At 59.1% G+C, this 92,250-nt stretch carries 83 protein-coding genes and 2 pseudogenes (1 of these 85 only partly in view); 42 read left to right on the top strand and 43 right to left on the bottom strand.

Annotated features, from left to right (window positions below; genetic code table 11):
* From VGK14_RS03285 to VGK14_RS03210, 16 genes are all read left to right on the top strand, one after another.
* On the top strand, nt 1-1,017 hold a 1,017-nt coding region (locus VGK14_RS03285; protein WP_331507497.1), incomplete at its 5' end, for an FAD-dependent oxidoreductase.
* The gene (rsmG, locus tag VGK14_RS03280; protein WP_331507496.1) at nt 1,014-1,634 is read left to right on the top strand and encodes a 16S rRNA (guanine(527)-N(7))-methyltransferase RsmG; all 621 of its coding nucleotides are present in this window, start codon (nt 1,014-1,016) and stop codon (nt 1,632-1,634) included. The genes VGK14_RS03285 and rsmG, both read left to right, overlap by 4 nt.
* Nucleotides 1,631-2,395: a ParA family protein gene (locus tag VGK14_RS03275; protein WP_331507495.1), complete on the top strand. Its 765-nt coding sequence runs from the start codon at nt 1,631-1,633 to the stop codon at nt 2,393-2,395. Before rsmG ends, VGK14_RS03275 begins: the two co-directional genes overlap by 4 nt.
* A gap of 147 nt (nt 2,396-2,542) precedes the next feature.
* Nucleotides 2,543-3,409, top strand: coding sequence for a ParB/RepB/Spo0J family partition protein (locus VGK14_RS03270; RefSeq protein ID WP_331507494.1), 867 nt, complete (start codon nt 2,543-2,545; stop codon nt 3,407-3,409).
* Nucleotides 3,410-3,490: 81 nt separating this feature from the next.
* A complete protein-coding gene (locus VGK14_RS03265; protein WP_331507493.1) occupies nt 3,491-3,874 on the top strand; it encodes an ATP synthase subunit I in 384 nt (127 codons plus the stop codon).
* Between the two features lie 12 nt (nt 3,875-3,886).
* Nucleotides 3,887-4,696, top strand: a complete 810-nt coding sequence (gene atpB, locus VGK14_RS03260; protein WP_331507492.1) for a F0F1 ATP synthase subunit A — start codon at nt 3,887-3,889, stop codon at nt 4,694-4,696.
* 40 nt (nt 4,697-4,736) lie between these two features.
* Entirely contained in the window at nt 4,737-5,012 is a 276-nt protein-coding gene (gene atpE, locus VGK14_RS03255) for a F0F1 ATP synthase subunit C (protein ID WP_331507491.1), read from the top strand.
* A 43-nt stretch (nt 5,013-5,055) separates the two neighbouring features.
* On the top strand, nt 5,056-5,526 hold the full coding sequence (locus tag VGK14_RS03250; RefSeq protein WP_331507490.1) for a F0F1 ATP synthase subunit B: 471 nt from the start codon (nt 5,056-5,058) through the stop codon (nt 5,524-5,526).
* Between the two features lie 6 nt (nt 5,527-5,532).
* On the top strand, nt 5,533-6,069 hold the full coding sequence (locus VGK14_RS03245) for a F0F1 ATP synthase subunit delta (protein WP_331507489.1): 537 nt from the start codon (nt 5,533-5,535) through the stop codon (nt 6,067-6,069).
* A 9-nt stretch (nt 6,070-6,078) separates the two neighbouring features.
* Nucleotides 6,079-7,620, top strand: a complete 1,542-nt coding sequence (atpA, locus tag VGK14_RS03240; RefSeq protein WP_331507488.1) for a F0F1 ATP synthase subunit alpha — start codon at nt 6,079-6,081, stop codon at nt 7,618-7,620.
* A 14-nt stretch (nt 7,621-7,634) separates the two neighbouring features.
* On the top strand, nt 7,635-8,498 hold the full coding sequence (gene atpG, locus VGK14_RS03235) for a F0F1 ATP synthase subunit gamma (RefSeq protein WP_331507487.1): 864 nt from the start codon (nt 7,635-7,637) through the stop codon (nt 8,496-8,498).
* Between the two features lie 71 nt (nt 8,499-8,569).
* A complete protein-coding gene (atpD, locus tag VGK14_RS03230; protein ID WP_331507486.1) occupies nt 8,570-9,970 on the top strand; it encodes a F0F1 ATP synthase subunit beta in 1,401 nt (466 codons plus the stop codon).
* A 21-nt stretch (nt 9,971-9,991) separates the two neighbouring features.
* Nucleotides 9,992-10,417, top strand: coding sequence for a F0F1 ATP synthase subunit epsilon (locus VGK14_RS03225; RefSeq protein ID WP_331507485.1), 426 nt, complete (start codon nt 9,992-9,994; stop codon nt 10,415-10,417).
* Between the two features lie 64 nt (nt 10,418-10,481).
* Nucleotides 10,482-11,864, top strand: a complete 1,383-nt coding sequence (glmU, locus tag VGK14_RS03220) for a bifunctional UDP-N-acetylglucosamine diphosphorylase/glucosamine-1-phosphate N-acetyltransferase GlmU (protein ID WP_414691697.1) — start codon at nt 10,482-10,484, stop codon at nt 11,862-11,864.
* A gap of 71 nt (nt 11,865-11,935) precedes the next feature.
* Complete coding sequence (gene glmS / locus VGK14_RS03215) at nt 11,936-13,765, top strand: glutamine--fructose-6-phosphate transaminase (isomerizing) (RefSeq protein WP_331507484.1); 1,830 nt, start codon at nt 11,936-11,938, stop codon at nt 13,763-13,765.
* Between the two features lie 10 nt (nt 13,766-13,775).
* Nucleotides 13,776-14,549 (top strand): ParA family protein, encoded by a 774-nt coding sequence (locus tag VGK14_RS03210; protein WP_331507483.1) that lies wholly within the window; start codon nt 13,776-13,778, stop codon nt 14,547-14,549.
* A 46-nt stretch (nt 14,550-14,595) separates the two neighbouring features.
* Here VGK14_RS03210 and VGK14_RS03205 read toward each other — a convergent pair whose 3' ends face one another.
* Genes VGK14_RS03205 through argS form a run of 4 tightly spaced genes read right to left on the bottom strand, consistent with a single transcriptional unit; the run spans nt 14,596 to nt 18,338 of the window.
* Complete coding sequence (locus tag VGK14_RS03205; RefSeq protein WP_331507482.1) at nt 14,596-15,402, bottom strand: SDR family oxidoreductase; 807 nt, start codon at nt 15,400-15,402, stop codon at nt 14,596-14,598.
* Nucleotides 15,402-16,034, bottom strand: a complete 633-nt coding sequence (locus tag VGK14_RS03200; RefSeq protein ID WP_331507481.1) for a thiol:disulfide interchange protein DsbA/DsbL — start codon at nt 16,032-16,034, stop codon at nt 15,402-15,404. Before VGK14_RS03200 ends, VGK14_RS03205 begins: the two co-directional genes overlap by 1 nt.
* Nucleotides 16,035-16,047: 13 nt before the next feature.
* On the bottom strand, nt 16,048-16,680 hold the full coding sequence (locus tag VGK14_RS03195) for an SPOR domain-containing protein (RefSeq protein ID WP_331507480.1): 633 nt from the start codon (nt 16,678-16,680) through the stop codon (nt 16,048-16,050).
* Nucleotides 16,680-18,338 carry an arginine--tRNA ligase gene (gene argS, locus VGK14_RS03190; protein WP_331507479.1) on the bottom strand — a complete coding sequence of 553 codons (1,659 nt, stop codon included), beginning with the start codon at nt 18,336-18,338 and terminating at the stop codon, nt 16,680-16,682. The genes VGK14_RS03195 and argS overlap by 1 nt, the downstream gene beginning before the upstream one ends.
* 92 nt (nt 18,339-18,430) lie before the next feature.
* Here argS and VGK14_RS03185 point away from each other — a divergent pair, with 92 nt between their 5' ends.
* The 5 genes from VGK14_RS03185 to VGK14_RS03165 are packed head-to-tail and all read left to right on the top strand — an operon-like array spanning nt 18,431 to nt 29,425.
* Nucleotides 18,431-20,626 (top strand): primosomal protein N', encoded by a 2,196-nt coding sequence (locus VGK14_RS03185; RefSeq protein WP_331507478.1) that lies wholly within the window; start codon nt 18,431-18,433, stop codon nt 20,624-20,626.
* Nucleotides 20,627-20,678: 52 nt separating this feature from the next.
* Nucleotides 20,679-24,044: a helicase-related protein gene (locus tag VGK14_RS03180; RefSeq protein ID WP_331507477.1), complete on the top strand. Its 3,366-nt coding sequence runs from the start codon at nt 20,679-20,681 to the stop codon at nt 24,042-24,044.
* 4 nt (nt 24,045-24,048) lie between these two features.
* A complete protein-coding gene (locus VGK14_RS03175; protein WP_331507476.1) occupies nt 24,049-27,402 on the top strand; it encodes an Eco57I restriction-modification methylase domain-containing protein in 3,354 nt (1,117 codons plus the stop codon).
* Nucleotides 27,386-28,882, top strand: coding sequence for an ATP-binding protein (locus VGK14_RS03170; RefSeq protein ID WP_331507475.1), 1,497 nt, complete (start codon nt 27,386-27,388; stop codon nt 28,880-28,882). The genes VGK14_RS03175 and VGK14_RS03170 overlap by 17 nt, the downstream gene beginning before the upstream one ends.
* A 30-nt stretch (nt 28,883-28,912) precedes the next feature.
* Entirely contained in the window at nt 28,913-29,425 is a 513-nt protein-coding gene (locus tag VGK14_RS03165; protein WP_331507474.1) for a hypothetical protein, read from the top strand.
* A gap of 664 nt (nt 29,426-30,089) precedes the next feature.
* Here the strand turns inward: VGK14_RS03165 and VGK14_RS03160 are convergent.
* The 4 genes from VGK14_RS03160 to gltB all read right to left on the bottom strand — a co-directional run bounded on the left by VGK14_RS03160 (nt 30,090) and on the right by gltB (nt 37,682).
* A complete protein-coding gene (locus VGK14_RS03160; protein WP_331507473.1) occupies nt 30,090-30,341 on the bottom strand; it encodes a DUF1902 domain-containing protein in 252 nt (83 codons plus the stop codon).
* 114 nt (nt 30,342-30,455) lie between these two features.
* A complete protein-coding gene (hemE, locus tag VGK14_RS03155; RefSeq protein WP_331507472.1) occupies nt 30,456-31,520 on the bottom strand; it encodes a uroporphyrinogen decarboxylase in 1,065 nt (354 codons plus the stop codon).
* 88 nt (nt 31,521-31,608) lie between these two features.
* Entirely contained in the window at nt 31,609-33,072 is a 1,464-nt protein-coding gene (locus tag VGK14_RS03150) for a glutamate synthase subunit beta (protein ID WP_331507471.1), read from the bottom strand.
* A gap of 2 nt (nt 33,073-33,074) precedes the next feature.
* The gene (gene gltB, locus VGK14_RS03145) at nt 33,075-37,682 is read right to left on the bottom strand and encodes a glutamate synthase large subunit (RefSeq protein ID WP_331507470.1); all 4,608 of its coding nucleotides are present in this window, start codon (nt 37,680-37,682) and stop codon (nt 33,075-33,077) included.
* A 554-nt stretch (nt 37,683-38,236) separates the two neighbouring features.
* On the opposite strand from gltB, the gene VGK14_RS03140 reads away from it, so the two are divergent.
* On the top strand, nt 38,237-38,491 hold the full coding sequence (locus VGK14_RS03140; RefSeq protein WP_331507469.1) for a type II toxin-antitoxin system Phd/YefM family antitoxin: 255 nt from the start codon (nt 38,237-38,239) through the stop codon (nt 38,489-38,491).
* Nucleotides 38,492-38,574: 83 nt separating this feature from the next.
* Here VGK14_RS03140 and VGK14_RS03135 read toward each other — a convergent pair whose 3' ends face one another.
* The 4 genes and pseudogenes from VGK14_RS03135 to VGK14_RS03120 form a co-directional block, all read right to left on the bottom strand.
* The gene (locus VGK14_RS03135; RefSeq protein WP_331507502.1) at nt 38,575-38,754 is read right to left on the bottom strand and encodes an MbcA/ParS/Xre antitoxin family protein; all 180 of its coding nucleotides are present in this window, start codon (nt 38,752-38,754) and stop codon (nt 38,575-38,577) included.
* Nucleotides 38,755-38,808: 54 nt separating this feature from the next.
* Nucleotides 38,809-39,081 (bottom strand): annotated as a pseudogene (locus tag VGK14_RS03130) (integration host factor subunit beta); the annotation flags it as partial.
* A gap of 64 nt (nt 39,082-39,145) precedes the next feature.
* A complete protein-coding gene (locus tag VGK14_RS03125) occupies nt 39,146-39,397 on the bottom strand; it encodes an AbrB/MazE/SpoVT family DNA-binding domain-containing protein (protein WP_331507468.1) in 252 nt (83 codons plus the stop codon).
* A 13-nt stretch (nt 39,398-39,410) separates the two neighbouring features.
* Nucleotides 39,411-39,587, bottom strand: coding sequence for a hypothetical protein (locus tag VGK14_RS03120; RefSeq protein ID WP_331507467.1), 177 nt, complete (start codon nt 39,585-39,587; stop codon nt 39,411-39,413).
* Between the two features lie 328 nt (nt 39,588-39,915).
* Between VGK14_RS03120 and VGK14_RS03115 the strand changes: the two genes are divergently transcribed.
* The 4 genes from VGK14_RS03115 to VGK14_RS03100 all read left to right on the top strand — a co-directional run bounded on the left by VGK14_RS03115 (nt 39,916) and on the right by VGK14_RS03100 (nt 43,751).
* Nucleotides 39,916-40,245, top strand: coding sequence for a hypothetical protein (locus VGK14_RS03115; RefSeq protein WP_331507466.1), 330 nt, complete (start codon nt 39,916-39,918; stop codon nt 40,243-40,245).
* Between the two features lie 163 nt (nt 40,246-40,408).
* A complete protein-coding gene (locus VGK14_RS03110) occupies nt 40,409-41,974 on the top strand; it encodes a recombinase family protein (protein ID WP_331507465.1) in 1,566 nt (521 codons plus the stop codon).
* Nucleotides 41,971-42,873, top strand: coding sequence for a plasmid partitioning protein RepB C-terminal domain-containing protein (locus VGK14_RS03105; RefSeq protein ID WP_331507464.1), 903 nt, complete (start codon nt 41,971-41,973; stop codon nt 42,871-42,873). Before VGK14_RS03110 ends, VGK14_RS03105 begins: the two co-directional genes overlap by 4 nt.
* A complete protein-coding gene (locus VGK14_RS03100) occupies nt 42,870-43,751 on the top strand; it encodes a plasmid partitioning protein RepB C-terminal domain-containing protein (protein WP_331507463.1) in 882 nt (293 codons plus the stop codon). Before VGK14_RS03105 ends, VGK14_RS03100 begins: the two co-directional genes overlap by 4 nt.
* Before the next feature lie 23 nt (nt 43,752-43,774).
* On the opposite strand, the gene dcd is transcribed toward VGK14_RS03100, so the two are convergent.
* Together dcd and VGK14_RS03090 are read right to left on the bottom strand one after the other, a co-directional pair.
* Entirely contained in the window at nt 43,775-44,395 is a 621-nt protein-coding gene (gene dcd, locus VGK14_RS03095) for a dCTP deaminase (protein ID WP_331507462.1), read from the bottom strand.
* Nucleotides 44,392-45,648, bottom strand: coding sequence for a hypothetical protein (locus tag VGK14_RS03090; RefSeq protein WP_331507461.1), 1,257 nt, complete (start codon nt 45,646-45,648; stop codon nt 44,392-44,394). Before VGK14_RS03090 ends, dcd begins: the two co-directional genes overlap by 4 nt.
* Before the next feature lie 57 nt (nt 45,649-45,705).
* Here VGK14_RS03090 and VGK14_RS14630 point away from each other — a divergent pair.
* Nucleotides 45,706-46,329 (top strand): annotated as a pseudogene (locus tag VGK14_RS14630) (AIPR family protein); the annotation flags it as partial.
* A gap of 81 nt (nt 46,330-46,410) precedes the next feature.
* Here VGK14_RS14630 and VGK14_RS03085 read toward each other — a convergent pair.
* The 12 genes from VGK14_RS03085 to VGK14_RS03030 all read right to left on the bottom strand — a co-directional run bounded on the left by VGK14_RS03085 (nt 46,411) and on the right by VGK14_RS03030 (nt 57,620).
* Nucleotides 46,411-47,328 (bottom strand): TniQ family protein, encoded by a 918-nt coding sequence (locus VGK14_RS03085; protein WP_331507460.1) that lies wholly within the window; start codon nt 47,326-47,328, stop codon nt 46,411-46,413.
* Nucleotides 47,329-47,392: 64 nt separating this feature from the next.
* On the bottom strand, nt 47,393-48,349 hold the full coding sequence (gene lipA / locus VGK14_RS03080) for a lipoyl synthase (RefSeq protein ID WP_331507459.1): 957 nt from the start codon (nt 48,347-48,349) through the stop codon (nt 47,393-47,395).
* On the bottom strand, nt 48,334-48,975 hold the full coding sequence (lipB, locus tag VGK14_RS03075; RefSeq protein ID WP_331507458.1) for a lipoyl(octanoyl) transferase LipB: 642 nt from the start codon (nt 48,973-48,975) through the stop codon (nt 48,334-48,336). The genes lipA and lipB overlap by 16 nt, the downstream gene beginning before the upstream one ends.
* Complete coding sequence (locus tag VGK14_RS03070; RefSeq protein WP_331507457.1) at nt 48,954-49,220, bottom strand: HP0495 family protein; 267 nt, start codon at nt 49,218-49,220, stop codon at nt 48,954-48,956. The genes lipB and VGK14_RS03070 overlap by 22 nt, the downstream gene beginning before the upstream one ends.
* On the bottom strand, nt 49,220-50,080 hold the full coding sequence (locus tag VGK14_RS03065; RefSeq protein WP_331507456.1) for a D-amino acid aminotransferase: 861 nt from the start codon (nt 50,078-50,080) through the stop codon (nt 49,220-49,222). The genes VGK14_RS03070 and VGK14_RS03065 overlap by 1 nt, the downstream gene beginning before the upstream one ends.
* Complete coding sequence (locus tag VGK14_RS03060; RefSeq protein WP_331507455.1) at nt 50,080-51,222, bottom strand: D-alanyl-D-alanine carboxypeptidase family protein; 1,143 nt, start codon at nt 51,220-51,222, stop codon at nt 50,080-50,082. Before VGK14_RS03060 ends, VGK14_RS03065 begins: the two co-directional genes overlap by 1 nt.
* Before the next feature lie 30 nt (nt 51,223-51,252).
* Entirely contained in the window at nt 51,253-52,155 is a 903-nt protein-coding gene (locus VGK14_RS03055) for a septal ring lytic transglycosylase RlpA family protein (RefSeq protein ID WP_331507454.1), read from the bottom strand.
* Nucleotides 52,152-53,246, bottom strand: a complete 1,095-nt coding sequence (rodA, locus tag VGK14_RS03050) for a rod shape-determining protein RodA (RefSeq protein WP_331507453.1) — start codon at nt 53,244-53,246, stop codon at nt 52,152-52,154. The genes VGK14_RS03055 and rodA overlap by 4 nt, the downstream gene beginning before the upstream one ends.
* On the bottom strand, nt 53,239-55,143 hold the full coding sequence (gene mrdA, locus VGK14_RS03045; protein ID WP_331507452.1) for a penicillin-binding protein 2: 1,905 nt from the start codon (nt 55,141-55,143) through the stop codon (nt 53,239-53,241). Before mrdA ends, rodA begins: the two co-directional genes overlap by 8 nt.
* Nucleotides 55,140-55,616, bottom strand: coding sequence for a rod shape-determining protein MreD (mreD, locus tag VGK14_RS03040; RefSeq protein WP_331507451.1), 477 nt, complete (start codon nt 55,614-55,616; stop codon nt 55,140-55,142). Before mreD ends, mrdA begins: the two co-directional genes overlap by 4 nt.
* Nucleotides 55,597-56,508: a rod shape-determining protein MreC gene (gene mreC / locus VGK14_RS03035; RefSeq protein ID WP_331507450.1), complete on the bottom strand. Its 912-nt coding sequence runs from the start codon at nt 56,506-56,508 to the stop codon at nt 55,597-55,599. The genes mreD and mreC overlap by 20 nt, the downstream gene beginning before the upstream one ends.
* A gap of 68 nt (nt 56,509-56,576) precedes the next feature.
* Entirely contained in the window at nt 56,577-57,620 is a 1,044-nt protein-coding gene (locus VGK14_RS03030) for a rod shape-determining protein (protein ID WP_331507449.1), read from the bottom strand.
* A 98-nt stretch (nt 57,621-57,718) separates the two neighbouring features.
* On the opposite strand from VGK14_RS03030, the gene gatC reads away from it, so the two are divergent.
* From gatC to VGK14_RS03010, 4 genes are read left to right on the top strand one after another with little or no spacing between them, the layout of a single operon-like run.
* Nucleotides 57,719-58,006, top strand: coding sequence for an Asp-tRNA(Asn)/Glu-tRNA(Gln) amidotransferase subunit GatC (gatC, locus tag VGK14_RS03025; RefSeq protein WP_331507448.1), 288 nt, complete (start codon nt 57,719-57,721; stop codon nt 58,004-58,006).
* Between the two features lie 11 nt (nt 58,007-58,017).
* Nucleotides 58,018-59,487 carry an Asp-tRNA(Asn)/Glu-tRNA(Gln) amidotransferase subunit GatA gene (gatA, locus tag VGK14_RS03020; RefSeq protein ID WP_331507447.1) on the top strand — a complete coding sequence of 490 codons (1,470 nt, stop codon included), beginning with the start codon at nt 58,018-58,020 and terminating at the stop codon, nt 59,485-59,487.
* A gap of 16 nt (nt 59,488-59,503) precedes the next feature.
* Nucleotides 59,504-59,962 (top strand): EVE domain-containing protein, encoded by a 459-nt coding sequence (locus VGK14_RS03015; protein WP_331507446.1) that lies wholly within the window; start codon nt 59,504-59,506, stop codon nt 59,960-59,962.
* Between the two features lie 6 nt (nt 59,963-59,968).
* The gene (locus VGK14_RS03010) at nt 59,969-60,544 is read left to right on the top strand and encodes a pyridoxamine 5'-phosphate oxidase family protein (protein ID WP_331507445.1); all 576 of its coding nucleotides are present in this window, start codon (nt 59,969-59,971) and stop codon (nt 60,542-60,544) included.
* Here VGK14_RS03010 and ilvA read toward each other — a convergent pair.
* Nucleotides 60,541-62,052 carry a threonine ammonia-lyase, biosynthetic gene (gene ilvA, locus VGK14_RS03005; RefSeq protein ID WP_331507444.1) on the bottom strand — a complete coding sequence of 504 codons (1,512 nt, stop codon included), beginning with the start codon at nt 62,050-62,052 and terminating at the stop codon, nt 60,541-60,543. The genes VGK14_RS03010 and ilvA overlap by 4 nt on opposite strands.
* A gap of 63 nt (nt 62,053-62,115) precedes the next feature.
* On the opposite strand from ilvA, the gene rpiA reads away from it, so the two are divergent.
* From rpiA to ppx, 3 genes are read left to right on the top strand one after another with little or no spacing between them, the layout of a single operon-like run.
* Nucleotides 62,116-62,772: a ribose-5-phosphate isomerase RpiA gene (rpiA, locus tag VGK14_RS03000; RefSeq protein ID WP_331507443.1), complete on the top strand. Its 657-nt coding sequence runs from the start codon at nt 62,116-62,118 to the stop codon at nt 62,770-62,772.
* A 57-nt stretch (nt 62,773-62,829) separates the two neighbouring features.
* The gene (gene phoU / locus VGK14_RS02995; protein WP_331507442.1) at nt 62,830-63,534 is read left to right on the top strand and encodes a phosphate signaling complex protein PhoU; all 705 of its coding nucleotides are present in this window, start codon (nt 62,830-62,832) and stop codon (nt 63,532-63,534) included.
* An 8-nt stretch (nt 63,535-63,542) separates the two neighbouring features.
* Complete coding sequence (gene ppx / locus VGK14_RS02990; protein WP_331507441.1) at nt 63,543-65,039, top strand: exopolyphosphatase; 1,497 nt, start codon at nt 63,543-63,545, stop codon at nt 65,037-65,039.
* On the opposite strand, the gene ppk1 is transcribed toward ppx, so the two are convergent.
* The 6 genes from ppk1 to VGK14_RS02960 form a co-directional block, all read right to left on the bottom strand.
* Nucleotides 65,040-67,130, bottom strand: a complete 2,091-nt coding sequence (gene ppk1 / locus VGK14_RS02985) for a polyphosphate kinase 1 (RefSeq protein ID WP_331507440.1) — start codon at nt 67,128-67,130, stop codon at nt 65,040-65,042.
* A 42-nt stretch (nt 67,131-67,172) separates the two neighbouring features.
* Nucleotides 67,173-67,439: an oxidative damage protection protein gene (locus tag VGK14_RS02980; RefSeq protein ID WP_331507439.1), complete on the bottom strand. Its 267-nt coding sequence runs from the start codon at nt 67,437-67,439 to the stop codon at nt 67,173-67,175.
* Nucleotides 67,440-67,467: 28 nt separating this feature from the next.
* A complete protein-coding gene (locus VGK14_RS02975) occupies nt 67,468-68,223 on the bottom strand; it encodes a metal ABC transporter permease (RefSeq protein ID WP_331507438.1) in 756 nt (251 codons plus the stop codon).
* On the bottom strand, nt 68,220-69,119 hold the full coding sequence (locus tag VGK14_RS02970) for a metal ABC transporter substrate-binding protein (RefSeq protein WP_331507437.1): 900 nt from the start codon (nt 69,117-69,119) through the stop codon (nt 68,220-68,222). Before VGK14_RS02970 ends, VGK14_RS02975 begins: the two co-directional genes overlap by 4 nt.
* Before the next feature lie 12 nt (nt 69,120-69,131).
* A complete protein-coding gene (locus VGK14_RS02965; RefSeq protein ID WP_331507436.1) occupies nt 69,132-70,520 on the bottom strand; it encodes a hypothetical protein in 1,389 nt (462 codons plus the stop codon).
* A 70-nt stretch (nt 70,521-70,590) separates the two neighbouring features.
* Nucleotides 70,591-70,902: a hypothetical protein gene (locus VGK14_RS02960; RefSeq protein ID WP_331507435.1), complete on the bottom strand. Its 312-nt coding sequence runs from the start codon at nt 70,900-70,902 to the stop codon at nt 70,591-70,593.
* Between the two features lie 154 nt (nt 70,903-71,056).
* On the opposite strand from VGK14_RS02960, the gene VGK14_RS02955 reads away from it, so the two are divergent.
* From VGK14_RS02955 to VGK14_RS02935, 5 genes are read left to right on the top strand one after another with little or no spacing between them, the layout of a single operon-like run.
* The gene (locus tag VGK14_RS02955) at nt 71,057-71,890 is read left to right on the top strand and encodes a hydroxymethylpyrimidine/phosphomethylpyrimidine kinase (protein ID WP_331507501.1); all 834 of its coding nucleotides are present in this window, start codon (nt 71,057-71,059) and stop codon (nt 71,888-71,890) included.
* On the top strand, nt 71,871-72,515 hold the full coding sequence (thiE, locus tag VGK14_RS02950) for a thiamine phosphate synthase (protein ID WP_331507434.1): 645 nt from the start codon (nt 71,871-71,873) through the stop codon (nt 72,513-72,515). The genes VGK14_RS02955 and thiE overlap by 20 nt, the downstream gene beginning before the upstream one ends.
* On the top strand, nt 72,509-73,786 hold the full coding sequence (hemL, locus tag VGK14_RS02945) for a glutamate-1-semialdehyde 2,1-aminomutase (protein ID WP_331507500.1): 1,278 nt from the start codon (nt 72,509-72,511) through the stop codon (nt 73,784-73,786). The genes thiE and hemL overlap by 7 nt, the downstream gene beginning before the upstream one ends.
* A gap of 50 nt (nt 73,787-73,836) precedes the next feature.
* A complete protein-coding gene (locus tag VGK14_RS02940; protein WP_331507433.1) occupies nt 73,837-74,688 on the top strand; it encodes a hypothetical protein in 852 nt (283 codons plus the stop codon).
* A gap of 32 nt (nt 74,689-74,720) precedes the next feature.
* Nucleotides 74,721-75,134, top strand: a complete 414-nt coding sequence (locus VGK14_RS02935) for an HIT family protein (protein ID WP_331507432.1) — start codon at nt 74,721-74,723, stop codon at nt 75,132-75,134.
* Between the two features lie 161 nt (nt 75,135-75,295).
* Here the strand turns inward: VGK14_RS02935 and VGK14_RS02930 are convergent, their stop codons facing one another.
* Genes VGK14_RS02930 through mpl form a run of 3 tightly spaced genes read right to left on the bottom strand, consistent with a single transcriptional unit; the run spans nt 75,296 to nt 77,901 of the window.
* On the bottom strand, nt 75,296-75,604 hold the full coding sequence (locus VGK14_RS02930) for a (2Fe-2S) ferredoxin domain-containing protein (protein ID WP_331507431.1): 309 nt from the start codon (nt 75,602-75,604) through the stop codon (nt 75,296-75,298).
* A gap of 6 nt (nt 75,605-75,610) precedes the next feature.
* Nucleotides 75,611-76,531: a TonB family protein gene (locus VGK14_RS02925; RefSeq protein WP_331507430.1), complete on the bottom strand. Its 921-nt coding sequence runs from the start codon at nt 76,529-76,531 to the stop codon at nt 75,611-75,613.
* Nucleotides 76,528-77,901 (bottom strand): UDP-N-acetylmuramate:L-alanyl-gamma-D-glutamyl-meso-diaminopimelate ligase, encoded by a 1,374-nt coding sequence (gene mpl / locus VGK14_RS02920; protein ID WP_331507429.1) that lies wholly within the window; start codon nt 77,899-77,901, stop codon nt 76,528-76,530. The genes VGK14_RS02925 and mpl overlap by 4 nt, the downstream gene beginning before the upstream one ends.
* A gap of 520 nt (nt 77,902-78,421) precedes the next feature.
* On the opposite strand from mpl, the gene metH reads away from it, so the two are divergent.
* Together metH and VGK14_RS02910 are read left to right on the top strand one after the other, a co-directional pair.
* Complete coding sequence (gene metH, locus VGK14_RS02915; protein ID WP_331507428.1) at nt 78,422-82,201, top strand: methionine synthase; 3,780 nt, start codon at nt 78,422-78,424, stop codon at nt 82,199-82,201.
* A gap of 91 nt (nt 82,202-82,292) precedes the next feature.
* On the top strand, nt 82,293-83,147 hold the full coding sequence (locus VGK14_RS02910) for an HDOD domain-containing protein (protein ID WP_331507427.1): 855 nt from the start codon (nt 82,293-82,295) through the stop codon (nt 83,145-83,147).
* 26 nt (nt 83,148-83,173) lie between these two features.
* Here VGK14_RS02910 and VGK14_RS02905 read toward each other — a convergent pair whose 3' ends face one another.
* On the bottom strand, nt 83,174-85,987 hold the full coding sequence (locus tag VGK14_RS02905) for a valine--tRNA ligase (RefSeq protein ID WP_331507426.1): 2,814 nt from the start codon (nt 85,985-85,987) through the stop codon (nt 83,174-83,176).
* Nucleotides 85,988-86,242: 255 nt separating this feature from the next.
* On the opposite strand from VGK14_RS02905, the gene VGK14_RS02900 reads away from it, so the two are divergent.
* Complete coding sequence (locus VGK14_RS02900; RefSeq protein WP_331507425.1) at nt 86,243-87,871, top strand: tetratricopeptide repeat protein; 1,629 nt, start codon at nt 86,243-86,245, stop codon at nt 87,869-87,871.
* Between the two features lie 2 nt (nt 87,872-87,873).
* Here VGK14_RS02900 and VGK14_RS02895 read toward each other — a convergent pair whose 3' ends face one another.
* The 6 genes in view from VGK14_RS02895 to VGK14_RS02870 are tightly spaced (at most 13 nt apart) and all read right to left on the bottom strand, a layout consistent with a single transcriptional unit that may run on beyond the window.
* The gene (locus tag VGK14_RS02895; RefSeq protein WP_331507424.1) at nt 87,874-88,620 is read right to left on the bottom strand and encodes a molybdopterin-synthase adenylyltransferase MoeB; all 747 of its coding nucleotides are present in this window, start codon (nt 88,618-88,620) and stop codon (nt 87,874-87,876) included.
* 3 nt (nt 88,621-88,623) lie between these two features.
* The gene (locus tag VGK14_RS02890; RefSeq protein WP_331507423.1) at nt 88,624-89,316 is read right to left on the bottom strand and encodes a type II secretion system protein; all 693 of its coding nucleotides are present in this window, start codon (nt 89,314-89,316) and stop codon (nt 88,624-88,626) included.
* Nucleotides 89,317-89,319: 3 nt separating this feature from the next.
* Nucleotides 89,320-90,360, bottom strand: a complete 1,041-nt coding sequence (locus VGK14_RS02885) for a hypothetical protein (RefSeq protein ID WP_331507422.1) — start codon at nt 90,358-90,360, stop codon at nt 89,320-89,322.
* A gap of 13 nt (nt 90,361-90,373) precedes the next feature.
* Nucleotides 90,374-90,934 carry a hypothetical protein gene (locus VGK14_RS02880; protein WP_331507421.1) on the bottom strand — a complete coding sequence of 187 codons (561 nt, stop codon included), beginning with the start codon at nt 90,932-90,934 and terminating at the stop codon, nt 90,374-90,376.
* Nucleotides 90,931-91,551: a hypothetical protein gene (locus tag VGK14_RS02875; RefSeq protein ID WP_331507420.1), complete on the bottom strand. Its 621-nt coding sequence runs from the start codon at nt 91,549-91,551 to the stop codon at nt 90,931-90,933. Before VGK14_RS02875 ends, VGK14_RS02880 begins: the two co-directional genes overlap by 4 nt.
* A protein-coding gene (locus VGK14_RS02870) for a hypothetical protein (protein ID WP_331507419.1) crosses the window boundary here: on the bottom strand, nt 91,548-92,250 show its end. The gene runs 878 nt beyond the window's last position; 703 of the gene's 1,581 nt are visible here — the last part of the coding sequence; its start codon lies off the right edge, out of view; its stop codon occupies nt 91,548-91,550. The genes VGK14_RS02875 and VGK14_RS02870 overlap by 4 nt, the downstream gene beginning before the upstream one ends.

Genomic DNA, 92,250 nt, shown 5'->3' with positions numbered 1-92,250 from the left:
CTCGAGCCCGAGGGGCTGACTACCAATGAAATCTACCCCAACGGCATTTCCACCAGTCTGCCGTTCGACGTGCAACTCAATTTAGTCCGCAGCATCCGTGGGCTGGAAAATGCGCATATCCTGCGTCCAGGCTACGCCATCGAGTACGATTATTACGACCCGCGCGGACTGAAGAATTCGTTTGAAACCAAGGCGATATCCGGCCTGTTCTTCGGCGGCCAGATCAATGGCACGACGGGCTACGAAGAGGCCGCCGCGCAGGGCTTGCTCGCGGGCATCAACGCCGCGCTGTATGCCTGGGACCGGGAGCCCTGGTGCCCGAGCCGCGACCAGGCTTATATCGGCGTGCTGGTGGACGACCTCATCACGCGCGGCGTCAACGAGCCCTACCGCATGTTCACCAGCCGCGCCGAATACCGGCTGATGCTGCGCGAGGACAACGCCGACATGCGGCTCACCGAGATCGGCCACAAGCTGGGCGTGGTGGACGATGCGCGCTGGGAGGCGTTCAGCCGCAAGCAGGAAGCCGTTGTCCGCGAAACGGAGCGTCTCAAGCGTACCTTCGTCTACCCCGCCACGCTGCCGGTCGAGACTGCCGAGCGCGTGCTGGGCAAGATGATAGACCGCGAATATCCATTATTCGAACTTTTGCGCCGCCCGGAAGTGAGCTACGAGAGCCTGCTCGCACTCACGGGCGACGTTGGCGAGCAAGACCCGCGGGTGCGCCAGCAGCTGGAAATCGGCGCCAAATACCAGGGCTACATCGATCGCCAGCAAGAAGAAATCGAGCGCACGCGCTATTACGAAGAGCTGGCGCTGCCACAAGACCTCGATTACCGCGACGTGCGCGGGCTTTCCATCGAGGCGCAGCAAAAGCTTAACCTGCACAAGCCGCAGACGCTGGGCCAGGCGGGCCGTGTTTCAGGCATCACGCCGGCGGCGGTTTCGCTGCTACTGGTGTATATCAAGAAAAAATACAAAGCGAAAATTAACGACACCCTGGGAGACGCTGCTTGAGCCAGCGACAGATACTGGCGGCCGGGCTGTCCGCGTTGGGCATGGATCTGCCGCAGGCAACGCAGCACAAGCTGCTCGATTACCTCGCGCTGCTGGTCAAGTGGAACAAGGTGCACAACCTGACCGCGGTGCGTGACCCCGACGAAATGGTCACGCTGCACTTGCTCGACAGTTTGGCCGTATTGCCGCATCTGCAGGCGAGGGATCTACTGGATGTGGGCAGTGGTGCCGGCCTGCCCGGCATCCCGCTGGCGCTGGCCAGGCCGGAACTGAAAGTGACGGTGCTGGATGCCAGCCACAAAAAAACTACTTTTCAGCGCCAGGCCAAGGCAGAGCTGGGGCTGGGCAATCTTGACGTCATCTGCACGCGCGTTGAGGAGTACCGTCCCGAGCAGAAATTCGGCTGTGTTATTTCGCGTGCTTTTTCCGATCTCGCCGAGTTTATCAAGCTGACGGCGCACTTGCGCGCGGATGATGGTTTCTGGCTGGCGATGAAAGGGGTCTATCCTTACGATGAACTGGCCCAGCTCAAGAATCCGGTGGCCGAGGTCGTGCCGCTCAGGGTGCCGGGGCTGGAAGCGCAAAGACATCTGGTTTTCATCAAGACGGCTCCATGAAAATACTCGCGATCACCAACCAGAAGGGCGGGGTCGGCAAGACCACCACCTGCGTCAATCTTGCTGCCAGCCTCGCCGCCACCAAACGCCGCGTACTGTTGGTGGATCTCGATCCGCAGGGCAATGCGACGATGGGTAGCGGCGTGAACAAAGACACCCTGCCCGCTTCGGTTTACGACGTTCTGCTGGGCGACAAGACGCTGGCGGAAGTCACAGTACAAACCGGCAAGGGCAATTACGACGTGGTTCCGGCCAACCGCGAACTGGCGGGCGCCGAGGTCGAACTGGTGAACGAGTTCGCGCGCGAAACGCGGCTGAAGAATGCGATTGCGGAAGTCGGCGGCGGCTACGACTATGTGCTGATCGATTGCCCGCCCGCGCTCAACCTGATTACTGTCAACGCCCTCACGGCTGCCCAGGCGGTACTGATTCCGATGCAATGCGAGTATTACGCGCTGGAGGGTTTGTCCGATCTGGTCAAGACCATCAAGAAAGTGCGTGCCCACTTGAATCCTGTGCTGGAGATCGAAGGCTTGCTGCGCACGATGTTCGATACCCGCAACATGCTGGCGCAGCAGGTGTCGGCGCAACTGGAGCGGCATTTCGGCGACAAGGTCTATCGCACCGTGATTCCGCGCAATATCAGATTGGCGGAGGCTCCGAGTTACGGCGTGCCGGCGCTGTTTCACGACAAGGGCTCGAAGGGCGCGCAAGCTTACTTGGCGCTGGCAGGCGAAATGATCAATCGGGCGGGGAAATGAAAAACTCGTCGCTTGCCATCACGGCGTTGCTCGGGCGCTCAAACATCCTCATTTACCGGTATGTAAACTCCGGTGTTTTCGCGCCATCGCGCCTTGTGCTGGCTGCGCTTGGGAGCTTTTCATTGTTGATAATTATGGGTGCGAAAAATGGCTAATATGCGGGGCTTGGGGCGCGGGCTGGACGCGCTGCTCGGGGGCGATAGCGAAATGGCTGGCGACAACGATATGCTGCGCACGTTGAAGGTCGGCCAGCTGCAGCCCGGCAAATACCAGCCGCGCACGCAGATGGACCAGGAGTCGCTGCAACAGCTCGCCGATTCGATCAAGGCTCAGGGCATCATGCAGCCGATCCTGGTGCGTCCGGTCGGCCCGGAAAAATTCGAGATCATCGCCGGCGAGCGTCGCTGGCGTGCGGCGCAGCTGGCTGGGCTCGCAGAGGTGCCGGCGTTAGTGCGCAGGATTGCCGATGAGGCCGCGCTGGCGATGTCGCTGATCGAGAACATCCAGCGCGAGGATCTCAATCCGCTGGAAGAAGCGGTCGGCATCAAGCGCCTGATCGACGAGTTCAGCATGACACACCAGCTGGCGGCCGAAGCCGTCGGCCGTTCGCGTACCGCGGTAACCAACCTGCTGCGCCTGCTCAATCTGGCGCAGCCGGTGCAGGAAATGCTGATGGCGCGCCGCATCGAGATGGGCCATGCGCGCGCCCTGCTCTCGCTGGAAGGCGCCAAGCAATTGACTGCGGCCGAACAGATCGCGCAAAAAGGCCTGTCGGTGCGCGAGGCGGAAAGCCTGGTCAAGCGCATTGCCAAACCGCAGCGCAAGCCGGCCAAGGCGGCGCAGGATATGGACGTGAAACGGCTGCAGAACGAGCTGGCGGAATACCTGGGCGCTAGCGTCGCGATACAGCCTGGCAGCAGTGGTGCAGGGGTAGTGAGCATCCGCTATCACAGTCTGGAACAGCTGGACGGCATTCTGACCCGCATCAGATCCGCCGGGGCGGATAGGACTTGACATCCAAGTCCGAAATAAAGACAATTCAGGATTTGCGTGCTTCCGGACGCAACGAAAAGCGCAGGTTTTGAGCCCCCCGTGATGGACAACAGAACTGTAATGCACCGCGCGTTTGCCAAGTCTGCGCGGTGGCAGCTTATAGCCGCTGCGATATCGGCGATGGCGGCATTTTTCCTGGTGGGTACGCATGCCGCACTTTCGGCGCTTGCCGGCGGTGGCGCAGTGCTGGCCGGTAGTTACGCGGCCACTTCGGTGTCGCGTGCGGGGCAAACCAGCGCCGCGGCGGCGCTGTTGAGTGTTTTGAAGGCGGAGGCGGTGAAGATCGTGGTGGTCGCCGTGCTGCTGCTGCTGGTTTTCAAGTTTTATAAAGGGCTGGTTCCGCTGGCCCTGATCGGTGGGTTGGCATGTGCGGCGCTGATATCCGGCGCGGCATTGCGGACTTTTGACGAAAAAGACAACAAGTAGGATTTGATGGAAATGGCTACCGAGCAAGCGCTGACACCTGCCGAATATATCGCGCATCATTTGACCTTCAATGCCAGGCATATCGGCGACGGCGGCTTCTGGACGCTGCACCTGGACACGCTGGTAACCTCGTGGCTGCTGGGCATCGTGGCGTTCGGTCTGCTGTGGTGGGTGGTGCGCGGCGCTACCGCCGGCGTACCGAACAAGCGGCAAGCCGTGGTGGAGTTGCTGGTGGAGTTTGTCGACGACCAGGTCAAGGGCATTTTCCACGGCAAGCGCCATCTGTTCGTTGCGCCGCTGGCATTGACGGTATTCGTCTGGGTGCTGCTGATGAATGCGATGGACTTCCTGCCGGTCGACATCATGGGCAAGTTCTACCATAACGTGCTCGGCCTGCATGCCTGGCGCAGCGTGCCTACCTCCGACGTCAACGCCACGTTCGCGCTGGCGCTGTCGGTATGGGTGCTGATGATTTTCTTCAGCATCAAGGTCAAGGGTGTCGGCGGCTGGATACATGAACTGTTCTGTTCCCCGTTCGGCGCTCATCCTCTGGTATGGCCGGCCAACTTCCTGTTCAATCTGATCGAATACGTTTCCAAACCGCTTTCCCATTCCCTGCGTCTGTTCGGCAATATGTACGCGGGCGAAATCATCTTCCTGCTGATCGGCATGTGGGCCGCAACCGGGCTGGCCGGTACTTTCTTCGGCGCGCTGCTGGGCGCCGGCTGGGCGATCTTCCACATCCTGATCGTCGTGTTGCAGGCGTTCATTTTCATGATGCTGACCGTCGTTTACATCGCGATGGCGCATGAGAGCCACTGATTTTTTCACAACCCTTAAGTTATAGCGAAAGGAAGTAAAGATGGAGAACCTGCAATATTTGGCCATGATTCAGGCTTACACGGGCATCGGCATCGGCCTGATCATCGGTCTGGGCGCTGCGGGTGCCTGTATCGGTATCGGTATCATGTGCAGCAGCTTCCTGGATGGCGCTGCCCGTCAACCGGAAATGATTCCTTCCCTGCAAGCCAAGGTGTTCCTGCTGCTCGGCCTGATCGACGCATCCTTCATTATCGGCGTGGGTCTGGCCATGATGTTTGCGTTCGCAAATCCTCTGCTCAGCGTGGTTGCACGCTAATTCTGGCATCTGGGCTGGCAAGACTAACAGCTAGGGAGCTGAAATGAACATTAATTTGACATTGCTTGCGCAAGCTTTGTCGTTTGCCATTTTGATCTGGTTTACGGTGAAGTTTATCTGGCCGCCATTGATGAATGCGGTCGAGGCGCGTCAAAAAACCATTGCGGATGGCCTCGCGGCAGGCGAGCGCGGCAAGCTGGATCTGGAGCTGGCCGCCAAGCGTGCAGCTCAGGAACTGCACGGCGCCAGGGAGCGGGCTTCGGAAATCATCGCGCAGGCTGAGAAGCGTGCCAGCGAGATCATCGAAGAAGCCAAGAACAATGCGAAGGCGGAAGGCAATCGCATCATTGTCGGCGCTAAGGCCGAAATCGATCAGGAAGTGAACCGTGCCAAGGAAGGTCTGCGTCAGCAGGTGGCGGAATTGGCGGTAAGCGGTGCGGAAAAGATCCTGCGCCGCGAGATCGATGCCAAGGCGCATGCAGACATGCTTACCGCAATCGCCAGGGAGCTTTGATCTATTATGGCTGAAGCGGTCACGATAGCTAGACCCTACGCCGTGGCGGTGTTCCGCCTGGCAAAGGAAAAGAACGCGCTGGTGCGCTGGTCGGAAATGCTCGCCTTCATCACGGCGGTGGCAAACGACGTGCAGATGCAGGCGCTGAACGACGACCCCCGTGTTCCCGCCGAGCAGGTGGAGCGCGTGTTTCTCGCCGTGGGCGGCGACAAGTTGGACGCGCAGGCGGCCAACCTCATCAAGTTGTTGGTCGAATATCGCCGGCTCGGCCTGCTGCCCGAGATTGCGCGCCTGTTCGAGGAATTCAAGGCGGCGGACGAAGGCGTAGTCGAAGCCGAAATCACGGCGGCGGCCCAGCCTGACGCTGCCCAGGTCAAGGCCCTGGTCAGCCAGCTCGAAGCCCGTTTCAAGCAAAAGGTCGTGGCGCACGTAAACGTGGACCCCGAAATTATCGGCGGCGTAAAGATTGTTGTCGGCGACACCGTCATCGACGCTTCGGTGCGTGGACGCCTCCAAGAGATGGCGTATACGCTGAAAGGTTAGGAGACTTAAATGCAGTTAACCACTTCTGAAATCAGTGAGCTGATTAAAAGCCGGCTGGAAAATTTTAATGCCAGCGCCGAGGCTCGTACGCAAGGCACCGTGGTCTCCGTGACCGACGGTATCGTGCGTGTGCACGGCTTGTCCGACGTGATGCAAGGTGAAATGCTGGAATTCCCGGGCAACACCTTCGGCATGGCGCTCAACCTGGAGCGCGACTCGGTCGGCGCCGTGGTGCTGGGCGAGTACGAGCACATCTCCGAAGGCGACACGGTCAAGTGCACCGGCCGCATTCTGGAAGTGCCGGTCGGCCCCGAACTGCTGGGCCGCGTGGTCAACTCGCTGGGTCAGCCGATCGACGGCAAGGGCCCGATCAATGCCAAGATGACCGACAAGATCGAAAAGGTTGCTCCCGGCGTAATCGCGCGCAAGTCGGTGTCGCAGCCGGTGCAGACCGGCCTCAAGTCGATCGACGCCATGGTACCGATCGGCCGCGGCCAGCGCGAGCTGATCATCGGCGACCGCCAGACCGGCAAGACCGCCGTCGCGGTGGACGCGATCATCAACCAGAAGGGCCAGGGCATCAAGTGCATCTATGTGGCGATCGGCCAGAAGGCTTCGACCATTGCCAACGTGGTGCGCAAGCTGGAAGAGCACGGCGCGATGGAATACACCATCGTCGTCGCCGCCTCCGCTTCCGAATCCGCCGCGCTGCAGTTCATCGCGCCGTACGCCGGCTGCACCATGGGCGAATACTTCCGCGACCGCGGCGAAGACGCGCTGATCGTCTATGACGATCTTACCAAGCAGGCTTGGGCCTATCGTCAGGTGTCGCTGCTGCTGCGTCGCCCGCCGGGCCGCGAAGCCTACCCTGGCGACGTGTTTTACCTGCACTCACGCCTGCTGGAGCGTGCTGCGCGCGTCAACGAAGATTACGTCGAGAAGTTCACCAACGGCGAAGTCAAGGGCAAGACCGGTTCCTTGACCGCGCTGCCGGTGATTGAAACCGCGGCCGGCGACGTGTCCGCATTCGTGCCGACCAACGTGATTTCGATTACCGACGGCCAGATCTTCCTGGAGTCCGACCTGTTCAACGCCGGTATCCGTCCCGCGATCAACGCCGGTATTTCGGTGTCCCGCGTCGGCGGCGCCGCACAGACCAAGGTGATCAAGAAGCTCGGCGGTGGCGTGCGTCTGGCGCTGGCCCAGTATCGCGAACTGGCTGCGTTCGCGCAGTTCGCTTCCGACCTGGACGAGGCGACCCGCAAGCAGTTGGAACGCGGCCGTCTCGTGACCGAGCTGATGAAGCAGGTGCAATACGCGCCTATGAGCGTGTCCGAAATGGCGGTATCGCTGTATGCGGCTAACGGCGGCTATCTGGACGACGTGCCGGTGAACAAGGTGTTGGCGTTCGAGTCGGCACTGATTTCGTTCCTGAAGTCCAAGTACAAGAGCCTGATGGACAACATCGAATCCACCAAGGATCTGAGCGGCGACGACGACAAGGCAATGGCCGCCGCGATCCAGGATTTCAAGGCGTCTAACGCCTACTAAGCCCGGAGGCCCGAATGGCTGGCAGCAAGGAAATTCGAACCAAGATCAAGAGCGTGGAAAACACGCGCAAGATCACCAAGGCCATGGAGATGGTGGCGGCATCCAAAATGCGCAAGGCGCAGGAACGGATGCGCGCCGCCCGCCCCTATGCCGAAAAAATACGCAATGTCGCAGCGCACTTGTCGCATGCGCATCCGGAATACAAGCATGCTTTCCTGGTGGCACGCGAAACCGTCAAGAACGTCGGCATGATCGTGATCACTTCCGACAAGGGCTTGTGCGGCGGGCTCAACACCAATGTGTTGCGTCTTTCGCTCAACAAGATGCGCGAGTGGGAAGCGGAAGGCAAGCAGGTATCGGTATGCGTGGTTGGCAACAAGGGCCTGGGCTTCATGACGCGTGTGGGCGGCGATGTGCGCTCGCAGGTTACGGGGCTGGGCGATGCGCCGCATATGGACAAGCTGATCGGACCGGTCAAGGTGATGCTGGATGCCTATATCGCCGGCGAAATCGATAAGCTCTACGTCTGCTATACCCGCTTCATCAATACCATGAAGCAGGAGCCCGTGATTGAGCAGTTGTTGCCGTTGTCCGGCGACACGCTGGGCAGCGCCGAAGGCTACTGGGATTACATCTACGAGCCGGACGCCAAGGAAATCATCAACGAGTTGATGATCCGCTACATCGAATCGCTGGTGTTCCATTCCGTGGCGGAAAACATGGCTTCCGAGCAGAGCTCGCGGATGGTGGCGATGAAGGCGGCTTCCGATAACGCGAAGAATGTGATCGGCGAACTGAAGCTGGTCTACAACAAGGCGCGCCAGGCTGCGATCACCAAGGAAATTTCCGAGATTGTCGGGGGCGCAGCCGCCGTTTAACGGTGTCGCGGCAATGCGCGAGTTAACGAATTAAGCGTGCAAACGAAATTCAAGATAGACGGGAAATCAACATGAGTTCTGGAAAAATTGTTCAGTGTATTGGCGCGGTGGTCGACGTAGAGTTCCCGCGCGAAGCGATGCCCAAGGTATATGACGCGCTGGTTCTCGATACGGACAGCACCGGCAGCTTTGCCGAAGCCGGCCTCACGCTGGAAGTGCAGCAGCAGCTGGGCGACGGCGTGGTGCGGACCATTGCCATGGGTTCCTCCGACGGCCTGCGCCGCGGCATGGCGGTAAAAAACACCGGTAACCAGATCAGCGTCCCGGTGGGTCACGGCACGCTCGGCCGCATCATGGATGTGCTGGGCCGCCCGATCGACGACGCAGGTCCGGTAGAGTGCGAGGAAAGACGCTCCATTCACCAGGCTGCACCCAAATTCGACGAGCTTTCCCCTTCCGTGGACCTGCTGGAAACGGGTATTAAAGTTATCGACCTGGTCTGCCCGTTCGCCAAGGGCGGCAAGGTCGGCCTGTTCGGCGGCGCCGGCGTAGGCAAGACCGTGAACATGATGGAGTTGATCAACAACATCGCCAAACAGCATGCCGGTCTATCGGTGTTCGCCGGCGTGGGCGAGCGTACCCGCGAGGGCAACGACTTCTACCACGAAATGAAGGACTCCAACGTTCTGGACAAGGTGGCGATGGTGTTCGGCCAGATGAACGAGCCGCCGGGCAACCGTCTGCGCGTGGCGCTGTCCGGCCTGACCATGGCCGAGAAGTTCCGCGACGAGGGCCGCGACATCCTGTTCTTCGTCGATAACATCTACCGTTATACCCTGGCCGGTACCGAAGTGTCCGCGCTGCTGGGCCGCATGCCTTCCGCGGTGGGCTACCAGCCGACGCTGGCCGAAGAAATGGGCCGCCTGCAGGAGCGCATCACCTCCACCAAGGTGGGCTCGATTACCTCGATCCAGGCCGTGTACGTGCCTGCGGACGACTTGACCGACCCGTCCCCGGCAACCACCTTCCTGCACCTGGACTCCACCGTGGTGCTGTCGCGCGATATCGCTTCGCTGGGCATCTACCCTGCCGTTGACCCGCTCGACTCCACTTCGCGCCAGCTCGATCCGCTGGTGGTGGGCGAAGAGCACTACAACGTCGCCCGCGCCGTGCAGACTACGTTGCAGCGTTACAAGGAATTGCGCGACATTATCGCGATTCTGGGCATGGACGAACTGTCTCCCGAAGACAAGCTGGCCGTGGCGCGCGCGCGTAAAATCCAGCGCTTCCTATCGCAGCCGTTCTTCGTGGCCGAAGTGTTCACTGGCTCTCCCGGCAAGTACGTTCCGCTCAAGGAGACCATCAAGGGCTTCAAGGGCATCGTCAACGGCGACTATGACCATCTGCCTGAACAGGCGTTCTACATGGTGGGCGGCATCGATGAAGCCGTCGAAAAAGCCAAGACCCTGTAATAGCAGAGGGATAGGAAGATTATGGCAATGACGATCCATGTAGACGTGGTAAGTGCTGAAAAGTCGATCTTCTCCGGGCTGGCCGAATTTGTGGCCGCACCGGGGGTGATGGGCGAACTCGGCATTTATCCGCGCCACGCACCGCTAATCACCCGCATCAAGTCCGGTGCGATTCGCCTCAAGCTGCCGGACCAGGTGGAGGAAGAAGTGTTTTTCGTCTCCGGCGGGATGCTTGAGATTCAACCGGGGGTAGTGACCGTGCTGGCCGATGTGGCGATGCGCGGTCACGATATCGACGAAGCCAAGGCGCTGGAAGCCAAGGCTGCCGCGGAAGAGGCGATGCGCAACAAATCGTCCGAGATCGACTATGCACGTGCGCAGGCTGAGTTGGCGGAAGCGGTCGCGCAGATTGCGACTATCGAGAAACTTCGCAAGAAAAGTCACTAATTCAGTTGGTTATGAACTTTTCAAAGGCAGCCAGCGGCTGCCTTTTTTGTTTTATACTTAGCTCATGTCCATCAAACAGCTCAATATCGTGATCCTTGCTGCCGGCAAGGGCACACGCATGCATTCGGATTTACCCAAGGTACTGCACCCGCTCGCCGGGCAACCCCTGCTCCGTCATGTGCTGTCTACCGCCCGCAAGCTGGCTCCATCCAAAGTGTGCGTGGTATACGGTTATGGCGGAGAAATCGTGCCCAACAGCATAGAACCGGAAGGTATCGCCTGGGCCCGGCAGGAGGAACAGAACGGCACCGGACATGCAATGCAGCAAGCGCTTCCGCATCTGCAGGACGATGCCGTGGCGCTGGTGTTGCTGGGTGATGTGCCGCTGGTCGAGGTAAGCACCTGTCAGGCGGTATTCGATCGGGCAGCTCAAGGGCAGCTGGCGCTGCTGACGATGGAGAAATACGATCCGACCGGCTATGGGCGCGTTATTCGCAATGCGGATCGCACGGTGAACGCAATAGTGGAGCACAAGGATGCCAGCGAAGAACAGCGCCGCGTACGCGAAGTGAACACTGGCATTATGGCGATGCCGGTCGCACTGCTGTCCGGGTGGCTGGCGCGCCTGACCAACGATAACCGGCAGCGCGAATACTATCTGACCGATATCGTCGGCATGGCGGTAGCGGACGGCATCCCGGTATCCAGCGTGCAGGTCAGACACGAGCATGAAGCTTTGGGCATCAATAGCAAGGCGGATCTTGCCCAGGCGGAGCGTATCTATCAAACCCGCCAGGCCGAGAGACTGCTGAACGCAGGCATCACATTGGCCGATCCGGCGCGCCTGGACGTGCGTGGAGAACTGCACTGCGGCCGCGATGTGGCGATCGACGTCAATTGTGTATTCGAGGGCAAGGTCACGCTGGAGGCAGACGTGTGCGTAGGCGCGCATTGCGTAATCCGCAACTCGACCATTGCCGCGGGAACACGGATCGCCCCGTTCAGCCATATCGACGAAGCGAAGATAGGGCCGGAATGCCGCATTGGACCTTATGCCCGCATCCGGCCAGGCACCGAAATCGGCGCACATGCACATATCGGCAATTTCGTCGAAATCAAGAATAGCGTGGTCGATAGCGCCAGCAAGATCAATCACCTGAGTTATATAGGCGACAGCACGATAGGCAAGGACGTCAATATCGGCGCCGGTACCATCACCTGTAATTACGATGGGATCAACAAACATCGCACGGTAATCGAAGACGGCGCCTTCATCGGCTCCGATACGCAACTGGTTGCGCCGGTGACGGTGGGAGCCCGCGCGACCGTCGGCGCCGGGTCGACGATCACCAAAAATGCGCCGGCGGACCAGCTCACGCTATCGCGCGGCAGACAGGTCACTATTTCCGGCTGGAAAAGGCCGGCAAAAACAGTGAAAGGCAAATGAAAGATGGCGGCGGGTAATATGCTGCAGACAGCTTACATCATTCATTTTTCATTACTCGGCGGGTTATAACCATGTGCGGAATTGTCGGTGCTATTGCAGGGAACGATGTCGTTCCAATTCTTGTTGATGGACTGAAAAGGCTGGAATATCGCGGCTATGATTCAGCCGGGGTGGCGGTACTGATGGACGGCGGCATCCGCCGTGTGCGCAAGATCGGCCGCGTAGCGGAAATGGAACGCGCTATCGGCGAAGCGCACCTGTCTGCGCATCTCGGCATCGGCCATACCCGTTGGGCCACGCATGGCGGCGTTACCGAACCCAATGCCCATCCGCATGTATCGGGCGACCTGATCGCCGTGGTGCACAACGGCATCATCGAAAACCATGACAGGGAACGCGCCCGGCTGCAGGCACTGGGCTATGCATTCGAATCGCAGACCGATACCGAAGTCATCGCCCACCTGGTGCATTATCATTACCTGCAATCGCGCGATTTATTCAAAGCGGTCGGCCAAGCGTTGAGCCAGCTGCAGGGCGCCTATGCGATCGCGGTGATGGCGGCGGACCAGCCGGAGCGCCTGGTGTGCGCCAGGATGGGCTGTCCGCTGCTGATCGGGTTGGGAGAAGGCGCGCACTACGTGGCTTCCGACGTTTCCGCGCTGCTCGCTGCGACGCGGCGCGTGATCTTCCTGGAAGAAGGCGATATCGCCGAGCTGCAACGCGACGGCCTGCGTATCGTCGATCACAACGGCGAGGCGGCGGAGCGGGAGGTACATTTGTCGGATGTGTCGATTGCTTCGCTGGAGCTCGGCCCATACAGCCATTTCATGCAGAAGGAAATTCACGAGCAGCCCAAAGCCATCTCGGACACCATCGATCAGGTGATCGAGGAAGGCTTTTCTCCGGCCGCGTTCGGCTCGAATGCAGAACAGATCCTGAAGGATATCGAAGGCATCCAGATACTGGCTTGCGGCACCAGCTACTACGCGGCGATGGTTGCGCGCTACTGGCTGGAATCCATCGCCGGTATCCCCGCCAATGTCGAGATAGCCAGCGAATATCGCTACCGCGAAGTGGCAACCAATCCCAAATACCTGGTGGTGACGCTATCACAGTCCGGCGAAACGCTGGATACGATGGAAGCACTCAAGTACGCGGTAGCGCTGGGCCAACAAGCCACGCTGTCGATCTGCAATGTACGCGAAAGCGCGATCCCTCGTGCCAGCCGCATGGTGTTCTACACGCGGGCCGGCGCCGAGATAGGCGTGGCGTCGACCAAGGCGTTCACCACGCAACTGGTCGCACTGTTCATCCTGTGCGTCGTTATCGCCAAGCTGCGCGGCCGTATCGACGTTGCGAAAGAAGCGGAATACCTGGACGCGCTGCGCCATCTGCCGGGCAGCGTGCAGCATGCACTGAACCTGGAACCGCAAATCCAGCTGTGGGCGGAGCGCTTTGCCGAGAAGTCGCACGCGCTGTTCCTGGGGCGCGGCGTGCATTACCCGATTGCGCTGGAAGGCGCGCTGAAGCTGAAGGAAACCTCTTATATCCACGCCGAAGCCTATCCCGCCGGCGAGTTGAAACACGGCCCCTTGGCATTGGTGGACCAGGAGATGCCGGTGGTGGTGATCGCCCCTAACGATGCGCTGCTGGAAAAAGTGAAATCCAATATGCAGGAAGTGCATGCCCGTGGAGGCGAGCTGTTCGTGTTCGCCGATCTCGACAGCCATTTCGGCGAGCAACAAGGCATACACGTGATCCGCACCCCGCGCCACGTAGGCGTGTTGTCGCCGGTGGTGCACGCCATTCCCGTACAGTTGCTGGCTTACCACACCGCACTGATTCGCGGCACCGATGTGGATAAGCCGCGTAATCTGGCAAAATCAGTCACCGTAGAATAGGGCCGGCCCAATGTCAGTTGTCGCAGTGTTCAACCAGAAGGGCGGGGTCGGCAAGACCACCACCAGCCTCAATCTTCTCGCTGCACTGGCGCAGCGCGGGCGATTCCCGCTGGGCATAGACCTCGACCCTCAGTCGCACCTGACGCTATCCTGCGGCATCAAGTCCCTGCCCAGTTCCGACACCGTCTATGCTTTCTACAGCGAAAACAAGCCGCTGTCGCAACTGATGCGCGAACTGCCCAGCGGCGCGCACATCATTCCGGCGCACATGGAGTTGTTCAAGGTCGATTCTCTGTACGGGCGCAACCCCAACATCACCAGCCAGTTAAAACGCGGCTTGACGCAGGAACTGCTGCCGGACGAAATGATTCCGGTGGTGATCGACTGCTCGCCGATGCTGGGCGTATTGTCGCTGAATGCGGTATTTGCCGCGCAGCGCCTGCTGATCCCGGTGTCGGCCGATTATCTGTCGATGCAGGGCGTCAACCGGCTGGACGCCGCGCTGCGCGTACTGGAGAAGCCGCTCGGCAAACGTATCGACCGCCGCATCGTGGTCACGCGCTTCGATTCGCGGCGGAGGCTGTCATATGACATCTACGACAAGCTGCGCGAACACTACGGCAAGGATTTGTGCGAGACGCGCATCGCCGAAACCGTCAGCCTGGCGGAAAGCCCGGTGCACGGGCGCGACGTGTTTACCTTCGCACCGCATGGCCAGGGGGCCAAGGATTACAACGCGCTGGCGGAAGAATTGATCGGTAGCGGGTTTTTCAATCCGGCTTAAACGCCATTATTCCAGGCTGCATATCCACCCGCCCGGCAAAACCGGATCACAGCCAATCCCAATCCGGACGCGGCTTGTGCGGAGCCTTTTTCATCGCCCGGTCCCATAGCGGCGCAGGCAGCAGTTTCATCAGCCGCCCTACCAGCGCCATCTGCCAAGGCAGGATAACGTAGCGGCGTTTCTTTTCAATGGCATGTGCCATTTTGGCGGCGGCGATGTCTGCGTCCATCAGGAAGGGCATCGGATAAGGATTCACATCCGTCATCGGCGTTTTGATGTAGCCGGGGCAAATGGTGATGACGCCGATGCCGGAGCTGGCCAACTCCACGCGCAGCGCTTCCAGGTAGGCGATCGCGGCGGCCTTGGAGGCGCTATAGGCGCCGGCGCCGGGCAGTCCGCGCAAACCGGCGACGCTGGCGATGCCGGCCAGGGCGCCTCCACCCCGCTCTTTCATGGCTTTGATGAACGGCTGAAAGGTATGGACCAGCCCCAGCACGTTGGTGTCCAGGATGGCGCGGAACGCGGCCAGATCTTCAGCGTGTTCGGTGAGAGTCCCGCGACTGACGCCGGCGTTGGCGATGACGAGATCGGGTGGTCCGTACTTATCGATGAAATCCTGCGCCGCCTGCTGCAAGGCAGCGGCGTCGCGCACATCCAGAATATAGGCGCTGCAATCGCAATCGAGGCCGGCCACCACCGCATCGAGCCGCGCGCGGTCGCGTCCGGCGAGGCCGAGCTGCGCGCCTTTAACTCCATAGTGGCGGGCCAGTGCGGCGCCGATGCCGCTGGAGGCGCCGGTAATAAAAACCCGCCGGGCCAGGGCGGGTTCGGAAGGAAATGGCTGAACGCGCATTAGCGTTTCTGGGTTTTTTCCTGGCGCACGCGGTCGATCAGGTACTCCACCACCTTGAGCGCTTCCTCGTTGCCGCCGGCCAAAGTGCTGGAGGTGAGGTAGCGGCCTTCGACGATCAGCGACGGCACGCCGGTCGCGCCGGAAGCGCGGAACATCTGTGCTGCACGCATCACTTTGGTGTTGACCGAGAACGAGTTGTAGGTTTCTTCCACCTTTTTGCGGTCGAGGCCGCCTTGCTTGGTGATCCAGTCGATAATCGCGGCATCGTTGTCGGGCCTGAGCGCGCGTTGCTTATGCACGGCATCGAACAATGCGACATGCAGTTTCTCGGCGACGCCCAGCATTTCCATCGCGTAATAGGCCTTGGCCATCGGCGCCCAATCGGGGCGCGCGATGCCGGGTACGCGCTTGAATTCGACATCCTTGGGCAGTTTCTTCACCCAGACCGCAAGCGTGGGTTCCAGCTGGTAGCAATGCGGGCAGCCATACCAGAACAGCTCCACGATCTCGATCTTGGCGGGGTTGTCGGTGGGGATGGCCTGCTGCGTCTGCATAAAGTCGATGCCCGGCTGGGGCTCCGCGCAGGCAGTGGTAGCCAGCAACATCAGAAAGGCGGCGATGAACGATTTCATGTAAATTCCTTTGCTATTGGTCGGGGACAGTGTTGTGAATCTTGATCAGGTCGGCATTGAATCCGTTGCGCGCGAGCTCCGCGCGCGCCTTGTTGATCTCGTCGAGATTGGCCAGCGGGCCGACACGCACGCGATGCAGCACGCCCTTGTCGGGGATGTTGGCGGTCTGCACCACGGCTTCGAGCCCGATCAGTGCCAGCTTGGCCTTGGCATTGTCGGCTTCCTGCTCGGTCTGGAACGCGCCTACCTGCAGGAAATAGTTTTCGTCTGCAGGTTTGTCTGCGCCTTGCGGCTGCTGCTGGGTGGCCTGCTTCACCTCCTGTTCGGTGACCGGCGATTCGGAGCCGGTCAGGATGCCGTAAAAAGTGAAGCGGTCTTCCTTCTTTGGTTGGGCGGCTTGGGTGGTATTTGCGGAAGGTTGTATCGTCGCCTGCTTGGTTTCCTTATTCGTCGGCTTTTCGCTTGTGGCGATATCCGGCGCAGGATGAGCTTTTTCCTGGAATGCGCTGCCGCCGTGCTTGACGAAAACCGCAACGCCTACCGAAGCCCCGATGCCGAGCAGCAAGCCGATCAGCAGCCCGGAAAAAAACGGATGGCTGTTTCCGGCGGATTTGGTTTTGGGGGCTGGTTTATAGTCTTTGCTCATTACATTTTCTCCGGCGCGGTAACGCCAAGCAGATCGAGGCCGGAACGCAGCACCTGGCGTGTGGCCAGAATTAAAGCCAGGCGTGCGAGTTTCAATGATTCATTTGCTACTAGGAACTGCTGGGCGTTGTAATAGCTGTGCAGATCACCGGCAAGATCCTTGAGATAATAAGCCACCACGTGAGGCGCGAGTTCCCGTGCCGCATTTTCCACTACTTCGGGAAATTCCGACAGGCGTTGCAGCAATGCCTGTTCGTGTTCTGTAGTCAGCGGACTGAGATCGGCATGCCGGAGCATGTCGATATTGCCGCCCCATTGTTCCATTACGCTGCAAATGCGGGCATGGGCGTACTGGATGTAGTACACCGGGTTGTCGTTGGTCTGGGCACGCGCCAGGTCGATGTCGAACACCAGTTGCGAATCGGCACGGCGCGCGGCCAGAAAATAGCGCGTGGCATCGCAGCCGACTTCGTCGATGAGGTCGCGCAGCGTGACGTAGCTGCCGGCGCGTTTGGAAATTTTTACTTCTTCGCCGCCGCGCATCACCGTCACCATCTGGTGCAGCACGTAGTCCGGCCAGCCCTGGGGAATGCCGATGCCGAGCGCCTGCAGCCCGGCACGCACGCGGGTGATCGTGCTATGGTGATCGGCGCCCTGTTCGTTGATGACGCGCTCGAAGCCGCGGTTCCATTTGTCGACGTGATAGGCCACGTCGGGTACAAAATAGGTATAACCGCCCTCGCGCTTCTTCATCACGCGGTCCTTGTCGTCGCCGAAGTCCGTCGACCGCAGCCACAGTGCATCGTCCTGCTCGTAGGTGTGGCCGCTGGCAACGAGTTTCCGTACCGTCCGCTCCACCTTGCCGTCGGTGTAGAGCGCGGACTCCAGCGAGAACACGTCGAAGCGCACGCCGAACGCGCGCAGGTCGAGATCTTGCTCGCGGCGCAGGTAAGCCACGGCAAAATGACGGATCGCAGCGGTATCCTCGGGATCACCGGCGCCGATGACGTGTTGATCCTCGGCGTCAATTTTTGCTTTTGCCATGTAGGCATTGGCTACGTCGATGATGTAATCGCCGCGATAGCCGTCTTCCGGCCACGCCGGGTCTTCCGGCGTGAGGCCCTTGCAGCGCAATTGCACGGATAGCGTCAGATTGTCGATCTGCGCCCCGGCATCGTTGTAATAGAATTCGCGGGTGACATCCAAGCCGGTTGCGGCGAGCAGGCGGCACAGGCAGTCGCCTACCGCCGCACCGCGCCCGTGGCCGATATGCAGCGGGCCGGTGGGGTTGGCGGAAACGAACTCGACCATCGCCTTGTGGCCCTTGCCGGTGGCGCTACGGCCGTATTGCTCGCCCTCGGCGAATATCTGCCGTACCACCGCGGTCATGGCGTCCGTCGCCATGAAGAAATTGATGAAACCGGCGCCGGCGATTTCCGTCCTGGCGATATAAGATGAAGGCGGCAGCGCCTTGAGCAACGCCTCGGCGATCGCCCGCGGGTTCTGGCGCAGCGGCTTGGCCAGCGTCAGCGCCAGATTGGTGGCGAAATCGCCGTGCTGGGCGGTTTTGGGGCGCTCGATGAGGATGGAGACGTCTTGCAGACTGGGCGCGACAGCTTTTGCCGCTTGGGCCAGCAATTCGGTAAGATGCGTTCTCAAGATGGGTTTTATATAAAAAGCGGTATTTTAACGTTTTCCTGCACTCGCTGCATTGCTATAACGCCCGGGCCTATCCTTTTGATGACAACCCTATGAGTATTTTGCGCGTGGCGCTGGACGTCCCGTTGGCGACGCTATTCGACTATCTCGACGGCGGCAGGCATGCCGAGGTCGGCAGCCGCGTGCTGGTGCCGTTCGGCCGGCGCCAGATCGCCGGCATCGTGCTGGAGAAACCAGAGCAGTCGCAGATGGCGCAGGAGCGCCTGAAGCCGGTGCTGGCTGTATTCGATGGTGAGCCCACACTCTCCGTAGAAACCATGCGGCTGGCCAGATTTTGTGCGGAGTATTACCACTATCCCGTGGGGCAGGCGGTGATGTCGGTGCTGCCGGGCCGGCTGCGCGACGTCAAGCCGGCTTTGCCGGAAATACAGATCGGCTATCGGCTGACCGATAGCGGCCGCCATGTCGGCATTGATGCCTTGCCCAAACAGGCGCTGCTGCAACGGAAATTGTGGCTGGCGCTGGCGCAGGCCGAGGCGCTGGACCAGGCGGCGCTGGCGCAACTGGCGGCAGGCTGGCGCGGCGCGTTCAAAGTATTGCGGGCCAAGGGCTGGGTCGAGGCGGTGCAACTGGATGCCCCCCTGCCCCCGCCCGTCCCGTTCCAGCCCGTCCCGCCGCCGACGCTCAATGCCGACCAGCAGGCCGCCGTGGACGCCATCGGGGCGCAGCTGGACGGTTTTGGCGTGTGGCTGTTGTACGGCATTACCGGCAGCGGCAAGACTGAGGTCTATATGCGCCTGCTGCAAGCAGCGCTGCAGCAACAAAACGCCCAGGTGCTGGTGCTGGTGCCGGAAATCAACCTCACGCCGCAGCTGGAAGGCCGCTTCCGCGCCCGTTTTCCCGGCGAGACGATAGTGGCGCTGCACAGCCAGATGAGCGATGGCGAGCGGCTGCGCAACTGGCGACTGGCCGAATCCGGGCGCGCCCGCATCGTCATCGGCACCAGGCTGTCGGTATTCACGCCGATCCCGCATCTGAAGCTGATCGTGGTCGACGAGGAGCACGACGCCTCATACAAGCAGCAGGACGGCATGCGCTATTCGGCGCGCGATGTGGCCGTGATGCGCGCCAAGCAGGCGGGCATTCCCGTGGTGCTGGGCTCCGCCACGCCGGCGCTGGAGACCTGGCACAACGCCCAGGCCGGCCGCTACCGGCTGCTGACGCTCACGCAGCGCGCGGTGGCGCAGGCGCAATTGCCGGACATCGTCTGTCTCGACGCCAAGACCCCGCTGCTGCGCGACGGCCTCACCCCGGCGCTGATCAATGCGCTGCGCGAGCGGCTGGAACGTGGTGAACAGAGTTTGTTATTCATCAACCGTCGCGGTTACTCACCGGTATTGTTGTGTTCGGCCTGTGCCTGGGTAGCGCCCTGCCACCGCTGCAGCAGCCGGCTGGTGGTGCATCTGCGCCAGCGTCGTCTCAAATGCCACCACTGCGGGCACGAGGAACGCATGCCGCTGCAATGCCCAAGCTGCGGCAATCCCGACCTGCACCCCGCAGGCCAGGGCACCCAGCGGCTGGAGGCCACGCTGGCCGAGCTGTTCCCTGAAGCCCGTATCCTGCGCGTCGACCGCGACAGCACCCGGCGCAAAGGCGCGCTGGAAGGCATGATGACGGAAGTGCACGGCCAGCGCGTGGACATCCTGGTCGGCACGCAAATGCTGGCCAAGGGCCACGATTTCCCCAATCTCACGCTGGTGGGCGTGGTGGATACCGACAGCGCGCTGTTCAGCCCGGACTTCCGCGCCGCCGAACGCCTGTTCGCGCAGCTGATGCAGGTGGCGGGCCGCGCCGGCCGTGCCGACAAGCCCGGCCAGGTGCTGATCCAGACTGCTTTTCCGGACCACGCGCTATTCCACGCGCTCAGGCGCCACGACTATGCCGAATTTGCCGCCACACTACTCAATGAGCGGCAGATGGCGGGCTTTCCACCCTATTGTTTCCAGGCGCTGCTGCACGCCGAGGCTAATCATTTCGAGCCGGTGCGTGACTTTTTGAACGATGCTGTCGATCAAGCTCACAATTTCGCGCACAGCGTCACCGTCTACGACCCCGTCCGCCCCGCCCTTGCCCGCCTCAAGGGCATGGAACGCGCACATTTATTGATACAGGCCGAAAGCCGGGCGGCTTTGCAGGGCTTTTTGCAGAGCTGGGTACCGCTGCTTGCCAAACATAAGCTGGCAGGCAAGCTCAGGTGGAGTGTGGAGGTCGATCCGCTGGAGGTTTGATGCTGCACAAGATGATGGCATCGAGTTTGCAAATCGCGTAAATTACGACCCCATGCCAAGAATATTCGACAACATTGACCAGCGTCTGCTGGATGCTCTTCGCGCTACTCTCACAGCTTCACAACGAGCAGACTTTTGTATTGGTTACTTTAACCTGCGTGGCTGGCGGGCGATTGACGATCTGATTGAGAATTGGCGGGGCGATGCCGGTCAGGTCTGCCGTGTGCTGATCGGCATGCAACGTCCCCCGCAGGATGAAGTCAAAGCGCTTTACCAGCTTGCCGACTCCGACGATCTGATCGACAACGCCCGCGCCAGCGACATCAAGCACAAGTTTGCGGCACAACTTCGCGAACAGATCACATTTGGCCTGCCGACTTCTGCCGATGAAAAAGGCCTGCAACGGCTCGCCAGACAATTGCGCGAGGGCAAGGTACAAGTCAGATTGTTTCTGCCTTACCCACTCCACGCCAAGCTCTACCTGCTGTTCCGTGAAGACGCCAACAACCCGGTCACCGGCTTCGTAGGCAGCAGCAATCTCACATTTTCCGGCCTCTTCAAGCAGGGCGAGTTGAATGTCGACGTGCTGGATCACGATGCCGCCAACAAGCTCAGCGCATGGTTTGACGACCGCTGGTGCGACCGCTGGTGCCTGGATATTTCGGCGGAGTTGGCCGGGGTCATCGAAACCAGTTGGGCGCGCGAGACGCTGGTGCCGCCGTATCACATCTACCTAAATATGGCCTACCACCTGAGCGTGGAGGCGCGTGCCGGTTTGAGCCAATTCAGGCTGCCTGTCAGGTTTGAAGAAGAACTGTTTGAGTTCCAGAAAGCCGCCGTCAAGATTGCCGCGCGCCACTTGCACCGCCGGGGCGGTGTCATCATCGGCGACGTGGTAGGGCTGGGCAAAACCATGATGGCAACCGCTCTGGCACGCATGGTAGAAGATGATCTCAACTTCGAGACTCTCATCATCTGCCCCAAGAATCTTGTACCGATGTGGGAAAAGTACCGCGAACAATATGGCTTGCGCGGCAAAGTGCTGTCGCTGACTGAAGTTACTCACAAAACCCGCGGCCTCAAAGACCTCAAGCGCTATCGGCTGGTGCTAATTGACGAAAGCCACAACCTGCGCAACCGCGAAGGCCGCCGGTACAAGGCGATTGCAGATTACGTCAAGGAATGCGATGCCAAGGTCATCCTGCTCACTGCCACGCCATACAACAAAACCCTGACCGATCTTTCCGCCCAGTTGCGGTTGTTTGTGGAAGAAAAGCAGAACATTGGCGTGCGGCCAGAACATTTCATGCGGCTTAAGGATATGACTGACGCGCAGTTTGAACGCCAGTACCAATGTCCGCCGCATTCCATCCTCGCCATGGAAAAAAGCACAGAACTGGATGATTGGCGTGAATTGATCCGCCTGTACATGGTGCGCCGCACCCGCAGCTTCATCCTTCAGCACTATGCCCAGCCGGATGATAAAGGCCGTCGTTACCTTGAACTACGCAATGGAGAAAAACGCTACTTTCCCAATCGCAAACCCGTTTCGCTCAAGTTTGCCGTGGATGAAAACGACCCTGGCGACCAGTATGCCAAGCTGTATTCGGTGGAGGTGGTGGACGTCATCAACCGCCTGCACCTTTCGCGCTACGGATTGGGCAGCTACGGCAATCTGGTGGCACTCAAAGCCGCCACGCCTGCCGAGCGCAAGCAGATGGATGACCTGGGCAAGGCGGGCAAACGGCTGATCGGCTTTTGTCGCACCAACCTGTTCAAGCGGCTCGAATCCAGCGGCTTCTCTTTTCTACAATCCATCGAGCGGCATATCCTGCGCAATCAGGTGTATCTCTACGCCATCGATCACGGGCTGGCCATTCCCATTGGCACCCTTGATGCGGGCATTCTCGATGCTGACCGCTTTGACGAAGATGCCGAAGGCTTGAAGATGGAGCAGGAAGACTTGCTCGACGGCATCACCGAGGAGGCCGAAGATGAAACCACCAGTCAGGCCGAGACTATCTACAAGCAGTATTCCGAGATTTACGCCAAACGCTTCAAATGGGTAAGCTCCAAACTGTTCAGACAAGACTTGCGCGACCACCTGGCGCAGGACATCAACGCACTGTCTGATCTCATCAATGGTTACGGCATCTGGCAACCCTCCCAGGATAAAAAACTCGCCGAATTGCTCCGCCTGCTCAAACAGACGCATCCCAAGGAAAAAGTGCTGGTGTTCACCCAGTTTGCCGATACTGCGCGTTATCTGGGGCGCAGCCTGCAACAGCATCAGCTGGGGCATCTGGCCGTGGTCACCGGTGCATCCGCCGATCCTTACGCCGTCGCCTGCCGTTTTTCGCCGCAATCCAACGATGCGCAAATCAAGAAGGACGAACAACTACGCGTGCTGATTTGTACCGATGTGTTATCCGAAGGCCAGAACCTGCAGGATGCTGCTATCGTGGTTAATTTTGACCTGCCTTGGGCCATCATCCGCCTCATCCAGCGTGCCGGGCGTGTAGACCGCATCGGACAGCAGGCTGAGGATATTCTGTGCTACTCCTTCCTCCCCGCCGATGGCGTCGAGCGCCTGATACAGCTCCGTTCCCGCATTAACCAGCGCCTGTATGAAAACGCCGAAGTGGTCGGCACCGACGAATCTTTTTTTGAAGATGAAGATGCCGAAGCCCTGCGCAAGCTCTCCAGCCAAAGCACCGGCGCGCTGGACGACAAGGATGACGAAGTCGATTTAGCCTCCTACGCCTGGCAAATCTGGAAAACCGCCACTGAGAATGATCCGGCACTGGCGCGGGAGATTGAATCCCTGCCACATGTCATCTATTCCGCCAAGGCATACAACCCCACCATCCAGAACCTCGTGGCGGATGCCCAGCCCGGTACGCTGGTGTATGTCAAATCGCCCGAAGGCAATGATCATCTGGCTTGGGTGAATGTCCAAGGCCGGGCAGTGACGGAATCGCAATTTACCATTCTGCGTGCCGCCGAATGCAAGCCGGATGAACCCGCAATGGAGCGTGAAGAGCACCACCATGAGTTGGTGGCAGCCGGGCTTCAACTAGCGGTAGCCCAGGACAAGGCCATCGGCGGCAGCCTTGGACGCCCCTCCAGCCCGCGCCGCAAGTGCTACGACCGGCTCAAGGAATACGCCCGCAGCCTGCGCGGCTCCCTGTTTGCCGATGACGAACTGGAACGAGCGCTGGATGACATCTATTCACGCCCGCTACTGGAATCTGCCGCCGACACCCTCAATCGCCTGATGCGCGGCGGGGTCAACGACGAGCAACTAGCCGATGCCGTCAAATCGCTGCGCGAAGAAGGCCAGTTGACCTATACCGAAGAAGAAAATGCCCAACGCGAACCCAAGATTGTTTGCTCAATGGGGCTGATTGGAAAATAAAAACATGAGCAAAATCGCCCAACAATTGCAGTCATTCCAGTTTGTCGAGTTATTCAACCAGTTGGGGTGGGATGCACTGCGGGTCGGCTTGGAAAAAGAAGTGGGAAGTGAAATTTATTCCCTGCGGCCCATTGCCCAGAAACGCGGCATCCAGATACTGCAATGCTTACCCGGCGGCGATGGTGCAATTCCCCCGTACGCCATCCGCCAGAAAATTGAACGCAAAGTCACGGCGGATGCGCGCGAGCATCTCATCATCTTTACCGATGCCGAGCAAACCCGGCAGATATGGCAATGGGTTTCCCGCGCCACAGGCCGCCCAACCCAATACCGTGAAGTCAAATGGCAAGCCGGGCAATCGACCGAACTGCTGGAGCAAAAACTCAAGGCCATTACCTTCGATCTGGATGAAGAAGAAGGCCTTACCGTATTCGGTGTGGCCGAACGCCTGCGCGGCGGATTCGACCGCGACAACGTTACCAAGAAGTTTTACAAGGTCTTCCAGACCCAGCGCGATGCGTTTCAGAAATTCATTGAGGGCATTCCGTCGGATGACCATCAGCGCTGGTACACAACGGTTGTCGTAGACCGCCTGATGTTCCTGTGGTTCTTGCAGGAAAAGTTTTTTCTGAACGGTGACAAACGCTATCTGCGTAACCGGCTCGATACCCATCTTGCCGCTAATCCCGGCGTCAGCTTTTACAAGAGCTTTCTCAGCCCCTTATTCTTTCGCGGCTTTGCCGAAGAACGTACCGAGGCCAACCGCGCTGCCATCGAAGCCGAATTCGGCAAAGTGCCCTACCTCAACGGCGGCCTGTTTGCCGAGCACGAACTGGAACGCGAATACGGCGAGGCCATCGATATTCCCGATACTGCATTCAGTTCGCTATTCGCGTTTTTCGACGAATGGGATTGGCACCTCGACGAGCGCCCACTGGCTTCCGGCAAGGAAATCAACCCCGATGTTCTCGGCTACATCTTCGAGAAGTTCGTCAACCAAAAGCAGATGGGGGCCTACTACACCAAGGAAGACATTACCGAATACATCGGCAAAAATACCATCATCCCCAGCCTGTTCGAAAAAGTACGTGCCGAACACACTGCTGCGTTCGATGCTCATGCCTGGCCGCTGTTGCAGGAAGACCCGCGCCGGTATGTCTACCCCGCCATGCTCCACGGCTTACCTCCCTCTCCCCTTGCGGGAGAGGGCCGGGGTGAGGGGTTATACCCAGCCGAAATCGCCAACGGTCTGGACACCCAAGCGCCCGATCTGCTGGAGCGCCGCAAACCCTGGAACAAAACCGCGGCCCCCAGCCACGGCCTGCCCACCGAAATCTGGCGCGAAACCATCGCCCGCCATAACCGTACCCGTGAAATCCTCGCCAAGCTGCAAGCGGGCGAAATCAACAGTGTGGCCGACCTCATTACCTACAACCTCAATATCCGCCAGTTTGCGCAGGATGTGATCGAGCGCTGCACTGATCCGGCTTTGCTGCGTGCTTTCTGGGTGGTGCTGGCGGGCAGGCTGCCGAGAAAGAGTCACGAAAAATTCCGCCACGGCATGAGTGTGCTCGATCCAACCTGCGGCTCAGGCGCGTTCCTGTTCGCGGCGTTGCAAATCCTCAAACCACTATATCAAGCCTGCCTCACTGCCATGAGCGGCACACTGCTCGATGCCGACATATCCCCCTCGCCCGCAAGCGGGAGAGGGGCCGGGGGAGAGGGGGCTTTAGCTAACATCGAAGAAATCGTCGAACGCTTTCATGCGGCCGCCGTGGACAGGGTGCGCGACTACGCCATCACCAAACACATCATCGTGCACAACCTGTACGGCGTAGACATCGAAACGCAAGCCACCGAAATCGCCAAGCTACGCCTGTTCCTCAAACTGGTGGCGCTGCTGGAGCCGGGCGACGCCATAGAGCCGCTGCCGGACATCGATTTCAACATTCGCGCCGGGAATACGCTGGTAGGCTACGCCAGCGAAAAAGAAACCGAACAGGCTGTGACGCAAGGCAAATTCGATTTCGATGACACTTGGGGCAAGATCAAAACCAAGTTGGTTGCTGTGGAACAAGCTTATAACAACTTCCAGATACAACAGGTGCAGCGCGGCGGGCATGTCACGGTAGAAGACAAAAGAGATTTGGGCGATCAGTTGCACGAACTGGAAGAAACGCTGAACACCCACCTGTGCCGCGAATATGGCAAAGATCCCAACAACGGCAAACAGTTTGCGGCGTGGAAAACCAGCCACAAGCCGTTTCACTGGTATGTGGATTTCTATCCCATCATGGCGGCGGGCGGGTTTGATGTGGTGATTGGGAATCCGCCGTATGTTGTTTTTCCAAGCAAGGATGTGCCATATAGCTGCTTGCCAAATCAGTATGCTTGCGAAGCTACCAAGAACCTTTACGCACTGGTGGCGGAGCGCTCAAAGCGTCTAATCGGAAGTGACGCGCCGGTTGGGCTGATTGTTCAGCTTACATCTATGAGTTCTGAGCGGATGACCGCAATGCAAAACTTGATGGCAAAAGATGCGCATGCATTTATTCTGCCATTCCCCCGTCGGCCAGCATCGGTTTTCGAGGGCGTCGAAATGCCCACGGCTATCTGGATTTCACTTCCAAACAAAAAATCTAGTTTCGTGTCCTCGTCAGTTCGACGTTTTTACACAGAAGAACGCAGTACAGCTTTAGAGGTAATAAAGCTTTACTCACATGCCGATCGACGATTTGGGTTCCGGGTGGCTAAAGTCGATTCTGATATTGCAGCAAATCTGTTATCTCGGTTAGAAGGGGCGAATGTCATCGCTTCCTTGGTAAGCAAGGATCCAAAGGGCCGCGTTTACTATCAGGAAGCTTGTCGTTATTGGGCAAAGGCCAGTGCATTTTCTCCAAGGTTTATTAGGAATGGTGAGACTGTTGAGCAGCCCCACGGACGAATCCTTAGCCTTGCAAATGAGCAAGCAACTGGATTTGTGAATTGCCTTCTCAATTCATCCCTTTTTTATTGGTATTACTCCACACTTGCCGACTGCGAGCACATCAACGACTCTTTGATTCAAACTTTTCCATTGCCACTACAATGGGCTAATACAGATTGGAATGCGATTTCCACCGTCATTGACAAGACCCTTTCATCGTCAGCGAAGCCTAGAACTATTCGTACAAAGCAAGGCCACTTGATTGAATACGACGAAATAAATGGAAAATCTGCGCATGATCAAGTTAACACCGCCGATCAAGCCCTAAGTAAGCTATTTGGGCTGTCCAACGAACAACTCGACTACATCATCAACTACGACATCAAATATCGCATGGGGCTGAACGGCGCCGAGGATGATGCCGATGATTGACTTCACACCCGCCCAAGCCGTGCCGCGCATTGCGGCCATGCTCGCCGCCCACGAGAGCCGCACTCTCGATTTCAAACGTGTTTCCGGCAAGATGGTGGGCAAGGCGCTGGAAACCATCTGCGCATTCGCCAATACCGAGGGCGGCATTCTGGCCCTGGGGGTGGCGGATGAAAAACAGGAGAGGGGTGCCGCCCGGCTTTATGGCGTCGAGGAAAACCCCGAAGCGCTGGACGAACTAACCCGCAAAGTCCGCACGCAGTTTAACCCGCCGATAGAGTTTATCAGTTTCACCCGGTTGCCTTGCACCATGCGCGACAGCAAGGCGGGCCATGTGGTGCTGGTGCGTACCGTCAAGAGCGACAAGGTACATTCCATCGTGGATGATGGCACCTGGACGCGGCTGGATGCGGGCAACAGAAATATGGCGGCAGCGGAGATTACCGAGCTTTCGTATCGGCGCGGGCTGCGCAGTGCAGAAAGCGAGTTGGTTCCAGTTCCGCTGGAATTGTTGGAGACCGACACTTGGCGCAGTTTTGTCGCGGCACGCGGATTGAGGAGCGGCAGCTTCGCAGAACAGTTACAGAAGATCGGCCTGGCATCGAAGGTGGGGCATGAAGTTCAGCCCACCCGCGCGGCCGTGCTGTTATTCGCCGATGAGCCGGGCAGTTTGCTGGCGGCCCAAGGTTCGCGCGCCGATATTCGCTTGATGGTGTATGACGGCAAGCAGGCCGTGCCGGGGGCTACGCCCAACCTGCGCAAGGCCCCCAAGGCGATTCGTGGCCCGGTAATCGAGCAGATCGATACCGCGGTGAAGATCGTGCTGGATGAACTTGCACAAGGGCTGATACTCTCCAGCAGCGGCTTCAAAACCAAGCATCTATACCCAGAACGGGTTGTAAAAGAGGCCATCGTCAATGCAGTCGTCCACCGCGACTATCGATTGAACCGCGATATTTTCATTCGCCTGTTCGATGATCGCATCGAGGTGGAAAGTCCGGGAGTGTTTCCGGGCAACATCACGCCTGCCAATGTTGATAAGGCCGGCTCGAAGGCGCGTAATCCGCTGATTGCGCAAAATCTGCGCGAATTTCCTGTTGCACCTAACATTGATGCGGGCGAGGGCGTGAAGATGATGTTTGCCGAAATGGCCCAGGCAAAGCTCTATCCGCCGCAATATCGCCAGAATACCGAGACTGCGATAGAGAGCGTGACCGTGACACTGCTGAATCTGGAGCGCCCCACAGTGTGGGATGAGGTGAGCCATTGGATTGATACCCACGGAGCGATTGCCAATGCTGATCTGTGCCAGATTGCTGGCGTACATACCCTGTCGGCCTCAAGAATGCTCAAAGCTTGGGTCGATCAAGGGGTCTTGGTGCCACTTCCAGACCGTGCCAAGCGCAATATGGCTTACACCAAGCCGACACAGCCGCCAGATCAGCAGAGTTTATTATCAGAGGCTAATGATAATAAACTTTAAAACTGATATTTATCATTATAAATCAGTCAGATGAAAAACAGTTTATTATCATCCTGGCAAAAAGATGGGGTGGTTTCAGGCGTCGGCAATGCAACATATCTGGAGCTACCCCTGACGGCGTTTTTTGCTTCCCGTCGCTGTTCTGGACGCGCCATACGCGCAGCCATGGATTGGTCAGTGCAACAGGCAAGCATCAAAACCCCGCTGATCGGTGGTTTTCATTCTCCGCTGGAACAGTCGGTTCTGGAGGTCATGCTCGCAGCGCAAGCGCCCGTGGTGGTTGTGATTGCCCGCAAATTACAGACAGCAAAACTACCGGCTAAATGGCGGACAGCTATCGAGGCTGGTAACCTGGCTGTCGTTAGCATTACTGACTATACGCAACGTCTGACAACCGAGGTGGCGATGCAACGCAATCATTGGGCGGCGCGCCATGCGTCGAAGATTGTTATTGCCGAAGATTCGTCTGGTGGAAGTTTGGCTGTGTGTGCTGCGCAATGGCGGCAGGACGGGTATCCAGTAGAGTATTTGGCGGGAGCTTGAAGCAGAGTCGCAAATACGAGATGTTTGCTTGCAGTTTTATCACATCCAAAAACGGAAAATCATGAAAATATGTTTTATATCAATGGGTTTTTATCACATTGGATAAATGGAATGACCGCCAACAAGTTTATATGAAAGGGTGTTCTCTTTGACCGATGCAATCAGGCATATCCGCTAGTTTATTATCTTTCGCTCCAGATAATAAACTCAGAAATTCTTGAAAACCACAAAAATTCAATAAGATAACAAAACCGTTATTATCACGACGCGTTTTGCCTGGCGTGACAGGGTATTAGTAGTGGACGCGGCGATTAGCTATCGTACTGTCGGCTGGGTGGCATTTAGCCCCGACCTAACCTGCTCTTTGCAGATTAGGTTTCACTGAAACGCGGGTAGTGTCTCAGTTTGAAATGCCCGTGCATGACCGGATGATAATACACGGGTAAAAATAAAAACCCGCCTCGGCGGGTAGATAATTTAGAATGCTTTTGGCAATCCAGCTTGTTTCATTATGCCGTTTGCCGTGTGTCTTGATTTAATGGTGTGGTCTACTGGAAAACTTTTATTAGTTATTGGACTAAACCATATTTCATGGTCGCCTTTGCCGTTACGCTTAAAATAGCACTTATGCTCGATCAATATATCCTTGACCGCGTCACTAAAGTTATTCATTTACGCGCAGAGGCGCGTGTGCGATCGCTTCGCGTTCTGTAACTAGCTTAAATGGAATGTCTCCATCTGGAAGGCCGTTTTCTTCCAGGAGCTCTGGGATCATATTGATAAGCTTTGCAAGAAGCAACTCTGTAGTGTCTGCCTCAGTAATAAGACCTGGTACATCATCGCTCGATGCTACCCATACCCCAGCTTCATCATCCCAGTCAGCGACGACTGTGATTTTTCTCATTTCAAACCCCATTCATAAAGTCTATCAGCTATATCGGAAGCTATTTTGACTGCTTTATTTTCTTAGAGTCTAACCTAATTGAATTTGGATGCAATAGCAAGTTTAGTAATTGGTAGTCTGCCAAGCTTAAACATGGTACTGGCGGCTGAGATTATGCACCGCTTCGATCATCACTCCGGCGTTTTCTGGCGGGGTGAATTGCGTAATGCCATGCCCGAGGTTAAACACATGGCCGCTGCCCTTGCCATGGCTGGCCAGGATATTGGCGACTTCACGTTCGATCGCCTGCGGGGTGGAAAGCAGAATGGCGGGGTCGAGGTTGCCCTGCAGCGCGACCTTGTCACCCACGCGCTTCCTGGCTGCGCCGATATCGATGGTCCAGTCCAGCCCGAGCGCATCGGCGCCGATGTCGGCTTGTGCTTCCAGCCATAGCCCGCCACCCTTGGTGAAGACGACGCTGGGTACGCGGCGGCCTTCGCGCTGCTTGGTCAGGCCGGCGACGATGCGTTCCATATAGGCCAACGAAAACTCGCGATAGGCGGCATGCGACAGCGCCCCGCCCCATGAATCGAAAATCATCACCGCCTGGGCGCCGGCTTCGATCTGGGCATTGAGGTAAGCGATTACCGCTTGCGTGGTCACGTCCAGGATGTGGTGCAGCAGGTCCGGCCGCTCGTAGGCCATTTTCTTGATGATGAGGAAATCGGTGCCGCCCTGGCCTTCCACCATGTAGGTGGCCAGCGTCCACGGGCTGCCGGAGAAGCCGATCAGCGGCACGCTGCCGTCCAGCGCATGGCGGATCTGGCTGACGGCGTCGATCACGTAGCGCAAATGGTTCATCGGGTCGGGCACGGTGAGGTCGCGGATTTCCCATTCGTCGCGCAGCGGGCGCTCGAACTTGGGGCCTTCGCCCTCGGCGAAATACAGGCCCAGGCCCATCGCATCCGGTATCGTGAGGATATCCGAGAACAGGATGGCGGCATCCAGCGGGAACCTGGCCAGCGGCTGCAGCGTGACCTCGGTGGCGTAATCCGGGCTTTTGCACAGACTTAAGAAACTGCCGGCGCGCTTGCGCGTTTCGTTGTACTCCGGCAGGTAGCGACCGGCCTGGCGCATCATCCAGACCGGGGTGTAATCGGTGGGCTGGCGCAACAGCGCGCGCAGGAAGGTGTCGTTTTTTAAGTTGACCATTTATTAACCGCCGATGAACGCCGATGAGCGCAGATAAACGCCGATGAATTCCCGGTTTTGTCTGCGCTCATCGGCGGTTGATTAAGATTTAACGGGGCAAGGTGCTGCTGCCCATCAGGAATTCGTCCACTGCCCTGGCGCACTGGCGGCCTTCGCGTATAGCCCACACCACCAGCGACTGGCCGCGGCGCACGTCGCCGGCGGCGAATACCTTGGGTACCGAAGTCGCGTAGGAATGCGCGCCGTCGGTGGCGGCCTTGGCATTGCCGCGTGCGTCCTTTTCCACGCCGAAGGCTTCCAGTATCTTGACCACAGGGTGGGTAAAGCCCATCGCCAGCAGCACCAGGTCGGCCTGCATGTCGAATTCCGAGCCGGGAATCTCGTGCATCTGGCCGTCTTTCCATTCGACGCGGGCGGCGATCAGTTTCCTCACCTGGCCGTTTTCGCCCTCGAAACGCTTGGTCACCACCGCCCAGTCGCGCTCGCAGCCCTCTTCATGCGAACTGGAAGTCCTCAGCTTGATCGGCCAGTTAGGCCAGGTCAGCGGACGGTTTTCCTGTTCCGGCGGCTGCGGCATGATTTCGAACTGGGAGATCGACGCCGCGCCGTGGCGGTTGGAGGTGCCGACACAGTCGGAACCGGTATCGCCGCCGCCGATCACCACCACATGCTTGCCTGCCGCACTGATCGGGTTGGGGCCGTCGCCGGCTACCGCCTTGTTCTGCGGGATCAGGAACTCCAGCGCGAAATGGATGCCGTTGAGTTCGCGCCCGGGCACCGCCAGGTCGCGCGGCTGTTCGGCACCGCCGGACAGGACCACGGCATCGAACTCCTTGAGCAGCTGCTCAGGCGTCACGGTTTGCTTGGCGTCATTAATGATGCCTGCGCCCGGCAATTCCTTGCCTACCCAGACACCGGTGCGGAATTCCACGCCTTCCGCCTGCATCTGCTCGATGCGGCGGTCGATGTGATGCTTTTCGAATTTGAAATCGGGAATGCCGTAGCGCATCAGGCCGCCGATGCGGTCGTTCTTCTCGAACACCACCACGTCGTGGCCGGCACGTGCCAGCTGCTGCGCGGCTGCCATGCCGGCGGGGCCGGAACCGGCCACGGCGACTTTCTTGCCGGTCTTGTGCGTCGGCGGCTGCGGCACCACCCAGTCGTTCTCCCAGGCCTTGTCGATGATCGCATGCTCGATCGACTTGATGCCGACTGGGTCGTTGTTGATATTGAGCGTACAGGCGGCTTCGCACGGCGCCGGGCAGATGCGGCCGGTAAATTCCGGGAAGTTGTTGGTCGAATGCAGCACGGCAATGGCATGCTGCCAGTCCTGCCTGTAAACCAGGTCGTTCCAGTCCGGGATGATGTTATTGACCGGGCAGCCGCTCATGCAGAACGGGATACCGCAGTCCATGCAGCGTGCGCCCTGGACCTTGGCTTCATCGTCGGAGAGGTGAAGCACGAATTCCTTGTAGTTGTGTACCCGCTCGGCGACCGGCCGGTTGGCTTCGGACAGGCGCTGATATTCTAAAAATCCGGTGGGCTTCCCCATTGTTATGCGGCCTCCAGCAATTTTTGTTCGGCGAGTTCGATGAGCGCTCGTTTGTATTCGTTAGGCATGACTTTGACGAACTTGCCGCGGTGATCGTCCCAATTTTCCAGGATGGTCTTGGCGCGCAAGCTGCCGGTATAGGCCGCATGCCGCTCGATCAGATGCTTGAGCGTGATCTCGTCCGGCTGATCCATGTGATGCACCGCGTCTTCCGGTACGTCGTCGATGTGATGGACTTGCTCCAGCGACACCATGTTGAGATTGCAGCGCTTGGCGAACAGGCCATCCTCGTCCAGTACATAGGCGACGCCGCCCGACATGCCTGCCGCGAAGTTGCGTCCGGTCTGGCCAAGCACGACCACGGTGCCGCCGGTCATGTATTCGCAGCCATGGTCGCCCACCCCTTCCACCACCGCGCTGGCGCCGGAATTGCGTACACAGAACCTCTCGCCGGCAACGCCGCTGAAATAGCTCTCACCCGTCGTCGCGCCATACATCACGGTGTTGCCGACGATGATGTTGTCGTTTGAATCGCCGCGGAATGCCTGCGGCTTGCGGATGACGATCCTGCCGCCGCACAGGCCCTTGCCGACATAGTCGTTGCCTTCGCCGGTAAGGTTGAAAGTGATGCCGTGGGCGAGGAATGCCGCGAAGCTCTGGCCGGCGGTGCCGGTCAGGTTCACGGTGATGGTATCGTTGGGCAGGCCGTCGTTGCCGTAGCGGCTGGCGACCGCGTGCGACAGCATGGTGCCGGCGGTGCGGTTGATGTTGGCGATCGGCGTTTCGATGACTACTTTCTGGCCGTTTTCGAGCGCAGGCCTGGCTTGGGCGATTAGCTGGTTATCGAGCGCGTGGGCCAGGCCGTGGTCCTGCTCTTCGCAATGATGGCGCGCGACGCTGGCATCCATCTTGGGCTGGTAGAAGATGTTGCTGAAATCCAGCCCCCGGATTTTCCAGTGGTCGATGCCCGCCTGCATGTCCAGCAGGTCGGAGCGGCCGATCAGGTCGTCGAACTTGCGGATGCCCATGTGTGCCATCAGTTCGCGCACTTCCTCGGCGACAAAGAAGAAGTAGTTCACCACGTGCTCCGGCTGGCCGGTGAATTTGCGGCGCAGCACCGGGTCCTGCGTGGCGACGCCGACCGGGCAGGTGTTGAGGTGGCACTTACGCATCATGATGCAGCCTTCGACCACCAGCGGCGCGGTGGCGAAGCCGAACTCGTCGGCACCCAGCAGCGCGCCGATCAGCACGTCGCGGCCGGTCTTCATCTGGCCGTCCACTTGCACCGCGACGCGGCCGCGCAGGTGGTTGAGCACCAGGGTCTGCTGCGTTTCGGCGAGACCCAGTTCCCACGGCGTGCCGGCGTGCTTGATCGACGACAAGGGCGATGCGCCGGTGCCGCCGTCGTGGCCGGCGATGACGATGTGGTCGGACTTGGCCTTGGCCACGCCTGCGGCCACCGTGCCGACGCCGGTTTCCGACACCAGCTTGGTGGAAATCGAGGCGTTGGGGTTGGCGTTCTTCAGATCGTGGATCAGTTGCGCCAGGTCTTCGATCGAATAGATGTCATGGTGCGGCGGCGGCGAAATCAGGCCAACGCCCGGCACCGAGAAGCGCAGCTTGGCGATATATTCGGAGACCTTGCCGCCCGGCAGTTGGCCGCCCTCGCCGGGCTTGGCGCCCTGCGCCATCTTGATCTGGATCTGGTCGGCGGAAGCCAGGTATTCGGCGGTGACGCCGAAACGGCCCGAGGCCACCTGCTTGATGCGCGAACGCATCGAATCGCCCTTCTTGAGCGGAATATGGCTTTCGACGCGGCTCTTGCCGATCATATCGGCCAATGTGGTATCGGCAGCCACCGGCTGGAAGCGTACCGCGTCTTCGCCGCCCTCGCCGGTATTGGACTTGCCGCCGATGCGGTTCATCGCGATGGCCAGCGTGGTATGCGCCTCGGTGGAGATCGAACCCAGCGACATCGCGCCGGTGGCGAAGCGCTTGACGATGGCCGCAGCCGGTTCCACTTCCCCAAGCGGCACCGGCGCGCCGGCCGGCTTGATCTCGAACAGGCCGCGCAGCGTCATGTGGCGGCGGCCCTGATTGTTGATCAGCTTGGCGTATTCCTTGTAGGTGTCGTACTTGCCGCTGCGCGTCGCATGTTGCAGCTTGGCGATGGAATCGGGCGTCCACATGTGTTCTTCGCCGCGGATGCGGAACATGTATTCGCCGCCGGCATCTAGCGCCTGTGCCAGTACCGGGTCGTCGCCGAACGCGGCCTGATGCTGGCGCAGCGCCTCTTCCGCGACTTCGTCCAGGCCTATGCCCTCGATCTTGCTGGCGGTGCCGACGAAGTATTTGGTGATGAACGCCGAGTTGAGGCCGATCGCCTCGAAAATTTGCGCGCCGCAATAGGATTGATAAGTGGAAATGCCCATCTTGGACATCACCTTGTACAGGCCCTTGCCGACGGCCTTGACGAACTTCTTGTGGCCGTCCCTGGCGTCCGGCAAGTGTATGCCGGAAATGGTCTGGAACGTGAGCCAGGGGCACACGGCTTCTGCGCCGTAGCCGCCGAGCAGCGCGAAATGATGGGTTTCGCGCGCAGAGCCGGTATCGATGACCAATCCGGTGTTGGTGCGCAGGCCGCCTTTTACCAGATGGTGATGCACCGCACCAGTCGCCAGCAGCGCGGGTATCGCCAGGCGCTCCTTGCCGACGTTGCGGTCGGACAGGATCAACAGGTTATAACCGTCATGCACGGATTTTTCCGCGGCGGCGCACAGCGCGTCGATCGCGGCGGCCATGCCTTCCTTGCCCTGTGCCACCGGATAGGTCATGTCCAGCACCAGCGAGCGATAGCGGCCGTGGGTCAGCCGGTCGATCTGCTTCAACTGTTCCAGCTCTTCCGGCAGCAGCACCGGCTGGCTGGCTTCCAGGCGCGGCGGCGGGGTGGTTTCGTCAATGCCCAGCAGGTTGGGCTTGGGGCCGATGAAGGTCACCAGCGACATCACCAGTTCTTCGCGTATCGGGTCGATCGGCGGATTGGTGACCTGCGCGAACAGTTGCTTGAAATAGTTGTACAGCACCTTGGGCCGGTTGGAGAGCACCGGTAGCGCGCTGTCGTTGCCCATCGAGCCATTGGCTTCTTCGCCATTGATCGCCATCGGCTGGATGATGAACTTGAGGTCTTCCTGGGTGTAGCCGAACGCCTGCTGCACGTCGAGCACGTCGGCCTGCAATTCCAGCTTGGCTTCGACCTTGGGCAGGTCGCCCAGATAGATGCGCGATTGCTTGATCCACTCGCGGTAAGGCTTGGCCTGCGCCAGGTTTTCCTTTACTTCCGCGTCGTCGATGATGCGGCCCTGTTCCATGTCGATCAGGAACATCTTGCCCGGCTGCAAGCGCCATTTCTTGACGATTTTTTCCTGCGGGAAGGTGAGCACGCCCATTTCCGAGGCCATCATCACGTAGTCGTCCTCGGTTACCAGGTAGCGCGCCGGCCGCAGGCCGTTGCGGTCCAGCGTCGCGCCTATCATGCGGCCGTCGGTGAACGCTACGGCCGCCGGGCCGTCCCACGGCTCCATCAGCGCGGCATGGTATTCGTAGAACGCGCGGCGGTTTTCGTCCATCAGGCCGTTGCTGGCCCAGGCTTCCGGGATCAGCATCATCATCGCGTGCGGCAGCGAATAGCCGCCCGCCACCAGCAGTTCCAGCGCGTTATCGAAACAGGCGGAGTCGGACTGGCCGTCGTCGATCAGTGGCCACAGCTTTTCGAGGTCTTCACCCAGCACTGCGGACTTCATCGCTTCGTGGCGTGCCGCCATCCAGTTGACGTTGCCGCGCATGGTGTTGATTTCGCCGTTGTGGGCGATCATGCGGAACGGGTGGGCGAGATCCCAGGCCGGGAAAGTATTGGTGGAGAAGCGCTGGTGCACCAGCGCTAGCGCCGACACCACGCTCTCGTCCCGCAGGTCCTGGTAATAGGTGCCGACCTCCTCCGCCAGCAGCATGCCCTTGTAGACGATGGTGCGCGAGGACAGCGAGGGAATGTAAAATTGATGATTGTCTTCCAGCTTGAGTGCGCGCACTTCATGTTCGATGCGCTTGCGGATGACGAACAGCTTGCGTTCGAAGGCGTCCTGGTCGGCGGTGTTATCGCCGCGGGCGATGAATACCTGGTGCATCACCGGCTCGATAGCGCGGGCGGCGGCGGCGATATCGCTGTTGTTACGCGGCACATCGCGCCAGCCGAGGAAGTTCTGGCCTTCTTCCAGGATGATGCGCGCGATCGCCGATTCGCATGCCAGGCGGCCATTGCCGGATTGCGGCAGGAACACCATGCCGCAGGCGTAGTCGCCTGCCGCGGGCAGCGTAATGTCCTGTTTGGCGGCTTCCTTGCGCAGGAAAGCATCCGGCAGCTGGATGAGAATGCCAGCGCCATCTCCCAGTTTGGGGTCGTAACCGGTGGCACCGCGATGCGTCAGGTTGCGTAGTATCTGCAGCCCTTGCTGCACGATATGGTGGCTCTTTTGACCCTTGATGTGCGCAATAAAGCCGACGCCGCATGCGTCGTGCTCATTCGCCGGGTCGTATAATCCTTGCTGCTCTGGCATTTCCTGCCCCTGTCCAATCCCTCGTCAATCTTTTCGACAAAACCGTCACGCCGTACGCAAACCGAGGGTGTTCGCGACGCCTTCGCCCCGCAGCCGCGAGGCGATCATGAAATCTGGAGTGAAACCTTGTTATGTTACCGGGATCGGCCGTCCAGTTCAACCGTGACGTCAAGGCGGTTGTTTTGACGGCGTAGCCTTGACGTTGGACAAACGGATCGGTTTTGCGTTTGGGCATGTTTTATGCGGAACGAAGCCGCAGCGGACAAATCGCGCAGGCGCTGGCGGCTTGCAACCGCACGTTCAATATCTAGCAGTATCTAGGGGGCGTGGTGGTGCATGTGACTGAAAAAAGTTAATGAGATTTATCGGTTGATTTTGTAGGGATTGCTATAACTCATCAATAAACATTATTGATGAGTATGTGATACTGGTTTGACATTTTCTATAACGACAAAAACTCTTTAGGGAAGAGCCGGTTATTCGTAATAAGTGATGAACATAACTTGCATCCAATGCAGTAACATTTCTTCATTGGATGTAATGAGAGATTTAAAATGACCATTACGACGCTATCCAGCCGAGAGTTTAATCGACACGCAAGCGAAGCTAAAAAAGCGGCCAGCCAAGGCCCAGTATTCATTACGAATCGTGGCCGCCCAGCGCATGTCCTGCTGAGTATTGAGGAGTATCAACGGCTCGTCGGTAGTCAGCAGAAAATTGCAGACCTTTTGGCGATGCCGGGCGTTGAGGACATCGAGCTTGTTATCCCCGCTATGCGGGATATTGCCAAGGCGGCTGATCTCTCCTGATGTACTAGATACCAATGTTGTCACCGATATTCGCAAGATATAAAAATTAGCGGTACCGAAATATCGCGTCGGGCCTGTGAAAATTAAACGTAGGAACCGCTTTGCAACGTTGATAAAAGTTGCGAGATCTGGCGTTGGCCTTCGTCTGTGACCATGTAATCTGCCGGGCGTTTGCCTCCTAATGCCGATAGAGGTTCTTGCATCCAGCGTGCTAGCCAATCTTCGGCATCGAAACCTTCCGGATTTCCGGACTGTTCAACCATTACAAGCACCTGTTCAATTAAGCCAGGCATCGCCATGCTGGCCTTGGCCGCACCATTCACCCTCTCTCGCATTTCCACCCCGGGCTTGAAATGCGGTACGGCCTTTTCTGGAACGGGCACACTCTCCCCAGTCTTCGGGTTGTGCCCGAGCCTTGGCGGTCGAACATTGATACTGAAGCTGCCAAAGCCTCTGATCTCAGCTCTGCCTCTACTAGCGAGGCAATTACTGATGGCATCGATAATGGTTGCGACGGATGCAGCCGCGTCTTGCCGTGTGAGCATTGGAAAACGCATAGCAAGGCGGTTGATGAGTTCGGAGCGGGTCATAATGGGATGAGATCGGTTTGCCAGCAGATGCATGTTAAGGAGATGTTTTCCTATTGTTGACTGCTCACAGAATCTCTTTCCCCACTGCCGGCATGTTTTCCCAAGCACTCATATCCTCTGATATGCCGGCATTCTGGGCGTTTTCAGCGAGCAACTCAGCTAGTTTGTATTTCTTGCGGCTGGGCTTCATCAGCAAGCCGCTTCCCGTTATCTCCAGCGAGACAGTTTGACCAGCCTGCAAGTTGAGTTCTTCGCGGAGAGGCTTCGGAATGATCAAGCCAATACTATTTCCAAATTTCCGCATTACAGCTTTCACGATAATCTCCTATCTAGATGCGCATGAATCGGCGGCTCAACCACCGTAGCAATCTCAGCGGCGCAAAATATAGAATTAAACTCGTTCGGAAGCTGTTGATGAAATAGGCTCGGAATGGGGTATCAACTGCTTGCAGTGGAATAGCATAGAGACTGCGCCATTCCTGCTTTAATTCATCGATGAATGCCATGATGGGATTCCTGATTATCAAGTTCCGCAATCCATACCTATAAATATACCCCGTTAGGCCAGTCGATTAAATCATTATCTAAATGCGCCACTGACGGCAATCAATACCACTGCGGCAGCATTTTATGGATGTGTTTTCCAACACATTGAGTCGGCCCTTAAGCTTAGCGAATTTATGAGCTTCGATTCACCTGGAGGCACTCATGCCGCCCATGCGATGCGCAGCGTGCGGAAAACAATTCCGGCCGCGACCTCAAACTCCAAACCAAACCTATTGCTCGGCTCCCGATTGCCAGCGTAAACGGCGGCAGCAATGGCAGCGCCAAAAAATGGAAACCGACCCCGACTACCGTGAAAACCAGGCCCGTGCGCAGCGCGCATGGCTGGATCGCAACCCGGACTATTGGCGGGAATACCGGAAAGCTCGCCCTGAATATAGTGCTCGCAACCGGGAATTGCAGAAAAAACGGGATTTCAGGTGCTCGGATACGCCACTTGCAAAGATGGACGTGTCAATGCCAGCACAGACACTACCGGCGGGCATCTATCATCTGCGGCCGATTGGTGTTCCCGATCTTGCAAAGATGGACGCGTGGACGGTTGAAATCACTTTATTACCAGGAAGTTATGCCGAGCCTGAGCGGATTGCAAAGAGATGACTTGATAGGCGCCGGGAAGCGCTGCCATTACCTTATGTGCCGTATGTTCCAGATATCCCCTGCAGAGGCCAACCCTGCTCGGCCATACCTCATATCAATGTAGCCGTCATTCGAAGGGTATGCCTGGGACTTTTCTCTACCATCTGGCTTTGGATGATGGGCTATGGCAAACGACGACAGTACAGAAGTCTTCCCAGACGAGCCGAAACGGCTGCGTGCGGCCCAGTATGTCCGCATGTCGACCGAGCATCAGCAGTATTCCACCGAAAACCAATCCGCCAAGATCCGCGAATATGCCGAGCGGCGCGGCTTCGAGATCGTGCGCACCTATGCCGACGAAGGCAAGAGCGGGCTGCGTATCGACGGACGCCAAGCGCTGCAGCGACTGATCAAAGATGTGGAAGTCGGCACGGCGGATTTCCAGATCATATTGGTGTATGACGTCAGCCGCTGGGGCCGATTCCAGGATGCCGATGAGAGCGCCTATTACGAGTACATCTGCCGTCGGGCTGGCATCCAGGTGATGTATTGCGCCGAGCAATTCGAGAACGACGGCTCGCCCGTCTCTACCATCGTCAAAGGCGTCAAGCGTGCGATGGCCGGCGAGTACAGCCGCGAGCTGTCGGCCAAGGTGTTCGCCGGTCAATGCCGACTGATCGAGTTGGGCTTCCGCCAGGGCGGGCCTGCCGGCTATGGCTTGCGGCGCGTGCTGATCGATCAACACGGTTCCATCAAGGGCGAACTTGCCCGGGGCGAGCACAAGAGCTTGCAGACCGACCGCGTCATTCTGATGCCGGGTCCCGCAGACGAAATCCGCATTGTGAACCAGATATATCGCTGGTTCATCAATGAAGACCTGGTCGAGTCCGAGATCGCCGTGCGGCTCAACGGCATGCGCGTGCGTACCGATCTTGACCGCGAATGGACGCGCGCTACGGTGCATGAGGTGCTGACGAACGAGAAATACATAGGCAACAACGTCTACAACCGGATCTCGTTCAAGCTCAAGAAGCATCGGGTCATCAATTCGCCCGATATGTGGATCAAGAAGGAAGGCGCCTTCGATGCCATCGTTCCGCCCGATATGTTCTATACCGCGCAGGGCATCATACGCGCGCGGGCGCGGCGCTATACCGATGAGGAATTGATCGAGCGATTGCGCAACCTCTTCCAGAAACGGGGGTTCCTCTCCGGCATGATCATCAATGAGACGGAGGGAATGCCGTCAACTGCAATATATGCGCATCGGTTCGGCAGCCTGATCCGTGCCTATCAAGCGGTAGGCTTTACTCCCGATCGCGACTATCGCTACCTGGAGACCAACCGTTTCCTGCGCAGCCTACATCCTGAAATCGTTGGCCATACCGAACATATGATCGCCGATCTCGGCGGCGCTGTTCTGCGCGATCCGGGCACCGATCTGCTGCTGGTGAATCATGAGTTCACGGTGTCGCTGGTGCTGGCGCGCTGCCAAACCTACGATACCGGGCGTAGCCGGTGGAAGGTGCGGTTCGACACCAGCCTTGCTCCCGATGTCACAGTGGCCGTCCGGCTCGACCAGCCCAACCGGTCGCCCTTGGACTATTACCTATTGCCGCGGCTCGACTTCGGCCAGACCGGAATCAGCCTGGCCGAACGCAATGCCATCGAATTCGAAAGCTACCGATTCGACAATTTGGACTATCTCTACGGCATGGCGGAGCGCTCGCATATCAGGAGAGCGGCATGACCAAGAATCATCGCCCTGGCGAACTGCAAATGATCCCCATCGACCGGATCGAAGTAATCAATCCGCGCGAGCGCAACAGCCGGATTTTCGACGAGATCGTGGGCAACATCAAAGCCATCGGGCTTAAGAAGCCGATCACCGTCACCCCGCGCATCGGCACGGGCGGCAGCGAACATTACTTGCTGGTCTGCGGAGAAGGTCGGCTCAAGGCGTTCCGTGCCTTGGGCGAAACCGCGATTCCTGCGTTGGTGGTGAACGTGAACGACGAGGATGCCTTCATCATGAGTCTCGCCGAAAACATTGCCCGGCGCCAATGTCGGCCGCTGGAATTGCTCGCTGGCATCGAGCGCCTGCGCAATCAGGGCTACGACAAAAAAGCGATCTGCGAGAAGACGGGGCTGACCCCGGACTATGTGCAAGGCATCCTGATTCTGCTGCAGCACGGTGAGGAACGTCTCCTAGTGGCGGTCGAGCAAGGCCGGATTCCGCTCAATGCGGCACTCGCGATCGTCGGAGCCGGGGATGACGATAAGGCGATCCAGGACGCACTTCAGGATGCGTATGAGACGGGCAAACTGCGCGGCAAGCAGTTGCTGCGAGCGCGCTCCATCATCGAGCGCCGGCAGACCCTCGGGCGATCCATGGCACGCGGCACTCCCCGAAAGCGATCCGAAGTCACGACATCGAGCCTGGTCAGAACCTATCAGAAGGAAGTCGAGCGCCAAAAACTGATGGTGAAGAAAGCCGAGTTTACGCAACAACGACTGCTTTTCATCGTCGGCGCGCTTCGGCAACTGCTCGCAGACGAGAATTTCACCAACTTGCTACGCGCCGAAGGGCTGGAGACTTTGCCTAAATATTTGGCCGAGCGTGTCTGGAGCAGAGGACATGCTGCATGACTAACGTGTCACTCGGATTCATTCCGGATCCGCTGACCGTTCCTCTCAATATGCTCCTGCCGTCCCGTAAGATCGCGCAGGGCCTGCTGATCACGCGCAAGTTCAAACAGATTCTCGCTTCCATCGAGGCCGTCGGCCTCATCGAGCCGTTATCGGTCGGCCCAGCAGGCAAGGAGACCGGCCAGCATATTCTACTGGACGGGCACCTCCGGCTGATTGCACTGCGGGAGCTGGGGTTCAGCGAAGCTATCTGCCTCGTGGCCAAGGACGACGAATCCTATACCTATAACAGTCGGGTCAACCGGCTGTCGACCATACAAGAGCATTTCATGTTGCGCAGGGCCATTGCCCGCGGCGTCACTCCCGAACGGCTGGCCAAGGCGTTGAACGTGGATATCAGCCACATCATCAAGAAGATGACCTTGCTGGATGGGATTTGCCCGGAAGCGGCGGAGTTGCTGAAGGACCAGCATTTTTCTGCCGACTTGGGCCGGATCATCCGAAAAATGAAGCCGACGCGCCAGGTCGAGTGCATTGAGCTCATGGTCTCGGCGAACAACATCACGGTAGCCTATGGCGAGGCATTGCTTGTGGCCACCCCGAATTCAATGCTGGTTGATGGGAAGAAACCGGCCAAGCTGACGGGCGTTACCCAGGAGCAGATTGCAAAAATGGAGCGCGAGATGAGCAATCTGCAAGGGCAGTACAGATTGGTCGAACAGACTTACGGCCAGGACGTGTTGGATTTGGTACTTGCTAAAGGCTACTTGGCGAAGTTATTGGAAAATGAAGCCGTGTCGCGCTATCTCAGGCAGCGGCAACCTGAAGTGTTGTCTGAATTCGAGGCGATTGTGCAAACCGTATCAATTGACCAGTAGCTGGGGGATATCGGTTTGGTTTCCTAGTCGAATAACGAACCCTTTTGGACTAAGCGAGATACGAATTCATCTGGCTTGATTTGACCTAAAAGAGGTTGGCGGAAACCTAAGAAGGAGCTTGCAGTAGTATCACTCGGGCCTTTAATTTCGTGTAAAAATAATTGGCATATTGTAGTGCCAGGCATTAGTACAATAGGTAGCTCTCCTACATTCGCCAATTCCAAGGTAAGGCATCCGGCAAATCCAGGATGGACTCCTGGAGCAGTTTCAATAACCAGACCTCGCCGCCCCCATGATGATTTCCCGGTTACATAGCCCCCCAAAGTCCTGGGCATCCGAATCCATTCCAGAGTGGTAGCCAATACAAAGCTCCGAGGATGGAGAATGAAGCGGTGTCCGAATGGCACATAATGGCGCGTAGTTATATCGAGTTCATGCGGCTGATTTTTGCTATGGATGTCTAAATGAGTATGTCGACTTAATTTTGTAGTAACAAACCATGTTCCAAGTCGTAGGTCTAGTGAAGCACCGCCCTCATTTTCTATTTTTGTTAAATCTGGAGCGGGGGCCACGAAAAAAGGATCATTAGAATCACCCCCTTCTCCTCTTAACTTCGAAACAATCTCACGAGCGCCCAGTATCATTGTCCGTTGTATTCCTGAAGTCTTTCGATTTCAAATATTTCAAAACTCTTTAATACCAAATCATTCAATAGACGAAGTCTGTTAGCCTCGTTATTTTTCATTCTTGGATGGTAGCTTGCCCAATAATGCGAATGGGTGTTTTTAAACTTCCATGCAGCATTAACTACGGCATCAATTCCTGTGGTTCCTGAGGCAGGAACCATTTTTTTGTACGCGTCAACAATCTTATCTACGGCTGCTTTATCGCATGCCTCAATCCCTGCACACTTGATTTTATCGATTGCCACAACAAGCAACTCATCCAAAAGCATATTGGAAATTTCATCACTCAAAGATAATAGCAATGCTTTCTGAGGCTCTGCCTCACCATCTTCTTCATCAAATCGCTCTTCAAAATCAGTTGGGACATCAATACCAAGCTTCTTGGCGGCGGATGACATGGCTTCTATCCGATTCTTCATGCTGGGATAGCGCTCGGGCCTGTCGCCCGGCAGACCAGGTGCAATTAAATAGTCAAATGCAAGGAGGTAACTTTCGCGAAACAAAACCACACCAATAAAGTCGCAAAAAATCTCCTCACACTGAGCAACAGCCCAAACCCATGCGTTTTCCCATAGCTGTGTCCCTACCAAGTCAGTAAGCTGATCCGGATTGGCTAAGTTGAAAGTTTTTTTAAACTCGTCCCAGCGAGGTCCTTGGATTTTTGCAATTAATTTTTCAAGCGCAGCCCGTTCGAATTCTTCCCTTAACCCTTCCTTTGCCCAAACGTTGTGGCCGAGTTCGTGTGCAGCTAAAGGCGTAATTAGTGCATTACAGGCTTCTGAAGTAGGCAGTGCCACCATAACAAAACGATAGCCGCCAAATAAATCAGGAAAAATAATCGTATAAGGTGAAAAATCCCAATCCGAGGAAATTATTAGACGAGCATCGCTCCCTAATAACTTTCTGGTGATTCTTAAGAAGGGCCTGTGGAATTCAAGTGGCCCTCGTACATCGGTCGCCCGAATAAGAAAGCCTAGGATTGGGAGATATTGAAATAGTGCTTCCGTAACCCGTCGGCAGACAGTACGTACTGTATCCGGATTACTGTTGTCCGAGAGTAGCCCCAAAGTGTCCTGGAGCCCTGTAAATTTGTCTTTTACAACTGCAATTGCTTCCTTTGCATCGTCGTAAGGGAAATCAAATTGTTGAATATCCGAAATTGTGGCGAGAGCGGCAGCAACTTTCTCACGGGCATGACGTAAATGGGCCATTTTCCACTATGTTGTTGCTAGCTTACGAAAAAAAGGAGAGGGCCTTATCGTCGAGGCTTTGCTGACTTGTGTCGTCTATTCACAACTGCAGACATGGAGGACTGGTTCCGATACGTGGCCACTGCCCAGGAGGAGCTGCGAGCCCAATTCTTTGAAATGACATTGACGCATGCAACGCCTAAGGAGTTTGGCCTCAAGGTTAAAGGACGTTGGTTTTATGAGCGTGCCCGCGGTTCATATCTAGCGGCTGAACAAAAAGCTGCCTATCGCAAGAACGATCAAAAGAGTTTTCGCCTGCAGACGCCCAAGCAGCGGAGGCTAAGTAAGCTCGATGTTGCTCGGTATATGAGCGCATGGCTTGGCATGCCGGACAGAGTCTGCCTTGGGGGGCAGAAGAATTTTCAGAATTTCATGCAGCGATTAAAGGATGAGCCACCACCCCCGCCTGATCAGGCATGGTTCAAGCGCCTGATTGCCATCGCTGTTTTGTACCGAGCTGCTGAAAAAAAGATTAGGAGCTTGAAGTTTCAAGCCTATGGGGCACAAATAACAGCCTATGTTGTGTCTGGACTTTCGCACAGAACTGGTGGGCGTGTTGACTTTGATAAGTTGTGGTCAAAACAGACTATCAGCCCCGAGCTCGAAGATTTAATTGCTGACTGGGCCATTAGCCTCAATGAGGTCATGCGCAGATCCGCAGGCCAAAAGAACCCGAGTGAATGGTTTAAAAAGGCAGATTGTTGGAAAGACATCCGGGAGCAGTTAGGAGAAAGCTCCGATTCCGCCGAGGTTCACTACACAGGCTGGCCAATCATCGATCAGCGTACCCGCAAGACACAGTGCAGTTCCAATCGCTTCGGGGCTCCGCATCTCAAGCGGCAGGTTCTCGTGGTCCTGTTCCAGTGGAGACAGGGATAAATCCGCTGGAACACATGGGTAATGTGTAAGCACCCAGGCAGCCCTTTTGGGCAAACGTACGGCATAGGTCAAGGCGTGCAGAATCTGTAGGTAGGCGATGGCCGGGATGGAGCCGCAATTCGGCAGTTCGAAAGTGTTTCTCGCGATGCCGGCGGCGAGTGATGCTTGAATATTGAAAAGGCAGTCGATCAGCCGCGGATCGGCCGATTCTGCTGGCCAGTCTCCCAGCCAGTGTCCGCATTGCAGGCAATGGTGCATGATCCGGTCGTGCGGGATCATGTCCATCGCGAAATAAATAAACGGTGCCTCGCAGCCTGGACAGGCCTGCTTGAGAAACCGGCGATGCACGGGGCAGACCGGGTTAAAGGCGTACCGCCAGGACTTGCGGTAATAAGGCTCGGCATCGGCTGCCAAGCACTCCGGGCAGTAGGCGAGACCATGGTGCGCCATCTTCTCGAATGTTGTGGTTGGGAAGATCCAATGATTCATCCCGTGATGGCGGTTCAAGTAGACATAACCCTCATCCTCCACGAGAGTCGCCTCGCGCACGATTTCCTGCGGCTGGCCCGTGCCTTCGGCCAGTCGTTTGATTAGGGTGTCGCTATAAACGCGGTCGATTTCCCTCGGTGCGGCGTGATTGCTCTCCAGAAGCTGGCGGCAAAGGGAATTCAGATTAAAACGGAACTGGATGGCAATTCGCATCAGCCATGACGAGAGAAGCTCGTCGGGATAAGGCTTTGGATGAATTGGCCAGAGCGACATAGTGAGATTTTTAGGTCACGAACTGATCGATAACTATCGTTAACTTATATAAAGTCTCATTTACTTATGTATGTTCACAGTGCAGGGCTTCCTGTGCTTGCTGATCCGCATGGTAGCTGCTTCTCACCATGGGGCCGCATGCAGCATGGGTGAAGCCCATCGCCAGCGCCTGCTGCTCGAACCAGGCGAAGCGTGACGGTTCGACAAAACGCAGCACCGGCAGATGGTGCGCGCTGGGTTGCAGGTACTGGCCCAGCGTCAGCATTTCGACCCGATGGGCGCGCAGGTCGCGCATCACCTCCAGGATTTCCTCGTCGGTCTCGCCCAGCCCCAGCATCAAGCCGGATTTGGTCGGGATGGCCGGATGGCGTGTTTTGAATTTGGCCAGCAGCTTGAGCGAATGCGCATAGTCGGCACCCGGCCTGGCCTGTTTGTATAGCCGCGGCACCGTCTCCAGGTTGTGGTTGAGAATGTCCGGCAAGGCTCCGGCCAGCGCATCCAGCGCCGTCTCCAGCCGGCCGCGGAAGTCCGGCACCAGGGTTTCGATGCGGATCGCGGGCGAGGCGTGGCGCACCGCGCCAATGCATGCGGCGAAATGCCTGGCGCCGCCGTCGCGCAGGTCGTCGCGGTCCACGCTGGTGATGACGACGTATTTCAGGCGCATCGCGGCGATGGTGTGGGCCAGGTTGTCCGGCTCCTGCGCATCGGGCGGCAGCGGCTTGCCGTGCGCCACGTCGCAAAACGGGCAGCGGCGCGTGCACAGGTCGCCCAGAATCATGAAAGTCGCGGTGCCGCCGCTGAAGCATTCGCCGATGTTGGGGCAGGAGGCTTCCTCGCATACGGTATGCAGCTTGTGATCGCGCAGAATATCCTTGATTTCGCGGAAGCGTGCGCTGTCCGGCACCTTCATGCGTATCCATTCCGGCTTGCGCAATGCCGGCTGCGGCACGATCTTGATCGGGATGCGCGCGGTCTTGGCGGCGCCTTTCTGTTTGGCTTCGTCTTTTAGTTTGGTTTCCATTGGTTCAAACGGGTTCCCAGCAATGTCTCCAGTTTCTCGGCCAAAGTTGCGATGTCGGCAGTTATACCCAGATCGCGGGTGCGGGTGACTTGCAGCCCCCGGTAACCGCAAGGGTCGATCGCATCGAACGGCGACAGATCCATGTCCGCATTGAGGCTCAAGCCATGATAGCAGCAGCCGTTGCGGACTCTCAAACCCAGCGCGGCGATTTTCCGGCCCTCGACATAAACGCCTGGCGCGTCGCTGCGGGCCTGTGCGGTGATCCCATATTCTGCCAGCAGCTGGATGACCGCATTTTCCATCATGCTGACCAGCGGGCGGATCGAAAGATTTCTGCGCTTCAGGTCCAGCAGCAGATAAACCACGATCTGGCCGGGGCCGTGATAGGTGATTTTGCCGCCGCGGTCGGTTTCGACCAGCGGGATATCGCTTTGCTGCGGCAGCCTGACGTCTTTTTTGTTAAGCCCCAGCGTATAAACCGGCGCATGTTCGGTGACCCACAACTCATCCGGCGTCGCCTCGATGCGTCCCGAGGTGAACGCCTGCATCGCGCGCCAAGTCGTTGCGTAATCGGTTCTGCCCAGCCGGCGAACCAATAGCGGTTTTAAAGTACGACCTTCACCCATGGATGCGCGGTCAGTTCGCGGTAAAGATTGTCCAATTGCGGTCTGGAGGTGGCGTTGACGGTACAGGTCAGGCTGAGATACTTGCCGCCGGAGCTGCCGCGCATCTCAATCCGCGCCGCATCGAAATCCGGCGCATGGCGCAGCACGACTTCAATGATCGCTTCGGCAAACCCTTCGCGTGTTTCGCCCATAATCTTGAGCGGAAAGTCGCAGGGAAACTCCAGCAGTGTTTCCTGTTCGGCCATCAGGCGGGCGACCTCATCACGCGGGTTTTGTAATCCTGGTACAGCGCGTGCATTTTCCAGAATACCGCACCCGGCTTGCCGTCGCCGACCGGCTGTGCGTCCAGCCGGATGATCGGCAGCACTTCCTTGGTCGAGGAGGTGAGCCACAATTCATTGGCGGCACGGATACGGGATTCGTGATATTTGCCGATTTCCAGCGGAATGCCGTGGGCGGCGGCCAGTTCCAGCACCAGGTCGTAGGTGATGCCGGGCAGCATGTGATTGTCCTTGGGCGGCGCCAGGATGACGCCGTTTTCCACCGCGAAAATATTGCTGGCGGAGCCTTCGGTGAGGATGCCGTCGCGGAACAGCACGGTTTCCGCCGCGCCGTGGTCGACCGCGACCTGGCGCAGCAGCACATTGGGCAGCAGCGCGATGGACTTGATATCGCAACGGTCCCAGCGGTTGTCATTGGCCGACACTGCCGAGATACCGGTTTCGACCAATTCTTGCGGCGAGGTAATCAGCGGACTGCTCATCATGAATACCGTGGGCGCGGTGTTCTGGGGAAATGCGTGGTCGCGCTTGGCGACGCCGCGCGTGATGTGAAAATACACATATTGGTCGTCGCCCGCGTTGCGCGCCACCAGTTCGCGGATCAGCTGTCCCCATTCTTCGTCGGTGTGCGGGTTGGCGAGCCGGATGCCGTCCAGGCTGTGCTGCAAGCGCCGCAGATGCTCTTCCAGCCGGAACACGTGGCGCGAATACACCGGGATGACTTCGTACACGCCATCGCCGAAGATGAAGCCGCGGTCCAGCACCGGCACGAAAGCCTGGTCCAGCGGTAGGAACTGGCCGTTGAGGTGGACGACGGGGCTCATTATCTGAATTTGAGTTTCAAACCATCCCACAGGCGGCCGAAAATGCCGGCGACCGCGACTTCTTCGCTGGCCACCAGATTACGTTGTTGCAGCACCTTGCCGTCCAGAGAGAACTGGATAGTGCCGACGGCCTGTCCCTTGGCGATAGGCGCAATCAGCGGCTGCATGCTGGTGACGCTGGCTTTGATCCTGTCGTATTGTCCCTTGGGGAACGTCAGCATCAGGTCGCTGTCCACTGTGGCTGCCAGCATCTCGTTATGGCCTTTCCATACCCTGAGCTTGCTGACGGTCTGGCCTTGCTTGTAGACCAGTCGGCTGTCATGGAACTGGAAGCCGTAGTTGAGCAGTTTCTGGCTTTCGGTGGAACGGGCAGTTTCCGAAGGCGTGCCCACCACCACCGAAATCAGCCGCATATCGCCGTGCTTGGCGGAGGCCACCAGGCAATAGCCTGCAGCTTCGGTGTGGCCGGTTTTCATGCCGTCCACCGTGGGGTCGACCCACAGTAGGCGGTTGCGGTTGGGCTGGGTGATATTGTTGTAACGATATTCCTTGAGGCCGTACAGGCGCTTGTATTGGTCCGGAAAATCGCGAATCAGTGCGGCCGCCAGCAGCGAAAGGTCATAAACGGTGGTGTAGTGGTTGGGATCGGGCAAGCCGGTGGCGTTCATGAAATGCGTTTCTTTCATGCCCAGCCGCGCGGCTTCTTTGTTCATCAGGTCGGCGAAAGCCTCCTCGGTGACGGCGATGCCCTCGGCCAGCGTGATGCAGGCGTCGTTGCCCGATTGCACGATCATGCCGTGCAGCAGTTCATCCACGGTCGCCGGCTTGTCGGGCGCGATGAACATGCGCGAACCTTCGGCTTTCCAGGCTCTGGTGCTCACCGGCAAGGTCTGCGTCAGCGTGAGATGACCGTTCTTGATCGCCTTGAAGCTGAGATAACCAGTCATCAGTTTGGTCAGCGAGGCGGGTTCTATGCGCTCGTGCGCATTTTGCTGGGCGATGATGAGATCGCTGCCGAAGTCGCGCAGCAGATAAGCTTTTGCCGCCAATGTGGGCGGTGGCGGCAGATTGTCGGAAAGCGCCTGGGATGGTGCCGTCAATGGCAATGCTGCGAGCAGAAATAGGGAAAAAAGTCGTTTCATGATTCTTAAAGTTAAATGGTTCAGTACCGACTATTGAAGGGTGACGATGGCGGTAAGCCCCAGGGATTGCTTGAGCAGCAAAGCTGCACGCTCCGCTTCGTCGCGATTGACGTAAGGCCCGAGGCGCACGCGATGCATGCCGTCATTATACCAGCTCTCCACCGCGCCATTTTGGGCTAATCCGCTCTTGACGATGCGCGCGCGCAATTGGTCGGCGTTATCCTTTTGCTTGAAAGCGCCTACCTGCACGAAAGTTCCGCCACTGACGGGCTTTTCCAATGCCTTGTCGAGGCCGAGCGCCGGCTGGGCAGGCTCGGGCAGCGGTTTGCGGGCATCGATGGCTTCCACTTCCACCAGTCCGCTGCCTTTGCCCGTCAGGTGCAGCTTGTAGGCGGCAGCATAAGAAAGATCGATCAGCCGGTCTTTCTTGAACGGTCCCCGGTCGTTGACGCGCACGATCACCGAGCGGCCGTTTTCCGGATTGGTCACGCGCACAAAGCTGGGAATCGGCAGCGTGGTATGCGCCGCGCTCATGCCGTACATGTCGTAGACCTCGCCGGTCGATGTCTTCTGGCCGTGGTAGCGCTTGCCGTACCAGGAGGCGATACCGCTGGCCTTGTAGGGCTGGAACTCGGTCATCGGCGTATAGTTTTCGCCCAGCGCGACATAAGGCCGGTTGGCGCGCGCCAGTGGTGGTTCGTAGCGCGGCACGGCGTCTGGAATCGCGTCGAAATCGGGTTGCGGACCGTCGCCAGGACCGTCATCCAGGTAATAGCCGCCTTTTTTCGCCGCGCCGGGTTTGGCGGTAACAGCTTCCGGAGTTGCTTTTTGCGCTGCCGGAGGCGGTTCGGGTTTGGTCTCGGAAACGCCGCCCATGCTGCCGCAGCCTGCGAGCAACGCCAAACAGAACAGCCAGACGAGATGCTTTATCATGAGGCCACCAATTTCTTGTGGGTCTGTATGCTCATCAAAATACCAAATCCCAGCAGCAACGTCACCAAGGAGGTGCCGCCGTAGCTGATCAGCGGCAACGGTACGCCCACCACCGGCAGGATGCCGCTCACCATGCCCATGTTGACGAAGGCGTAGGTAAAGAAGGTGAGCGTGATGCTGCCCGCCAGCAGGCGGCTGAACATGTTCTGCGCGTTGGCGGCGATCACCAGGCCGCGGCCGATGATCAGCAGGAACAGTAGCATCAAGAGTGCGATGCCCAGTAGGCCGAATTCCTCGCCGAATACCGCGAAGATGAAGTCGGTATGGCGTTCCGGCAGGAAATCGAGCTGCGCCTGCGTGCCGTGCAGCCAGCCCTTGCCCGCCAGCCCCCCCGAGCCCAGCGCGATCATGGCCTGTATCGTGTGATAGCCGGCGCCCAGCGGGTCCTGGCTGGGGTCGAGCAGGATCAGCACGCGCTTGCGCTGGTAGTCGTGCAGCATCGGCCATATCAACGGAATCAGCGCGCCTACCGCAACGGCCAGCCCCCCCATCAGGCGCCAGCTTAAGCCCGCGAGAAACAGTACGTAAAAGCCCGAAGCGCCGATCAAGAGCGCGGTGCCGAGATCGGGCTGCTTGACGATCAGTCCCAACGGCAAGGCCAGCAGCAACGCGGCCATGCCATAGTCGGCAAGCCGCAGCGCGGCTTCACGTCGGGCGAAATACCAGGCCAGCATCATCGGCACCGCGAGCTTCATGCCTTCCGATGGCTGGATGCGCGCAACACCCAGGTTCAGCCAGCGCCGTGCGCCGTGGCTGATGTCGCCGAACAGCGCGACGCCCACCAGCAGTACCAGACCCAGCACATACGCGGGCACTGCGATATTTTCCAGCCGTTGCGGCGAAATATTGGCCATCAGCCACATCAGCGTCAGCGCCGCGCATATGTTGATCAGCTGTCGGCTCACCTGGTCCACGCTCTGGCCGGAAGCGCTATAGAGCACGAACAGCGCGACCATGATGACGAGCAGCAGCATGCCCAGCAGGAAACGATCGAAATGGGCCATTGCCCGGGTCAGCCAGAGTCTAATCATGTGGTGCATCTCCCGCATCCGGTTCGGCATCTTTCGCCGGCATGTCCGGCGCTTTGCCCAGCAGGTAATAATCCATTACTTGGCGCGCGATCGGCCCGGCCGCCGAGCCGCCATGGCCGCCGTTTTCGACGATGACCGCCAGTGCGATCCTGGGGGCCTCCGCCGGCGCATAGGCGATGAATAGCGCGTGGTCGCGATGCCGTTCGTCCAGCGCGCTGGCGTTGTATTTTTCGCCCTGCTTGATTCCGACCACCTGGGCGGTGCCGGTTTTGGCGGCAATATTGTAGGATGCGCCGGCGCCGATGCTGGCCGCAGTGCCGCCGGGCTTGGTGACGTCGGCCATGCCCAGCCTTACCAATTCCATGTTTTCGGGTTTCAACGGCAGCCGGTCGACGGTTTCGATCGGCACCGGGCGGGTCACGCCGGTACGGCTTTCCTGGATGCTGGTTACCAAATGTGGCCGGACGGCTGCGCCGTTATTGGCCAGCGTCGCAATGGCATAGGCCAGCTGCAGCGGCGTGACCAGGGTATAGCCTTGACCGATGCCGGTGATCACGGTTTCGCCGGGATACCATTTCTGTTTCCAGCGCTTGGCCTTCCATTGCGGCGTCGGCAGCAATCCCGAGCGTTCGCCTTCGATATCGATGCCGGTTTTCTGGCCGAAGCCGAAATGGGTGAGGAACGCAGCCAGACGGTCTATGCCGAGATCCAGCGCCAGGCCGTAGAAGAAAGTGTCGCAGGAGACGGTAATGGCGCGACGCACGTCGACCTGGCCGTGGCCGCCGGGTTTCCAGTCGCGATAGCGATGGCTGCTGCCGGGCAGCAGGAAGTAACCGGGGTCGGAAATCGAAAATGGCGGTGTTCGTTTGTCGTTTTCCAGCCCGGCCATCGCGACGAAAGGCTTGAAGGTAGAGCCGGGCGGATAGATGCCTTTCAGTGGGCGATTGATCAGCGGCTTGTCCAGAGAATCGTTGAGCGCTCTCCAGTTTTCCATATCGATGCCGTCGACGAACAGGTTGGAGTCGAAGGTAGGCATGCTGACGAAGGCCAGAACTTCGCCGTTGGCGGGATTGATCGCCACCAGCGCGCCGCGGCGGGTACCGAAAGCTTTCTCGGCGATATCCTGCAGCTTGCTGTCGACCGACAGCACCAGATTGTCGCCCGGAATCGGCGGCATGCTGGAAAGTACCCGCACCGCATGGCCGTCGGCGTCGATTTCCACTTGCTGGAAGCCGGTCGTGCCGTGCAGCTGACGCTCGTAACTCTGTTCCAGTCCGGATTTGCCGATATGGTCGGAACCTTTGTAATTGGAAATATCGCCGCTTTTTTCCAGCTCTTTCATGTCCGCATCGTTGATGCGGCTGATGTAACCTATCAGGTGGGAACCCAGCGCGCCTTGCGGATAGTGGCGGAACAGCCGCGATTTGATTTCCACGCCGTGAAAGCGGTAGCGGTTCACCGCAAACAGCGCGGCTTCCGCTTCATTCAGATGGGTGCGCAACGGAATGCTTTCGAAATTATGGCTCTGATCGCGGAATTTCTTGAACTGCTTGCGGTCGTTGGAAGTGATTTCGATGATTTTGCCGATTTCGGCAATGGTCTGCTCGACATCATCCACCTTGGAAGGTGTGATTTCCAGCGTATAGGCAAAAAAATTGTGTGCCATCACGACGCCGTTGCGGTCGAGAATCAGGCCGCGATTGGGGACGATGGGTACCAGCGAGATGCGGTTGTTTTCCGCCAGCGTCTGGTAGTGCTCGTAGCGCAATACCTGCAAATGGAAAAATCGCCCCAGCAGGATGCCAAAACACACCAGCACCATGATCGCGGCCACTCCCAGCCGCAGGCGGAACTGGTACTGCTCGCGCTGGTAGTTCTTGAGTTCTGACGACTTCACGCTTCCCGCTCGCCGGTCACCTTGATCTTGGAATAGATCACCAGTTGCCACAGCAGGATGCCGGATGCGCTGGGCAAAAGATAATTCCATCCCGGCACTTCGCTGCCGCCGAATAGTTTGAGCACCAGCAGCACCAGTTGCGCGACCAACAGCAGCAGGAACACATAGCCGGCCTGCTGCCAACGGTTGAACAGGGTCGCGCGGCGCTGATAGATTACCGCAACATAGGCAGCGACCACGTAGGCCAGCGCATGCTGGCCGAACAGGTCGCCGCCTGCCAGATCGACCAGCATACCCATCAGCCAGGCGGTGCCGATATTGCAAAAATGGGGTGCGCGTATCAGCCAGTAGAGCAGCACCAACAAAACGAAATCCGGGCGCAGCATCAAGCCGAAGCCGGCCCACGGCAGCAAATAAAGCGACAGGCCGGCGAACAGCGACAGGTATATCTGGCTAATGCTGACGGGCCGCATGGTGGCGAGTTTCCTTCTTTTTGGCCGTGAGGTGCATTTCTTCCTGTGGGATTGCGGTCGCAGGCGATGTCGCCAGAATAAGTACCTGGCCGTGCTTGTCGGTGCCGGCTATAGGGGTGCAGACGATATGGGCGAAGGGCGAATCGATATTGCGCTCGATGCGGGCCACGGTGGCCACGGCCAGCCCGTTCGGATAAGTGCCGTCGATGCCGGAGGTCACCAGCTTGTCACCTTCGCGGATGTCGACGTTGACCGGCAGATAAGGCAGATCCAGCGTATTGTCGCGGCCATGGCCGAAAGCGATCGCGCGCAGCCCGTTGCGTTCCACTTGCACCGGCACTGCTAGTTCGCGGTCGGTAATCAGCGTGACTTCGCTGGAAAACGGATAGGCGCGGGTGACTTGGCCGATCACCCCCATGCCGTCCACTACCGCCTGACCCGCGGCCACGCCTTGCTGACTGCCGGTGCCGACGATGATGCGCTGCACGAACGGGTCGCGGCTGACATGCATGATTTCAGCCAGGCGCGAGGGTTGCGCCAAGGGCCGGCGGGCATCGAGCAGCCGCCGCAAATGCTCGTTTTCGGCTTGCAATGTAGGCAGGCGCTGCAAATCTATCGACAGGCGCATGTTCTGTTCGCGCAACAAATGGGTTTCTTGCGTCAAGGCGTCCAGGCTGGCGAAGTGCTGTTCTATGTGACGATACAGCCGCAACGGGCTGCCGGCCAGGATTTCCAGCGGATGCAGCAGGGTAGCAAAACCCTGGCGTACTTCTGCCAGGTAATGCAGGCGCGCATCCACCGCCATCAGAACCAGAGAAAGTGCCGCGAAAAACGTCAGGCGTGCTAGGGGGCTGGGACCACGGACGAAGAAAGAAGTCTGCTGAGCTTCCATGGAATAGCTGTCAGCTGTCGGCTGTCAGCAAAAACTGCTCTGCTGATGGCTGAAAGCCGAGCGCCGTTTCATTCATAGGCAAATACGTTGCCCAGCTTGTCCATTTCCTCCAATGCGCGGCCGCTGCCGCGCGCCACGCAGGTCAGCGGGTCCTCGGCGACGATTACCGGCAGGCCGGTTTCTTCCTTCAGCAGGATGTCCAGATCGCGCAGCAATGCGCCGCCGCCGGTCAGTACCATGCCGCGCTCGGCAATGTCCGCGCCCAGTTCCGGCGGGGTTTGTTCCAAAGCGGATTTGACGGCACCGACGATGCTGTTCAACGGTGCAGTGAGCGCCTCCAGGATTTCATTGCTGGAAATGGTGAACTTGCGCGGCAGGCCTTCGGCCAGGTTGCGGCCGGTGACTTCCATTTCGCGCACTTCCGAGCCGGGGAAGGCGGAACCGATGTTTTTCTTGATCAGTTCTGCGGTGGGTTCGGAAATCTGCATGCCGTAGTTGCGGCGGATGTAATCGATGATGGCCTCGTCGAACTTGTCGCCGCCGACGCGCTCGGATTTGGCGTAGACCACGCCGCCCAGCGAGATCACGCCGACTTCGGTGGTGCCGCCGCCGATGTCGACTACCATCGAGCCGGTCGCATCCGCCACGGGAAGATCGGCGCCGATCGCCGCCGCCATCGGCTCCTCGATCAGGAATACCTGTCTTGCGCCCGCGCCGATCGCCGACTCTCTAATGGCGCGGCGCTCGACCTGGGTGGAACCGTAGGGCACGCAGATGATGATGCGCGGGTTGGGCGAGAACATGCGCGATTCATGCACCTTGCGGATGAAATATTTGAGCATCTGCTCGGTAATGGTGAAGTCGGCGATCACGCCGTCCTTCATCGGGCGGATCGCCTGGATCGACGCGGGTGCTTTGCCCAGCATGCGCTTGGCCTCGACGCCGACGGCCAGTATCGTTTTCTTGCCGGTGGGGCCGCCTTCGGTGCGGATCGCCACCACCGACGGTTCGTCCAGCACGATGCCCCGGCCGCGTACGTAGATCAGCGTATTGGCGGTGCCGAGGTCGATGGCGAGGTCGTTGGAAAAATAGCTGCTAAGGAAACCGAACATCTGTTAAATCCTGGGTCGTTGCGGCGCTGGTTCAGCACCGTTTAGGGGGTGTTTGCAAATCCGGATATAATACCGGATATTGCCTTGAAATTTAAGCCATGTCACTGACTACCGACGATGTTAAACGTATCGCCCATCTCGCGCGTATTGAAATCGGCGAGGATGAGGCGCGATCCACGCTCAAACAGCTTACCGGCATTCTCGGCCTGATCGAGGAAATGCAGGCGGTCGATACTGCCGGTATCGAACCGATGTCGCATTCCCAGGACCTCACCCAGCGGCTGCGCGAAGACGTCGTCACCGAAACCAATCAGCGCGAACTGTTTCAAGCCATCGCTCCCGCTGTGGAAAACGGGCTGTATCTCGTTCCCAAAGTCATCGAATAATACCGACTATCATGATCAACGCAAGCCTCAAAGAGCTGGCGGCGGCGCTTGCCGCCAGAAAAGTGTCCAGTGTCGAACTCACGCAGGAATTCCTCGGGCGCATCGACAGGTTCAACCCCGATCTCAATGCCTATATCACCGTGGATGCAGGAAAAAGCCTGGCGCAAGCCCAAACCGCCGACGAAAAAATCGCCCGCGGCGAAGCGGGACCGTTGACCGGCATACCCATCGCCCAGAAGGACATCTTCTGCGCCAAGGGCTGGCGTACTACCTGCGGTTCGAAAATGCTCGGCAACTTCGTCTCGCCTTATGACGCTCATATCGTCGAACAGTTCGACAAGGCGGGTGCGGTCAATCTGGGCAAGACCAATATGGACGAGTTCGCGATGGGCTCGTCCAACGAGACTTCATACTTCGGCCAGGTGAAAAACCCGTGGGACTTCGATCGCGTGCCCGGCGGCAGTTCAGGCGGCTCGGCGGCGGCCGTGGCGGCGCGGCTGGCGCCTGCGGCCACTGGCACCGACACCGGCGGCTCGATCCGCCAGCCGGCCTCTTTATGCGGTCTATCCGGCCTCAAGCCGACCTACGGCGTATGTTCGCGCTTCGGCATGATCGCCTTCGCGTCCTCGCTGGACCAGGCCGGCCCGATGGCGAAATCCGCCGAGGACCTGGCGCTGATGATGAACGTGATGGCCGGTTTCGACAGCCGCGATTCCACCAGCCTTGAGCGCGACAAGGAAGACTACGCGCGCGACCTTGACCAGCCGCTGGCCGGCTTGAAAATCGGCCTGCCGCGGGAATATTTCGCCGACGGCCTGGATGTCGGCGTGGCCCAGGTGGTGCAGCAGGCGATAGACCAGTACCGCAAGCTGGGCGCGCAAACCGTCGACATCAGCCTGCCCAACACCCGGCTTTCGATCCCGGTGTACTACGTGCTGGCTCCGGCGGAAGCCTCCAGCAATCTTTCCCGCTTCGACGGCGTGCGCTACGGCCATCGCGCACCGGAATATACCGACCTGCTCGGCATGTACTGCAAGACCCGGGCGCAAGGCTTCGGCGCCGAGGTCAAGCGCCGCATCATGATCGGCACCTATGTGCTCTCCGCAGGCTATTACGACGCCTACTACCTCAAGGCGCAGAAAATCCGCCGCCTCATCGCGCAGGATTTCGCGCAGGCGTTCCGGCAATGCGACGTCATCATGGGCCCCGCCGCGCCCGGCACCGCGTTCAAGCTCGGCGAAAAAACCGACGACCCGGTGGCTATGTATTTGCAGGATATCTACACCATCGCCGTCAATCTCGCCGGCCTGCCCGGCATGAGCATCCCCGCCGGCTTCGTCCCAGGTAACGATGGAAAACCCCTGCCGGTAGGGTTGCAGATTATCGGTAACTATTTCAGCGAATCGCGCATGCTGGGCATCGGGCATGCCTATCAGCAGGCGACGGACTGGCATACCAGGATGCCGGCTGGAATCATGTAGCCTTTCGGAGAAATTCATGCGCTATTGGCTGATGAAATCCGAACCGTCCGATGTTTCCATCGACGATCTGGCGTCTTTCCCCAACCAGACCGTGGACTGGTATGGGGTGCGCAACTACCAGGCGCGCAACTTCATGCGCGACCAGATGAAGGTGGGCGACGGCGTGCTGTTCTATCATTCCAACTGTGTCGAGCCGGGCATCGCGGGCATTGCCGAGGTGAGCCGGCTGGCTTATCCCGACCGATTGCAATTCGAACCCAGACACAAATACTACGACCCCAAGGCCACGCCGGAGAACCCGCGTTGGTTCAACGTGGACGTGAAGCTGGTGCGCAAGACGCGACTGTTGAGCTTGAAGGAATTGCGCGAAACGCCCGAGCTTGCCAACCTGCGCATCCTGCAGCGCGGCAACCGGTTGTCGATCACGCCGGTTGACCCGCGCGACTGGGAAATTATTCTCGACAAACTGAAGTAGAAAGCCATGAGCCAGCGTTATTCCCAACTCAATCAGGAACTGACCCGGTTCATCCGGGACCAGAACGTGTTCTTCGTCGCCACCGCGCCGGAGTCGGGTTATACCAATCTCTCGCCCAAGGGGCTGGATTCATTGCGGATACCGGACCCCAACACCGTGGCCTGGCTCAACGTCACCGGCAGCGGCAACGAAACCGCCGCGCACGTGCTGGAAAACGGGCGCATGACGCTGATGTTCTGCGCGTTTACCGGTAACCCGATGGTTTTGCGGTTATACGGCGCGGCGCGGGTCATCCATGCGCGCGATGCGGAATGGTCGGAGCTGATAAACCGTTTCGACGCGTTGCCGGGCGCACGGCAGATTTTCGTGCTGGACGTGGAACTGGTGCAGACTTCGTGCGGCATGGCGGTGCCACTGTTCGACTATCGGGGCCAGCGAGATCAGCTGGTCGACTGGGCCGAAAAGAAAGGCGAGAAAGGCATCACCGAGTATTGGGAGAAAAAGAACCGGGTCAGCCTGGACGGCAGGCCGACCGGGATTTTCGAAGACCGGCAGGCGGAAGCTAACCCCGGAAGAGGCTAACCAAGGAACAGCTTATAGGCTGGGTTGTCGGTTTCTTCCCAATAGATGTATCCCAACTTGTCGAGGAATTTCTGGAACGTCTTTTTCTCGCCTCTGGGCACCTGCATCCCAACCAGTACGCGGCCGTAGTCGGCGCCGTGGTTGCGGTAATGGAACAGGCTGATGTTCCAGCCGGCGCTCATGCTTTCCAGAAACCGCATCAGCGCGCCCGGTCGTTCCGGGAACTCGAAGCGGTACACCAACTCATCACTGACCTGCGGCGCATGGCCGCCGACCAGATGACGGATATGCAGCTTGGCCATTTCATCGTCGGTGAGGTCCAGCGTCGCCAGGTCGTGCCTGCGCAGGCTTTCCACCAATTTAATTGCTTCTGCCCGGTTGGCGACTTGCACGCCGGCGAACACGTGCGCTTCCTTTGCATCCGAGTAGCGGTAGTTGAACTCGGTAATGTTGCGCGCGCCCAGCAATGAGCAGAATTTCTTGAAGCTGCCGGGTGTTTCGGGAATCGTCACGGCCAGCACGGCTTCGCGCTGTTCGCCCAGCTCGGCACGCTCGGCGACGTGGCGCAGGCGGTCGAAGTTGGTGTTGGCGCCGCTGGCGACCGCCACCAGCGTCTTGTCCTTGAGCTTGTGGCGCTTGGCGTATTCCTTGGCGCCGGCGATCGCCAGTGCGCCCGAGGGTTCGAGGATGGAGCGCGTGTCCTCGAACACGTCCTTGATCGCGGCGCAGATGGCGTCGGTATCGACCAGCACCATTTCGTCCACGTATTCCTGGCACAGGCGGAAAGTTTCCTCGCCCACCAGCTTGACCGCGGTACCGTCGGCGAACAGGCCGACCTGGTCGAGCTGGATGCGCTTGCCGGCATTGAGTGAGCGGTTCATCGCATCGGCATCCGTGGTTTCCACGCCGATGATCTTGACCTCGGGCCGCAGGCGCTTGATATAGGCCGCGATGCCCGAGATCAGCCCGCCGCCGCCGATGCTGCAGAACACCGCATGGATGGGGTCGGGGTGCTGGCGCAGGATTTCCATGCCGATGGTGCCCTGCCCCGCGATCACATACGGATCGTCGAACGGATGCACGTAAGTCAGCTTGTCGCGCTTTTCCAGCATGGCTGCGTGTGCGCTGGCTTCGTCGTAGGAATCGCCCGCGAGCACCACTTCGCCGCCGCGGCGTGCGACCGCATCGACCTTGATTTGCGGCGTCGTGGTCGGCATCACGATGACTGCGCGGCAGCCCAGCTTTTGCGCCGACAGCGCCACGCCCTGGGCATGGTTGCCGGCAGAGGCGCAGATCACGCCGCGTTTGCGCTGCGCCGGCGTGAGATGGGCCATCTTGTTATAAGCGCCGCGGATCTTGAACGAGAACACCGGCTGCATGTCCTCGCGCTTGAGCAAGAGGCGGTTGCCGATACGCCGGGAAAGATTGGCGGCCTCTTCCAGCGGGGTTTCCACCGCGACATCGTAAACGCGGGCGGTGAGGATTTTTTCCAGATAATCGTTTTTCATCGGCTAGGGCGCGTGTATTATTAAGGATTCGAGCAATTATTATAAAGAATTTAGGAGCACAGCATGGCATCACAAGACGAACTCAAACAAGCCGTGGCTAAAAAGGCCGTCGAATACGTCAAGGGCGGCATCATAGGCGTGGGCACGGGTTCCACCGCAAATTATTTCATCGACGAGCTGGCCAAGGTCAAAGCCAAGATCGACGGCGCCGTGGCGAGTTCCGAAGCCACCGCCCGGCGCCTGCGCGGCCACGGCATCGAGGTGTTCGACCTCAACGGCGTAGACGGCATGGACATTTATGTCGACGGCGCCGATGAAATCACCGAACACATGGCCATGCTCAAGGGCGGCGGCGGCGCATTGACGCGCGAAAAAATCGTTGCGGCCTGCGCCAGGAAGTTCATTTGCATTTGCGATGCCAGCAAGCTGGTGCCGGTGCTGGGCAAGTTCCCGCTGCCGGTGGAAGTGCTGCCGATGGCGCGCAGTTATGTCGCGCGCGAGCTGGTCAAGCTCGGCGGGCAGCCTGAGCTGCGCGATTTCACCACCGACAACGGCAATATCATCCTTGACGTGCACGGGCTTACCATCCTCGACCCGGTTGCGCTGGAAGCGCAAATCAACCAGATCGTCGGCGTGGTGACCAACGGCTTGTTCGCCGCGCGCGGCGCCGATGTGTTGCTGCTGGCGACAGGCGATGGCGTGAAAACATTTACCCGGTAATATTGTCGTCATACGGGTGCAATAAACTGGTTATCCTTACGGCCAAGGAGTTTCGTTATGCAATCTGAACATACCTTTAAACAATACGATGCCGAGCTCGAATCGGTACGTGCCAAAGTACTGCAAATGGGCGGCCTGGTTGAAGAACAGATTGTCAACGCCATCGAAGCCTTGATAGAGGCCGACGTTTCCCTGGCCAACCAGGTCATCGAGCGCGACCATGCGGTGAATGCGCTGGAAGTCGCGATCGACGAGGCATGCACCACCATCATCGCGCGCCGCCAGCCGACCGCGGGCGATCTGCGCATGATCATGATGATGGTCAAGACCATTACCGACCTGGAGCGTATCGGCGACGAAGCCACCAAGATCGCCCGTGTCGCGCACAAGATCCATGAGGCGGACCGCCTGTATTCGCCGCGCTTCAACGAAATCAAGGCGATGTGCGTGCAGGTCAGGGAGATGCTGCGCATCGCGCTGGACGCTTTTGCGCGGCTCGATGTCAGCCGCACCGTCGAAGTCGCACGCCAGGACATGCAGGTGGACGACGATTTCCGCGCCGTCACGCGCCAGCTCATCACGTTCATGCTGGAAGACCCGCGCACCATAACGATGTCGCTGGAAGTCATGTTCATCGCCAAGGCCATCGAGCGTATCGGCGACCATGCCAAAAACATCGCCGAATACGTGGTGTATATGGTCAAGGGCAAGGATGTGCGCCATATCACGATGCAGGAGATGGAAAAGGAAACCCTGCAGTAGGAGATTTTTTGAAGTCGCCACAGCCGTCCTCTTCGGAGATCGCCGCCGTCGATCTCGGTTCCAACAGCTTCCGCCTGCAAATGGCGCGTGTAGAGGACGGCCAGCTGTTCATGCACGATTCCCTGCGCGAAATGGTCAGGCTGGGCGCGGGGCTCCAAATGGATAAAACCCTCTCCCACGACGCCATGCAGCTCGCGGTGGAATGCCTGCGCCGTTTCGGCGAACGCCTGCGCGGGCTTGATCCGCACGCGGTGCGCGCCGTTGCCACCAATACTTTCCGCGTCGCCCGCAATGCTCCGGCACTGCTACAGCGCGCCGAAGAAGCGCTTGGTTTCCCGATCGAAATCATCGCCGGCCGCGAAGAGGCGCGCATGATTTTCATCGGCGTATCCCATAGCCTTCCCCCCTCCGAAATGCACCGGCTGGTGATCGACATCGGCGGCGGCTCGACTGAATTCATCGTCGGCCGGAATTTCGAGCCGCAGAAAATGGAAAGCCTGTACATGGGCTGCGTCAGCTACAGCATGCGGTTTTTTGCCGATGGCAAGCTGTCGGAAGGCAACCTGCGCCGCGCGGAGATTGCCGCGCGTACCGAGATTCAGGGCATACGTCGGGAGTTCTCGAGCGGTCACTGGCAGGATGCAATCGGCTCTTCCGGCTCGGCGCGGGCGTTAGGAGAAATCCTGCGGCTAAACGACTGGTCGGACGGCGCCATTACCCGTAGCGGGCTGGCCGAGCTGAAGGAGCGGCTGCTGCGCACCAGGGAAATCCGCAAGCTGGATCTGCCCGGGCTGTCCGTCGAACGCGCCGCAGTGATCGCCGGTGGGTATTCCATTATGGCAGCGGCGTTCGCGGAGTTAGGCATAGAGCACATGACGGTGGCCAGCGGCGCGCTGCGGGAAGGCGTGCTGTACGAGCTCTTGGGCCGCATGCGGCATCAGGATACGCGCGAAGCCACGGTGCACCAGTTCAAGCGTCGCTATCACGTGGATGCGCCGCAGGCGCGTCGAGTGCAACTGCTGGCGCTGGCGCTGCTGGAGCAGATCGCACGCAAGCTGGAAATGGAACAGGCGCTGGCGCGGCAATATCTGACTTGGGCGGCGCGCCTGCACGAGATCGGCATTTCGATCGCCCACTCCGGCTACCACAAGCATTCCGCCTATATCATCGAAAATGCCGACATGCCTGGTTTCTCGCGCATGGATCAGCAAATGCTGGGCATGCTGCTGCGCGCGCAGCGCCGCTCCCTGACCAAACTGACTGCTCTGCCCACGCATAACGATCATCTGGCTTTGATACTGGTGCTAAGGCTGGCGGTGCTGTTCCATCGCAACCACATGGAATTCACCATGCCGGCGCCGGAATTGTGCTGGGAACCCAACGGACAGTTCCGGCTGGCGGTGGATCCGGAATGGCTGGCGGAAAATCCGCTTACCGAGGCAGCACTTGCGGCCGAGGCGGCTTATTGGAAAGACATCAATATCACGCTGGCAATCGACGCGTGATCATTCTTCCCGCGCCAGTTCCTGGCCGAAGTTCGCCAACAGGAATTCCTGCGCGCTGAACGGCTGGGCGCGGCCCGGTTTCCTGTGGCGATAGCTGCCGTCCGGCTGCATCTCCCAGGCTTGTAAATTATCTTTGAGGTAAGGCTCCAGCCCTTCCTTCAGCACGCGTTTCTTGAGCTTGGGGTTGAGCACCGGAAAGCAGGTTTCGATGCGGCGGAAGAAGTTGCGGTACATCCAGTCGGCGCTGGCGAGGTAGACATCCTGTGCGCCGCCGTTGTGGAAATAGAAAATCCGCGAATGTTCCAGGAAACGGCCGACGATGGAACGCACCCGTATGTTTTCCGACACCCCGGCCATGCCGGGCCGCAGCGCGCAGACGCCGCGCACGATCAGGTCGATCTCCACCCCGGCGAGGGAAGCCGCATACAGCGCGCGGATGATGTCCGGGTCGAGCAGCGCGTTCATCTTGGCGATGATGCGTGCCTTCTTGCCAGCCCGGGCGTTTTCCGCCTCGTTATGGATCGCCTTGATCAGTTGCTGGTGCAGCGTGAACGGCGATTGCCACAGATGTTTCAGCTTGGTGGCCTTGCCCAGGCCGGTGAGTTGGGCAAAGATGTCGTTGACGTCCGCGCTGATCTCGGCGTGGCAGGTAAGCAGGCCGAAATCGGTATAGAAACGCGCGGTGCGCTGGTGGTAGTTGCCGGTGGCAAGATGCACGTAGCGGCGCAGCTTGCCTTCCTCGCGCCGCACTACCATCGCCATCTTGGCGTGCGTCTTGTGGCCGACGACGCCGTATACCACGTGAGCGCCCACTTCCTCCAGTTTGGCTGCCCAGTTGATGTTGGCCTCCTCGTCGAAGCGCGCCATCAGCTCCACCACCACGGTCACTTCCTTGCCGCGGCGGGCTGCGTCGATCAATGCCTGCATCATCGTCGAATCCGAGCTGGTGCGGTAAACCGTCTGCTTGATCGCCAGCACGTCGGGGTCTGCCGCCGCCTGCTGGATGAATTCCACCACCGGGTTGAACGACTGGAACGGCAGGTGCAGCAGGATGTCGCCCTTGCGGATGACCTTGAAAATATCGGTTTCCTTGCCGATTTCGCGCGACAGGCTGGGTATGTAGCGCGGAAATTTCAGATCGGGCCGTTCCACCCCGTCCGGGATCTGCATCAGGCGCACCAGATTGACCGGGCCGTTGACCTGGTACAGGTCGTCGGGGATGAGCCCGAACTGCGCGAGCAGAAACGCCGACATTTCCGGCGAACAGTTGTCCGCCACTTCCAGCCGTACGCCGTCGCCGAACTGGCGGTGGGTGAGCTCGCCTTGCAGCGCCAGGCGCAAATCCTTGATTTCTTCCTCGTCGACAAACAGGTCGCTGTTGCGCGTCACGCGGAACTGGTAGCAGCCGCGCGCGGTCATGCCGCTGAACAGTTCGCCGACATGGGCATGCAAAATGGAAGACAGGAAAACGAAGCCGTATTCGCAGCCGGCCAGCTCGGGCGGCAGCCGGATCACCCGCGGTAACGCACGCGGCGCCTGCACGATGGCCATGCCGGAGTTGCGGCCGAAAGCGTCCTTGCCTTCCAGTTCCACCGCGAAGTTGAGGCTTTTGTTGAGCACGCGCGGGAACGGATGGGCCGGGTCCAGCCCGATCGGCGTCAGCACCGGCATCAGCTCGCGGAAGAAATAGTCGCGTATCCACTCGGCCTGCGCCTCGTTCCACTGGGTGCGGCGCAGAAAATCGATGCCCTCGGCCTTCAGTTGCGGCACCAGGACATCATTGAAGATCTGGTACTGCCTGGCTACCAGTCCGTGCGCCACCTCGCTAACCTGCGCATAGATCTGGCCGGCCGGGAGGCCGTCGGCAGCGGTAAAGGCGGAATTGAACTGTATCTGCTCCTTGAGGCCGGCAACGCGCACCTCGAAGAACTCATCCATATTGCTGCTGACGATGCACAGGAACTTCAGGCGCTCCAGCAGCGGATTGCGCTCGTCCTCCGCCTGCGCCAGCACGCGGCGGTTAAAAGCCAGAATACCCAGTTCGCGGTTAAGGAAATACTCGGGGGCAGTCAATCTTATCGGTGAGGCCACAAAAAAAGATTTGTCAAAAGTTATGATCGGATCGCGACGGGTTTATTGCGGAACGAAGCCGGACGGTTTTTCCGCACCTTCGCCGAAGAAATAGGCTTCGGTCTGTTCCGCCAGATATTTGCGTGACTGCGGGTCCGACAGACTCAAACGATGCTCGTTGATCAGCATGGTCTGGTGTTTTTTCCAGCCCTCCCAGGCTTCCTTGGATACGTTTTCGTAAATCTTGTTGCCGAGCGTGCCGGGATAGGGGGGGAAATCCAGCCCCTCGGCCTCGCGCCCGAGTTTGATGCATTTGACGGTTCTTGCCATGATTCCACTCCTGTTGATTAATCGGTAATCATAGCCTAAAGCCCCGCAGATTGGCGAGAATCCCCGTGCCGGCCAGGCACCAGACGATCACCGCGCCGGACGGCAGGTCGAACACCGCCGACAACGCCAGTCCGACGGCGTAAGCCAGCGCACCGAGCGCATAGCCGCCGGCCAGCCGCCGATTTTGCGGCCAGTTGCGTACCGCCAGTGCCGGCATGATCAGGCTGGAAAACACCAGGTAGACGCCCACCAACTGCACCGAAGCGGTGACCGCGACGGCGAACAGCGCATAGAAGCCGAAGTGCTCCAGGCGCTGCCTGGCGCCGAACCAGATAGCCAAAGTCAAAACGGCAACCGCCGCCGCAGGGATCAACTGCGCCGGCGTTACCCATAAAATCTGGCCGGAGAGCAGGTCTTTCAGGTGTTCGCCGCCGTGCGGGTTGTTGGCCAGCAGCAGAATCCCGGCGCTGGCCGCCAGCACAAAAATCGCGCCTATCAGCGCTTCCTGCACTTCCGGCCAGTTCTTCTCGATCCAGGTGAGCAGAAAAGCACCGGGCAGCGCGGCGGTCAGGGCCGCCGCCTGCACGGCCCAGCCCTGCGGCTCCCAGCCCATCAGGTCGGCGGCGATCACGCCCAGCGCCGCGATTTGCGCCACTGCCAGGTCGATGAACACGATGCCGCGCTTCAGCACCTGCTGGCCCAGCGGAACGTGGGTTGCGAGCACCAGTAGTCCCGCCAGCAACGCGGGGGCGAGGAGGTTGAGGTTGAGCGTATCGAAGTTCATTTGGCGGCATCCAGCAGGCGTTGCACGGTATCGTCGAACAGGCCGAAGAGATCCTTGGCGCGGTCGTCGCCGCCGACCGTGAACGGCAGTGCGACCGCGGGAATCTTCGCCCGCTCCGCCAGCCACTGCGAGGCCCGGTCGTCGTTATAGGCGGCGCGTATCACCATCCTGGCCGGCTGCCTTTTGAGTTGGTCCAGCACTTCCGCCAGATGGCTGCCGGTGGGTTCGACGCCGGGCTTGGGCTCCAGCGTCGCCACCTCTTTCAGTCCCAGCCAGTCGCTCAGGTAAGGGAAGGCCTTGTGCTGCACCACGATGGCGGCACCCTTGAGCGGCGCGGCCTGGCCTTCCCAGCGCTTGATCGCGTCCTGCCAGCGCTGCGCGAAATCCTGGTGGCGGGATTTATAGAACGCCGCGTTAAGCGGGTCGATTTCGGCCAGGCGCTGTGCCAGCGCATCGGCGACTTTGGCGATGTTGCGCGGATCGGTCTGGATGTGCGGGTTGCCCTGGGCATGCACGTCGCCGTCGGCGCGGTCCAGCCGCGACGGCACTTCCAGCCGCCGCACATAGCTGCCGGCCTCGAAATAGCCCGGTTTGCCCGGCTGGATTTCCGCATTGCCGGCCTGGCGTAGCACCATCGGCAGCCAGCCGATTTCCAGTTCCAGCCCGGTGCACGCTGCCAGATTGGCCGAGCGCGCCTTGGCGATCAGGCTGGGCTTGGCCTGCACGTGATGCACATCCTGCAAGGCCTGCGTGGCGTTGTAGACGGAAACCTTGTCGCCGCCCAGTTCCTGCGCCAGCGCGCCCCATTCCGGTTCGCAGGCGAAAACGTTGAGCGCGGCCCGTGCCGACGATAGTGTCAGCAGGCATAGCGCGAGGACGGAAATGATTTTTTTCATGGCGTGCTCCTGTTAGAACTTGTGGGCGCCATGCGCGCCCAGGCTCATGATGTATTGAACGAAGAACTGGTTGTCGGTCGCATGCTCGCGCGACCGGTCGCGTGCCAGTTGCAGGCGGATGCGGCTGAATTCGCTCGGGCTGTAGTCCATCATCAGGCTGATGCGGTCCGGGTTGTAGCCGTCGGCAACGATTTTGGCGTTATTGCTCGCATAGTCGGTACTGCCGCTGCCCAGCCGGTCGTAGCGCAAGCCGGTGCGCCAGTACGGCATGAACTGATAGACGCCTTGCACATACCAGCCGGACTGGCTGGCATGGTAGCGGTCGGCGCTGGCAATAACGGTATCCACGTCGTAAGTCAGCGTGCCCGATTCGCTACGATGCAGATATTCGCCCTGCAGCTTGAAGTTGGTGGCGTTGATGTTGCCGTTGGGAGCCCATTTCCAGACGAAATCGGCAATCCACAAGCGGCTGGTGCCGCTGAATTGATTGGTGATGAAATTGCCGGCAGTATCGAGGTCGGATGATAGCCGCTTGCTGGGCGAGGCGCGCAGATAGGACAGCCCCGCGCGCCAGCTGCTGCTGATGCCGATGTCGCCGCCGACATGGCCGAACGCGCTGCCCATCGCGGCGCCGTTCTTGTCCTTGCCTGCTGTATCGGCGATGCGCCCGCGTCCGGCTTCGGCGCCGAGTTCGATAAAGGTGTTGGTGGGCGCCACCCACTTTATCTGCACGCCGTCGTCGCCGAACTGCCCGCCGAGAAAGGCCTGGTATGCCAGCGGATTGTCGACGAAATCCCAGGTATGCGCGTGCTGCTCGTTGAGGTAGCCGATGCCGGAGAAGAAGCGCCCGCCCTTGACGGTCAAGCCCGCCGGGAGCGAGGTGGTCTGCACGAAAGCCTCTTCCACGCCGACGGTATTATCCGGCGCCAGCGCCAGGTTCAGCCCGCCGTAGAAGTAGTGGTCAATGTTGGCGTAGACCCCCAGCTCCGATTCCGCCAGGCTCAGGCCGCGCAGGCCGGGGCCGATTGCACCGCCGGTCTGGAAGCCGGTGATGTGGAAGTCGGAATTCTGCGAGCGGTTGGCGTAAATGCCGGAAAGGATCAGCGAAATATCCGGATTGAAAGCATTGCCGGATGCCGGCGCGCGATTGGCGGCCGCCTGGTCTGCCGCGATTTCCGCCCTGGCGGCGCTTTCCACGGCCTTGCCAGCGCTGCCCTGCACCTGCTCCAGCTTGTTTTCCAGCGCCTGGATGCGCGCTTCATAGCTTTGCTTCATCTGCTGCACCGTCTGTTGCATCTCGGCACGCAATTTCTCTATCTCGTCGCTGTCGTTGGCGGCCGCCAGCATCGGATAGCCGCAGGCAAGCGCAACGGCGCCTGCCAATAATTTCCGTTTGAACATGATGACCTCGTTTGTGCAATGAACGAATACACCGCTGCGGCAGGGCGCCGACGGTGCAAGGTGTCACAAGCTAAACGGATCGGGGCGGCGCGCGGGCGGCGTAGTGTAGGGTGGGCTCGGAGCAGCGGCGAATCCCGCTTTCGATGAATGGCGGACAATGGTCGGCCGGCACCGCAAAAACCTGATGATGGCTGCCAACCGCATTGCCGAGCGAGGCATACACCATGCACTTGTCGCAAAAGGACAGGTGCGGCGCTTTTTTATCCTGCTGCGATTCGCTCTGCGCGTCCGCGAAGTGCGAGATGGCATGCACGGCGGCGCCCTGCTGGCCGAGGCCGAACAGGAAGGCGAGCGAAAGGGTCAGTAGAAGACGCCGCAACATGAGCCGCATTCTAGCGCAACTTTGTGCAAAGACATCGCAAACGCCGGTTTTTCCGTCGTTGACGGCTGGTTTTCCGTTAAAATACGCTTTTCAATCCGACGCGCGCCATTTTATGAAAAATGCGCGTTTCCGCTATCTGCTGCCTGGGCCACCGATGAATCAAATACCTCCCGTCGTCCTTACTTTCGCCGGCACCGACCCTACCAGCGGCGCGGGCCTGCAGGCCGACATCCTGACTTTGTCCAGCATCGGCTGCCACCCGACCTCGGTGGTGACTGCCGTTACCGTGCAGGACACGCTGGGCGTGGACAACGTGATGGTGTTCGATGCCGAATGGATCGAAGAGCAGGCGCGCGCTGTGCTGGAAGACATGGAAGTGGTCGTGTTCAAGCTCGGTATGCTGGGCAGCGTCGAAAACGTCGCGGTGATCGCCGAAATTCTGGCTGACTATCCGGACGTGCTGCTGGTGATGGATACCGTGCTGGCTTCCGGGCGCGGCGACGAACTGGCGTCGGAAGAGATGCAGGAAGCGATGCGCGACCTGCTGCTGCCGCAGGCTTCGCTGATCACCCCCAACAGCATGGAGGCGCGGCGCCTGGCTTTCATGGACGACAGCGAGGACGACGAGGAAAACGCCTCGCTGGAAGAATGCGCCCGGCGCTTGCTGGCCCTGGGCTGCGAGCACGTGCTGATCACCGGCACCCACGAGCGCAGCATCGACGTGACCAACACGCTGTACGGCCGGAACGGCAGCATGCGCTCCTGGCGCTGGGATCGCCTGCCGGGCAGCTACCATGGCTCCGGCTGTACGCTGACCTCGGCGATCGCGGCTTGCCTGGCGCATGGCCTGACAATGGAAGAAGCCGTGGCGGAAGCGCAGGAATATACCTGGGCCACGCTCAAGGGCGCGTTTCGCCCCGGCATGGGCCAATATATTCCGGATAGGCTGTTCTGGGCGCGCGACGAGGATGACTCGCAGAACAATTAACGGGCTGTATGCGATCACGCCGGACTCTTCGGATATCGACGATCTGCTGCAACGGGTCGAGGCTTGCCTGGCGGGCGGGGCCGGCGTGCTGCAGTACCGCAACAAACACGTCGCCGCGCCGCATCTGGCGATGGCCGGCGTCCTGGCCGCACGCTGCCGGGCGTATAAAGTGCCGTTCATCGTCAACGACGATATCGAACTGACGCTGGCGGTCGGTGCCGACGGCGTCCATCTGGGGCGCGAGGACGGCGACTGCCTTGCGGCGCGCGCGCGCCTCGGGCCGGACCGCATCATCGGCATCAGCTGCTACGACAGCCTGCAACGGGCGCTGACGGCGCAACAGGGCGGCGCCGATTATGTCGCCTTCGGCAGCGTATTTCCCTCCTTAACCAAACCCCACGCGCCGCATGTGCCGCTCAGCCTGCTTGCCGAAGCAAGGCGACGGCTGCAAACCCCCATCGTTGCCATTGGGGGCATATCGCTGCACAATGCGGCTCAAGTAATACAGGCAGGCGCCGATGCTGTAGCGGTAATCAGCGCGGTATTTGATGCGCCGGATGTCGGCCTGGCCGCGCAGGAATTTTCCAACCTTTTCAAGCAGGGCACCACAGAGTCATCATCATGAGCAGAAACCAGCAGTTGTTCGAACAATCCCGGAAACTCATCCCCGGCGGCGTCAATTCGCCGGTGCGCGCTTTCCGCTCCGTCGGCGGTACGCCGGTATTCTTCAAGCGCGGTCTGGGGGCGCATGTGTGGGACGAGGACGACAAGCGCTATATCGACTATGTCGGCTCCTGGGGCCCGATGATCCTCGGCCATGCCCATCCGGAAGTGACAGCGGCGGTGCGCGCAGCCGCTGGCGACAGCCTTTCCTTCGGTGCGCCGACGGCGCGTGAACTGGAGATGGCGGAACTCTTGATCGAACTGGTGCCCAGCATGGAACAGGTGCGGCTGGTCAGTTCCGGCACCGAGGCCACGATGAGCGCGATCCGCCTGGCGCGCGGTTTCACCGGGCGCAGCAAGATCGTCAAGTTTGAAGGCTGCTACCACGGCCACGCCGACGCATTGCTGGTAAAAGCGGGCTCGGGCGCGCTGACCTTCGGCCAGCCCAGTTCCGCCGGCGTACCGCCGGAAGTCGCGGCTCATACCTTGACGCTGTCCTACAACGATATCGCCGGTGTGGAAGGACTGTTCGCCGAGATCGGCGATGAAATCGCCTGCGTCATCGTCGAGCCGGTCGCCGGCAATATGAACCTGATTGCGCCGCTTCCAGGCTTTCTCGAAGGCCTGCGCAGCTTGTGTTCCAGGCATGGCGCAGTGCTGATTTTCGACGAGGTGATGACCGGCTTCCGCGTCGCGCTGGGTGGGGCGCAAGGACTATACGGCATTACCCCCGACCTCACCACGCTGGGCAAGGTCATCGGCGGCGGCTTGCCGGTGGGCGCTTTCGGCGGACGCCGCGACATCATGCAGTGCCTGGCCCCGGTCGGGCCGGTATATCAGGCCGGCACCTTGTCCGGCAATCCGGTCGCGGTGGCGGCCGGGCTCACTACTTTGCGGTTGGTGCGGGAGCCCGGCTTCTACACACGCCTGACCGCGCGCACGCGCCAGTTTGCCGAAGGCCTGAGCGCCGCCGCCAGGGAGCGTGGCATACCGTTCAGCGCGCAGAGCGTGGGCGGCATGTTCGGCATTTATTTCAGCGACCGCGCGCCCACCAGCCATGCCGAAGTCATGCAGTGCGACAAGGAAGCCTTCAACCGTTTCTTCCACGCGATGCTGGAACAGGGCGTCTATCTTGCACCGTCCGCGTTCGAGGCGGGCTTTGTCTCGGCGGCCCACGACGAAGAGGTGATCGAGCAAACATTGCGGGCGGCACGGAACGCCTTGAAGATGTAACGGTTTGGATTCTCATTGAAGTCGGCGGGCTGAACCCGGAGGAGTTCTTTGTGGAAGATGACCCAGAAAATCCGGAACAAACGGAACAGGCAGTTCCGGCGGATAAATCTAAAAAATTTCAGATCAGAGTGGTCGGTGCGGCGATTATCCATGCGCTAGGCCGCCTGCTGCCCCGGCTGGGTCTGTATTTCTTCATGCTCGCGGCCCCCCTGGCGATTGTCGGGTATCCCGCATACAAAGTTGCCGAACGGTTGGCGGATTACTCGACGGCGAACACGCTGGAAGCCGGGTTCGCCGGCATGGAAATCAACAAGGTCAAGGATCTCGACAACAAATCCGCCTGGTTCAAGTCGAAAGGGCATATCGACGTCCTGCTCTCGTTCAAGGCCAAAGACGGCAAGACCTATATTTCAGTGCTCAAGAAACCATGGACTTCACCAGGCCTCAAGGGCAAGATGGAGGAGCAATATCAGGAAGGCGAGATATATACCCTGTACCAGACGGGCGACGGCGGGGTGCATGCCGAAGAGGACGTCGCCAAAGACAATTTCTTCATGCTCACCTTGCTGATGGGGCTGGTTTTTATCGCTTACGTATTGTTCGTGCTGATCAGGAAGAGGCTGTCGACCCAGCAGCCGGAGATGGTTCATCTGGCGTCGAGCGCGACAGCCAAAAGCATTATTGCCGCGCAGTCGGTCGCTTTGCTGGTTGCGGCCGTGCTGACGGGGGTTGTCGCGTATCAGCCCATTTTCATTCCCAACCTGCTGTACCTGGGCTGCTACTGGGGAGCCGTCGTGTTCCTGGCGATCTCCCTGCGGCTGCTGGTATTTCAGCCTGTTCATCCCGAACCGGTTGCGAAGGAGCAAGCGGAGCCGGAAAAGCCCAGAGCTCAGCGGCCATGAGCAAAATTACCCGGACTGATGGCGGAAAAAGCATGCGCTGTGAATTATGCGATGCCGTCGGCGGCGAGCTGCTGCGGCAAGATGGCTTATGCCGCGTAGTATTGGTGGCCGACGCCTGGTATCCCGGCTTCTGCAGGGTGATCCTGAACCGGCATGTAAAGGAAATGAGCGACCTCGACGAGGACGAGCGCTCAGGGCTGATGCGGGTGGTGTTGGCGGTGGAAAAAGGTGTACGGGAGGTGCTGCGGCCCGACAAGGTCAATCTGGCCAGCCTGGGCAATATGACGCCGCATATTCACTGGCATGTGATTCCGCGTTTCGCCGACGACCGCCACTTTCCCAACTCGATCTGGGGCGAAGCGCAGCGTGACGGCGTCGCCCATACCACAGATGCTATTGCTGCACGGCTGCGGCAAGCCATTCAAGTCGCCTTGCCGGACGTTTAAACCCATAACAGCAGTTACCGCCGATGCGCGCCGATAAACGCAGATAAAACATGGTGTTATCGACGTTCATTGCACCACCCAAAGGTGAGTGAAAACTTCTGTAACGCATTACATCGCCGGCGTTCATCTGCGTTTATCGGCGGTTAATCGCCGTTTTTAGGTTAAATCTTCAACCGCTCCACCACCTTGCCGTTCTTCAGGTGCGATTCGATGATCTCATCGATATCGTGCTTGTCCATATAGGTATACCAGACCGCTTCCGGATACACCACGACCACCGGGCCTTCGCTGCAACGGTCCAGGCATCCGGCGCGATTGATGCGCGATTTGCCCTTGCCGTGCAGGCCGAGTTCCTTGGCTTGGCTTTTGGCATACTCGAACAACTCGCCGGCACCCCTGTCGCAACAGCATGGGCCGCCGTCATCGCGCTGGTTGAGGCAGAAGAATACGTGGTGTTTGTAGTAATTCATCAAGCTTCAATTTCCGGATAAGGTGTCTTCGTGGGTGAACGTCCAGGTGCGGGTGATGCTGAGGATATCCGTATCCTTGCGCATGTCCGCGGTAAATTCGGCATACGGCGCTGCCAGCTCCACGATGCGGCGCGCCGCGTCGTCCAGGACCTTATGGCCTGAACTCTGGTTGATCTCCAGGCTGTCGATGTTGCCGTCGGCGCGGAGCGATACCGTCATGCGCAGCTGGCCATACAGTTTGTGCGCCTTGGCTTCCTCGGGGTAATTGAGGTTGCCGACTTTTTCCACTTTCTGGCGCCAGGCTTCGACATAAGCCGCAAAACGGTATTCCTGCACGCGCGCGCCGATGTATTTGCGCTTGGGCCGTTTCTGGTAATTGTCCTGCTCGCGTGCGATTTCGGCCTCCAGCCGCACCGCTTCCAGACTCTGTGCCACCAGTTCGCCGGCGTTAAGGCGCGGTTTGGCGGAAGCCGATGGCGTGGGCGCCTGTTCGACGGAGCGCTGTGCGTCAAGTTGCGTCATCGTCTGTTGCACGCGCCGCTCCAGTTCGCGCACCTGCTGTTCACGCCGGGCGGCCTCGGTTTCCAGCTGCGCCACCTGTGCCGAGGCCTGATGTGTTTCGGCGACGGGTTTGGCGGCGGTTTCCCTGGGTTTGTTTTTCGGTACCGGCAGCGGCGACTTCATACGCCGGTTGGCTTCGGTATTGCCGCCGCGATCGAGGTTGGCCTGCCCCAGCGCATCGGCCTTGTCCGGGCGCAACTGCGATTTCGCATTGACCAGGATCACGTCCAGCGCCGGCAAATTATCCTTCAGCCGGCTGAGATCGGGAGGGCTGAATTTCAGGCCGAGGATGATGAAGGCATGCAACAGCAACGAAGCCACGATCATCGTGCCGAGGCGGTTGTCTTCATCAAGCAGGTGCGTCAAGTGCCTAACCTCGCCAGCAGCTTGTCGTGGATGCCGCCGAAGCCGCCGTTGCTCATTACCAAGATATGGTCGCCGGGACGGGCTTCCGTTGCAATGGTTTCGACCAGTGTGCCGAGGTCGTCATGAGCGGCGGCTTTTGTCCCGAGCGGCGCCAGAGCTTCCCCGGCATCCCAGCCAAGATTGCCTGCGTAGCAGAATACGCGGTCGGCCTCGGCCAGGCTGCCGGGCAGCGCGGCTTTCATCACGCCCAGTTTCATCGTATTGGAGCGCGGCTCCAGCACCGCGAGAATGCGCGCAGCGCCTACCCTGGCGCGCAGGCCGGCCAGCGTCGTCGCGATCGCGGTGGGATGGTGGGCGAAATCGTCGTAAACCGTGATGCCGTTCACCGTGCCGCGCACTTCCATGCGGCGCTTGACATTCCGGAAGCGGCCCAAAGCCTCGCCGGCGACATTGACCGGGATGCCTATGTGGCGCGCCGCGGCAATTGCGGCCAGCGCATTGCTGCGGTTGTGGGCGCCCATCAACTCCCACTGCACACGGCCCTGCGGCGACCCGGCAAAGCTCAAGTCGAAGCTGCCGTTGGCATCGGGCCCGGCAGCCTGCCAGCCGGCGGCATGATTGAAGCGCTCGACTGGCGTCCAGCAGCCGCGCGCCAGCACCCGCTCCAGGCTGTCCTCGCCGCCGTTGGTAACAATCAAGCCCTGCCCCGGCACGGTGCGCACGAGGTGGTGGAACTGGGTCTCTATGGCGCCCAGATCGGCGAAGATGTCGGCGTGGTCGAATTCCAGGTTGTTGAGCACCGCGGTGCGCGGCCGATAATGGACGAATTTGGAGCGCTTGTCGAAGAAGGCGGTATCGTATTCGTCGGCTTCGATGACGAAAAACGGCGAATTGCCGTCCGGCTCCTGGCGCGGCGCGGCGGGCAGCCGCGCGGAAATGCCGAAATTCTGCGGTACGCCGCCGATGAGAAAGCCCGGTGCCAAGCCCGCGTCTTCCAGTATCCAGGCCAGCATGGAACTGGTGGTGGTCTTGCCGTGGGTGCCGGCAACGGCCAGCACCCATTTATCATGCAGGATGTTTTCCGCCAGCCACTGGGGGCCGGATACATAGCGCAGCCCGCGGTTGAGGATTTCTTCCATCAGCGGATTGCCGCGCGAGACGACGTTGCCAATCACGAAAACGTCCGGGTTCAACCCGATCTGGTCCGCGCCGAAGCCTTCGATCAGCGCGATGCCCTGCGCCTCCAGCTGGGTGCTCATCGGCGGATAGACATTGCTGTCGCAGCCGGTGACGCGATGGCCCGACTGCTGCGCCAGCGCGGCGATGCCGCCCATGAAAGTCCCGCAGATGCCGAGAATGTGAATATGCATAATATGGCTTCTTTTCAAGCTTGGTGGTGGCGCTGCGGGCGACGTGTCCGGTCAAGATGAGCAACGGAGTGTGAAAGCGCCGCACGCCATATTCGACATGCCCTTCCGCGCAGTCGGGCCATCTCGGCGATGGCTGGCTGTTCACCGGCAAAAACGCTGCGGGCCGACAGCATGGTCCACAACGACAAGCAAAAACCGCTATATTCCATGCCTCTCACAGAACGCGCACATACCCCGAAATAGTTTACCCCCCGGATGGCCCGGCACCGCCGTGATTTCCCTTGAGGCCATCGTCGATCTTCACCGTGATTCCTGCTTACCGTATGCACTTGCGTGCGGCGTGGCTCGCGCAGATTCAGGAGGCTAACAAACCGCGTATAATAAGGCATTTAGCGTGGGAATGGGGAAGCCGTCGCCCGTCGATCCGCTCATTTCGATAGGACGTTTTTCCAGATACCGGGCCCAACATTAAAACGGACTGTTTTGCAGACAGGCCGCATGTTCGCAGCGAAAGTCATTCATGAGACAAGACCTTATTTCACCCACCGAAGCCATCCTGCGCGACCTGTTGTCGCGCCGCATCATGATACTGGACGGCGCGATGGGCACGATGATCCAGCAGTACAAGCTGACCGAACAGGATTACCGCGGCGCGCGCTTTGCCGATTTTGCCGCGCCGGCCGGCGCACGCGAGCTGTTCGTCAAGGGCAACAACGAGCTGCTGACGCTGACGCAGCCGCAGGTGATCCAGGAAATTCACGAGCAGTATCTGGCCGCCGGCGCCGACATCGTCGAGACCAATACTTTCGGTGCCACCAAGGTGGCGCAGGACGACTACCATATGGCACACCTGGTGCATGAGATGAACGTCCAGGCCGCCAAGCTGGCGCGTGCCGCATGCGACAACTATGCCACGCCGGACAAGCCGCGCTTCGTCGCCGGTGCGTTGGGGCCAACGCCGAAAACCGCGTCGATTTCGCCTGACGTCAACGATCCGGCTGCGCGCAACATCACTTTCGACCAGCTGGCCGCGGCCTACCTTGAACAGACACGCGGCCTGGTCGAAGGCGGCGTCGATATCCTGATGGTCGAAACCATATTCGATACGCTCAACTGCAAGGCAGCGCTGTTTGCGATCGACACTTTCTTCGAGGAAACCGGCCGGCGTTTGCCTATCATGATTTCCGGCACCGTCACCGATGCTTCCGGACGCATCCTGTCGGGCCAGACCGTGCCGGCGTTCTGGAATTCGGTGCGTCATGCCAAGCCGCTGACCATCGGCCTCAACTGCGCGCTGGGCGCCACCTTGATGCGGCCGTATGCCGAGGAACTGTCGCAGATCGCCGATACCTTCATCTGCATCTATCCCAACGCCGGCCTGCCCAACCCGATGTCGGACACCGGCTTCGACGAAAAGCCCAAAGATACCTCGTCGTTGCTCAAGGAATTCGCCGCAAGCGGTTTCGTCAATATCGCGGGCGGTTGCTGCGGCACCACGCCCGCGCATATCAAGGCCATCGCCGAACAAGTGCAGGGCGTCGCGCCGCGCAAGATTCCCGCGATTCCGCGCGCGACGCGGCTGTCGGGGCTGGAGCCGTTCACCATCGACGACAGCTCGCTGTTCGTCAACGTCGGCGAGCGCACCAATGTGACAGGGTCCAAGGCGTTCGCGCGCATGATTCTCAACGGCCAGTTCGACGAGGCTTTGGTGGTCGCGCGCCAGCAGGTCGAAAACGGCGCGCAGGTGATCGATATCAACATGGACGAGGGCATGCTGGACGCGGTTGCCGCGATGACGCATTTTCTCAACCTGGTGGCGTCCGAGCCGGACATTGCGCGCGTGCCGGTGATGATCGACTCATCCAAATGGGAGGTTGTAGAGGCCGGCCTCAAGTGCGTGCAGGGCAAGTCCATCGTCAACTCGATCTCGATGAAAGAAGGCGAGCGGGAGTTCCTGCGCCAGGCCAGGTTGTGCCGCCGCTACGGTGCGGCGGTGATCGTCATGGCCTTCGACGAACAGGGCCAGGCCGATACTTACCAGCGCAAGATCGAAATCTGCAAGCGCGCCTACGATTTGCTGGTGCGGGAGCTCGATTTTCCGCCGGAAGACATCATTTTCGACCCGAATATTTTCGCCATTGCCACCGGCATCGATGAGCACAACAACTACGCGGTGGACTTCATCAACGCCACGCGTTGGATACGCGAAAATCTGCCCCATGCCAAGGTGTCGGGCGGCGTGTCCAACGTCAGTTTCAGTTTCCGCGGCAACGACCCGGCACGCGAGGCCATCCACACGGTATTCCTCTACCACGCGATCAAGGCCGGCATGACCATGGGCATCGTCAACGCCGGCATGGTCGGCGTCTATGACGACCTGCCGGCGGAACTGCGCGAGCGGGTCGAGGACGTGGTGCTGAACCGTCGCCCGGACGCGACCGAGCGCATGATCGAAATCGCCGGTACGCTGACTGCGGGCGGCAAGAAGGAAGCTTCTACGCAGGAATGGCGCGGTACGCCGGAAAATCCGGTGCCGGTGCAGAAGCGCCTGGCGCATGCGATGGTGCACGGCATCACCGAATATATCGTCGAGGATACCGAAGAGGCGCGCCAGCAGGTCATGAAGAACGGCGGTCGTCCAATCAACGTGATCGAAGGCCCGCTGATGGACGGCATGAACGTCGTCGGCGACCTGTTCGGGCAGGGCAAGATGTTCCTGCCGCAGGTGGTGAAGTCGGCGCGCGTGATGAAACAGGCGGTGGCACACCTGATCCCGTTCATCGAGGAAGAAAAGCGACGGGAAGAGCAGCGCACGGGCATTGTCGCCAAGCCCAAGGGCAAGGTGGTCATCGCCACCGTCAAGGGCGACGTGCACGACATCGGCAAAAATATCGTCTCGGTGGTGCTGCAGTGCAACAACTTCGAAGTGGTGAACATGGGCGTGATGGTGCCGGCCGCGGAAATCCTGGCGATGGCCAAGGCGGAAAATGCCGACATTATCGGCTTGTCCGGGCTGATCACGCCCTCGCTCGAAGAGATGGCCCACGTCGCCCGGGAGATGCAGCGCGACCCGCACTTCCGCGGCTTGCAAACGCCGCTCCTGATCGGCGGTGCGACGACCTCGCGCGCCCACACTGCGGTCAAGATCGCGCCGCATTATGAAGGCCCGGTGATTTACGTTCCCGATGCCTCGCGGTCGGTCGCCGTGATGCAGTCGCTGCTTACCCCCGAACAGCGTGCGGCCTATATTGAGGAAGTCGCGAACGATTACGACCGCGTGCGCACCCAGCATGCGAACAAGAAAGGCACGCCGCTGCTGCCGCTGAGGGATGCCCGCGCCAACAAAGCCAAGCTTGAATTCGCCGGAAAATATGCGCCGGTCAGACCGAAATTCATCGGCCGCCGCGTGTTCAAGAATGTCGATCTCGCCATGCTCGCGCAATACATAGACTGGGGGCCGTTCTTCCAGACATGGGATCTGGCAGGCGCCTATCCGGCGATTCTGCAGGACGAGATCGTCGGCGATGCCGCGAGCAAGGTATTTGCCGAGGGCCAGGCGATGCTGAAGAAAATCATCGACAACCGCTGGTTGAGCGCCAACGGGGTGGTTGCACTGCTGCCGGCCAACAGCGTCAATGACGACGACATCGAAATCTACACCGACGACACCCGTACCCAGGTGGCGTTCACCTATTACGGCCTGCGCCAACAGGCCGTGAAGCCGGTGATAGACGGCGTACCGCGGCCCAATCAATGTCTGGCGGATTTCATCGCGCCCAAATCCTCGGGCGTTGCCGATTACATCGGCATGTTCGCGGTTACCGGCGGCCTCGGCATCGAAAAGCACGAACAGCGTTTTATCGAAGCGCACGACGATTACAGCAGTATCATGCTGAAATCGCTGGCCGACCGCCTGGCCGAAGCCTTTGCCGAGTATCTGCACGAACGGGTGCGTACCGATTTGTGGGGCTACGCTAGCGACGAACGGCTGAGCAAGGAGGACTTGATCAAGGAGCGCTACCCGGGTATCCGGCCGGCGCCGGGTTATCCGGCTTGCCCGGACCATACGGTGAAGCCGGATATGTTCAGGATCATGCAATGCGACGAGATCGGCATGCAGCTGACGGAATCCTTTGCCATGCATCCGGGAGCCTCGGTGTCGGGATTCTATTTCGCCCACCACCAAGCGAAATACTTCAGCGTCGACAAGATAGGCGAAGACCAGTTGAACGATATGGTGGCAAGGCGCGGCGTGCCGAAGGAATATCTCGAGCGCTGGCTGGCGCCGAGTCTGTCCTGAAGGGGCGATTCCGTAATCGCGTACCCTTTGTGTATCATGATGTTAGCAAGACTGCGGCGGCCTTAACTAATAATTAAAGAAAGGCGAGACGATGCTGGATTCCACTCCGAGAGCAATCGAGGGACCGGAAATCGAGGCCATACTGGGCCAGGGCGTAACTATTCCGCCTCAGCCCAAGGCCTTGATGGAAATCGAGCATCTTGCCAAACAGCCCAGGGTCAACGTGAAGGCCATCGCCAATGTGATCGCCACCGACCCGGCTTTGCTTGCAAGCGTATTCAAGGTGGTCAATTCTCCGGCCATGGGCCTGTCACGGCGCATAGACTCGGCCGAAACCGCGATTACCCTGCTGGGTTTGACGCAGGTCACCAACCTGGTGAAAAGCATCGCCATCCGACAAGCGTTGAGCGGCAATTCGCTGGCGTACGAGAAATTCTGGGAGCGTTCCGGCGACATCGCCCAGATCGCCGCCGCCATCGCCAGGAAGCAATTCTCGATATGCCACATTCCTGCGGATCAGGCTTATATGGCAGGGCTGTTTCACGATTGCGGCGTGCCTATCCTGATGCAGCGTTTTGCGGATTACTGCAAGGAATTGGGGCAGCTGAACGGCGGCGGCTGGCCGGATCTCGCCCAACAAGACCGGCAGCATGATACCGACCATTGCGTCGTGGGCTATATGGTGGGCAAACATTGGCGCCTGCCGGACCTCATCCTGCAAGGCATACGCCACCATCACGAAACGCCGACGCTGGATCATCCGGCGAAAACCGTGGTGGCCATGCTGCAAGCCGCCACGCACATCTACAACGTGATGATGAAAACGCCGGATGATGCCGAATGGGCGATTTGCCGGCAGCATGCCATCGAGGAACTGGGCGTGAGCACCGACGGCCTGCGCGAGTTCGAGGAAGACATCATCGAAAACTACTCGGCAGCGAGATAAGCCTGCCCGCCGAGATTCCGGCGGTTTTACTTCAGTTTTGCCAGCTGTGCTTGCAGCTTGTCCACACTGGTGCGGAAATTGGCGAGGCGCTCCTGCTCCTGCGCCACCACGGCCGCCGGGGCGCGTTCGACGAAGCTGGCATTGGAAAGCTTGGCTTCCGCTTTAACGATCTCGCCCCGGATGCGGGCGATTTCCTTGGACAGCCGCTCCTTCTCGGCGGCAACGTCGATTTCCACCTTGAGCATCAGCCTGAATTCGCCCGCCAGCGCCACCGGCGCGTCCGCGTCCGGCAGCTCGGCGAGGATCTCGACCTCGGCCAGCTTGGCGAGCGGCTTGAGGTAGGGCGCGACGGCCTCCAGTGCGGCGTGCGGGCCGGCCGCCACCAGCGGCACTTTCTGCGCCGGCGACAGGTTCATTTCGCCCCTGAGGCTGCGGCAGGCGTCCACCGCCTGCTTGAGGTCGGCGACCCAGGCTTCCGCGGCGGCGTCGATCTTGGCGGGTTCGCTCTGCGGATAGGCCTGCAGCATGATGCTCTCGCCCGTGCGTCCGGCGAGCGGCGCCACCTTCTGCCACAGCTCCTCGGTGATGAACGGGATTACCGGATGCGCCAAGCGCAGCACGGTTTCCAGCACGCGCAATAATGTCCTACGAGTGGCGCGCTGCTGCGCCTCGCTGCCGCTCTGCAATTGCACCTTGGCGAGTTCCAGGTACCAGTCGCAATACTCGTCCCACACGAACTTGTAGATCGCCTGCGCCACATAATCGAAGCGGTAATCGGTGTAGCCCTTCTCCACCTCGGTTTCGGTGCGTTGCAGCAGGCTCACGATCCAGCGGTCGGCCTGGGAGAAATCCAGATAACCATCCGGTCCGCAATCGTTCCGGCACGGTCCCAGGCCGCAATCCTTGCCCTCGACGTTCATCAGCACGAAGCGCGTGGCGTTCCACAGCTTGTTGCAGAAGTTGCGATAGCCTTCGCAGCGCTGCATGTCGAACTTGATGTCGCGGCCCGGGCTCGCCAGGCTGGCAAAGGTGAAGCGCAGTGCATCCACGCCGTAAGCCGGGATGCCCTCGGGGAATTCCTTGCGCGTCTTTTTCTCGATGCTCTCGGCCTGCTTCGGGTTCATCAGGCCGGCGGTGCGCTTTTTCACCAGCTCGTCGGGGCTGATACCGTCTATCAAATCAATGGGATCGAGCACGTTGCCCTTGGACTTGGACATCTTCTGCCCTTCCGCATCGCGGATCAGGCCGTGCACGTAGACGTCCTTGAACGGGATCTTGCCGGTGATGTGCCTGGTCATCATCACCATGCGCGCCACCCAGAAGAAGATGATGTCGAAGCCGGTCACCAGCACCGACGACGGCAGGTAGAGATCGAGCGCGGAGTTGGACTTATCCGGCCACTCCGGCGTCCAGTCCAGCGTGGAGAACGGCCACAGCGCGGAGGAGTACCAGGTGTCCAGCACGTCCGGGTCGCGCATCAGCATGCCGGCGTAGCCCGCCTCGTCGGCCTGGTGCCGGGCCTCGGCTTCGTCGTGGGCGACGAATACTTCGCCGTTGACGCCGTACCACGCGGGAATCTGGTGCCCCCACCACAGCTGGCGCGAAATGCACCAGTCCTGGATGTTGTTGAGCCACTGGTTGTAAGTGTTCACCCAGTTTTCCGGGTGGAACTTGATCTCGCCGTTGGCGACCACTTCCAGCGCCTGCTCGGTGATGGATTTGCCGTCATTGCCGGGCTTGCTCATCGCCACGAACCACTGGTCGGTGAGCATGGGCTCGATCACGACGCCGGTCCGGTCGCCGCGCGGCACCTTGAGCTTGTGCTTGTCGATCTTTTCCAGCAGGCCGAGCGTTTCGAGGTCGGCCACGATGGCCGCTCTAGCGTCGAAGCGATCCATGCCGCAGTATTGTTCGGGCGCCTCGTGGTTGATCTTGGCATCCAGCGTGAGGATGGAAATCAGCGGCAAGTGATGGCGCTGGCCCACCGCGTAGTCGTTGAAGTCGTGCGCCGGCGTCACCTTGACCACGCCGGTGCCGAACTCGCGGTCCACGTAGTCGTCGGCGATGATCGGGATTTCGCGCGCGGCGAGCGGCAGCCTCACCGTCTTGCCTACGAGATGCTTATAACGTTCGTCTTCCGGGTGCACCATCACGGCGGTGTCGCCGAGCATGGTTTCGGGGCGCGTAGTGGCAACCGTGAGATGCCCCGAGCCGTCCGCCAGCGGGTAGCGGATATGCCACAGGAAACCGTCTTCCTCCTCGCTTACCACTTCCAGATCGGACACCGCGGTATGCAGCTTGGGGTCCCAGTTCACCAGGCGCTTGCCGCGGTAGATCAGGCCTTCGCGGTAGAGGCGCACGAAGGTCTCGGTGACGATTTTCGACAAGCCTTCGTCCATCGTGAAGCGCTCGCGCGTCCAGTCGGGCGAGGTGCCGAGGCGGCGCATCTGGCGGGTTATGGTGGAGCCGGAATGCTCCTTCCACTCCCAGACTTTTTCCAGGAATTTCTCGCGCCCGAGATCGTGGCGCGACAAGCCTTGGGCGTCGAGCTGGCGCTCCACGACGATTTGCGTGGCGATGCCGGCATGGTCGGTGCCCGGCTGCCACAGCGTATTGTCGCCGCGCATGCGGTGGTAGCGCGTCAGCGCATCCATGATGGTCTGGTTGAACCCGTGGCCCATGTGCAGCGTGCCGGTGACGTTGGGCGGCGGCAGCAGGATGCAGAAATTGTCGGTTTTTGCCGTGTCCAGTCCGGCTGAAAAATAGCCGCTCGATTCCCAGAAATCGTACCAGCGGCCTTCTATGTTCTTGGGTTCAAATGCTTTATCTAGTTCGCTCATGGGGCGGGATTTTACCACAGCCCTCCCCGCAGCCCATTTACCCACAGGTTTCCGGCAATTTCTGCTAGCATTTCAAGCCGTTCTGTAAAAGGGCTATCGCATGCTGCCACCAGTCTGGAGTTGGGCCGTTCTGGGACTCGTCCTGCTCGGCGTGGAAATGCTGGGCGGGATGTTTGCCGCTCCTCGGCGACCGGGTGGTGGTGGCCAGCATCTGGCCGAGGCGAATAGTTCGCCCCGGTATTGTTTCGCGGCTCTATGACAGCATCCGAAAAGCGCTTTCCGGCCGGCCGTATTCTTTTCCAGATGTCGGTGCTATTCATGGCGGTGGCCGCCATGTATGGCCATTTCTTATCGAATCCGCTGGTGTTCGACGATCACGGCTTCTTCGAGGGCAATGATGCTGACTTTCTGCGGGCCTTCCTCAACTTCAATTTGCGCGCGTTGCCGTATGCCACGTTCGGGTGGACGCGCAGCATGGCGGGGGAGGAGATGGTTTGGCTGCGCCTGGGAAACCTGGCCTTGCATATCGCCAACGGTTTTCTCCTGTTTCTGTTTCTGCGCAGGCTGTTCGCGATCGCGGTGCCGGAAGCCGGCACTGACTCCCGTTCGGGTCGCAGCATTCTCTCGTCAGACTGGTTCGCTTTTGCCGGGGCGCTGCTGTTTACGCTGCATCCCGCCGCGGTGTATGGCGTGGCTTACCTGGTGCAGCGCACCATCCTGATGGCGACATTGTTTGGCCTGGCGACCTGGCTGCTGTTTCTGGAAGGGATGGTGCGCAACAAGCAAAGCTGGCTGCTGGCTTCGGCGCTCACCTATCTGCTGGCGACACTATCCAAGGAGCACGCGATCATGGTGCCTGCGGTAGCGTTTGCCTTGCTGTTGCTGGTGCGCCAGCCCGGCAAGAAACTGTTTGCTCAGGTCTGGCCGACGTTTGTGCTGTACGGATTGATCGGGATCTTTATCGTTTTCCAGGTGAAATTCGGCAATATCATCGGCCAGGCTTACGAACCGAACGGTGCCAGCATGCTGTCCATGCTGGATATCGATGCGCGCGAGATTTACCCGCTGTCCATCCTTACCCAAAGCTTTTTGTATTTCAAATACCTGTCGCTATGGCTGGTACCCGATATTGCGCGCATGTCGGTGGACATGCGCGCCGGATTCGCCACCAGGCTATGGATATGGCCGGAAACCGCGGGGTTCCTGGCGTTTGCCGTTTACCCCGTCGTCGCCTTGCGTCTGCTGTGGCAACAAGGCAGAACCGGTCTGTTGGGGTTCGCCATGCTCTGTCCCTGGCTGTTGTTCGCGACGGAGTTGTCGACCGTCAGGATTCAAGAGATTTTCGTGCTCTATCGCAGCTATCTGTGGATGCCATGCGTGGTTGCGGCTTTGCCGTTCCTGTTGCAGAAACTGTCCGCCAGGCAGGCCGTGGCGGTGCTTGCCGTCATGATACTGGGGCTGGTCCCGCTTACCTGGAACCGGCTATCCACTTTTGCCGAGCCCATAAGGCTGTGGGACGATGCGTTGCGGCTGGCCCAGCACAGCAGCAATCCCACCGGTCTGGGGCGCATCTATCACAACCGCGGCGTAGCGTATTTGAACGCACAGCATTACGCGGAGGCCATCCGCGACTTCGACGCCGGTCTCAAACTGTTGCCGGCCTACAGCCGGTTGTACAACGACAGGGCAGTGGCCTATCTGCAAACCGGCAGGTACATGGAGGCGTTGAACGACTATGACGAAGCCATCTGGTTCGACCCGAATTACTACAATCCTTATCTGGGGCGCGCCAAGGTCTATGAAGCCCTGGGCAACCAGACCGCCGCCCGGCAGGATTACGAACAGGCTTGCAGCATGGGCGTACAGGAAGTCTGCGGGCTCTAAGCCTAGCGGCCGCAGACGCTACAGGCAGGGTCGCGTTTGAGGCGGATGCTGCGCCATTCCATGGTCGTGCAGTCGAGCAGCAGCAGCCGCCCTTGCAGACTTTCGCCGATGCCCAACAGCAATTTCATCGCCTCCGCCGCCTGCACCGTGCCTATTATGCCTACCAGCGGCGCAAACACGCCGTTTTCCGCACAGCGCATCTCGCTGTCGGTGTCCATGTCGGGGAACAGGCAGTGATAGCAGGGACTATCGTCATGCCGCATGTCGAAAACCGTGACCTGGCCCTCGAAACCGATGGCTGCGCCGGAAACCAAGGGTTTTCTCAGCCGCACGCAGATGCGGTTGAGGGCATAGCGCGTACGGAAATTATCGCTGCAATCTATCACCACGTCCGCCGTTTCGGCCAGTTGCAGCAATCCTTCCTCCGTCGATCTGCGCGGAATGGGCGTCACGCTGATTTCGGGGTTGATCGCCTGCAATGACTGCTGCGCGGAAATCGCCTTGTTGACGCCGATGGCCGCGGTGTTATGGATGACCTGGCGCTGGAGATTGGTCATGTCGACGTCGTCGTAGTCGCAAATCGTCAGTTTGCCCACGCCGCCCGCGCCGAGATACAGCGCAACGGGCGAGCCCAAGCCGCCGGCGCCGACGATCAGCGCGTGAGACTGCGAGAGCTTTTCCTGCCCTTCGTAAGCAATCTGCGGCAACAGGATGTGGCGGCTGTAACGGAGGAGTTGGTTGTCGTTCATAATTCAGGGTAGCCTACCGGCGGCGACCATGCGGTTAAATAGGATATTTGCCGGCAACCAAACAAGGCTATCGTCAAACTCATTGGCAGAGCCTTGTGGAACAGGTGCGTGGATGATAAATGTTGTATTTTGGTTTGTATTTTCTATCTCATCCGCGCCCGTCGGCGACGGCATTTGATTACTAGGGGTCGCTTGAATTGTATTGATACCGCCATACCCATTCGGGCCGTACGATAGCAACACTGCTACTGCAGCAGTTGTCAAAGTTCCAGTGTCGCTTTTAACAGTAATGCCACCTGTCGAAGCTAAACTGAAAAAGCTGTTGTTGTCCGTAAAAACAGGTGTGACGCGGTAATGAATATATCGTCCCCATGCATCTATCCCTCGCACTCCCAGGGTTTGCCAAGGGAGTGTTCCCTCAGGATTTACACATTGATTTCCGGCATTGCGTGCCCCTTCGGTTCCGGCGGGAATTGCGTTTGCATCCGGGCAAGGTAAGTATTTCTTCGCCATGGCAAACCCTATCAATGCCTCCTTGGCCTCATCCAGAATGATCCGGGTTTCTTCGCGATTTTTCTGCTCTATTTGCGCCGACAAAGGTGCCAGCAATCCGCCCAGCATCAAGCCGACAATAACCAGAACCACGGCCATCTCGACCAAGGTAAAGCCTTTTATTAATGTATGCTGGTGTGTCATGGCTCAAGGTGAGGCACAAGTGAATATGTTCAAAGTTGCGTCGCAGGAATAGCTTCCCAAGGCATCGGCCAGCGTTATCTTGACATGGAAAAAAGAAGGGTAGGAATAAGTTGCCAGAGCAAACCAATCGTTATTAGCCAACCAAGAGCCGAGCGCTGCGTATTGCAGCCCCATTCCGGAATTGTTGACAAAGCCTGACGTGCGCGAACAGTCCGAACTCCCCGCGGGTGTTGCCGCCGGGCAAGGATAGTAAATGTTAGTGTCAAAATATTTTACAGGGCCGGCATGTACCGCAACATTTCCCAATATTTCCTTGACCATGCGTTTTCTCACCGTCAGGTAAAATTCATCGGCAGTAATGTAGATAAGCCGGTCGTTAAAAGTGTCAGAAGCCGCGCCTGCAATGAAAGTATAATTGCTCCCAGAAACATTGCCGGTTGAATTATCAATTCCTTGGGTAATATCAAGATAATTGCTGGCCGTGGTGTTGCCTCCGCATACCGTGCTGCCGGCACCGCTACGATCCTGCCCCGTCAATGGCGAACCAGGCGCGATGATGACGGCGATGACCGGCGCGGGAAAATTAATACCATCCGCCCCCTTGATTGTGATCGTGCCGGGAATGGTGCTGTTGATTTTGTTGGAAGTCCTGTTGGCAACTATTATGGTATTCCGGTACAAAGGAGAAAGCGCATACCACAAACACTCGCCGCTGCCGTCTCTCAAGTCATTGATTCCGAGTGTTTTCCATGGCAGGCGACCAATAAGGCCAGCCGTTGCGGTACATGCGCCAGAGCTGCCCGTATTATTTGTATCAGGACAAGGCAATGTACTCGGCATAGTGGGATGTCCAGCCGACCATCCAACCAATGCCGCCTTCGCCTCCGCCAACGCTGCAACAGTCTTTTTATCCCGCTCAATTTTGACTGCATTGGCATCCAGTGCATGTACTAGATAAGCCGCTATAGCCAATCCAACCAAAAACACCAGCATGATAAGCGTCACGCCGTGCTGGGACTGCAGACTGATTTGCCGCTTGGCCATGATCAACCCCCAATCAGGGTCTTTTCGGCATATCGGCAGCCGGGTCAGGCGGTGATTTTTCTGGCATCTTTGCCGCTCCGGTCGGCTTTTGAACGCCAGAGGAACCGGCTGAAGGAGAGCGTGGCAGATCCTGCAAATTCTGCACGACCTTGCCGCTCGCCGGATCGAAACTTTGTCCCGCCTTGATGCTGACGGTCTGCCCGGTGCGGGAAAGTCTTATTTGCACCTGGTCGGTATCGCCGCGTAGGCGGCCAACCTCAAAGTCTTTTGCGGTCGTCTTTTCCGATAGCGGCAGGCCGTTGACCCAAACCGTGCCCTTGCCGTCGCTGCGTTTGACATACCCGCGCACGGTAACGACCGGGGTAGCCGGGGCGGGCGCATCGGGCGCGATATCCTTTTCCCCATCGTGAGTTTCATCGGCATTGACGATTTTCTCCGGGGGCTTGCTGTTCTGGCGTATGGCGTCCAGCGAGGCCCGCTCGGCAGGGCTTAAAAACAGCCGGCCGATACCTCCATTGTCGGCCAAGGCCAGCATCGGCAGAATGCAGAGAAGGATTCCCGGTAGCCGCGTCATGGTTTGTTTCCCCCGTTCTGCGGTTCGGTGATGGTCAGCCAGTCCAATTCGCAGATGGTGTTGAGGTTGGGAACAAATTTGGTGTGCTTGCCGCTGGTTATCCGGGTGATGACGCAGTCGCGCAATATGAAAGGCGGACTGCCTTCGCCGTTTTTCAGCGCCTGCAGCAAAGTAAGCAAATCGTATTCATGCAGCATCGCGAAGCTGAGCCTCATCACCGAGCGGTGCAGTTTGAAATTGCCGGGGTTGAGCGTCTGCATGGTCTTGTCATCCTGCTGGGCGTCTATGTCGTAGCTGATGCCGAAAAGCTTGTAGCGCATGTTGATGTCACGCAAGTCGCTGATCCAGCGCACACGCTGCTCTTCGCCGACAAAGCCGCGCTTGATGAGCTGCTGGTAGGCAGGCAAGTATTTGACGATAGCGTCTTTTTCCGTGCCGGAGGTTTGATAGCGCTGGCGAGCCTGGTTAAGCGCATTTTGCTGTGTTTGCAGTAGTTGTTGCACCTTGAGTTTGCGGGTATCGGTGGAGGCATAGAGCAAGGTGGCAATGATCAGCGCCACGCCGAAGGTGATCAGCGGCAATTGCAGCTTGCGCCAGTCGTGGGCGGTAAATTTCATTTGGCCGCCTCTGGCTTGAGGATGAGTTTGATCTTGAACTGCGCCGCCGGCAGCTGTTGCGCCTGCTCATCCAGCGTGCTGCCTTGGAGATTGGCGAGCGAACTGGTGTTGACCGGCTGCTGCAGGATGGCGACCTGCTCGACGGACTTGTTCTGTTTCAGCCCTTCGACCAGCCGATTCACGCTTTCCAGCGCATAGCGGTAGTCGCCGTTAAAATTGCTGATCTCGCCATCAATAAAGGCGATTTCGTAAAAACCATTGGGCGTTACCGGCGGCGCAATCGGCTGGTTATTGCCATTCGTTCCCGTTCCTTTTTCTTCCTCATCCCGGGTATTGGGGTCTTCGGTCAGCTTCCAGCGCATGCGGTTAAGCATGATTTCCGGCTGGGCATCCACGGCTGCGCTCACGGCTTTCATCATGCGCTGCGGCGTACGGTTGAGTTCGCGGATTTTGCCGGCCATTTCAGTCGCGGTTTTAAGATCGCTCCCCGGCAGCGAGGTTTTCGGGAAATTTTGCGCCACCTCGGCGTAGAGCCGTTCCTGATGCTGGGTTTCGGCTGCCGCCGCCTTTAACTGCCGGCCCAGGTTGGCGGCAATCAACAGGTTGGCGCCGGCGATGATGGCTGCGATGGAAATGCACAACGTCGCGGTCAGATTGATGCCGCTACGCAGTTTGTGCAATTGGTAATGCCGGGTTTGC

This window comes from Novimethylophilus sp., assembly GCF_036504375.1.
Classification (GTDB): domain Bacteria; phylum Pseudomonadota; class Gammaproteobacteria; order Burkholderiales; family Methylophilaceae; genus Novimethylophilus.
Note: the sequence above shows the minus strand (reverse complement) of the source record. Positions and strands in the feature narration are given on the sequence as shown.

Excerpts from the sequence above, each read along its gene's own strand:
- dcd (WP_331507462.1), bottom strand. The coding sequence starts at position 44,395 with ATGATACTGGGCGCTCGTGAGATTGTTTCGAAGTTAAGAGGAGAAGGG.
- VGK14_RS03030 (WP_331507449.1), bottom strand. The coding sequence starts at position 57,620 with ATGTTCGGTTTCCTTAGCAGCTATTTTTCCAACGACCTCGCCATCGAC.
- glmS (WP_331507484.1), top strand. The coding sequence starts at position 11,936 with ATGTGCGGAATTGTCGGTGCTATTGCAGGGAACGATGTCGTTCCAATT.
- VGK14_RS03270 (WP_331507494.1), top strand. The coding sequence starts at position 2,543 with ATGGCTAATATGCGGGGCTTGGGGCGCGGGCTGGACGCGCTGCTCGGG.
- VGK14_RS02895 (WP_331507424.1), bottom strand. The coding sequence starts at position 88,620 with ATGAACGACAACCAACTCCTCCGTTACAGCCGCCACATCCTGTTGCCG.
- VGK14_RS02890 (WP_331507423.1), bottom strand. The coding sequence starts at position 89,316 with ATGACACACCAGCATACATTAATAAAAGGCTTTACCTTGGTCGAGATG.
- VGK14_RS02935 (WP_331507432.1), top strand. The coding sequence starts at position 74,721 with ATGCGCTGTGAATTATGCGATGCCGTCGGCGGCGAGCTGCTGCGGCAA.
- mreD (WP_331507451.1), bottom strand. The coding sequence starts at position 55,616 with ATGCGGCCCGTCAGCATTAGCCAGATATACCTGTCGCTGTTCGCCGGC.
- VGK14_RS03060 (WP_331507455.1), bottom strand. The coding sequence starts at position 51,222 with ATGAAACGACTTTTTTCCCTATTTCTGCTCGCAGCATTGCCATTGACG.
- VGK14_RS03110 (WP_331507465.1), top strand. The coding sequence starts at position 40,409 with ATGGCAAACGACGACAGTACAGAAGTCTTCCCAGACGAGCCGAAACGG.
- lipA (WP_331507459.1), bottom strand. The coding sequence starts at position 48,349 with ATGGAAACCAAACTAAAAGACGAAGCCAAACAGAAAGGCGCCGCCAAG.
- VGK14_RS03205 (WP_331507482.1), bottom strand. The coding sequence starts at position 15,402 with ATGCGCGTTCAGCCATTTCCTTCCGAACCCGCCCTGGCCCGGCGGGTT.
- hemE (WP_331507472.1), bottom strand. The coding sequence starts at position 31,520 with ATGGTCAACTTAAAAAACGACACCTTCCTGCGCGCGCTGTTGCGCCAG.
- VGK14_RS03015 (WP_331507446.1), top strand. The coding sequence starts at position 59,504 with ATGCGCTATTGGCTGATGAAATCCGAACCGTCCGATGTTTCCATCGAC.
- rpiA (WP_331507443.1), top strand. The coding sequence starts at position 62,116 with ATGGCATCACAAGACGAACTCAAACAAGCCGTGGCTAAAAAGGCCGTC.
- VGK14_RS03070 (WP_331507457.1), bottom strand. The coding sequence starts at position 49,220 with ATGGCCGAACAGGAAACACTGCTGGAGTTTCCCTGCGACTTTCCGCTC.
- VGK14_RS02905 (WP_331507426.1), bottom strand. The coding sequence starts at position 85,987 with ATGAGCGAACTAGATAAAGCATTTGAACCCAAGAACATAGAAGGCCGC.
- VGK14_RS03250 (WP_331507490.1), top strand. The coding sequence starts at position 5,056 with ATGAACATTAATTTGACATTGCTTGCGCAAGCTTTGTCGTTTGCCATT.
- VGK14_RS03105 (WP_331507464.1), top strand. The coding sequence starts at position 41,971 with ATGACCAAGAATCATCGCCCTGGCGAACTGCAAATGATCCCCATCGAC.
- VGK14_RS03210 (WP_331507483.1), top strand. The coding sequence starts at position 13,776 with ATGTCAGTTGTCGCAGTGTTCAACCAGAAGGGCGGGGTCGGCAAGACC.
- VGK14_RS03265 (WP_331507493.1), top strand. The coding sequence starts at position 3,491 with ATGGACAACAGAACTGTAATGCACCGCGCGTTTGCCAAGTCTGCGCGG.
- gatA (WP_331507447.1), top strand. The coding sequence starts at position 58,018 with ATGATCAACGCAAGCCTCAAAGAGCTGGCGGCGGCGCTTGCCGCCAGA.
- VGK14_RS03170 (WP_331507475.1), top strand. The coding sequence starts at position 27,386 with ATGATGCCGATGATTGACTTCACACCCGCCCAAGCCGTGCCGCGCATT.
- VGK14_RS03165 (WP_331507474.1), top strand. The coding sequence starts at position 28,913 with ATGAAAAACAGTTTATTATCATCCTGGCAAAAAGATGGGGTGGTTTCA.
- VGK14_RS03065 (WP_331507456.1), bottom strand. The coding sequence starts at position 50,080 with ATGAGCCCCGTCGTCCACCTCAACGGCCAGTTCCTACCGCTGGACCAG.
- VGK14_RS03245 (WP_331507489.1), top strand. The coding sequence starts at position 5,533 with ATGGCTGAAGCGGTCACGATAGCTAGACCCTACGCCGTGGCGGTGTTC.
- mpl (WP_331507429.1), bottom strand. The coding sequence starts at position 77,901 with ATGCATATTCACATTCTCGGCATCTGCGGGACTTTCATGGGCGGCATC.
- VGK14_RS02970 (WP_331507437.1), bottom strand. The coding sequence starts at position 69,119 with ATGAAAAAAATCATTTCCGTCCTCGCGCTATGCCTGCTGACACTATCG.
- VGK14_RS03135 (WP_331507502.1), bottom strand. The coding sequence starts at position 38,754 with ATGGTTGAACAGTCCGGAAATCCGGAAGGTTTCGATGCCGAAGATTGG.
- atpE (WP_331507491.1), top strand. The coding sequence starts at position 4,737 with ATGGAGAACCTGCAATATTTGGCCATGATTCAGGCTTACACGGGCATC.
- VGK14_RS02965 (WP_331507436.1), bottom strand. The coding sequence starts at position 70,520 with ATGTTCAAACGGAAATTATTGGCAGGCGCCGTTGCGCTTGCCTGCGGC.
- VGK14_RS02880 (WP_331507421.1), bottom strand. The coding sequence starts at position 90,934 with ATGACGCGGCTACCGGGAATCCTTCTCTGCATTCTGCCGATGCTGGCC.
- thiE (WP_331507434.1), top strand. The coding sequence starts at position 71,871 with ATGACTCGCAGAACAATTAACGGGCTGTATGCGATCACGCCGGACTCT.
- gltB (WP_331507470.1), bottom strand. The coding sequence starts at position 37,682 with ATGCCAGAGCAGCAAGGATTATACGACCCGGCGAATGAGCACGACGCA.
- VGK14_RS03115 (WP_331507466.1), top strand. The coding sequence starts at position 39,916 with ATGGAAACCGACCCCGACTACCGTGAAAACCAGGCCCGTGCGCAGCGC.
- atpA (WP_331507488.1), top strand. The coding sequence starts at position 6,079 with ATGCAGTTAACCACTTCTGAAATCAGTGAGCTGATTAAAAGCCGGCTG.
- atpD (WP_331507486.1), top strand. The coding sequence starts at position 8,570 with ATGAGTTCTGGAAAAATTGTTCAGTGTATTGGCGCGGTGGTCGACGTA.
- VGK14_RS03120 (WP_331507467.1), bottom strand. The coding sequence starts at position 39,587 with ATGGCATTCATCGATGAATTAAAGCAGGAATGGCGCAGTCTCTATGCT.
- VGK14_RS03195 (WP_331507480.1), bottom strand. The coding sequence starts at position 16,680 with ATGAGCAAAGACTATAAACCAGCCCCCAAAACCAAATCCGCCGGAAAC.
- VGK14_RS03150 (WP_331507471.1), bottom strand. The coding sequence starts at position 33,072 with ATGGGGAAGCCCACCGGATTTTTAGAATATCAGCGCCTGTCCGAAGCC.
- VGK14_RS02980 (WP_331507439.1), bottom strand. The coding sequence starts at position 67,439 with ATGGCAAGAACCGTCAAATGCATCAAACTCGGGCGCGAGGCCGAGGGG.
- VGK14_RS03055 (WP_331507454.1), bottom strand. The coding sequence starts at position 52,155 with ATGATAAAGCATCTCGTCTGGCTGTTCTGTTTGGCGTTGCTCGCAGGC.
- VGK14_RS03275 (WP_331507495.1), top strand. The coding sequence starts at position 1,631 with ATGAAAATACTCGCGATCACCAACCAGAAGGGCGGGGTCGGCAAGACC.
- VGK14_RS02930 (WP_331507431.1), bottom strand. The coding sequence starts at position 75,604 with ATGAATTACTACAAACACCACGTATTCTTCTGCCTCAACCAGCGCGAT.
- gatC (WP_331507448.1), top strand. The coding sequence starts at position 57,719 with ATGTCACTGACTACCGACGATGTTAAACGTATCGCCCATCTCGCGCGT.
- VGK14_RS03140 (WP_331507469.1), top strand. The coding sequence starts at position 38,237 with ATGACCATTACGACGCTATCCAGCCGAGAGTTTAATCGACACGCAAGC.
- VGK14_RS03100 (WP_331507463.1), top strand. The coding sequence starts at position 42,870 with ATGACTAACGTGTCACTCGGATTCATTCCGGATCCGCTGACCGTTCCT.
- VGK14_RS03010 (WP_331507445.1), top strand. The coding sequence starts at position 59,969 with ATGAGCCAGCGTTATTCCCAACTCAATCAGGAACTGACCCGGTTCATC.
- VGK14_RS02885 (WP_331507422.1), bottom strand. The coding sequence starts at position 90,360 with ATGGCCAAGCGGCAAATCAGTCTGCAGTCCCAGCACGGCGTGACGCTT.
- rodA (WP_331507453.1), bottom strand. The coding sequence starts at position 53,246 with ATGATTAGACTCTGGCTGACCCGGGCAATGGCCCATTTCGATCGTTTC.
- atpG (WP_331507487.1), top strand. The coding sequence starts at position 7,635 with ATGGCTGGCAGCAAGGAAATTCGAACCAAGATCAAGAGCGTGGAAAAC.
- VGK14_RS02955 (WP_331507501.1), top strand. The coding sequence starts at position 71,057 with ATGAATCAAATACCTCCCGTCGTCCTTACTTTCGCCGGCACCGACCCT.
- metH (WP_331507428.1), top strand. The coding sequence starts at position 78,422 with ATGAGACAAGACCTTATTTCACCCACCGAAGCCATCCTGCGCGACCTG.
- atpB (WP_331507492.1), top strand. The coding sequence starts at position 3,887 with ATGGCTACCGAGCAAGCGCTGACACCTGCCGAATATATCGCGCATCAT.
- VGK14_RS03085 (WP_331507460.1), bottom strand. The coding sequence starts at position 47,328 with ATGTCGCTCTGGCCAATTCATCCAAAGCCTTATCCCGACGAGCTTCTC.
- VGK14_RS02900 (WP_331507425.1), top strand. The coding sequence starts at position 86,243 with ATGACAGCATCCGAAAAGCGCTTTCCGGCCGGCCGTATTCTTTTCCAG.
- lipB (WP_331507458.1), bottom strand. The coding sequence starts at position 48,975 with ATGGGTGAAGGTCGTACTTTAAAACCGCTATTGGTTCGCCGGCTGGGC.
- VGK14_RS03175 (WP_331507476.1), top strand. The coding sequence starts at position 24,049 with ATGAGCAAAATCGCCCAACAATTGCAGTCATTCCAGTTTGTCGAGTTA.
- VGK14_RS02960 (WP_331507435.1), bottom strand. The coding sequence starts at position 70,902 with ATGTTGCGGCGTCTTCTACTGACCCTTTCGCTCGCCTTCCTGTTCGGC.
- mreC (WP_331507450.1), bottom strand. The coding sequence starts at position 56,508 with ATGGAAGCTCAGCAGACTTCTTTCTTCGTCCGTGGTCCCAGCCCCCTA.
- VGK14_RS03225 (WP_331507485.1), top strand. The coding sequence starts at position 9,992 with ATGGCAATGACGATCCATGTAGACGTGGTAAGTGCTGAAAAGTCGATC.
- VGK14_RS02975 (WP_331507438.1), bottom strand. The coding sequence starts at position 68,223 with ATGAACTTCGATACGCTCAACCTCAACCTCCTCGCCCCCGCGTTGCTG.
- VGK14_RS03160 (WP_331507473.1), bottom strand. The coding sequence starts at position 30,341 with ATGGGGTTTGAAATGAGAAAAATCACAGTCGTCGCTGACTGGGATGAT.
- VGK14_RS02875 (WP_331507420.1), bottom strand. The coding sequence starts at position 91,551 with ATGAAATTTACCGCCCACGACTGGCGCAAGCTGCAATTGCCGCTGATC.
- VGK14_RS03180 (WP_331507477.1), top strand. The coding sequence starts at position 20,679 with ATGCCAAGAATATTCGACAACATTGACCAGCGTCTGCTGGATGCTCTT.
- ilvA (WP_331507444.1), bottom strand. The coding sequence starts at position 62,052 with ATGAAAAACGATTATCTGGAAAAAATCCTCACCGCCCGCGTTTACGAT.
- phoU (WP_331507442.1), top strand. The coding sequence starts at position 62,830 with ATGCAATCTGAACATACCTTTAAACAATACGATGCCGAGCTCGAATCG.
- VGK14_RS03200 (WP_331507481.1), bottom strand. The coding sequence starts at position 16,034 with ATGAAATCGTTCATCGCCGCCTTTCTGATGTTGCTGGCTACCACTGCC.
- VGK14_RS02910 (WP_331507427.1), top strand. The coding sequence starts at position 82,293 with ATGCTGGATTCCACTCCGAGAGCAATCGAGGGACCGGAAATCGAGGCC.
- glmU (WP_414691697.1), top strand. The coding sequence starts at position 10,482 with ATGTCCATCAAACAGCTCAATATCGTGATCCTTGCTGCCGGCAAGGGC.
- VGK14_RS03185 (WP_331507478.1), top strand. The coding sequence starts at position 18,431 with ATGAGTATTTTGCGCGTGGCGCTGGACGTCCCGTTGGCGACGCTATTC.
- VGK14_RS03090 (WP_331507461.1), bottom strand. The coding sequence starts at position 45,648 with ATGGCCCATTTACGTCATGCCCGTGAGAAAGTTGCTGCCGCTCTCGCC.